We start from the raw sequence: 85,355 nt of genomic DNA on the forward strand, positions 1-85,355 counted from the left end.
ATTGCGGAGCAGAGCTCGATCCGACATACCCTCCTTTTGACAATATTTCTCCAGCCGCAAGCAGCATTACCTACAGCTTTTCCGATGCAACTGGCTCATTCTCCATTTCGTATGATCCTTTTTCTAATTCCTACCAACTCCTGCCCTTACCTTTTGGAGATCATATGGTCACTGCCACTGCTCATTTCTGTAACCAATCTACACTCAGCTGCACTTTCAAAGTAACTGTAACTGGAGCACCTGTACCAACCATTACTTGTCCTGTAGATTTTACAGTATTTGCAAATCCCTTAACCTGCAACGCCTTAGTAAGCTTTTCCGGTTCGCATGCCGCTCTTTCTCCTGATGCGACACAAATCATATATTCTTATGGTGGTGTTTTAAGCACTACTTCTTTATTTCTGCCTTATGGTGAGAATATTGTTACTGCCAAAGCCACAATACCTTGCGTAGGAGATAAAACATGCACCTTTACTGTAACTGTCGCACCCAACCCACAGGATATTGTATTCAACTGCCCCGGTCCTGTAACTGTAGCTTGCTCAAAAGATGTTCCTGGGCCGGATATACGCTCAGTAACATTATCCTATTTCTGTGCAACATTCACAGTAGAATACGTTGGTGATGTCATCTCCAACCAAACCTGCGCCAACCGCTATACTATTACAAGAACATACAGGGTAAAAGAAGTTCCTTCTGTAACCTGTTCACAAACCATCACAGTCTTTGATAACTCGCCGCCGGTTATCAGTAATGTAAGCGTCAGCTCAGCTACGCTCTGGCCTCCTAATCACAAGATGCAGACAGTAACAGTGGGCTATGATGTCTTGGACAACTGTGGTGCTACCTCCAGCTTATCGGTTAGCAGCAATCAACCAATCAATGGTACCGGCGATGGCGACACTTCACCAGATTGGGTTATTACGGATGATCATCATGTGCAGCTAAGGGCAGAAAGAGGTAATAGCACCGACGGCAGGATCTATACCATAACAGTCACGGCTAATGACGGATGTAACGCTACGAGTACTGCTATAACCACCGTTACCGTTGCTCATAATATAAACAGCCCGGTAACAGGCACTCCTTTCAGGATCGGTTCTACCGTCAATTTCTCAGGTGTATTCTGGGATAAGCCGGCAAACAAACATACAGCTGCCTGGCTCATAAATGATAACATTTCAGTGAAGGGGACTGTTACAGAACCTTCAGGCACTAAGAACGGAAAGGTAACAGGATCATATAAGTTTGGATCAACTGGAATATACCGCCTGCAGATGAATGTAACAGATCAAAACAAGGTTACTTCTTATGCCAACACCAATGAAGACCTGGAAGAGATCATTGTGATCTATGATCCTAACGGAGGATATGCCTATGGTGGTGGCAATTTTGCTTCTCCTAAGGGAGCATTGGTGTCTAATCCTTCAGCTACTGGAAAAGTAACCTATGGTTTTACAGTGAATTACTATAAAGGAGCTACGCTTCCGAAAGGACAGACACAGTTCAACTTCAATGTAGGAGGCTTCAAATACGATGCGGTGAACTTTGATTACCTCTCTGTGGCGGGTTATAAGGCAGTCTTCAAGGGGTCCGGTAAGATCCTGGGAGGACAGAGCGGCATTAACTTCATAATGTATGTAATTGATGGAGCATTGGATGGATCGGGAGTGGATAAGGTAAGGCTGAAGATCTATAACAAGAACACCAGCCAGGTATACTATGACAATGAACCTGGAAAGAGTGATGCTGCCGATCCGGTAACTAAAGTAGGAGTTAACAGCCAGGTGGTGATCAGTGGAACACCTTTAGTGACCCAGGCCAAAAAAATTCCTTCCGAAACCTTGCCATTGGCTACTGAACTCACAGTGCGGGTATATCCCAATCCAACGCAAAACCTTTTTGCCCTACAGGTAGAAAGCGCTAATCAAAATGACCAGATTATTTTACAGGTGTTTGATCTTTTGGGAAGATTGGTGGAAACACGCACCATTACCCAGGGGTTGACGGATAGAATTGGAAGTATGTACAAACCGGGCACTTATTTGTTTAAGGTGATACAGGGAAACGATCACAAAGAATTCAAAGTACTCAAATTGCCGGGTTTGATATTCTAAATAACTGACCTCAATTTAAAATGCCAGTCGCAATAGCACTGGCATTTTTTTTCTTAGAAGTGGAGGTAGCCCCGATAATCAATTGATGAACCTCTTTGTTCCATTGCACTGTTTGACCGGAGTTGCTAATACATCAAATGTCTGCAGCCCTGTCACGACCCAGGTAGTTTAATAAGCATATGTTCCTACTTAATAGCCAGGTAATAGGAAAAGCATAGGTTCTTGTGGTTTACTCCCCATCAACTCCCTGGCTGGAGTATAGATACTGCGTGATCATCACGCAGTATCTATACCGTTGGTATGCTTCAAAATAGCTTTAGCCTGCAAGCAAGCATGCCCCAGGCATTGCTATGGAATTTCCAAGGTAACAAGTCAACAAGTTGACAACGAATATATAAATCAGGCATTCAGTCCCATGCATAGGCCCTGGTTGACCCTTTTTGACCCTTTTCCGGCAAAAAGCGGCAAAAACGGCACTTTCCTGGCCCGAGGCTTTGAACTCTACAACCTGTTTGCAAACTTGCATTCATAAAATCAATACTATATGGCAAAGCAAAAAGGGCGTGTGAAGATCAGGGGTACGGTGGATGATAACCTGAACTTTTATTATGACATGGTTTGGGGATTCCTTGTAAGACTACTTCCTGGAGTGGATAGTTATCGCTTCTGGAATGATCCTGCCTTTGAAGGAAGCAGAAGGAGTGCAGAAAGGTTTGGTATAGGCAATATCGTGTCTTCCATTATCTACCGTTTTGTACCCACTAAAAAAAGGCACACGCACCTGTTTGCACTGTTAAGAACCATAGCTATTTACTGTTTAAAGCATGGAATGGATAAAGCTGCTGTATTCAATGCTATCTATACCTTCCTGGAAGAGCAAGAGCGTATCTCTTTAACCCGGGAGCAGTTTACCTTGCTGCTCTCTTCCTTTGAAGAGGAACTGGAAGCAAGGCTGAAAGAGGCAAAGCAGAAAAAGGAAAAGGAGCTAAACAATAAGCTGGATATTAAAGTTGAAGCACCGCTTAATGAAGAAGACATCAAGTTCTTACAGCTTTACATGGATGACTATGACTGGAAGATAAGGTTTGAAGGAGACTTTCCACCTGATTACCAAATACCACTGTTTCTCCTTAAACATGCTGTTTAAGGAAGTTTGTAGTTTGTAGTGTGTAGTTTGTAGTTTCTTAGGTCAGAGAGAACTATGGGGTGCAGGCATTTATGAGTGCTTAATGGATCATAAAATTATAAGAGAGCAAACTGGTTTTGCAGGATCTTATAATTAGTTTAAGCTTGTATATACTCCGTATTGTTTTGTGTCTCCCTTTCCTTGTGGTTCAAATCTGAATTGAGTTTTTTTTCACAGCCAGGATTTTCATTTGAAGTTTCAATTGCTGCCTTCTGCATTTCATCGTTCTTCCATTTAGGCCTTGGCCTTCCATCCAATTCTATAATAGCCCTTACCTCAATTATATGGCAGGCCTCCAGGAGTTTGTTGAGTAAAATATAGATGTCCAGGATATTGTAATTGTCTCCCGCATCAGAGAAGCTGCCTTTAAGAAAAGTATAATCCTGAAGTTCATGGAAGATGAATTTCCAGGTTTCCTCACTGGCATAGGCTTCCAGTTTTTTGAATACTTTGTAAGGGTTGAAGTATTCCTTTTCGCTTAGGCTTCGGGGCGTATAATACCAGGGTGCACGCCGGAAGTGCCAGCCACAGTATTGGGGATAGTTGGCCAGGTCCGGGGCATTGTCTTCGGTTGGGGTAATAATGGCTGCCTCCCTTTGCAACCCGCTTTGGTGTATGAGCATGGAAGCAGCATACAATTGCTGCAGTCTTTCAAAAAAGTACAGGATAGCGGAGGGGTTCATCCCGGAGCTTCTATTGGCGTTTGATGCTTTGAGTATCTTTTGCAGGTATTTACGTGCCTGGGCTAAAGAGTAAGCGCTGAAGAAATCAGATATCTCTGCATAACCGGCCTGTATTTTCAGGCTTTCCAGCGTGGTATGTGATGAAGTATTCATGATCTGTTTTTGTTGATGAATAATATGCAAAGCATCCCGGCATTCTCCAGGATTTGCAGGACATATAAAGTAACACAGGTGTTGGTTTCTAAATTATTCGTACAGGTATATTTTAGAACAACAAATGACTATTTTAGAATGGCCGTTACGGGAAAATTGATTTATTTTGAAAGGTTAAATATTAAAGCAATCATGATGGAAACTGCAGAACCAAGGGTGCACCAGGGAAGAAATGTAAAACGATTCCGGGAGATGTGTGGCCTGAAGCAGGAAGCACTGGCCCTGGAGCTGGGTGCTGACTGGAACCAGAAAAGAATTTCCCTGCTGGAAGCTAAAGAAGAAATTGAGCCTGAGATTCTGAAACAGGTAGCTGATGTACTGAAGATGCCTGTTGAGGCTTTTACCAAACTGGATGATGATGGTGCTTTTAATATTATTTCAAACACTTTTAATAGCCATGATTATTCAACATCTATAGGATATAGGTCTTCATTCAATTTTAATGTTGCTGATAAATGGATGGAAGCATTGGAAGAGAATAAAAGGCTTTACGAACGTTTGCTACAATCGGAAAGAGAAAAAGTTGAGTTGTTAGAACGGTTGCTGAATGAAAGAAAATAATTATAATATCAGCTAACGAACATCTTAATAGTATTTCCCTTTAAGTTTTGCAGAATTTAATTGATGTAGGCTCAAAATTGACCCACAATATTTTCAATTTATTGATTATCAAATAGACGAGAATCTAGCCCCAGGTACGTTTAAGGTTGCTATGGGTGCTAAATGAACATAAAGCTTCGAGTTTTATTGGGATGAATGCCGCAATGAACATTGCGAAATCAACTTCGTTGGAATTAACTTTGAATGCTGTATGGCTATTTTCTGAAAATAGATTACTTGATCGGTAATAACTTTGCCAAGTTGGGATTCAGGATACGTTATGGGCAATTTTTTTTAGGTCAGCACCTCTTCCATCATACGGTAACCCTTCCCTTTAAATGAAATGATTAGTATCTCGAATGATAAGAAAAATTATTCCCGACAATAAATAATAACTGCTATAACATATGAGCGAGGTAGCAAAGATTGTTCATGCTCCCAAAGTTGATCCACGTATTTTATGGCAAATGAGTGCAGAAGACTTCACTGCCTGGAGAAAAGAACATGATTATCCAAGAATTATTTCGGTTTTGAAACACCGATTGTCAGAATTTGAAACTTGGATGGAAGATCAGGTGGTTTCTGATGAACTGCTTATCCAGTACTCACCATCAACATTTTTGAAAGAAGACCCTATTTTTATATACAAAGTTTTGCACGACAACAAGGAAGAAAAAGACATTCTCTTGTCCAAAAAATATGCAATCAATCAAAACTTTTTTCATAATAATCTTGTAAAACAAAGAAAGGATGTCGTTCCTTATCCTATTTGGTATCGTCACAAATTCAAAAAGAGGCCACCAGGAGTTTCTGTAAATCAACGGAGCGGCCGTAGTCATGTCATATTATCTGGGTTGGAGCTTTTGGATGTTGGCAACTGCCAAATCTCACATTTGTTTCTTGGCCATAGAAAGCTCGATTTTGTAAATATGAGCGATCTTATAATCAACAATTGTTTCAACAATGCCAGCCTAGAGCTGTCATTCTCCTCCGCCTACAACCTGACAATACAAGGTGACTTGCCATTTCTAGATGCGTACCAAACTTCATTTGCGGAGTGGATTAGTACTAAGGCGAGCAATCTGAAACTATTGAATGGCACATTTCAGCGTTGGCGATTTATTGATTGTGACATAAATGTGTTTGCTGATAACGCTGTTATACAGCTTTGGGAAGTAGTGGGTGAGTATTTTGACGCAACAATAACCTCCACAGATGTACGAGACTGTACCTTTAAAAGCTCGCCAATCCATTATCCCATACAACTTGGACGGGCAAAGGTTTATCATGCCAACATAAAGCGGCTTTTCTCACAATTAGGAAAGAAGGGTGAAGCAAGCAAACATTATTATCTAGAAAAAGCGTACGAACGAAAGACCTTTTTGCATGTGCGAGAAAATCACAGAGAAGCACTGCTTCGTAAACAAAGTAAACTTGGAAAAGCCCTGGTTCGCCTGGCTTTTCGATTCCAGTATGTTCAATCGGCATTCCTAAATCTTCTATGGGGTTATGGTGAACGTCCGGCGAGAGTATTTGCTATTTCAATCGCGACTATTTTTCTGTTCGCCCTTGCGTATTGCTACCTTCCAGATGCTTCAGGGCACACCTATCATAAATTCGCAAATGCCTTATACTATAGCATGGTAACTTTCACTACACTTGGGTATGGAGACATCAGCCAAACGACAGCAGGATTAAAACTGCTATCGGGCTTTGAAGCTCTTTTGGGTATGTCATTTTGGGGCATTTTAATAGCTGGCTTCACCAATAATGCAAAAGATTACTAATAGTGTTATCAGAACTTGTAGTGTGCAGTCCAAGGCATAACCTGCTGTTCAAACTACTTTCTAACAATTAACTTATTTTCTGCATCATATCTAAAATTTATAATTTCCTCACTTAAAATAAGCTGAATTGCTTCCTCAATAATTTCAAACGGAATAACAAACCATTCTCTTGGAGTTAATCTTTGACCATTTTCATTAAACAAGTCAATATCTAAACACGCTGAAGCGAAAAATCGGTGTAGCAATTGTTCTAACTTATCCGCATTGCGATTATAACAGGCATAGGTAGCTATCTTACTGACATCTGAAAACAAGTAAGTTGCTTCATGTTTTGCATTCTTTATTCTTTCATCAATAGAAGTGGTTGAAAAGCCAATCTTGTATAAATCTTTTATTGTAGCAATGTGAGGATTGTTTGACCTTGATTTCAATACATAAATCCAGCCGGTTTGAACATCCTCTTCCTTTAATAAGTTGGCGTTCACAAAAAGCTCGTTTTCTGTCGCCTCATTGGTATCTGTAATGAGTTTACCTACTTTTTGAATTTGTTTTCCTAACGAGCGAAATAGCATATTGCTATACGTGCCGTTCTCAAAAATTGTCTTGGTACGACCATCAACATGAACTCTGTTACCTGTCTTTTTGCCCCTTAGCTTTTCTTCCAAATCTGCTGATTCCAGATAAAGCATAACGCCATCTATTATATAAAAGTTTCCAACTTGCAAGTTTTTTTCGAGACTATAAAAGGCCCTGATACTTCTTTTACCTTCCTTAATTTCTTGGTGCACCTTTTGAAACATAGCCTCATAAGGTTTGAAATCCTTTTCCTTCATAGGCTTGCGTTGTGCCACAAAATCTGTTTCAGCTCGTTCTTCCGTATTGGGGATGTGCTTATATTTAAAAATAGATAGATCGTTATCGGTATTTAATAAGCCAAATTCATCATCGTTTAATACGTCGTCAATTGTAGGATTTTCTATTTCAACATCACCCAATAGATTATGCCTGTCGAACGGCTTTAGAGTTATCTTCTTTTTTTCATCCAGCCTGAAGTTTTTAAGTTTGGCTAATAGCCCATATTCAGACATTCTGGAAGCATTCGGCTCTCTGCCATTTTTTTCATAAAAGTCATTAATCTCCTCGAAGGAATCAATCAATCTATCATCTTCAAACTTTATGTTAGAGGATTTTGCTTTCGAATCCAATAACCCGAATTCGTCATCATTGAAAATATCTTCCAAAGAGATTTTTTTATTGCTCATTCAGAACCCTTTGTTTTTTTAATTCACGTAAAAAAATAATTGCTTCAGCCATTCTTCTTTCTTTAGGGTCAAAAGATTGAAGATTCGGTGGCTCACCTGTCCTTAATCTCCATTCTTTGATTTTAGGCCATAACAGTAAAGCTTCCTCTTCCGTCATTTCTATTTTAATGGCCTGGATATGGTCATCAATTAACTTCAACACTTGGGCTGTTACGGATTTTGATAAAATCTCAAATGCTTTTTGAAAGGGATTTATTTGGTCTATTAGGTCAATGTGGATGTCATCTATGTTCACAAAGCTGCCTGCCATCCTTATAAATTTTTTATCGCCTTGCGTTTCAATTGTGCTGTTTTTGATAACTGAATCTACTACAACATGCTGCCTTACGGCTTCAACGTCTTCTTCACTTAAATCGGGATATACTTCGCGTATAATTTTCGGAATAAGTACAGTGTTTATGACTTCAGGTTCGACATTGCCGGGCATTGCTTTAAGCATTTGTTCATCCTGCAAGATTCTCGCTTTTAAATCATTTAGGTCAGTATCAATAATGTCTTTTGCCCTTTGGGAAGTTGCTAGCTTGAAGCCTCTAATCTTGATAGTGTTGTCATCGTAATTGCCATTTTCTTCTTCATCATCTTCATCATCCTTCCTCGGCTTGAAATTAAAGTTAGGCGCTAGCACCTGTTCCATTAACAAAGAGGCAGTGATAGCTTTCAGCATGTTGTTTACAGCTACGTTTACTTCATTTCTTTCAGCTTCGGGGGAAGCAATCAAGTTGGTGAATTGTGCGTGGGTTTTATTGCTGCTGTCCCTAGTGGCTCTTCCAATTATTTGGATAATTTCGGTTAAGGAGCCTCTATAGCCAATCGTTAGAGCATGTTCGCAAAAGGGCCAATCAAAACCTTCTTTTGCCATCCCTAATGCAATAATAATATCAATATCTTCTGGTGATTTAATTTCTCTCAGGTAGCTCGTTATTTTATCCCTCGATTTTGGGTTATCATTTACTAAATCAGCCACCTTTAAAATCTTATTAGCCCTTTTACTTCTAATATAAAGTACGCCTGTTTTCTCATCTTGGTATTCTAAGTCGCCTAACACATCAATGATGTGATTGACTTCTTCATATTTTTCTTTAGAAGATTCGGCAGCATTTACGCTGGGTATGTGAATGATTGTCTTTTTGCTCTCGTCTAAAATTTCCTCCAACGCTGACATTGGCCTATCTGGTTGCTTTTTGAAGTACCGACCTGTGTAGAAATGATATCCAATGCCGAGTGATTTTAAATATTCATATCCATTCAGTTGCTCGTAATAGTTGTAAGTAACCTTAGTAAATTTTGCTTCATCTTCAGGCAACAATACAGGAACATTGTCGCCCCTGAAATAAGAACCTGTCATCGCTATAACATGCGCAGTAGATTTCGCCATTATGTTTTTAACAACTTCACCAAGCCGGTTATCTCCATCAGCCGAGACGTGGTGAAACTCATCAATTGCAACTAAGGTGTTATCTATTTTCTTTTCATCTAAACCATCGAATGCAAAACGTAATGTGGAGTGTGTACAAATAAGGATTTGCTCATCATTTTCTAAAAACTCTAAAAAGGTAGACACTTTACTCCGCTCTGTTCCGGGTGTACATAAATTGTATTTGGGACTGGGATTCCAGTCTGCAAAAAAACCTTGCTTCTTTAATTCAGTAGAACTAAAAGATGCCCCAATGGATTTTTCAGGAACAGCCACAATAACCTTTTTAATACCTTTATATTGCAATTTATCCAATGCAATAAACATCAAAGCTCTAGATTTCCCTGAAGCCGGCGGCGCCTTAATCAGCAGGTATTGTGCTGTACGGGCCGCATATGCTTTTTCCTGCATTTCACGCATACCCATTTCATTGGTCCTTTTACTTTTTCCCGTTTGATTATAAGTAACACTCACTAAATCTGGCATAGCTTATATTTTACTTTTTCTTACCTTTTTTTTCTTAGCGAATAAAGTGTCTTTTTTCGTCATTTCTTCGTATAACTTAAACAAATACTCCAAACGCTCTGTATCTGATGTAAATGGCTGTAAACGATAGCACTGTTCTACTGCTTTGTCCAATTCTTGATGTGCCTCTTTTAAGCCTATGGGCATAGTGTCGGGGCTGTACAATTGGGCCATTGTCTTTTCAGAATGTTTGGCTCTTTCATCCAGAATTGCAAACACATATAAGCAAAGATTTTCTTTTTGCTTGAGTGAAATTTCGGGAAAGGGAAAGGTGTTATAACATAATTGAGAAGAATACCTATAATCCGTTTTTAATCTTCCACCAACTGTCTTTACCCAAACCATGTGAATGCGAGAGGTTAAAACACCAAAAATCCATGCTTCGGCATTGTATATAACACTTGCCGCATCTGAAACAATTGTGTCCCCATTTAAAAATCCCATAGGTATGTACTCCCTTCTTTCAGAAGATGTACGGGGGACAATTATAGAATCGGAATTATTATGTACAGAGTAGTAAAAGCGGTTTGGTTTATTCGCCATTTCACGAGTACTGCTTTCGGTACTTTTACGTCTAAATTCTGAAACTGCTTTTAACCTATTATTTATTTCGGGAACACTCGTTGCAAATTCAATTTTGTTATCATCAATATACAAACACCATCGTTCTAATCCCCTGATAAATTCGGCGGAACCTGCAAGCTTCTTGAAGTATGAAGATGTTTCTGGATATTGTGTAACAAGACGATTCTTTTCTTCATTGCTAAAAATTAAGTTTCCATCATCAACAATTTTGCTTCCATAGTTCATCACCGGCAGCTTTGACAATGGTTTCATTCTCTTTGAAATAATTGTGTTAGTTCCTGTAGTTAAATAGGGACTAATGCTCTTTACAGAGTAACACATGGTATTATCGTACAGTTTTTTTGGCTCATTTGAGGCATTTTGCAAGCCGATGATGGTACAATACACACCAGCATTTCCTTTAGCATTATTTGTCCACTTGAATGATTTGTAAGCAAAGAAGATTTCAAGTCCTCTGTTTAAGACAAATGGCCATAGAAGAATTACTTGTTCTCCTTGGCATATTGAATTCGTTGTTACAAAGGCAGCTTTTACAACTTCGTCATTTATAAAATCGGTTGCTTTTACAAACCAGCAGGCGATGTAGTCTAAATCTTTATATGATTTGAACCGTTTACAAACAAATGCTAAGTCCTGTTTTTGCTCCTTGTTTTGCAGAAAAGAACCAAGATATGGGGGATTCCCGATTATGTATATTTCATCATCTTTTGATTTTGGACAAACTTCTTCCCAACTTAATCTGGTGGCATTACCCTGCACTATCTTTCCGGCCTCTTTGAGTGGTAAAATGGGTTTAGAGGCTCCATAACCCTCCAGCATTTCCTCAAACACCTTATTCATTTGGTGCTCAGCTAACCACAATGAAAGAATTGCCATTTCATGTGCAAAATCGTCCAACTCAATACCGTAAAATTGATTTAATGAAACAGAAGTAGTAAAAGCGGCTGTAAACAAATCAATTTTTTCTAAAGCGATAATCTGCTGTATAATTTTAATCTCAAGCAGACGTATTTCTTTGTAAGTAATAATTAAAAAATTTCCGCTCCCGCAAGCAGGGTCGAAGAATTTTATACCTGCAATCCTTTGAATGAGTTTCCTTAATTGTAGAACATTATTTTGATGTTTTTCAAATGTTTCGTACAGTTCATTCAAGAATAAAGGTCGGATTAGTTTTAAAATGTTAGGTACAGATGTATAATGCATTCCCAAGTCACTGCGGTATTCTGGTATAACAACCGCTTGTATCATGGAGCCAAAAATGTCGGGATTGATGTCTTTCCAATTCAATCCACCCAGGTCAATCAGAATTTTCCTTGCCTTAGCTGAAAAAATTGGAGATTCTATTTTGTCTTTAAACAAACCGCCGTTAACATAGGGAAACTTAACAAGGTAATCAGGAAGGCTATTTTCGCTTTTTGTGTTTAACCGTTCAAAAAGTCTATTCAGGAACAAATGAGTATCGCTGCCATTAGAGGTTGTATGCTGAGCCAATGTATTTGTAAATACACTTTCCACTTCAAATATCCCTGTATCCTCGGCGAAATAACAAAACAGTAATCTCGATAAAAATATGTTTAGGTTATGTACTGTTTCTTTGGAATTGTAAATGTCTGGATTTTCATGAATCAAGAGATCATACAATTCGGCCATTTTATATGCGGCATTCCTGTCAGCTTCGTTATCATTCGATGAATTGTATACCTCACTGCCAGCAAGGGGTAGAAAGAAGCTATAATACTTAGGCAAATCCTGCAATGGAATATCCAAGTTTCTTTTCAGCTTCAAATCTTTGGCAACCATCGTTTCGTAGTCAGTAACAATGGCAAAACGAGGTTTATGCTTTAGTATTCGCTCTTCTTTTGAAATAGCATCAATTGTACTTAACAGGGAGTCATCATCTTCTTCCTTGAATAAAATTTTATTCTTATAAAGTAATTCCCCCTTCACTTTGGAAAGGTTGAAATCACCCTTCTTTAATCTTGTCACAGAAGTTTTGGAAATGCCGTAAGCCAGGAGAAAGTCAAAAACGAACTCCTCATTTGAAAAGTTTTCAAAGATGCATTTTACGTTGTGTTCTATTTCACTACTATTCATTGAAAAATTAATTGCTTTAAATGTCCCTAACAATTACAGTTCTGCTAGGCATAATTCCTTTAGGCTACCTGATCATGCAAACATAATAATTGGACTGTTTCTATACTATCGGAAATAAATGGCGATTATAAGGATTGCACCTAAAAATGTTTTGCACACTTGTGAATATTTTCCAATATAATCGATTTAAAGTAATTCTACCTTAGTAGACTTAGCTTTTTTAACAATTAAAGCCCCGGCGGGAACCGGGGCAGTAGGAAAGTCTCTTTGGGAAGCTTAATGACTGCAAGATAGTTTTACGCAAATCAATCCACCAAACAGATTTTTCCACGAGTTGTTAATAAGGCAGTAAACATTATTGTTTAATTAAAACTTTTTTCACGATGGTCAATGAAGCTAATGTTTCATTAAGCGATATGACGCATAATGAATCAACTAAATGTTACAATTGTAATGCGGAAAATTCTGGTAAAGCTAAATTTTGCAAAAGTTGCGGTTCGCAACTTATTTGTAAGAATTGCAGCACTATTTTGGTTGAAGAATCAACTTTTTGTAGTAGTTGCGGTATAGCAATAAAAACAAATAATTATGAAAATAGAGCTGTCAATCAGATAGAATACACACAAAAAGGTAATTCAAAATCTTTTGTAGGAAAATTCACGGATGAGGTAGGATCGTATTTTGCAAACGCCTTTAACACGGTTATAAGCGGTCATCCAATTGCTCCCAGGAATCCGTTTCAAAAAGCATTGACTCTACCAGCAAAGGGACAAACTTATACTACCACAAACAATAAAGAAGGTTTTACCAACATACAGGATGCTGAATATGTGATCGAAGACTACTCTGAAATCATCGCAAAGATCTTTAAAGAAACAGAAACTGGGAAGCTCGAGTTAGTAGATAACCGACTAAAAGAAAGATCTAAAAATGACAAGATTAAAAGGCTGACCATTCTTTTTGTTTATGCCAATAAACTGAAGGGTGTTGAAGTAGTTACTCGGGAAGATTTGAATGAACTTATGAAGCGTGAGAAATTAAATCTTGATCATTTCAGAACATTTATTGGAAAAGAGGCGCTAAAATATATTTCTGCGAAAGAAAATGGAACTTATTCATTGCTTACTCCAGGTGAGGAGTATGCGCATCAAATTTTAAATCAAATCGTGGACATTGACTTCAAACCAGTTCAAGCGAAAAGTGGTAGAAAGCCAGCAAGAAAGTCATCAGATACAGGAACTGGCAAGGAGAATAAAAGCGGAGCATCATTAAATCCATCTGCTTTTGAAATGTGTAATATTCTCATTAAAGATGGCTACTTCAACCAAAAAAGAAAGGTTAATGAAGTTGTTGAATATTGTAGTCAAAAAAAGGCGCAAAAGTATTCAGCTCAACTTTTACATATTGCTCTAAGTCGGTTAATTAAAGATGGAGTGCTAGACAGAGAGAAAAATTCAGACAACCAATATGAGTACTGGAAAAAATAGGATTTTAGATGAGGCTCTTGGAAACATTCCCGTTCAGTTCCGCAATAGAATTATTAAACATTACTTAAAAATTAAGGAGAGGCACGAAAAGGGGGAATATGACGCATCAGGATTGAGTTGCGGTAAGCTTTGTGAAGAAATTTTGCGCTTTCTTCAACATACTCTAACAGGTAATCATATTGGGTTTATCGAAGAAATAAAAAACTTTAAGCAACGTGTTGATGAACTTGAGAAGGTTGACAAGTCAATTGGCAATGATTCATTAAGAATAGTTATTCCAAGATCACTGTGTTTGCTTTATACATTTCGCAATAAAAGAAGTATCGGTCATTCGGGCGGGGATGTGGATTCGAATGAGATTGACTCAAAAACAATAGACGCTATCAGTGACTGGGTGATTTGTGAACTGATCAGAATATTTTATAGGTGTAGCATAGAAGACGCCCAAAATATTGTTAATATCATCGCAGTTAGAAACCTTCCCAATGTTTGGGAAGTAAATGGAAAAAAACGTGTATTGGTGACTGGATTAAGCGCAAAAGAAAAGGTTTTGTTGTTGACGTATTCACAAGAAAAAGAAGGTGTCTTCTTTGAAGATTTATTTAGTTGGGTTGAGTATCCTCGTAGTTCTGATTTTAAAACAAAAGTATTGGAGCCGCTGCATAAACAAGGTCTAATCGAGTTTGATAAGGAATTGAATATGATTTTCATTTCTCCCAAAGGCTGTGAGCAAGTTGAAAACCATATTATTTTAATTGACAAATAGTTTTCTTTTAAGTATGGACGATCAAACAAAAAAACATGCAAAACGTGAGCGCCAATATAACGGACAACCAACAGTTGTGCCGAAGGAAGAAATAAGTTTGACTGTAAAAGAATCTTGTGAGGAAAAGCAGGGAGAAAATCATGACAAGGCCCAAAGAAAGTATGAGGAAGGGCTAAGGAAATATGAACAACAATGTGCGGAGATCAAAGCATTTGGACTGGAGCTTAAAGTATTATTTCAAAAAAGCCAGGACAACTTTGAAAAGCAATTGTCTTACATTTCTGCCGGAGCATTGGCTCTGTCAATAGGTTTTATAAAGGATATTGTCCAACCTATAAAGGATTCAAGCTCTAAATGGATGCTTCTTTTAGGATGGGGACTTCTAATTTTTACTTTGCTTCTTAATTTAGTTTCTCACATAATTGCCGGAAAAAATGCACGGAAGGGGGCAAAAGAAACAGAGGATATAGATAAAACTTACGATCCGGATAGAATTGATAAAAGAGCGAGCCAGATGGATATGATAAACTGGACCACTGTTGGCACACTTGCATGTGGTATCGTTTTAATAGTATTGTATATAACCTTTAATGCCATTTTATGACAGATAGGCCAAAACCAAATCAAGGAGGTAATATTCAGAAGCCAAGTGTTGCTGATCAAACAAGAGGTCAGAACCCAACGTCGGCTCCTCCAAAGCCAGCAACGCCAACACCATTCATAAAACCTAAAACAAATTAATACAATGCCAAAAAGCCTTGAACCCAAAAAGAACGATCGGCTTGAAAAGCCTTTCGAACCTGATTTAAAGAAAGGTAGTAGTTCATCAGCCGCTCCCATTAAACCTCAAGCTCCACCGCCGCCACCCCTGGATCCTAAAAAGTCGTGATTTATATTTAAAGCTGTACTAAATGGAATTGAAAATAAAAATTAAATACTATGGCAAAAAACAATCAAGGGAATTCTTCAGTCAACTCGGGTAAGTCAAACGATTCAAAACCTGTTGCATTACAAAAATTGATATCGGTAGTATTAAAAATGGAAGAATTACATCAGAAGCACCGACACGACCACAAAAACCTATTAAAGGCAAATAGCTAAATTTTAAACTCTGTCTTCAACTTCAATTGCTCCAAGAATTCAATGGGGCATCCCCCTTGCTGCACGGTATATTTGTGTATATATCCACCAATGTCAATGTCAGATTTGTTATTTCAATTAGTAAAATCCAGAAGAATATTTTCTTAATACTGCATTCCTCAACTTCCAGAATGCCCTGGTACTTGAACATGAAGCGGAAAAAAGCTTTATAAAACCTGGCGAACACTCTTTATTTGTAAGAATTAGATTTACGACATCCAGGTTACCTAGTATTTGTTGTTACCTAAATTTATTATTTTGTTAGAAGAAAGTGGTCAATGCAAAATAAGTAAGTACTGAGTATACAAAAATTTACGTTTTAGAAACTTTAATAATCATTGTTGGGTAAATTCTTGGTTTTACTTTTCGCAGATTTTAGGGGGTTACTTTTTATTTAATTTAATCTTTGATAATATAACAGTTTGTTTCAAAATGAGAATAGAATGATGAAAAGCCGGCGTAAATCCCTGTGGATGATCATTATGTCCATCTTAATTTCATTGCATGGTAGGGCACAGGATGGATGGAAAGAGCTTGGGAGCGGTAATGCATTTTTAAACCCTAATGCACATTTTTTGAATACCGCTACTGATCATGCAGGTAATGTATATGGAGCTGGCTTATTCACCAATGCCTCTGGATACAAATATGTGGCTAAATGGGATGGAACCTCATGGCAGGAGGTTGGCACAGGTGCTAATACGTTAAAGGCAAATGATGCTATCTTATCTATAAAAGTTGATCTTCAGGGAAACATCTATGCTGCCGGATATTTTACAAATGCAATGGGTTACAGTTATGTTGCTAAATGGGATGGTAGCAGCTGGACAGAATTAGGCACAGGCTTAAATTCAAAGACTGCTATTTTTTCAATCGCTATAGATGCGAAAGGGACTGTTTATGCCGCAGGAGATAATGTATTCAAATGGGATGGTAGCAACTGGATTCAATTGGGTACAGGGACCAATTCACTTAAGATAAAATATTGGCCTATTCGTTCTATCATTTCAGATGCATCAGGAAATCTTTATGCCGCTGGTCAATTTAGTTATTCGAATGGCATTGCATCTGTAGCTAAATGGGATGGCATCTCATGGTCTGAGTTGGGCAGTGGGGCAAATGCTTTAAATGCAAATGGAACAATTGCCTCTCTTGCAATTGATGCTGCCAACAACATTTATGCAGGGGGGTCTTTTAGTAATACTCCTGGCGGACAGGGATATGTAGCTAAATGGGATGGAGCATCCTGGTCTGAAGTGGGGACCGGAGCAAATAGCCTCAATGCCAATGGCCAGACGCCAGGCGCGATAAATTCCCTCGCTATAGATAGTAAAAACAACATATATACTGCTGGATCGTTCATTGGTGCTAATGGATACAGATACGTATCCAAATGGGATGGAACTAAGTGGTCAGAACTGGGTGCCGGATGTTACGCGTTAAATGCAAATCTTGATATTATATCTATTTCTGTAAGTGAGAATGATAACATTTACGCAGCAGGTGTTTTTCGGAATATAAATGGCAATCCATATATCGCACAGTACATAAGGTCTGGTATGCCGCCACAGCCTACGCCTACGTTCACTCAGATAGCGCCTATTTGTGCTGGTGGCTCTTTAAACCCTTTACCAACTAAAAGCCTTGAAAACTTTTCAGGCACCTGGTCACCTGCATTAAATAACACAAAAACTACAACCTATACTTTTACCCCGGGGCCAAACCAATGTGCCTCGATAGCGACAATGACTATACCGGTTAATGCGCCTACTAAGGTGCCAACATTTTCACAGGTTATACCAGTTTGCAGCGGCAGCTCTTTAAGCCCTTTGCCAAGGACTTCACTGGAAGGCATATCGGGCACCTGGTCACCAGCTCTTAACAATACTGCCACGACGTTGTATACATTTACTCCACTACCAGGACAATGTGCTTCAACTGCAACTATGACTATTGAAATAACTTCAAAGATTAAACCTACTTTTTACCCAATCGAACCTATTTGTAGCGGGGCTTTAGTAAATCCACTTCCTTCAACATCTATTGAAAACATTAAAGGAAGCTGGTCACCTGCTTTTAATAATACCGAAACTACATCCTATTTGTTTACTCCTTCTGGAACAGGTCAATGCGCAACAACTGCAAATACAATTGTAACCGTAAAGCCTGTTCCACCCATCGTATTTTCTACTGCAGATACTTTGATACCACCTAACACACCAATAACTTTAACACCAATAATAACAGGTAGTGTAAGTTCTTTTCTGTGGTCACCATCTACGTTTTTGAATAACACCGTAACACAATACCCAGTTTCAACTCCCCAAAATGACATCGATTATACCATAACTGCATTCTATACAAATGGTTGCAGTGCAAAAAATAAATTTAGCATTGTCATTAACAGGGCATTACTCTTGCCATCTGCTTTCACACCTAATGGTGATGGTAAAAATGATATTTTTCAGATCCCCCCTTCCTGCCGATTTGTAAAAGTCAATGAATTCTCGGTATTTGACAGGTATGGCAAAAAGGTATTCAATACCCGGAATGTTGCTATGGGGTGGGATGGAAAAATAAATTCTCTGCCACAAAATGCTGGAACTTATGTTTGGTACATAAATTATAACGACCCAATTCTTGGCAAACCAGTAATTCAAAAAGGAACAGTGGTTTTGATACGATGATATTTGAAAACAAGGCCGGGCCCAACTGCCTTGGCGAATAAGTAACTGTTCACTTATTGATATAATGCTTTTTGAATCTCCTTAGCTTCTTTCTTACTACTCATCTGCAATTGCCTGATAGCTGTCAGATAGTTGTATAATAACTATCATTGATTACAACCTAACAGGTGGCTAGTTTTAATTTAGTGACAAACATTACAATGCAACTTCCTAATTTTTAAAAATTAGTCTATGAAAGGGTTTAAAACTAACATCGAAAAGGACACAATGGAAAACAGGAACTTCCGAAAAGTACTCTATACAGGCAAGCACCTTCAACTGGTATTAATGAGCCTGAAAGCGGGGGAAGAAATAGGAGAAGAAACGCATAAAGATGGCGACCAGTTCTTCCGTGTGGAGAAAGGAAATGGAAAATGTTTTGTAGATGGGCATGAATACCCGTTACATGATGGGGATGTCCTGGTGGTTCCTGCCGGTGCAAAGCATAATGTGATCAATACCGATAACAAAGAAGATTTAAAGCTTTATACGCTTTATGGTCCTCCGCAACATAAAGATGGAGTAGTGCGTGCTACCAAAGAAGAAGCAGAAAAGAAAGAGGAAAAGTTTGACGGTAAAATAACAGAGACGGGTAAGGCCATACCAGTGCTTTGATAAATTATAAAACGGTAGGGGTGTAAATCTTCCTGGAAGTATTACCTACGCCTGCCAGCGCAGAAAAGTCTTTGGCTGTTCATTGGCAAGGTGCCTGTTTTTATTAATGCAAAGAGTAAACTACCTAAAAACAAAAGGCCGGGAGAGCCGGCCTTTTACCGTAAATAGCTTCCCTTCTCTATAAGTCTTCACTTAAACATCAAGGGGCAACTACACTATTTTAAAATTCAATCTTTCTGAACTCAACTTCTCCACCTATTAAACCTATGCTTTTTAAGCACCTGGTATTCCATTACCAGGATAACTGCATTAAAGACTTAGAACATCCATTCAATCCATGGCTGGCTTTTGATTCACTATTACTTCAAATGCGCCCTTAACATCCAGGCCATCTTTTCATGGGTTTCCATCAGGCCTGTTATAAAATCACTGGTACCGGCATCTTTCCATTCTTCAGCATAGCGGTCTATATTTTCACGTAAATGAATGATGATCGTCTCGTGATCACCAAGCAGGGATTTCATGAAACCGGCACTGTCATTTTTGGCCCTTGATTCTTCACTCAAATGCGTTTCTGCCAGGAAGCCTGCCAGCGTGGCTTCTGCATAGTGGCCAATGGTGCGGATGCGTTCAGCAATATCGTCAATGATGCTTTCGAGTTGCTTGTACTGCTCTTCAAGGAAACGATGGATGGTCAAGAAATCAGCCCCTTCTACATTCCAATGCGCCTTCCTGGTTTTGATATACAACACATGCTCATCTGCCAGTAAAATGTTCAATGATTTAGCTATTTCCGCAGTATTTGCCGGCTTAATGCCAATTTCGGTTTTCATGATCTGTTAGTTTATGTTTAAAGAATTAGTAAATAAAATGACGGCCCTGGATCCTGATTGCTTTTACTGCTACTGTGTTTTGTTTTCCGGCTCATTTTTGATGAACACCAGGGCGCCGGAAGGACATTTGGCAATCTGCTGTTCCAGTTTTTCCGCTGATGCACCACCGGGATCGATCCATTTCCGTAAGCTTGGTTTAAAGACCTGTGGCATTTGCGTCCAGCACCGGGTGGAATGCTGGCAGAACTCCGGCTTCCATAAAACAGTCACCTCCTCGTTGGCATATTTAATGGTTTTGGCATCCCCTTCCCTGTAAACAAAGACCCTTACTTTTAGTTCACCCTGGAGGATTTTGGAAATGGGACAGGCCTTTGCTATGTCCAGTAACTGCATTTTCTGTTCATCACTAACTGGACTTATAAACAAAATATCGCAATCAATGATGGTAGTGGTTATGCCTTCTTTAGTTTCCTGGTACAGGTTGGCGTTAACGGCTACCTGGTCAATGGTCCAGCCTTTCCGGTCAATATACATGCGCAGTGTGATCAGCTTACAGGAAGCCAGGGAAGAAAGCAAAAGCGTGAAGGGATCCGGGCCAGTATCTTTTCCACCAATAGTTGTTGGCTCATCGGCAACAAACTTTCCATTCCGCCATTCAATAGTGCATTGGTATTTACTATTGCCAATAGTGCCATGAACAGGTTTTTCTAATTTGTATTTCATAGTAATGGTGCTGGTCCTGTTTGTTTGATAAAAAAATGGGTAGTCCGGGAATAAATGACCGTTTTATTCCTTGTTGGGATCAGTAAAGGATAGGCTACAATATGGTTGAACATTGCCTGGCATTTTGCTGGACTGGTTGCTACAAGTGGTATCATTTATTACGGTTTGGTGATGGCAGGAAAGAAAACCTTGAAGAGTAGGGACCGTGCTTCTTAAAGTTATGCTTATTATTCCATTTCACAGTTACCCATGGGGGTTAGGGTAATGAACTGTGTAAATAGGAAAGTTATAGTGAGGAAGAAAAAATTTCCTTGCGCAACGATGAGGGGCTAAATTTTCAAAGGAATACGGATCGGTCCTTCACCCTTATCAACTCATCAACCTATTAATCTTGAAACTGTCCGGATAACATTGTCCAGCTTAAGCTTTTTTTAGTTTTTTAGTTTTTCATTTTGCCTTGCTCTCGCTGGCATATATCTCCGAAAAGTATTATCTTCAAAAGAACGAAAACTGACCAGGTATGCCAATCTACATGGATGTGCACAATGTGCCCGGCGTCAAGGCCGGGGACGTAGCAGGGGCTCATGCCAAAGACCTGCTCCACCAGGATGATTACGGTTGTAAATGCATGACCTATTGGGTAGACGAATGGCGGGAGACCATCTTTTGCCTCATAGAAGCGCCTGATAAGGATGCGGTAAAGGAAATGCACCGCAATGCACATGGCCTGGTTCCCAACAAGATCATAGAAGTCAGCAGCTCTGTGGTTCAATCCTTTTTAGGGAGGATCTATGACCCCGAGGAAGCTGAGGTAAATAATGAAGGTCTTAAAGTGTTCAGTGACCCTTCCTTCAGGGTGTTGTTACTCACCAGCACAACTGACCCTGTGCTGCTGCGTCACCAGCTTGGCGCCGATCATGCTAATGAACTGTTGAACAGGCATAATCAAATCATAAGGAAGATGATCGCGGAGTATGGCGGCAGTGAAGTGGAGCATGGAGGCAATGGCTTTATCATCTCCTTTACATCAGCTGCCAAAGCCGTTTCGTGTGCACTGGCACTGCAACATGAACTCCATGGTATGGAGAACCTGGGTATTAAGATGAGCATCAGCGCGGGCGAGCCTATAGAGAAGAGCAACAAGCTTTTTGGTGATGCCATACAAAAGGCGCAATGCATGTGCGCTATCGGTAAATACCTGCAGGTCGCGCTGGCTTCGTCTGTGAAGGAAATGGTGGCAAAAGATTATAGCACCAATGGCAATGGGTTTTTTACACTGCCGCCGCAGGACGAACAACTGCTGGAAATGTTGTTTGCCAGGCTGGAAGAACACTGGCAGGACCCTGATTTTGACATCGAGGATTACTGCCATGAAATGGCCATGAGCAAATCGCAGCTATATCGCAAAACTGTTGCGTTGACGGGTTTTTCACCAAATACACTGCTGAAAGAATTTCGCCTGGAAAAGGCCAAGCAGCTCATGAAAAAGCAGCACTATAATGTGAGCCAGATTACTTTTGATTCCGGCTTTACCAGCCCATCCTATTTTACCAAGTGCTTCAAAAAGAAATATGGATTACTGCCCATGAGCTATATGGGGATGCTGGGGTGAGGATTATTTAATAGGTAAGATTTAATATTTAATATTTGGGGTCGCTTTGGTGGAAGAGGTTGACAAGTTAACAGGTTGAAAAGTTGACAAGGAGGGTTTTCTAATAAAAGCTTTCATTCCTGTTTTAATTTATTGTGCCTTCGGCGAGTCACTTTTTGCTTGCTCAAAAAGTAACCAAAAAGAGCAGGCAAACACCATCGCTCCGCGGGTTTTGCCGGGCTAGCGCACAACGGTTATTACTACTGATGGCTTGATGCATTTTGATTACGGTCTTTCCACGATTGTGCAGTCTTCACCACAATTGGTAGATACCTTTAGTTTAATCACGTGCTATTCGGGGATACTGCAGGCACTGAATTGCGGAGGGAGGGCTTCGGCCTAAAAGCGGCAGTGCAATCGAATTTCCGCAATTAGGTGCTGCAGGCAGTTTTAAATTCCAGGTGTTTTTGCGTTTCGTTAGATTAATACCAGATACAGTTCTTAAAAGTGTAAAGTTTCTTTCTCTCTTCTCTGCGAACCTTTGCGAAAAGCTCTGCATCCTCTGCGATACTGATTACGCAATAAGATGCATGGGTATGTTGCCATTGGCACTGAAATCTTTTTCTGAGGTCCAGCTTATAGGAAAAAGGGATTGAGGGTGTTTTATTTTTTATGATTGGTGCCTTCGGCGAGTTCCTTTTGTTCGTTTTTTTTGCTTGCCCAAAAAAAAGAACCAAAAAAAAGGGCAGGCAAACCCCAACGCTCCGCGGGTTTTGCCGGGCCAGCGCACAACAGTTTTTACTACCGGGGGCTTGATACATTAAGATTACAGTCTTTCATCTATAGTTTTTACTTCACTACAAATAGATAGAGTCTGAAGATTGATCACGTGATATGCGCAGAAACTAAAGGCGCTGAATTGCGGAGGGTAGGCTTCGGTCTATTGAGCTTTCAGTAATCGAATTTCCGCAATGAGGCGCTGGACGAGGTTGCAGGTTCGTTCAGTTTTTTGGTTACGTTGAATTTGGTGGATCTTAGGTCATACAGGCTTTACTATTTCAACAGTCGCCTATGTTTTTGCCACAGATCCCGCCAAAGGCGGGATGACAAGGAACAGTGTGATCGATTGCCGGAAGTACTAGTGTCAATCAGCCTCAAACAATATATATCTGTGCCTCTCTGTGTCGCTCTGCCTCAGTGGTCCCTCTCTCTACTAGTGAGACTCTCTCCTTATCAACTTGTCAACTTTTCAACCTTTCAACTCAACGCTCCGTGCCTCTCTGTGTCGCCCTGCCGCTGTGGTTCCTCTCTCTACTCCTGACTACCGACTCCCGACTACCGACTCCCTCCCTTTTCAACTTTTCAACCTGTCAACCTTTCAACTTCCTCCTTCGTGTTCCTTCGTGCCTTAGAGTCTTAGTGGCCTCTCTTCTTATTGATCAAAATTTACCATTTGTTGAACGATTTGTTACAGGTGCTGTGCTATTTGTTGAACGATTTGTTACAGGGTATGGGCATGGTGTGAGGGTACCTTTATGCTTCAACACTCAAACAAACTATTATGAAACGAATGACCAAACAATGCGCACTTTTTGTTGCCCTACTGCTATTGGGCAGCTATAGCGCTATGGCCCAGGCTACCAGCGGTAGCACGGCGCCCACTGCCAATGCTCCTGTATTAAAGACCTACCTGATCGAAAGGGAGATCCCTGATGCAGGCAAGCTGACACCAGCCCAACTGAAAACCATTTCTCAAACCTCATGCGCTGTATTAAAACAAATGGGTCCTTCCATTCAATGGGTACAGAGCTATGTGACCGGCAACAAGATCTACTGCGTTTACAAGGCTGAAAATGCAGAACTGATTAAAGAACACGCTAAAAAAGGCGGCTTCCCGGCCAACAACATCATCGAGATCGCCAATGTGATCAGTCCTGCGACGGCGCAATGATAGTACTCCCCCGGGAGCGCACACTATTCATTGCACTGCATTTATTCATTCATCATTCAAACAGATAGAAAATGAAAAATTCTAATAACAGCGCCTGGCGCTGTAAACAGCCAGCTATTGCCCTTTATAAAATTACCAGGGGTTTGATACAACATCCTGTGCAACTCTCTGCTATCCTGCTGCTTTGCCTTACAATGGAAGCCTGCCAGAAAGAAGGCATCAAGGAAAACACCAGCACCGAAACCGTGCAGGCTATACAAGGTAAGGAAGGCAGAAGCGAGGTGATAAACTATTATAGTGGCCTGTCATGGCAGACCACCATGGAACTGCAACAGGCACGCGCCGCCACCGCCAAATACCGCAACATTGACAATGCTATCAAAGATGGTTATGCAGATATAGCTGTGGACGTAGAGCATATGGGTCACCACTATATGAATACCAGCCTGGTTGATGGCACTTTCGATATCAGGCACCCCGAGATACTGGTCTATAACAGGGATGCAAATGGAAAGCAGGTGTTGGTAGCCGTGGAATACGCGGTGCCGCTCACTGATCCTATGCCGGAAGGATTTACAGGTTCTCAGGATGTATGGAACGGCACTTCAGGTTTCCCTCTTTGGTTATTGCATGCCTGGGTATGGGCCTACAATCCTGATGGTGTGTTCAACTGGACCAATGAAGCAGTGGAGCTGCATTAGTATATGCAATTGTTTTAATTAGTTTCTCATTTCAGCCTTACCTGTCCTGGCAATTGCCGGGGCAGGTTTTTTTATGACAACTGGTAATTAGTCTCAATGCCTACGCCATTGACCAGGGTCTGGTATACTACGCAATACCTTTCCGTGAGTTTACGAAGGCTGGCCAATTGTTCTTCGCTGGCATTCGATTGCAGGTTAAAGGAGAGCCGGATATTTTTAAATCCTACCGGGGCTTCTTTGGAAACACCCAGGGTGCCTTTGAAGTCAAGGTCACCTTCTGCCGATACCGTGCCTTCAATGATTTCAACGCCAATGGCTGTTGCCACTGCCTTGAGTGTAACACCTGCGCAGGCCACGAGTGCCTGTAAAAGCATATCGCCTGAACAAAGCTGCAGGCCGGTGCCGCCTGTGGCGGGGTGCAATCCAGCTTCGCTGAGGGCCCTGCCTGTTTCCACACTGCAGGAAATGCCTTCACCCACATTGCCATGAGCTTTCAGGGTGATGATGGCAGATTCTGGTTGCTCACGGTATTTGTCTTTTAACGGGGTTTGCAGTTCTTTGAGCTCTGTAGCATTCATTTGTTTAAAGTACAAAAAAAGGGTGGGATATAAATCCGCGCATGACTGGATTAAATAACCAGGAGGTCTTTTTTCCTCCGGATTCCTTGAACAATTGTCTTACGATGATTGTTTGGTACTTTTAATGAATGGAAGCATAAGAAATCCCTTATCCTTTCTTAAATAAATTTCACTGCTTACAATGAAACTCTCTACTGGTAATATAATGCATGTATGAAACCAAAACGATTAGCGCTAAGTGATATTGCCAGGCAATTGAACATATCCACTACCACCATTTCTTTCATCATGAATGGGAAGGCCGAGGAAAAAAGAATAAGTCCCGAACTGAAAGAAAAGGTTTTAAAGAAGATCAAAGAACTGGGCTATGTGCCCAACCAGCTGGCCAAAAGCCTGCGCACGGGCAAGACGAATATCATAGGGTTGATCGTGGAGGATATATCCAATAGTTTCTTTGCCCGCGTGGCACATATGATAGAAGAGGAGGTGAACAAAAGAGGGTATAAGATCATCTATTGCAGCTCGGAGAACAGTGTAGAGAAAATGACGGAGGTGATCAATATGTTCCGCGAGAGCCAGGTGGATGGTTTTATCATTACGCCAACGGAGGGTGCAGAAACTGAAGTGAATAAGCTGATCAAAGACCGGGCGCATTTGATCCTGTTCGACCGTTACTTTCCCGGCCTCGATACCAACTACGTGGTGCTGGATAATAGCTATGGCAGTTATATAGGTGTGAAACACCTGGTGGAGCGCGGCTACAAGAAGATAGGGTTTGTTACCATAGATTCAGACCAGTCGCAAATGATTGATCGTTATAACGGTTATGCAAAAGCGATAAAGGAAGCCGGGCTAAAGCCATACGTGAAACGTATATCATTTTTTGATGAACCTAATGCAGCCATCCGTAAGATGGAAACCTTCCTTAATAAAAAAGACAAACCGGATGCTGTTTTCTTTGCCACCAATTACCTGGGCATCTATGGATTGGAGGCCATTACTAATTTGCAATTAAAGATCCCAGACGATATAGGCGTCATCACGTTTGACGACCACGACCTGTTCCGTTTATTTAGACCATCCATTACCGTTATAGCGCAGCCGATAGCCGAAATGTCAAAGGCCATGATCAATATATTGCTCGATGAAATAGCCACGCCAGCCAACGCTCTTAAAACCCGGCACATGGTGCTGCGGCCTTCCCTGGTGGTACGGAATTCCACGAAACAGCCTTGTTAAAGAAATTGAAAAATAAATTTGCTAAATCGATTTAGTATACTATTTTTAGTACCTAAACACTTGCTGCATGGAAAAAATCAAACTCTTTTCTGCTAAGATCTTCCGATTGAAAAGAACCCCCCACTTTAAAACAATCACATAAAAAATGAACTGGTCTTTTTAAAAGATCAACGTCCGCATTTGGTATAAACCGTATTCCCTTTATTGGTGGTCCTGTAAAAAAAGGAAAGAAACCTCCTAAGGGGCATGCTATGCTTATTTCATTCTAAAAATCTCTATCGAAGGTTAAAATTTAAAGTATGATCACACGTAAGTTGCTATATAATACAGGCACTGTTATACTTTTCCTATTGCTTCACTCAGGCACTGCGCTATTGGCGCAGAATGGTACGGGCCAGATCAAAATATCCGGTATCATCAGGAACAAACTGAACGAAGTAATGAAAGGTGCCACCGTAGAAAATCTGAATACCCATCAATCTGTATTGAGTGGTTCCAATGGCCAATATGTTATTGCCGCCAGCAAGGGCGATTCGCTGGTAGCTTCCTTTGTAGGCTACACGCCTTTCCGCTGGGCTTTCACCGACCGTATTGATTACGACATTACACTGGAAACAGTGGCAGGAAGCTTAAATGAAGTGGTGGTGGTAGGTTATGGCCGGCAAAGAAAGATCAGCCAGATCGGTTCGCAGGCCATATTGAATACACAGGACCTGAAGCAACCCATTGCCAATGTAGGTGCCGGTTTGGCCGGTCGCCTGGCAGGACTGGTTTCTGTGCAGCGTACCGGTGAACCGGGTCATGATGATGCCGACATCTGGATACGTGGTATTGCCACTATGAACAATTCCAGGCCGCTGATATTGGTGGATGGAATAGAAAGATCATTGAGTAACCTGAACTACGAGGACATTGCTTCCTTAAGTATATTAAAGGATGCCTCAGCTACAGCAGTATATGGTGTAAGAGGTGCCAATGGCGTGGTGCTCATCACCACTAAAAGAGGTAAGCCCGGAAAACCCGAGTTCTCTTTTGATTATATGCAATCTGTGACCACCTTCACCAAGATGCCTAAAATGGCTGATGGCAAGACCTATATGGAAATGGCCAACGAAGCCCTGACCACAAGAGGTGATGCACCCAAATACAGTGATGAATATATTGCCAATACGCTGGCAGGTAATGATCCTTACCTCTATCCTAATGTGAACTGGATAGATGAGGTGTTCAAAAACCGCGGTTCCAACAGGAAAGCTACCCTCAATATCAATGGCGGTGCTCCTTCCGCTTTCTATTATGTGTCCCTTGGCTATTATGATGAGAAAGGCTTTTTGAAATCGGATCCTTACGAACCTTACCACAGTGGTATCGGTTTTTCCCGCTTCAACTTCACCAGCAACCTGACATTGAAAGTGACAGGAACTACTTCCCTGGAAATGGGATTGCAGGGCTTTTACAGCAATGGTCACTACCCTGGTGTGAATAATGGAAACAACCCGGGCGATGCAGGACAGGTGAACCAGATATTTCAATCTGTAATGGATATGCCACCGGTTGAATTGCCACTGACCTATCCCGGCGATACGACCTCTGGCCGTAACCCCAATGGTGGTTTCAGAAATCCTTTTGATGCCGCTACCAAGTCGGGCTACGCCAACCAATACAAGACACAGTTATATACCAACCTGCGCTTGCGCCAGCAACTGGGCATGCTGCTCCGTGGTCTTTCTTTTACCACGATGGTGGCCTTTGACAACTACAGTGAATTGGGCATCAACCATGGTAAAAGGGTGAATGCCTACATAGCCAATGGCCGCAACCCTGATGGCTCATTGAATATGCAACTGACCTACCCTGGCTCCAATTCGCTGGGCTATGACAGATACAATGGTGGTAACAGGCGCTTCTACACCGAGTCGGCCCTGAACTATGACACCTCTTTTGGTAAACACCGTGTGAGCGGCTTGTTGCTATTCAACCAGAGTGAATTCGTCAATGCTTTTGCAGGTGATTTCACAGGCTCCATTCCTTTCCGTACACGCGGACTGGCGGGCAGGGCTACTTATTCATACAACGACAAATACTTTGCAGAATATAATTTCGGTTACAACGGCTCTGAAAACTTTGCACCTTCCAAACGCTATGGTTTCTTTCCTTCCTTTGGACTGGGATGGGTGGCTTCAAATGAGAAGTTCTTCGAGCCTGTGAAGAAAGTGGTAAGCTTCCTGAAGTTCCGCTTCTCTTCCGGTATGGTAGGAAACAGTGACCTGGGTAGTTACCGCTTTGTGTACCTTGACCAGGTGAATACCAACGCCGATGGGTATACGTTCGGAACCAACAGGAGTGGTAATGGCGGCTACCAGATCAGCAGCTATGGTGTGGATCTTAGCTGGGAGAGCTCGCACAAGACCAACATAGGTATGGAGATGGGCCTGTTCAATGCAGCTACTTTACAGGTGGACCTGTTCAAAGAGCACAGGACGGGTATCTTTTTACAAAGAGGTACAGTACCTGAATTTGTTGGATTGACCTCCGCACCTTATGGAAATATTGGTGTAGTTGACAACGCAGGTATAGATGTGTCACTACAGCAGAATCATGTGCAGATCGCCAGGAACCTGTTCCTGAGCCTGCAAGGTAATTTCACTTATGCCCGCAATAAGGTGATCACCAACGATCAGCCTGACCAGAAATATCCATGGCTGAACAGAACAGGACAGAATGTGCTGGCAAGGTTTGGCAATGTAGCACAGGGCTTATTCAAGGACTCTGCAGAGATCCTGAACTCTGCACAGCAAACATTTGGCGAGGTAAGGCCTGGTGACGTTAAATACAAGGACCTGAATGGCGATGGCGTTATTGATGCCTATGACCAGACAGTGATCGGTAATGGCGATGTGCCTAATATCCTTTATGGTTTTGGTTTTGACCTGTCATATAAGAACGTGAGTCTGGGTGCTTTCTTCCAGGGACAGTCAGAAGCCAGTATCCTGTTGCGCGGCAACAGCATCCAGCCTTTCTCCGGCGATGGTGGAGAAGGCAATGCGTATAGCATTATCACTGACAGGTGGACACCTGAAAACCCCAATCAAAATGCATTCTACCCACGCCTTGGTTTTGGCGGTCCCAAGAACAATAACAATAACCAGGTGAGCACATGGTGGCAGAAGGATGCCAGCTTCCTGAAGCTGAGAACTGTAAAGGCATCCTATACCTTTCCAAAATCAACCTTCAGCAAATTGGGTATCAGAGGTGCGTACATCTATGTGTTGGGAGAAAATGTGCTGACGTTCAGCAAATTCAATCTCTGGGATGTGGAGCTGAATACCTCTAACGGTGTGCGGTATCCGCAGGTAGCTGCCTATTCAATGGGTGTTCATTTTGATTTTTAAAATTCACTAATTAAGAGAGTATGAAACGTTTATTATATACAGGAACTGCTTTCCTTCTATTGATCAATATATGGTCCTGCAAGAAGGGTTACCTGGACCAGGTGCCGCAAGACCGTACCACTATAGAGCAGGTGTTTGCTCATAAAAACACCGTGGATAAGTTTTTGGCTAATGTGTACTCCTATGTAAGGGATGAGTCGGACCAGCGCTTCATTGGTGGGTCGCATGAAGGTGGACCCTGGACGGGCGGTTCCGATGAAGCAGAATATGACTGGAGCTTTGTGGGCAGCAACTACATGAATGTTGGCTCCTGGGGACCAACCAGTGGATTTGTGGATGATTTCTGGTCCAATTACTATACTGCAATCAGGTCCTCCACCTATTTCATGGCGCACGTAGGTGAGTGCAAGGAAATAACAGAGCAGGCCAATGGACAGCAATTGCTGGCGCGTTATGTAGCCGAAGCAAGAGCTTTGAGAGCCTATTATTATTACAACCTGGTGAAGATCTTTGGGCCTGTGGTGATCATAGGCGATAATGCCATTGCACCTGATGCCTCATTGCCCGATGTGCAACTGGCGCGCAGTCCTTTTGATTCCTGCGTAGCTTATATCTCTTCAGAATTTGACAAGGCAGCCGCTGACCTTCCGGATGTTCCTGCCAACCCAAGTGTTGACGCGGGCAGAATGACAAGGTCTGTAGTAATGGCCTATAAAGCTGAAATGTTATTACTGGCAGCCAGTGATCTTTTCAATGGCAATCCTGACTATGCTTCCATGAAGAATGCTGATGGTAAGCAATTGATCAGCCAGCAAAAAGATGTTTCCAAATGGGCAACGGCGGCAGCAGCCTCCAAGGCCTTTATTGATAAATATGTTCCCAATACTTTCGACTTGTACAGGGTACGTGATAACTCGGGCAATATTGATCCTTACCTGTCCTGCCGTGACGTAATGCTCACCGACTGGAACAAGGAGTGGATCTTTGCTATTGTAGGATCTTCTGCCACCACCCGTCAATACGAGGAAACACCTTACCATGCCGGCAAGGATGGTTCTATCCGCGGCAGCGGTGGCCTCGGTGCTACCCAGGAAATGGTGGATGCCTATTACATGGCTAATGGTTTGTCTATTGATGATCCCAACTCAGGTTATACGGAAGATGGCTTTTCCAGCGCTGACGGGTACCATACACGTGCGGGCACTTATAACATGTATGTGGGCAGGGAGCCACGCTTTTATGTAGGTATCACCTTTAATGGCAGTGTATGGCTGAACACCACTACCAGTTCGGGTACGGTGATCACTGAAACTTATTACAATGGAAATTCGGGTAAGCGTGTAGGTGGTAATGATTATTCACCTACAGGATATATCGTACGCAAGAACATGCCAATTGGTGACTGGAGAGTTGGCAACAGGGCCTGGCTTTTGTTAAGGCTGGCAAATATTTACCTGGATTATGCCGAGGCATTAAATGAATCAGCTCCGGGCAATCCCGACATAGTTAAGTATGTGAACCTGATAAGAGAAAGAGCAGGTATTCCCTTGATCAGTGAAACCCTCTCACAGGACCAGATGCGCCAGGTGATCAGGAAAGAAAGAAGGGTGGAGCTGGCATTTGAAAATGTACGCTATTTTGATACCCGCCGCTGGAAGATAGCCGAGCAAACCGATGGTGGCCCCAAGCACGGTATGGATATCAACGCTGGTAACAGCCTTACAGATATGAGCTTTTACAAAAGAACAGTATTTGAGAACCGCGTATTTCAAAAGAAGCATTACCTGTGGCCTATCCCACAGAAAGAGCTGGATGTAGATAAGAACCTGGTTCAGAATACAGGCTGGTAATACTATTTGTTTTTTGTATTAAAATAATTGTGAGCTAATAAATCATTCATTCATGAACATCAATTCTAAAATATTTACCGCTGTAGCCCTCCTCGTTTCGGGGGCTGCAGCCATCACTTCCTGCAATAAGCCGGATGTTATCAACTATAGCCAGGAGGGCAAGATCTATATGCCGCAGGCCGCAGGTGACATCAGCAATATGGACATGATCCTGGCAGATACCCCACAGGTATTTGTATTCGGGGCGGCCTATGGTGGCCTGAACTATCCCAGCCAGGATATAGCTGTAAAGTTTAACATCAATTCAGCAGCCGTAAACGATTATAATGCTGCGCATGGCACTTCCTACGTATTGCTACCGCAAGGCAGCTATACCATACCTAAGCTGGATGCTACCATTAAATCAGGTGCAACCAGTTCGGATGCCATACCAGTGAGCATTATTACAAAGAACCTTGACAGGAGCCAGAAATACATATTGCCTGTGCAGATCACCTCTGTGTCATCAGGCTTTATAGACAGTGCGCTGAAAACAACTTACTTCACCATTGACACCATTCAAAGGCTGGAGAAGGATATTACCGCCAAAGCTACGCTGACCGTAAGCCAGGACAACCCGGGCGGTGCCGATGCAGGTGAAGGCTCTAAAAAGCTGGTGGATAATAATAACAATTCCAAGTTCTTAATAGCTGGTTTTCAGCCAGGCTTCTGGGTGCAGCTGGAGTTTCCAACACCTGAAAAGATCGGTGCCTATACCATTACCTCGGGTAATGACGCTCCTGACCGCGATGCGGTAGACTGGCAGCTGGTGGGCTCAAATGATGGCACTAACTGGACGGTGCTTGATAATAAAGCTGGCCAGGTGTTTCCAAATCGTAACCAGGTGATACGATTTGAATTTGATAACAACACAGCTTATAAATATTACAGGATGATTATCAATGCCAATGGCGGAAGTAATCTCCTGCAGATCAGCGAGTGGAGGTTGATCACCTATCCATAGGCTATAATTGATGTTTCAATTACAATATTTATAACAGTAAGAGAATGGCAGTTGGAACCGATATAAGTGTCATTCTATTACTTCAAACTGATGATCGACAAACAAAATATTCGTGGGTTAGTAAAGCGTCTTTTCCTATTTATATGCCTGCCGGGTCATTATGTATGTATGGCCCAGCAGGTTATAAATACGCCTGAGAAGACATCTTTCCAGACAGGAAGTGCCTGGAGGCCCGAGATAGATGTGCGTTCAGATATTGCCATTATCTATGGGGCAGGTAATAAACCGGGAATGAGCTTTGAACAAAGAGTAAAGTCCTGGCGTGATAGAGGCTATCAGACAGATTTTATGACAGGCATTGCCTGGGGGGAATATGATGATTATTTCCTGGGCAAATGGGATGGTAAAAATCACCTTGGCGATGGACAGGTGATGCAAAATGGTGATACCATCTGGCACGGCCATAATATTCCCTACGTTGTTCCTGTAGCTTCCTTTATCGAATACATGAAAACCGGTGTGGTGAAGAAGGTGATAGATGCTGGTATCACCTCCATATTCCTGGAAGAGCCCGAGTTCTGGGCAAGAGCCGGGTACAGTGAAGGTTTTAAAAAAGAATGGCAAAAATATTACGGCTTTCCCTGGAGGCCGCAGCACGAATCGCCGGAGAATACCTGGCTTTCCAACAAATTAAAATACCAGTTGTATTACAATGCCATCAAAGAGGTCTCCTCTTATGCAAAGGCGTATGGTAAAAGCAAGAGGTTACACATCAGGGTCTACATTCCCACGCATTCGCTGGTCAATTATTCTTCCTGGCATATAGTAAGTCCCGAAGCCAGCCTGGCTTCTCTTCCTGGCATTGATGGCTATATCGCCCAGGTATGGACAGGAACTTCAAGGGAGCCTACCTATTATGACGGCAGCATGAAGGAAAGAGTTTTTGAGAACGCTTTCCTGGAGTATGGGTCCATGGTTTCCATGACAGCACCCACCAAAAGAAAATTATTCTTCCTTACAGATCCTATAGAAGACAGGGCTAAGGACTGGCAGGACTATAAACAGAATTACCAGGCCACTTTTACCGCCAAGCTATTATATCCAATGGTGGCTGATTATGAAGTGATGCCCTGGCCGGAACGCATTTATACACATCCCTACCGCCTGGCCAACAGCGAAGAAAAAGTATTGATACCACGCTATTACAGCACCCAAATGCAGGTAATGGTGAATACCCTGAACCAGATGCCGGTGTCGGCCAACAGGGTTTCAGGATCAAAAGGCATTGGCGTATTAATGGGCAACTCGCTCATGTTCCAGCGCTTTCCTACACACAATGGTTTTGAAGACCCGCAGTTCTCCAATTTCTATGGACAAACATTGCCCTTGCTGAAGCTGGGTGTGCCTGTAGAAACCGTGCATATGGAAAACCTGGCCTATGTCAATACACTGAAGGATATCAAATTGCTGGTGGTGAGTTATTCCAACATGAAGCCCTTAGCTGCCAGCGTACACCAATACCTGGCTGACTGGGTGAAAAAAGGTGGTGTGCTGGTGTATTGCGGCAGCGACCTGGATCCCTATCAGACCGTGCAGGAATGGTGGAATAAAAAGCCCTATCATTTCAAGGCGCCATCAGAACATTTATTTGGCTTGTTGCACATCAGGCCGGGTAGCAGTGACCAAAAATTCAAGGTTGGAAAAGGAACTGTTTATGTATTGCGCAGCGACCCCAAAGCATTCGTGATGAACAAAGAGGGGAGCACTGCATTTTTAAAGGCGGTGAAAGAGGGTTATGAAAAAGATGCCAAAGCAGGTACGCTGCAATTTAAGAATTCATTTTTCCTGGAAAGAGGTCCTTATGATATCGTTTCAGTGATGGATGAAAGCATCAGCAATGAGCCTTACCGGGTTCATGGACCTGTGATAGACCTGTTTGATCCGCAATTGCCTGTATTGAATGAAAAAACCGTTCAACCGGGGCAACAGGCGCTATTGTACAACCTCGCCCGCATCAATCATAAAGAGAAGCCACAAGTGCTGGCGGCTGCTTCCAGGATCTATGAAGAAAAGGTTGGAGAAGGTCAATATTCATTTGTATCAAAAAGCCCTGTCAATACCACCAACAGCATGAGGATATTACTGCCGCGGGCACCTGCTGCAACCATCCTGGCTGATGCCAAAGGACAGCCGGTAAAAGATGTGGTCAGCAAATGGGATGCTGCTTCTCATACCTTATTCCTTGGTTTTGATAATGATCCAAACGGAACCAGTGTACTGATCAAATGGTAGGCAGGCAGAGGGTATATTTTATTTGAAAGATATTGGCTGGTGCAGCCATGATATATAAAAATTGGTGAACCTTGAATAAACACTTGATAGTTGCAGGTTTATTGCAGGCAGGCATATTATCCGCCTTCGCTGGTGGTAAGGAGCCCGTGGCATACGTGAATACGCTGCAGGGAACCAACTCCAGGTTTGAGTTGACGCGGGGGAATACTTATCCCACTACTGCCCTTCCTTTTGGTATGCATACCTGGACGCCTCAAACAGGGAAGAATGGCGATGGATGGAAATACCAGTATTTTAAAAAGACCATACGGGGCTTCCAGCAGGCGCACCAGTGCAGCTCCTGGACCAATGACTATTGCGTGTATTCCTTTATGCCGGTAACGGGTAAGCTGGTGGTAAATGAAGACGAGCGTGCAACAGGTTTTCAACATGCAAATGAAACAGCTAAACCGAATTACTATAAGGTAAGCCTTGACAATCATATTGTAACGGAAATAGCGCCTACAGAAAGAGGCGCCCACCTGCGCTTTAGCTTTCCAAAGGGAAAATCCTATTTAGTATTAGATGGATACACGGGTTCCAGCCAGGTGAAGATCTGGCCTGCGGAAAGAAAGATCACGGGCTATGTCAGTAACAACAGGATGATCAATGGCAGCCTGCTGAAAAGTTATTTTGAGATTCATTTTGACAAGCCTTTTAAAAGCTACGGCACCTGGGAGAACAGGAGCAATACCATTCAGCAGGGACAGCAGGAAGCAGAAGGGAAAGGCATTGGCGCCTATATAGAATTTAAGGATGGGGAGAAAGTATCCGCAAAGGTAGCTTCCTCCTATATCAGCCAGGAGCAGGCTGCTGTTACACTGGAAGCAGAGCTGGGAAAGTTTAAACAACTGGAAGACACAAAGGCAGCTGCTGCCAGAGTGTGGAATGAACACCTGGGAAGAATAAAAGTGGAAGGTGGCACTGAGGAGCAAACGGCAACCTTCTATTCCTGCTTCTTCAGAGCCAGTCTTTTTTCCAGGATGTTCTATGAATATGATAAGGAGGGGAACCCATATTACTTCAGTCCCTACGATGGCAAAGTGCACAAGGGCTATATGTTCACCGATACTGGCTTTTGGGATACATTCAGGGCGCAGTTTCCGCTGAATACCATCATGTATCCAACCATGCATGGCCGTTATATGCAGGCTTTGCTGGATGCACAGGAGCAATGTGGCTGGCTGCCTTCCTGGTCTTTTCCGAATGAAGCTGGCAGTATGATCGGCAACCATGCCATTTCATTGCTGTCAGATGCATGGGCAAAAGGCATCAGGACCTTTGACCCTGCAAAAGCATTGCAGGCTTATTTACACGAAGCTACCAACAAAGGCCCCTGGGGCCCTGCCAATGGACGCGACGGATGGAAGGAATATTACCAGTTGGGTTATGTACCATATCCTGCCTACAGGGAAGCCACCGCTAAGACACTGGAATATGCCTATGACGATTTTTGCGGCTACCAGCTGGCAAAAGAGAGCGGTAACCATTTTTATGAGAATATATTTGCCAGGCAAATGTTCAACTACCGTAATGTATTTGATTCTTCCACAGGTTTCATGAGAGGCAGGGATGCCACCGGCAAATGGACCCCAGGTTTCGACCCGGTAGAATGGGGCGGTCCTTTTACTGAAGGCAATGCATGGCATTGGCAATGGTCTGTATTTCATGATGTGCAGGGGCTGATCAACCTGATGGGAGGCGATACCAATTTTAACGCGAAGCTGGACTCTGTATTTGCTGTGCCCAACACCGTGAAGGTGGGCACCTATGGTGGAATGATCCATGAAATGACGGAGATGGTGATGGCCAATATGGGCCAGTATGCACATGGTAACCAGCCCATTCAGCACATGATCTATTTATACAATTACAGCAACCAGCCCTGGAAAGCGCAATACCATGTAAGGGATGTAATGGAGAAGCTGTATAATTCAACAGAGAATGGCTATCCTGGAGATGAAGACCAGGGGCAGACCTCTTCCTGGTATGTGCTGAGTGCCCTCGGTTTTTATAGTGTCTGTCCCGGTACAGATCAATACGTGATGGGAAGCCCTGTATTTACTAAGGCAACCATAACATTGGAGAACGGGAAGCAGTTTATTATCAAGGCCGATGGAAACAGTAAGGAACATGTGTATATTAAGACTGCTACATTGAATGGAAAACCTTTTGATCAAAACTGGCTTTCTTATAATGATATTGTGAATGGAGGACAGCTTCAATTGCAGATGAGTGATCAACCTGCCTATAACAGGGGCATTGCCACTGCCAGCAGGCCCTACTCCTTATCGAATGATAAGAGTGCTGCTGATAAAAAATTTTAAAAGAACAGGTAAATAATAGCATAGTATAATTTAATAAAAGTAATGATGAAACTAGTATTGAAGCATATCCTGGGAGTGGTGGTAGCTGTAGTTTGTAGTGTGCAGGCAGGAGCGCAAATGGTGGATAAAGTGAGTGACCCGGTGGAATGGATCAATCCCTTGATGGGAACAGAATCAAAACCCAGCCTTTCTAACGGTAATACCTACCCGTCTATCTGCGTACCCTGGGGCATGAACTTCTGGACGCCACAGACAGGCAATATGGGTGATGGCTGGGCCTATACCTATACGGCTGATAAGATCAAAGGATTCAAACAAACCCACCAGCCTTCACCCTGGATGAATGACTATGGACAGTTCTCCATTATGCCGGTAACGGGTAAAGTGAAATTCAAACAGGATGACCGGGCCAGCTGGTTCTCTCACAAAGCAGAAGTATCCAAACCTTATTACTACAGTGTGTACCTGGCCGACCATGATGTGACCACAGAGATCGCACCAACGGAAAGAGCTGCACAATTCCGTTTTACCTACCCGCAATCTGATAGTTCCTTTATTGTGATCGATGCCTTTGATAAAGGTTCTTATGTGAAGGTGATACCGGAAGAAAGAAAGATCATTGGTTATACCACGAGGAACAGCGGAAGTGTGCCAAAGGATTTCAGGAATTATTTTGTTATTTATATTGACAAGCCATTTACAGTCACCTATACCTGGAAAGATGATGCATTATCTCATGATAAAGAAGCCAGTGCCAACCACACCGGTGCGGTGATAGGCATTAAAACTTCCAAAGGAGAGCAGGTGGCACTCAGGGCTGCCTCATCATTTATCAGCTATGAGCAGGCTGAGACCAGCCTTTCAAGAGAGATTGGTAAGGATGGTTTTGAGACAACCAAAACAAAGGCCAAGGCAGCATGGAACAAACAATTAAACCGTGTGCTGGTGGAAGGTGGTACCATTGACCAGGTGCGCACGTTTTATTCCTGCCTGTACCGCACCTTGCAGTTTCCGCAAAAACATTATGAACTGGACCAGCAGGGAAAGATCATTCATTACAGTCCATATAATGGCAAAGTGATGCCGGGCTATCTATTTGCCGGTACCGGCTTCTGGGATACTTTCCGCGCCCTGTATCCTTTTCTCAATTTCCTGTATCCTTCTATCAATAAAGAAATGCAGGAAGGCTTGATCAACGATTATAAAGAAGGTGGCTTCCTGCCCGAATGGAGCAGCCCCGGTTACCGTGACATCATGGTGGGTAACAATTCTGCGTCTGTTGTTTCAGATGCCTATATGAAAGGAATGAGAGGCTATGATATCAACACGCTGTATGAAGCACTGATAAAGGATGCCAATACAGAAGGACCGGTATCTGCCGTGGGCAGAAAAGGGGTGAAGTATTACAATGACCTGGGTTATGTGCCTTATAATGTGGGTATCAATGAGAATGCGGCCCGTACACTGGAATATGCCTACGATGATTTTACCATCTACCAACTGGCAAAAGCATTGAAGCGCCCACAGGCAGAGATAGACCTGTATGCGAAGCGTTCGCAGAACTACCGCAACCTGTATGATCCTTCCTCCAAATTGATGAGAGGTAAGAACGAGGATGGTTCCTTTATGTCTCCCTTCAATCCATTCAAATGGGGTGATGCATTTACAGAAGGGAATAGCTGGCATTATAGCTGGAGCGTGTTTCATGATATAGCAGGATTGATAGAGTTAATGGGAGGGAAGGCGCAGTTTGTGAATATGCTGGATTCCATTTTTAAAATGCCGCCTGTATTTGATGATAGTTATTATGGTGGGGTGATCCATGAGATTCGTGAAATGCAGATCATGAACATGGGACAGTATGCCCATGGCAACCAGCCCATTCAGCATGTGCTGTACCTGTATAATTATGCCAATGAACCCTGGAAAAGCCAGTACTGGATACGCAATGCCATGAACAGGTTGTATAAAGCCACTCCTGATGGCTATTGTGGTGACGAGGACAATGGCCAGACATCGGCCTGGTATGTATTTTCTGCCATGGGTTTTTATCCTGTTTGCCCGGCAACTGACCAATACGTGTTAGGTACACCACTGTTCAAAAAGACAACCATTTCATTTGAGAATGGCAAGAAGCTGGTGATCAATGCGCCCAATAACAGTGCTGAAAATGTGTATGTGCAATCCTTACAATTCAACGGGAAGCCTTACAGCAAAAACTATATCAGCCATTTTGATATACAGAAAGGCGCTTCCATGAATTATGTAATGAGCGCTACGCCTAATAAAAAGCGGGGCATTACTGCTGCCGATCTGCCCTACTCTTTCTCTGCTGACAAAGCCAATGCAGATATAATCAGGCAGGCGAAAACAGTGCAGGAAAAAAAGGTCTCCTTTAAAGAGGAGGACTCCTTGCATAAGGATGGGTACACTTTGATCATTAAAAACTATGACCCTTCTTTCGATCCGGCTGAAAAGCAAAAACTGATCAATACTTTCTTTGAAGTTTACCCGCAACAGGCGAAAGCTTATAATGCCAATACCCTGAAGCGCATCACTTTTGTCATTGACCCTAATTACACTGGTGTTGCCGAAACCGGGGATGGTGTGGCCCGTTACAGTTCTCATTGGCTGAAAAAAAACCCTGAGGATATTGATGTAGTGACACATGAAGTGATGCACGTGGTGCAGGCTTATCCTAATGAATCCGGACCCGGATGGTTAACGGAGGGCATTGCTGATTATGTACGATACAAGTATGGTGTGAACAATGAGAAGGCAGGTTGGTCATTGACCCCATTCAAGGCAACGCAAAGCTATACTAACAGTTACCGCATCACGGCGCGGTTCCTGGTATGGCTGGAGAAGAACATTAAACCGGGAATAGTGAATCAATTGGATGCTGCCATGCGTTCGAAAACGTATACGCCAGGTATATGGATGGACCTTACCGGGAAGTCCCTGGACGAGTTGTGGGGAACGTATGCAAGTAACCCTGTTATTTAATTATAATGAAGCCTGCTCAAAGCTGATCGGGCCCTTGAAAACAAGTAAAAGCAAAATCTATTTATGTCGGTTGTTTTAGGTGTTGATATCGGTGGTTCGCATATAACTGCTGCATTGGTGGACCTTGAATCGAGAACAGTAATACCCGGTTCCCGGAAAAGAAAATTAGTTGATTCGAAAGCCGGTGCACAGGAGATCATTGATGAATGGTGTTCGGTGATAAGGGAAGCTTTCCAGGATACTGATCGTGAGCAATGGAATATTGGAATAGCCATGCCAGGTCCCTTTGATTATGAAAAGGGCATTTGCCTTATAATAGACCAGGATAAATTCCTGTCTTTATATAAAGAGGATCTCTGTAAACTGCTTGGTTGTCACCTGGGGATAGATCCTACTTCCATAAAATTTATGAATGATGCTGCCTGCTTTTTACAAGGCGAGGTGTTTGGTGGGGCTGCCAGGGGATACAACCCTGTTATTGGGCTAACACTGGGAACAGGATTGGGATCTGCCATTTGCAGGAACGGTATCGCGGAAGATGCGGACCTCTGGAAGTCACCATTTAAGGAGGGTATCGCAGAAGATTATTTATCCACCAGGTGGTTTGTTGCCCGGTATCAACAACTGAGTGATAAAACGGTAACAGGAGTGAAAGAACTTATGGAAGAAGAATCGCTCTTTGTTAACCAGGTATTCAGGGAGTTTGGAGCAAACCTGGGAGATTTCCTGGTGCCCCTGTTAGAACAAACAAAAGCATGGGCTGTGGTGCTGGGTGGAAACATAGCAAATGCACTACCCTTTTTCTGGCAATCATTGGATAAACAAATAAGAGTGCATTATCCGGATGTTATTATAAAACAGGCACAGTTAAATGAGGATGCATCATTGATAGGTGCAGCCAGTTGCTGGCAGAAGGAGGGAGGGTCGGGAGTTGGGAGTCGGGAGTCGGGAGTAAGGGAGGAGTTGAAAAGTTGACAGGTTGAAAAGTTGATAAAGGAGGGACTGAATATCGAATGTCGAACAAGGAATATCGAATGATCAAGGAGAAAGAAGGGAACCACAGTGGCAGAGCGACATAGAGATGCATGGAGAGATTTTGCCACTGAGGCACGAAGGCAAAGGAGGCATAGGTGAAAGAATTTCGAACAATAGAACAGATGAACAATTATGAAGGAAGTAAAAGTTCTGCCATGTTCCGTAGGAACATTTTGTTGGTAGCAAGAAGATAGTGGATGAAGCAGCGTGCCGTAGGTACGCCTGGTGGGTTAAAATGTTGAAATGTTGACTAGTTGATAAGGAGAGGGAATGTCGAATGTCGAACAAGGAATATCGAATGATGAAGGAGAGAGAAGGGAACCACAGAGACAGAGCGGCACAGAGAGGCACAGAGTTTTTTGCCACGAAGGCACGAAGGCGCAAAGGAGCGCAAAGAAGAGAGAAGTTGAAAGGTTGACAGGTTGATAAGAAGAGAGTCGGTAGTCGGTAGTCTGGAGTCGGATGTAAGGAGGAGTTGAAAAGTTGACAGGTTGAAAAGTTGATAAGGAAGAGAGGAGGAATATCGTATAGTTTCTTGGGGCTTCATAGATGTATCATATGCTACTAATAAATTAAATTATGAAATTAATGAACAGGTTTAGCAGGCTAAGTTTGATCACTGTTGTTTTGAATTTGATCTGCCTGCAGTTGTTTGCGCAGGTTCATAAGGCGCCGGCTTATCCCTTACTTACGCATGATCCCTATTTCAGTGTGTGGTCTTTTACGGATACACTCAATAATAAGCCCACAACGCATTGGACTGGAAGCAACCAGGGTTTACTAGGTTGGGTAACAGTGGATGGCAAAGTATATAGTTTCCTCGGTGATAAGGAGAAAGCCTGGAAGACCATTCTTCCTGCTTCAGACGAAGCAGGCTACACTGTTCGCTATACAGAGGAAAAGCCAGGTGATGATTGGATGAAGGAAGGTTTTGATGACAGCAAATGGAAAACAGGAAAAGGCCCCTTTGGCAATAATGATGCAGCACCTACCAAATGGGAAAAAAGAGACCTGTATGTACGCCGTGTATTTGAACTGAACGATATTGATACCAGTGTTTTTCTAAAAACCGTACATGATGATGACTGTGAGATATTCCTGAATGGAGAGAAAGTGTATAGTGCTGCGCTGATCAGGAAATATAGATACACGAGCATACAAAACCTGCTGAAGAAAGGAAAAAATATCATTGCTGTTCATGGCATCAACACAGGTGGTGATTCCTGGCTGGACTTTGGCATTTCGGCAGAAAAACTGGAACAGGCCAGTTCAATGGCTAAGGCGGAACAACAATCTGTTACCATAACAGCCACACAGACCAAATATATATTCAACTGTGGTAAGGTAACGCTGGAGGTGAAATTCATTTCTCCTCTACTACTGAATGACCTGAAACTATTATCCAGGCCTGTTTCCTATGTATCATTCAAAGCAACTTCCAAAGATGGGGCGGCGCATCATGTGCAGGTATTTGTGGGCACTTCTACCGACCTGGCTGTGAATGAGCCTTCCCAGGAGGTAACCGTACAAACGGTATCATCAAAGAGCTTAAATATCTTAAAAGCCGGAACCCGGGCACAGCCGGTATTGCAAAAAAAGGGTGACGACCTAAGGATAGACTGGGGATACCTGTATGTAGCCACACCTGTAACGGGCCATTCAAGGCAGTATGTAACATCGAAAGAGGATTTACTGCCCGGTATTACTTCAGCAAAGAAGAATAATACTATATCATCAGGAAAAGAACTTTCTCTTAATACCCTACTTGATCTTGGAAAGGTGGGCAGCAAGGCTGCAGAAGCTTACATCATGATCGGGTATGATTATATCTATGCTATAGAATATTTTGGCCAACAATTAAAGCCATGGTGGAGGAATGAAAATGGCGCCACTATGCTTACCCAATTGACCAGGGCTGCATCGGATTACAGCAAAGTGTTACAAAGATGTGATGCCTTTGATAAAAAGATGTATGCAGATGCCACAGCGTCGGGTGGCAGGGAATATGCGGATCTCTGCGTACTGGCCTACCGCCAGAGTGTGGCTGCACATCAACTGGTAAAGAGCCCAACGGGTGAGTTGCTCTTTTTATCTAAAGAGAATTTCAGTAATGGTTCTATCAATACAGTGGATGTTACTTATCCTTCTGCCCCACTTTACCTTGTTTACAATCCAGACCTGTTAAAAGGAATGTTGAGCGGCATTTTTCATTACAGTGAGAGCGGCAAATGGAAAAAGCCGTTTGCAGCGCATGACCTGGGCACCTATCCAAAGGCTAATGGGCAAACCTACGGTGAGGACATGCCGGTGGAGGAATCAGGTAATATGCTCATACTTACTGCCGCCATTGCCAGGGCTGAAGGAAATGCTTCTTATGCCAAAAAGCACTGGAAAACCCTGACCACCTGGGCTGAGTTCCTAAGCAAGGAAGGTTTTGATCCAGCCAACCAGTTATGTACGGATGATTTCGCCGGCCACCTGGCACGCAATGCCAACCTTTCTATTAAGGCTATTGTGGCGTTGCGTTGTTATGGTATGCTGGCTTCCATGCTTAAAGATGAAGCCAGTGCCGCTAAGTATAATAACATGGCCAAAGAAATGGTTGGCAAATGGATGCAGCTGGCGGATGCCGGGGATCATTATGCTCTAACCTTTAATGATAAAAACACCTGGAGTCAGAAATATAACATGGTGTGGGATAAGGTGCTGGGTTTACACCTTTTCCCTTCAGCAGTGTATACTAAAGAGGTGAATTATTACCTGGAGCACCAGAATACTTATGGCCTTCCCCTGGATAGCCGGAAAAGTTATTCCAAATCTGACTGGATCCTATGGACGGCTGTGTTGACAGACAAGCCAGCGGAATTTCAAAAGCTGGCGGCACCGGTTTATAAATATGCTATGGAAACTACCTCGAGAGTGCCGTTGAGTGACTGGCATGAAACAACCACGGGTAAAATGGTGGGTTTCCAGGCAAGGAGCGTGGTGGGAGGCTATTATATGAAACTCCTGCAGCAAAAGATGAATAATAAGAAGTAGTATCTCTCATATATAGTAATAGCAGTCGGACCCTTTGTTTCTACATAGGGTCCTTTTTTTATGGTATCATGACATCAAAATAAAAAACGGATTTCTTTTCCACCTTTCATCAACAGGGTATATACGATGGGGGTGTGTGGAAAATTACAGGCATTGGAAAAATAATTGTAATGCATGAAAATCAAACGGGACCGCTCATATGTAATTCCTTTTTTATAAAAAAAGGCAGTAATTAATTTGAACCATTGATTAATTTTTCTATTTTGCCGCAGATAACCAATAGGAACTAAGTGTTTCTACTAACTGCCAGTATCTATGAATTCAAGAACCTTACTTAGCGTAATTACGCTACTTTTTTCTTTCTTCTTCAGTGTAACTACTAAAGCACAATCTTTTGGAATTAATGCTTCAGCTGCCTGGATCACCAATTGCAGCCAGAACGATTATTTCAATACTTCGGGTAGTGGCTCTAACCTGATAGGACCAGCAGGGAACACCTTTAACAATACTAACCTTGGTGCCTATACGCAGAATGCTGAGACACTTATATTAAGAGGTGGTGAAGTAAGAAGTTTTAAAATACCTGGTGTTGCCAATGTGTGCAGTGCCCATATGTATTACAGGGTATACCTGCAAACAGGAGTGCCGGGAAGTTTTAACGTAATGGATCTTTCTTTTGTTGATGATTGCAATGTGCCAGCGGGTACGTATCCTTCAGGTGGTTCCTGTGTGGCGGGCGATCAGAAATGGAACAGAGTGGTTAACGATGGAACTACTACACCCTATGCACCGGTTAATCTTACTGCCTATGCGCCCGGCAATTATGTGCTTGAAATATATTATGATGTTACAGGCTCCAACAGTTCTACCAGCCTGTGTAATGAGACAGTAACACTAAATAATGGAGGGAATAATTATAAGGCCTTCTTTTCCATACAAGCGCCTGTATTGGAAAGCTACAACCCAACAACATGTAATGGTACGGAAGGATTTATAACTATCAGTGGATTAACACCAGGGAGCACTTACTCCATCAGTTATTCTGATGACGGAGCGCCTGTAGGTCCATTAAACCTTACAGCCAATGCATCCGGCCAGGTCACAATTAGTAATTTAAATGCCGGCACCTATGCCGATTTTACCATAATAAGTAGTGGTTGCCCCACTGATCTGAATACGGGTGTTATATTGTCAAACCCGGTATTTACACCTAAGTTTACCAAGATCGCTCCTTTTTGTGCAGGATCAACTGCACCAGTATTACCAACCACTTCAACGAATGGAATTGCGGGTACCTGGAATCCTTCAGTTGTTGATAATCAAAACTCAGGTACCTACACTTTTACGCCTAATGCCGGCCAGTGCGGGATACCAACAACTATGAGCGTGACGGTGAATCCAAAGGTGACACCAACGTTTAGCTTTGGAACTTCCCTGACCATATGTGCAGGAGGATCAGTGCCAGCACTGACCACCACTTCCACCAATAGTATTACAGGTACCTGGAATCCTTCCATTGTAGATAATCAAAATTCTGGCACCTATACATTTACGCCAGCGGCTGGTCAATGCGCCAACCCGGCAACATTTACTGTAACGGTTACGCCTAATATTCCACCAACCTTTAGTTTTGGTACAACACTGACTATTTGTGCAGGACAGGCAGTTCCGGCTTTGTCAACAACTTCCAGCAATGGGATTACAGGTACATGGAATCCTGCAACTGTTGATAATCAAAATTCAGGGACTTACACATTTACACCTACGGCTGGCCAGTGTGCCACAACGGCAACATTTACAGTGACTGTTAATCCGAATGTCACACCCACATTTAGTTTTGGTACTTCATTAAATATATGTGCCGGCGGAACAGTGCCTTCATTGCCCGGAACATCAGTCGAGGGAATCACTGGAACATGGAATCCTGCTACGGTTGACAATCAAAATTCTGCTACCTACACTTTCATGCCTAGTGCAGGTCAGTGTGCGCTGAATACAACATTTACAGTAACCGTAGCGCCTAACATTCCACCTTCGTTTGCCTTTGGCAGTTCACTGACCATTTGCGCAGGTGGTGCAGTGCCTTCTCTGCCTGCAACCTCAGATAATGGAATAACTGGTACATGGAGTCCTGCAATAGTGGATAACCAGAATTCTGCTACCTATACGTTCACACCCACTGCAGGACAGTGTGCCACAACGGCAACATTTACAGTGACTGTTAATCCGAACATCACACCTGCTTTCAGTTTTGGAACAACATTGACTATTTGTGCAGGTGGAACAGTGCCAGCTTTGTCTACTACATCTACCAATGGCATTACAGGTACCTGGAGTCCAGCTTCAGTAGACAATCAGGATTCTGCTACCTATACATTTACACCATCCGCAGAGCAATGTGCTACTACTACAACATTCACTGTAACGGTGAATCCGAATGTAACACCCACATTTAGCTTTGGAACTTCTTTAAATATATGTGCAGGCGGAACGGTGCCTGCTCTTCCGGCTACATCAACGGAAGGCATTACCGGGTCCTGGAATCCTGCTACCGTGGATAACAATGCTTCGGGTACTTATACATTTACACCGACTGCAGGTCAGTGTGCCACTACGACCAACTTTACAGTTACCGTGGCGCCTAATATTCCACCAAGCTTTGCCTTTGGTAGTTCATTAACTATCTGTGCCGGTGGATCTGTACCTGCATTGCCAGCTACATCTGACAACGGTATCAATGGTACTTGGAATCCTGCTACTGTAGACGATCAGAATTCCGGAACCTATACTTTCACACCAACAGCAGGGCAGTGCGCCACAACAGCCAGTTTCACTGTAACGGTGAACCCGATTATAACCCCAATATTTAGTTTTGGCACCAGCTTATCAATTTGCGCAGGAGGAACTGTACCTGCATTAGTTACAACTTCCAGCAATGGAATAACAGGAAGCTGGAGTCCTGCCACAGTGGATAACCAGAATTCTGCTACCTATACATTTACACCCAATGCAGGACAGTGTGCTGTGAACACCACCTTTACTGTATCGGTTAATTCCAATACTGCCCCGGTATTTTCATTTGGTTCTTCATTAACCATTTGTGCAGGTGGAAGTGTTCCTGCACTACCCACAACATCAGACAATAGTATCAACGGTACATGGAGTCCTGCATCAGTAAATGACCAGGCTTCCGGTACATACACCTTTACACCAACTGCTGGTCAGTGTGCGACAACTGCCACGTTTACTGTAACTGTCAATCCGAATATCACACCAACATTTGGTTTTGGAACTTCATTGACGGTTTGTGCAGGCGGATCTGTTCCGGCCTTACCGAATGCTTCCGATAATGGTATCAATGGTAACTGGTCACCAGCCACTGTAGATAATACAGCCTCGGGTACTTACACCTTTACTCCAACTGCAGGACAATGTGCGCTTACCACAACATTCACAGTAACGGTGAATCCAAACGTAACGCCAACCTTTAGCTTTGGAACTTCACTGGCCATATGTGCCGGTGGAACAGTGCCTGCTTTACCTGCTACATCCGCAAATGGTATTACCGGTACATGGAGCCCGGCTACGGTTGACAACCAGGCATCAGGCAGCTATACTTTTACACCGGCTTCAGGACAGTGTGCGACAACAACAAATTTTGATGTAACAGTAACACCGAATACGGTGCCTGTATTTAGCATAGGATCAACACTGACCATTTGTGCGGGCGCCGCAGTTCCGGCTTTACCTGCATCTTCAGATAATGGTGTTGCGGGAACCTGGAGTCCTGCTACCATAGATAACCAGGCTTCCGGTGTTTATACATTCACTCCATCAGCGGGTCAATGCGCTACCACTGCAACATTTACTGTAACAGTGAATCCAAATATTACGCCTACGTTTTCTTTTGGCACGTCCATGAGCATATGTGCAGGATCTGGTGCGCCAGCCCTGCCGACAACATCTGTTAATGGCATCACAGGAACCTGGAATCCTGCGACGGCTGATGATCAGAATTCAGCAACCTATACATTCACGCCTGCTGCCGGACAGTGTGCAGTTAGTACAACATTTAGTTTAACAGTTAATCCGAATTTGACACCAACATTTGACTTTGGTACATCCATGACCATTTGTGCGGGATCAGGTGCACCTACTTTGCCGGCAACTTCCAACAATGGTATCACAGGTACCTGGAATCCTGCAACAGCAAATGACCAGGCTACAACCACGTATACATTTACACCTGCTGCCGGTCAGTGTGGCACTACTACAACCTTTACATTAAATGTTACACCGAATACTATACCCACATTTGGTTTTGGCACATCGCTGACCATATGTGCAGGAAGTGCAGTACCTGTATTGCCTTCAACATCCGACAATGGTATCGATGGAAACTGGAATCCTGCAGTAGTGAGTAACCAGGCCTCCGGTATCTATACATTTACACCGGTTACTTTGCCGGGTCAATGTATCAGCACCGTGAAATTCAATGTAACGGTCAATCCAATACTTACACCAACCTTTAGCTTTGGAACAACACAGGTAATATGTTCCGGATCTGCCGTACCTGTATTGGCCACTACTTCTGATAATGGCATCAAAGGTGTATGGGCTCCTGCGGTGGTCAGCAACCAGGCTTCGGCAATGTATACCTTTACAACAGATCCAGGCCAGTGCGCCGCACCCAATGCAAGCTTTACGGTAACAGTACCACCAGTTGCTACCGTCAATGCGAAGAATGATACCACCGTGAATGACGGTGACCTGCTTCCATTATTTACTATTGAAGGTTCACCAGCAACAGGTGTGACCTATGCATGGACAAATTCAAACATCGCGATTGGCCTTGCAGCTTCCGGAACCGGTACCATACCAGCTTTCACGGCAACGAACAAGGGCAGTGCTCCTATTAAAGGAACTATAACCATAACACCTTCCATTAATGGTTGTGCCGGTACACCACGTACCTACGTGATCACCGTAAATCCATTGGATAAGGATGTATTTGTGCCAAACGTATTCTCTCCCAATGCTGATGGGAAAAATGACAAGCTGTTCGTGTATGGTAATTATATCACGCAGGTTGATATGCACATATTCAACCAGTGGGGACAGGAAATATTTATTATAGACAGCAAGACAAAGGGATGGGATGGAACCTTTAAAGGGAAGCCACAGCCTGTAGGCGTGTATGTGTATGCGCTGAAAGCAGTAATGACAGACGGACGAACCATTTCTATGAAAGGATCAATCACACTGGTAAGATAAAAACTAACTGCACGGGGCAGTGATGAGAAACACTGCCCCGGGTAAAAATAATATCCAATAAAAAAATGAAAACGTTTACGATGAAACTTTCTGCTTTACTCACCACCTGCCTCGTGCTGGCTGGCATGCAACGGTTGGCTGCGCAGACAGACCCTCATTTTACGCAGAACTATACGTATCCTATGTATGTGAATCCTGCGCTGGCGGGCAGTGGCAACGGTGACTACAGAGTTTCAGCTATTTATCGCAGCCAGTGGGGTGGAGTAGGTAATCCCTATCGCACAACAGGCGTATCCTTTGATACACGCACAGATAAAAATATAAACCTGGGTGCCAACCTGATGAACCAGGCCGCCGGGGATGGTGGATTCAATTACTTAAATGCTTACGCTACCATTGCCTACACTGGTGTGAAGTTTGGAAAGAACCTGGAACATAGGCTGGTGTTTGCCTTACAGCCAGGTTTGATCAACCGCCGTATTGACCAGAGCAAATTCAAATGGGGTGAGCAATGGAATCCTATAACGGGTTACAATGCTTCCAATCCCACATCTGAAAGCTTTGCTGCTACCTCCGCTACCACATTTGATGTTGGCGCCGGTGCATTATATTATGATGCTTCTGAAGATAAAAAATACAATGTCTTTGGTGGTGTTTCTTTCTTCCACCTGAATAGTCCCAAAGATCCTATCATATCCTCTCAAAGCGATGTGTTGAATACCATACCCTTAAGATATACTATACATGGAGGCGTAAGTTTCAATATGGAAGAAGGGCTCAGTATTGTTCCTCATATTCTTTATATGCAACAGGGAAATGCCAGGGAAACTATGTTGGGTGTGTACGCACAAAAGAACGTGAATGAAGAAACGGATATCATGGTGGGTGCGTATTATCGTCATAAGGATGCCTTTGCACCATTTGTGGGTGTTGATTACCGGGATTTCCTGGTAGGATTGAGCTATGACATGAACACATCCAAACTGGGAAGCTTATCCAGGAACATCAACAGCTTTGAGTTGAGTGTTTCCTACAAACCTAAAAAAGGTGCGAAAAGCATTTTTGATTTTATACGTTGTCCCCGTTTGTAATTCTATTACATAAAAAGTTAGCAGCCATATTATGAATGCCCTTCAATCTCTTCCGATAAATAACCTTACCATGAAACTGCATAAGGTAAAGAATACTGCTTTGCTGGTGCTGGCGGGTTGTGCCCTGGCAACACAGGCTTACAGCCAGGCAGACAATAGCCTGGCGCTGGCCGATAAATATTTTGCTGCCGGTGATTATTTTACCGCTGCAGGTCTTTACGGGCAATACCTTCACCCGGTAAAAAAACAAACCTCCAGCGACTTTCCTTTGAATATAAAAAAGAGAGGTGGGTCCGGTAAGGGCAATTATGTCAATGACCTGGCTATCCAGTTCAAACAGGCAGAGAGCTACAGGCTGGCCAATTACTGGAACGAAGCCGCTGTCCTTTACAAAGAATGTTTTGATAAGGACCCTGTAACTTATCCCAATGCCTTGTATTGGTATGCTGTATGCCAGCGCAGCCTGGGAAATTATGCTGCAGCACAGGAAAGCCTTGACCAGTTTATTTCAGGCAACCCTGGAACGGCCTACATGCAGGAAGCGGGTAAGGAAAAGGACAGGCTTACGTTTATAAGCCAGCAAAGATCAAGACCAGATTCAGTATTGTTTCATGTGCAAAAACTGTCCATCAATACAGGCAACGAAACTTCAGTATATGCACCAATGATAGCTGGCAATGATCAATATTTAGTAACAAGTACAGTGAAGGATTCAGTTGCCTTGCCTGGCGTTAACCCTTATCACAACAGGCTGTTTCAATCTACGTTGGTGAATGGCAGTTTACAAAACCTCTCTCCTGTAACCATAGAGGGAAATGACAATAGTTTGAACCAGGGTACGGCATCTCTTAGCCCTGATAGAAATACGATATATTTTACCCAATGGAAAAAGGAAAATGGTGGCTCTGTTTCTTCAATATATTATGCCACCAAAAAAGATAATGGATGGAGCCAGCCTGTGTTGATGCCATCTGTGAACCAGGAAGGCAGTAACAGTAAACAGCCATTCTGTACTGCTGATGGAAAATATTTATTCTTTGCTTCCGACAGGAAGGGAGGATCGGGCCAGTTTGATATCTGGTATGCACCGCTGCAGGCTGATGGCCAGGCAGAAGAACCAGTTAATGCCGGAACTGTTATCAATACGGCAGGCAACGAACAGGCGCCATTCTATCATGCCGCCAGCAATACACTTGTATATGCATCAGACAATAGGCCGGGCATGGGTGGGTATGATCTGTTTGCTGCCAGGGGAAAGGAAACTAACTGGCAGGCACCGGAGAATATGGGTCATCCTATCAATTCCTCTCGTGATGATATCTATTATTACGCTTCAGAAAAGGGATCTATATACAATGATGCTTTGATAGGTTCAGACAGGGGATCTGAATGTTGCCTGTCAACCTATACTGTTTCTAAAACAGCAAAAAGACAACTGATTGCAGGTATTGTCAGGGATTGTAAGGATAACGCACCACTGGCCGGAGCGGAAGTAGTGATGAAAGAAACTTCAGGTAAAACCTATAACAGCACAACAGGTGCAGATGGGAGTTATGTATTTGAATTATCGGGTGATATCAACCAACGACAGTTCCTGCTGAGCAAAGAAAAATATGCAGGTAAAACTGCAGAAATGGAAGTGGATGGAGGAAAAACTGGTTGGCTGATAGATACCATTTACAATGCGCCGCTTTGCCTGGAAAAGAAGCTGGTGATCAAGGTGGAGAATGTAGTAACGGTTTATTTTGATTTTGACAAGAGCTTATTAAGGGACCGTGCCACACAACAACTGGATTCTATCTATAACGTATTGGTAGAAAATCCAAAGGCCACCATCCAGGTATCTGGTTATACCGATGGACTGGGCTCGGTAGAATATAACAAGATACTTTCTGACAAGCGGGCCAAAGCCTGTGCTGATTATTTAATTGCAAAAGGTATAGATGCCTCGAGGATCAGCTTTGAATCCTTCGGCGCCTGTTGCCCGGTTGAAATGGAAATGATCAATGGAAGGGATAATCCTGATGGAAGAAGTATGAATAGAAGAGCACTGATCAATATTGATAAACCAGCAGAAGAATAATTGGAAAATATATAGTGCATTGAAATAGGATAGCATCAAATGCTGACCACCAGGTCAGCATTTTTTATTACGCTTTACTCAAACTTCCTTAATGAATAATCATCAAATTGATAGGAGGAAGTAGTAATCGTTCCCTTTTTTAAAGCATACCAGGGACTAATGGATGTATTGAAAGGGTTACTGACCACATACATGGTTTGCGCAGGTGTATAACCTTCCACTAATTTGAATAATCTTTCGCCTGAACCTGATACTTTTTCGTCAACAATGATGCAGCAATGTCCCGGGCTGCCGGGAGTAATGATAATGACGCCTACGCCAAAATCTTTGGCAGGCTTTAAATGATTATACAGTGAAATGGTTCCTGCCCAGGTATAAACAATATCTAAGTAGTCGCGCAATGCTTTGTGTGAAATAAGAACAGGACTGGATCTTATGAATTGAACGGTGTTGCCCCTGGCAACAGGTCTTTTACCAGTACAATAATCTTCAAAGGAATAATATTGGCCATCAGTGAAATGAAAGCCAATGGCAGAATAGCGTTCCTGTGCAAAAAGGTATTCAGCCCTGAGGCGCATCAGCGCATCGGCACATTGTTGAAGGTCGCGCTTGCCTACATCAAAAGCAACTATGCCTGCCTGCTTGGATTGGTTGGCAATAGCATTTCCTTTATAATCAAGGATGATACCTTCCGTAATGGGAAGATGTTGCAGGAAGTATCCCCAACTGTCTTTATTGAAACTTACCAATGAATCATTGGTGATGGTAGCTGCTGGCAATGCCTGTATAGATACATGATCAGTTGCATTCGTGCAGCCTGCAAGGACTACGGATAATAGTACTCTCATAACTAAGTTTTCATTGAGATGCACAGCTCCGGGGTTTCCATAAGGCTTGTTGAATTAATTATTTCTCTTTTTTTTATTTAGTGCCTTGCCCTGATTACACCTATCTGTATGTACACATTTTTTTCCGCATCATAGTATTGAATGTTTTATACAATACTTTGTCATTATCGATTTGACCCAGCATATAAATTTGAAAACAAATAATTTGATATTCCCAAGCCTCATAGAGGCGATATTTTGGTAGAAAAAACATTGTATTTTGAAGAAGCAAAGCCCTGTAAGGGCGACATTTTTATTTAAAGAAGAATGGCCAACACGTATTCACAAATCTCTATTCATGCCGTTTTTGCTGTAAAGGGCAGAGAGAATTTCATCATTGCTCCCTGGCAGGATCAGCTACACCGCTACCTCTCAGGTATTATTACTTCAAACGGGGCCACATCTCTAGCCGTAGGTGGCTGGAAGGATCATGTACATATTTTTTTTGGAATGCCGGTGACCACTTGTCTCTCGGATTTTATGAGCATTGTTAAAGCAAGCAGCAGCAAGTGGATCAATGAGCAACAGTTTATTAAAGGAAAGTTTCAGTGGCAGTCAGGCTACGGGCATTTTCTCATTCCAAAAGCCAAAGAGATGGCGTTATTAATTATATTATGGGTCAGCAGGAGCATCACAGGGTCCGGACTTTCAAAGAAGAGTATTTGAAGATCTTGTCTGACTATGAAATACCTTATGAGGAAAAATATCTTCCTGAGTTTTACAGCTAAGAAAATGTCGCCCCGCTGGGGCTTTGGGATCTACTCAATATGTTTTCTTCTACCAAAATGCCGCCCTTACAGGGCTCCTGGCTAACTGAACTCACTACTTTTCTGTTGCTAAATAATCCTCTATGTGAGGGCTGAAATCCTTGTCTTGTCTAAGCTGGGAGTTTGTGATCCCTTCCCTGATGAAAATTGTGTCCACACGATAGGGATTACCGAGAATGGAAAAAGTTTAAGAATCCTGGCAGGTTACCTATTTCATTGAAACGGTATCAATAGAAATAAACCAGGTTATGAAACGATTGCTCTTCTTCCCTGCACTCTTCATTATAATAAGTGGTTGTCAAAACAACACCGGTGAGAATGAATTAGCCAAAGCACTTACAGATACCACATCCATCACTGGTATCACAGGTGATTCAGTGAAACTGGTGAAGACTGCCAGAATAGATTTCAAGGTGAAAGATGTTGAAAAAGCTGGCTGGGGAGTTTCGGCATTGGCCCAACAATTAGGTGGAAAGATCTTTCATCAACAATTAGAAACAATAGAAGGAGAAAGGAAGGAACTTAAGATGTCTGATGATTCTCTTTTGGTCATCACTGCGTATACTCCCCGTGTTGCTATAACTGTAAGGATACCATCGGAGAACCTGGAATTGTTTCTTCATAACATAGCCGGCCTGGGTTATTATACCAGCAGCAGCCGATTAGATATAGAAGATAAGAGCCTGGCCTTTCTTGAAAATGAATTGAAACAAAAAAACAGGCAACGGGAATTATCCAAACCAGGAAATACAGTTAAAGCCCTTGCATCTATGCAATCGATCAATGTAAAAGATGCGATGATCGAACAGCATATTGCGAACAGGGCTATTGATGCCGACGTCAATTACAGCCTTGTAAATATTTCTTTGTTTCAAAACTCCCTGGTCCGAAAAGAGGTGATCGCCAATTACATTCTTACTGGTTATGAACTACCCTTTCATAAAAGATTATTGAATGCCATTGGCAATGGCTGGGAAATGTTCTTAAGCTTTGTTCTCTTCCTGGCGCATCTATGGATGTTCTTTTTGGTGGCAGGTATAGCATGGATCATCTACCGCTATTTTCAGCAAAGCAGGAAGATGGCTTACAATAATTCTACATTTAAATAATTAGATAGCAACGATCTTCTTTCCAAAAGGCATTAATGAGATCTCTACCAGCTTGAAATGTTGCCTGGCGAAGGGTATACCTATTATTGTAAGGAATAACACGATGCCGAAAGCTATATGGGTCAGGGCCAGCCACACGCCACCGAATACAATCCAGATAATATTTAAAAAAGTGGAGATGGTTCCGGAAGAGGAGGGATTATTCACGGCCTTCCGTCCAAAGGGCCAGAGGACAAACCCTGCCATTTTAAAACATTGAAGCCCGAAAGGGATGCCGATCACGGTGCAACAAAGTATAAAGCCGCCAATGCAATAGCCGATGGCACTGACCAAGCCTCCGAAGATCAGCCATATAAGATTACCTAACAGGTTCATAAGGAAAGTTGTTTTGGTTTGAAAGCGCTAATATGATGAAAAATATTGCAACATTGATGTATTTCCTTTTGTGGAAAAGAATAATATATGTGTGACTGTTTTTAAAATTCTCCCTTTCTCCTCTTAACTACTTCCCCATATCAAAAAAATAATAATACGATCCCCTGTTGGTAATATTTATTTAATACCCACCTGCATTTTGTATTCATTAACACTTCATCTTTGCGCCCGAAAATTCAAACACATTATGCTTAAAAGACTGACCGTATTACTTAGTTTTCTTTTATGCCTTTCCCTAAGCCATGTAATGGCGCAGGAAACTACCTCTGAGATCCAGGGCGTGGTGACCAGTGATAAAGGAACAGGCCTGGAAGGCGCTACAATTGTAGCAACCCACCTGCCGACAGGTACCCATTATTCCACCTCAACCCGCAAGGACGGCCGTTACAACCTGCCTAACCTGCGTGTGGGAGGACCTTATGAACTGACTGCTTCTTTCGTAGGCTTCGGCACTGAAAAGCGTTCAGACATCATGCTGACACTTGGAACTGCTTACAGGGCAGATTTTTCAATGACCTCCAGTGAAGGTGCTCTTTCTGAGGTTACAGTAACCACAGGAAGCCGTGTATTCAGCAGAAGCCGTACCGGTTCTGCAGAATCTATCAACCGCCAGCAGATTGAACGTTTACCCACAGTAAACCGCAGCATCAACGACCTTACCCGCTTAACCCCTACAGCCAACAGTAACGCAACCTACGGTACCAGCTCTTTTGCCGGCCGTAATAACTCCTACAACAACCTTACGGTTAACGGAGCTTCTTTCAATAATACTTTCGGTTTGGCAGCAGGCCTTGGTGGCCAGGCCAATTCCCAGCCTATCAGTATTGATGCCCTTGAGCAGATCCAGGTAAATATCGCTCCCTATGATGTTACCCTGGGTTCTTTCACAGGTGCAGGTATTAACTCTGTTACCAAGAGCGGTACCAATGAATTCAAAGGATCTGTTTACAGTTATTGGAAAAGCCCAAGCCTGACCGGTACTAAAGTAGGACCAACCACTATTAACAAACAGGAATTCAATTTTAATAACCGTGGCGCCAGCATCGGTGGCCCGATCATTAAAAACAAATTGTTCTTCTTTGTAAGCGGTGAGCAGGAAAGAGTAAGCCAGCCGGCAACCAGCCTTGTAGCCAGCCGTAATGGTTCAAGCGGATCTGGTATCTCACAGGCTAAGGCTGAAGACCTGGAAGCTTTGAGTGCCTTCCTTAAAACCAAGTATGGTTATGAAACAGGACCTTTTGAGAATTACACTTTCGATACCCATAGTGACAAGATCACTGCAAGAGTTGACCTGAACATCAACAAGAAGAATACGCTGAACGTTAACTACTACTACCTGAAATCTTACCGTAATGTGCCTCCAAGCAACAGCGGTGCTATCAATAGTAACAGGCAGCCCAGTACCACAGCTATGCCTTTCTTCTCTTCCTCTTACGTGATCAATAACAACTTCAATATTGTTATTGCGGAATTGAACACGCGCATCAGCAACTCTGTTTCCAACAAAGTGCAGGTGGGTTACAACCAGCTGAGGGATTTCCGCAGCAGCCCCGGTGGCGTTTTTCCACTAGTGGATATTGCTAACGGAAATGGAAGCACCTTTACCTCTTTCGGATATGAGCCATTTACTGCTTTCAACGTGTTGAATACAGATACATGGCAGTTTAATGATATCCTGAACTGGTACAAAGGCAAGCACACATTTACTTTCGGTACACAGAATACCTATAACAAGTTCCGCAACGGTTTTGCACCCAATTATTATGGTGCTTACCAGTTTGCCAACCTTGATAGCTTTTATAAGAGTGCCAACACAGGATCTTTGAGCGCAAGCCGCTACGAAGTACGTTACTCAGCACGTAAGGGTGGTGAGTTCCCTTATGCTGACGTAGCAGCTTACCAGTTAGGCTTTTTTGCACAGGACAAGTGGAGCGCCTTGAATAACCTGGTGATCACTGCCGGTGTAAGAGCCGATGTGCCAATTTTCAAGCAAAGCTTCATTGCCAATACCAATGCTGATGCTTTAACCTTCCGTAATGGTGTGCGCATCCACACTGGTGAAGCACCTAAGACTTCCATTTTATGGAGTCCGAGAGTTGGTTTCAACTGGGATGTAATGGATAACAAGCAAACACAGGTTCGTGGTGGTTTGGGTATCTTCTCAGGTCCTCCTCCATTTGTATGGATCAGCAACCAGGCCAGCAACAATGGTGTTGACTTCGGATCAAAAGTGATCACTTCAGGCGTTGCTTTTTCTCCTGATGTTGATGCTTACCGTCCTGCAGGTGCAGCTGCCAACGTGAGCTATAACCTGGCAGTTACAGACCAGAACTTTAAATTCCCACAGGTATTCAGGACCAACCTTGCTGTTGACCAGAAGCTTCCTTTTGGAATCGTAGCAACAGTAGAAGGATTGTATAGCAAAGACCTGAACGCAGTGTATTTACAGAATGTAAACCTGCCTGCTACAGGTGTTGCTTTAGTAGGATCTGATAACAGGATTCGCTACGACAGTACCAGGATCTATAATACTATAAAATCAGGTAATACTGTTTTAAACACGGCAACAAGCCCGGATATCACCGATGCTATTTTAATGAGAAATACATCGAAAGGATATACTTACAGCGCTACTTTACAATTGCAGCGTAATGTAAAGAACCTTTACACCATGGTTGCCTATACGTATAGTAAAAGCAAATCAGTTAACGATGGTGGTTCTATTGCTCAATCCATGTGGAGAGACCGCCAGGTATCCGGAGATCCGAATGCTGATGCCTTGTCTTTCTCCAACTTCTACCAGCCTCACCGTGTGATAGCAGCAGCTTACTATCGTTTTGAATACGCCAAATACCTGGCTACTTCTATCGGCTTTACTTTTGAAGGAGCCAACGGCGGAACTGCCAGTTACACATATGGTGGAGATCTGAACAGGGATGGTTTAAGCGGTAACGATCTTGTTTACATTCCTAAGGATCAGAACGATATTGTACTGACTACTGAAAATGCAGCGGATACACGCACTCCTGCAGTGATCTGGGGACAGTTAAATACCTATATCAACCAGGATCCTTACCTGAGCCAGCACCGTGGAGAGTATGCAGTAAGAAATGGTTTGTTATTGCCATTTTACAAGCGTCTTGACCTGAACTTCTCACAGGATGTAAACCTGAAAGTGAACACCAAGACTAACACGCTGCGTTTCTCACTTGACATCTTCAACTTTGGTAACCTGTTGAACAAGAACTGGGGTGCTACCTATTTCGCCAACAGAACAGCTTTGTTGAACTTCAAGAAAGTGGAAACAACTGGTGCTAATGCAGGAAAGCCTGTATTCAGCTTCCCTTACCTGGATGCTGCCAACCAGGTTCCCCTGACAAGTTCTTTCCAGAAAAGTACCAGCCAGGCTTCCCGTTTCCAGGTTCAGTTAGGCGTACGTTATATATTTAACTAAGAACAGTTATAGTCTCTTTATAAAGCACCCGCAAGGGTGCTTTTTTTATGCCTGGTTGTTAATCCCCGCATTTTTCATTTACTCCAGGTAATAGATTTGGGTAGGTATTTCCTTCAGGCAAAACTTCCTGATCCTTCTTTTTATTATTTTGTTTTTCTATATTGAAAGGTGCACTATCAATAGAAAGTACACGAGGAATGCTTATGCTAAATCTAACAGCAGAACAACAAGCCATCATTCAATCATCAGGCAATATCCGGATCAATGCTGTTGCGGGATCAGGCAAAACAACAACCATTATTGAATATGCTGCTACGAGGCCTGCAAATTCCAGGATCCTTTACCTCGCCTATAATAAATCAGTAAAGTTGGAAGCGAAGAAACGGTTCGCCGAAAGGGGACTAAAAAATGTAAGGGTAGAAACAGCGCATTCTTTAGCTTATAAATCAATCGTTTTTGATAAGGGATTTAAAGTTTCCCAAAAGGAATTTAAGACCTATGATATCGCTGAGATATTAGGATTGCCAGGTAATGGTGAAAGACATGGAGAATATATCCTGGCCAATCACATTAATAAATTTATGACCTATTTCTGCAATAGTGAGGCGGAAAAAGTACAGGACCTGGACTATTTAAGTATAGTAACTGATGACAAAGCACGGTCTTTTGTTAAAGCATTTTATAAGCATATCGAAAAAGGAACACGTTTGCTATTAAGTAAAATGAATAGTGGGCACCTTGAGGTTTCTCATGATTTTTACCTGAAATTATACCAGCTATCTCACCCGGTACTGGATTATGATTACATGCTTTTTGATGAAGCCCAGGATGCTTCACCAGCCATGCTCAACATCTTTTTAAATCAAAAGGCAATTAAGGTAGTTGTAGGCGATTCTCACCAGCAGATCTATTCGTGGAGACATGCAGTAAATTCACTGGATAAAACCAATTTCCAGCTATATGATCTTAGCAACAGTTTTCGTTTTGGACAGGATATAGCCAACCTTGCTATGGAAATACTATCATGGAAAAAACATTTGCAGGAAGTGAAACCTGTTGTCATTGTGGGAAAAGGAACGCCACCGATGTCAAAATTCAAGGCAACCATAGCAAGAACTAACCTGGGCTTGCTCTTAAGGGCTATTACGTTTATTACTGAACATAAAGATGTCAACCATATCTACTTTGAAGGTAACATCAATTCCTACACCTATGCAGATGACGGTGCCTCACTGTATGATATTTTGAACCTGTATAATCATAAATATGATCTTGTAAGGGATAAATTGATCGGCAGTATGAAGGATCTTGATGACCTGGAAGAATATATCGAAAAAACAGAGGATGTTCAATTAGGAATGATGGTTGAAGTGGTGAAGGAATATCGTAATGAAATTCCTGCACTTATCAGGACCCTTAAAGAAAAGCATGTAGGTGACAGTGAAAAACATAAGGCGGAAATGGTATTTTCCACTGTACATCGTTCAAAAGGTATGGAGTATGATGCAGTGCAATTGGCAGAAGATTTTATAACGGAATCCAAACTGGAAAAATTGGCATCAGAGGATAAGAAAAAGAATGAGATCAACCACACTAAATATAATGAAGAGATCAACCTGCTCTATGTGGCTGTCACCCGAACCAAAGGTTTATTGCGGATACCAGAAACTTTATTGCCTAAGAATTTTCCGGCCTCTCCCCACATTCATATAATTAAGACTCCGAAGGATCCCGGTAAGGATCAACACAATGAAAGTGCGTCACTTCCTAAACATAAAATTGAAAGGCGCTGGACTGCAACCAATCAACCATCGAAACCTAAGGCAAGGACTTATTCAGAGATCAGGTTGGCCTACAAAAATGCCTACAAACCATGGACGCCTGAGTTAGACAAAGAGCTATTGGAAATGTATAACCAAAATGCAAAGCTGACCGCCATGGCAACTCATTTCGGAAGAAAGCAGGGAGCTATCATATCCCGTTTAAAAAAGCTGGTTGATCCGGACTTTGAATAGCATTTAAAATCAGAAGCTTTTCTACTATGGGTGTAAATCCCTATAATTTAGCGTGCATCTCTTTCAATATTTGAGCCTGGTCAACTATTTGCCTGTTCCGTAAACGATTTTCCCTATTTCGGGGGTGGCAAATACTGGTTACAAACCAGCTTTGCATCTTTTATGAGATCAATGAGAAAACTTAGCATTCTTTTACTTTTTACCATTATCGTTCATTATGCCCAGGCGCAGGACAGGTATTTTGCCCGCACCTATACTTCCAACGTATTGCCTAAAGGCAATTTTGATATTGAGCTCTGGCACACCTCCCGCTTTGGACACGAAGGCCAGTACTTTCATGCCATGGATCAGCGTATGGAGTTTGAAGTTGGCCTGGGAAAACAGGTGCAGACGGCGTTCTATTTCAATCGCTACCAGAAAAGCTTCACAGATAGTACTAATAATATCGCTCATGCCAGCGAGATTGGTTTCAGTAATGAATGGAAATGGAAGGTGACCAATCCATCCAGTAAACTGGGTGTTGCCTTGTATGGGGAACTGGGAGTGAAAGGAGATGAACTGGAACTGGAAGCAAAGATTATTCTCGACCGTTCATTTGGCAAAAACCTGGTTGCGTTTAATGCCATATATGAACTGGAAGCAGAGGCAGAAAGGGAAAATGGTGAAAATGAAATGGAGCTGGAAGAAACGCCCCTTGAATTTGACCTCGCCTATATGTATAATGTTTCTATCAACCTGGGATTGGGTGTGGAAGTGGTCAATCATAATGACATTTCAAAAGGACATTGGAACAACTCTGTTCTGTATGCAGGGCCTACATTAAACTACCGCGGCGACCGATGGTTCTTTATTGCTAATTATTTACCACAGATCAGGAACCTGCACAAGACTGATGTGTCTCCCAAAAACAGGGTGTTGGATGAACATGAGAGAAGCGAGGCAAGGATACTGGTGGGATTTTCTTTTTAGAAGAATCTCTATAAAATAATGAATCAATGATTTCCTGTTTGAAAATGGATATCACTGGTTCATAATTTACAGAATGAATTTAATAGATGACGGTCACCGTTCCTTTCTTTGAAAATACTTGTCCTGAAGCACACTGGAAGGAAGCCAGGTACACATAGCTGCCCGCAGGTACATTCATTGCCCGGAATTTTCCATTCCATGCTGCACCGGCATCTCCGGGTAGGAAATTCTTCTTCTCAAATACCAGTTCACCCCAGCGGTTAAAGATGGCGAAGGAAGCAACCAGTTTTACACCACTGCCCCGGATGGTAAATGTATTGTTCAATGCATCGCCATTAGGGGTAAATGCATTGGGAATATATATATGACTTTCCCCGCATTCTGTCACCACCTTGATGGTATCTGATGCAGCACACTGGAACGCATTTTTAACTGTAATGATATAATCCCTGTCGGCGGTAGGTGTGGTCAATGGCGATGGACAATCGCTGCAACTCAGGTCGTTGGCAGGCAACCAGCTATAACCCACTACATCATTGCTATACACTGGTTCTAATTGATAAGGACTGCCACCAGTGACCACTACATCTGCACCTGCCTGCACGGTGGGTAATGGATTGACGGTTACGGTCACGTTGGCTGTATCAATAAAACACTGATAGCTGTCGCGACCTTCCACGTAATATGTAATAGTGGAAGTCGGGGTAGCTACAGGATTGGCAATCGTTGCATTATTCAAGCCAGAAGTATTTCTTATCCACTGGTATGCCGCTGCACCTGTGGCTTTTAATTGCACACTGTTGCCACTGCAAATTGTAACACCCGGATTGATTGCTAAGTTCATTGGAGGCGCCACAACCATTTTGACTGAGTCTTTAGCAGTACAACCAAAATCAGATGTCGCTTCCAATACATAGGTAGTAGTGCTGGCAGGCGATGCCACCGGGTCTGCAATGGTATTATTATCCAGTCCTGTGGCTGGCTGCCAGTTGTATAATGCTCCGCCACTGGCATGTAATGTCAATGTGCTGCCACTGCATAATACCATCTCCTTTTGCCCCAGGTTGATCACTGGTTTGGAATGAACCACCAATTGCTGCAAACTGGTATCAACACAAGAACCATTTTTAAGCATAAGGGCAATGGTATATTGACCAGGTACCCGGAAGGTCAATGGTACAGGGTTTTGAACTGAAGAAGTTTGTCCCTGGCCAAAATTCCATGACCAGCTTTGAGGGGTAGAAGCTGCAGTACCAGTAAAGCTCGCAGTTCCTCCCTCACAAATCGCAACCGGTCCGCTGATGATGCCCTTGATCTTTTCATCAACCACCACTGTCTTTGTCGTTTCTTTCACACATCCGGAAGGAGAGGCCACTCGGAAGCGAACGGAATAATTGCCGGGTTGTAAATATGTAAATAGAGGACTCTTTTGATTAGAGGTATCTGTCGCCAGACCTGTTCCAAATTCCCAATGGTAATTCAATGTTTGTTGCGCCCTGTCAGCTGCAAGACTAATAACGGTTGGTTGGAAGCTGATATTGGAAATGGTGCAGGCGGATGGAATGGCACCGATATCAATATGAAGGCTGTCGATAACGATCTTATTAACCATGGTGGCAGAAATGTTACAGCCCTGGGCATTGGTCACAATTAAAGAAGGCGCATATACACCTGCCGCTGAAAATGGGTGAACCATTGTAGAATCTGAACTGGTCTTTACCACTCCATCACCAAAATCCCAGGTGTACGACCGACCGTTTGTTCCCGGGGCATTAAAGTTGATTGACTGTGCAGTGCAGCTCATGAACCTGTCCGCTGTCAATACAGGAGAAGCAGATTTTATTACTACTGAGTCCACCGTAGTATAGCTGGTGCCATTATCACTGTATACAGTAAGCGAAATTTTATATACTCCGGGAGAAGTATAAAGATGCGAAGGGTTGAAAACATTTTCCGACCTGCTACCATCACCAAAATCCCATGTCACCTTGCTGGCGTTGCTGGAGGTGTTGGTAAAGTTTACGAGTACGGGTGGGCAGGTACTATTATTAAGGTAAGAAACGCCTGTACTAAAAGCTGAATTAATGTATTTTACAATAATGGTCTGCAGCGCCGTATCTGTACAGGCATAGGTACCATTCCTGGCCAGCAGCAGCACTGTATAGGTGCCTGGCTGGGTGTAAGTGTGCTGGGTGTTGAAATCTGTTGACGTCGTACCATCGCCGAATTGCCATTCGTAGGTGGTACTGCCAGTATAGTTATCAAAACTATTGTTGTAAAAGCTCACAGAAGAATAAGGCGATATGGTGTTGGCCGATACATTAAATGCTGCCTGCACCCCACCTACTCTTACATATGGACTCCACTTCTGGTCTGTGCAGCCTTCTGCATCTGTTACTGTCAGGTACACATCATAGGAGTAAGGTTGTGGATAGGTATGTGTAAATGGCGCCGGTGATGCATTGGTCACCCCCTGTCCATCACCAAAGCTCCAGCTCCAGGAGGTGATGGGCACATTGTTAGATCCTTTCGAGCTATCGGTGAACAGGAGCGTAGCATCGCAATAAGCGGGCTTCAGGCTATAATTAGCAATAGGGCCACGTACACTAATCGGAATATAATTGGTGGTATCAAAGCATTGAAAATGATCAGAGACCAGGACTACACGGAACTGATCGGACCCTCTTTTCATTTGCTGCACCTTTAGATGCATACCGGGATCAGAATCATAATTATCCAGGCCATAGGACCAAACCTGTGCTAACTCCCCATTACCATATTCAAACTTGAATGTGCTATATTGAGCCCAGTCATAATAAGCAGCCCAATTACGTTCCAAATGGTCAAGGGTTATGGTCATTCCGTCATTGCTGCACACATTGGTGGTGGCAGCGCTAAGCTGTGGTGATTGTTTCAGCAACACCTGCACCAACATGGAATCCTTTACGGTGCAGCTCCCGTTTACTGTAGTAAGTACAGCTTTATAGGTTCCTGTTTTGGTATAAGTATGTTGGATCGTGTCCTTATAACTGGTATAGGAAGATGAACTGCCATCGCCAAAATCCCAACTCCAGCTATTGGTTTGTTTGGATGTTTCAGTAAACACAACCAAACCTCTTGTTCCCTCGCAGGTGTTGGTATATCCGCTGATTTTGGGAAACGGTGGGCTCACATGTATATAAGCCACCTTTTGCACAGTGTCAAAACAATTCTCTATCTGCCCGCTAAGTGTAATGGTATAGGTGCCTTCCTGTTCGTATTTATGACTCATGCCATTGCTGTTCCCGCCATAATGATATTCCTGTTTTCCATCACCAAAATCCCAGTACCAATCCTGGTATTCATTACCAGTGGCAGAGAACTGTACCGGTGTATTGCCGCAAATAGCTGTTCCGGAAAGGGAAGTGAAATCAAACTTGGGCCTCGGCCTTACACGTATGTCTTCATAAGTAACAGTACCTGTGCAACCATTGGTCAATACATAATTCAGGGTGACCGTGTGAATACCAGCTTTATTAAAAACATGCTTCACTTCGGCATCAGTAGAAGTGCTGTTATCATCGCTGAATATCCACTTATAAGATGCAACAAGGTCCGGGCGGTTGGCTTTGAATCCTAACGTTAACCCCAGGCAGCCATAGCGCAGGTTATTCAGTGTGCTGTAAGACCACATGTCTATCGCCATATAAGGTTGTCTCAGGTCCAGGTATTGATACCAGGTATTGGAACATCCCTCAGCATTGGTCACAGTTAACATGACATTATAGGTGCTTGCGAAATCAAATTTTTTAATAGGTTCTTTGATAGTCGCATTGGGTGCGGGGCAATTGTAATTACAAAAAAAGTTCCAGTTCCACTTTACTGCATCGCTGGTGGTGTCCTTAAATTGAACGTCCACAGGAATGGCGCAGGGAGAGGCTCTTTCTGCGATCCAGCCTGTGAGCTTTGGCGATTTTTTCACCGTAAAATCCTTGTACACTGTATCCTTGCAGCCTCCAAAGGTGTTGATCATACGAAGCTTGTAACTCCCCGGATTATAAACATAAAAAATAACACTTTCCTGGCCATAAGTATACCCATCTCCAAATTCAGGTATGTTCCATTGCGTCATGAAAGGCTGTGGAGTACTCTGGTTAAGGAACTTTATTTCCTGCCCTGTGCAATTGATATTTGGTGCAATGATCTCTGACTGGTAATTGGCCACATTCAAATAACCTGTTAGGGTCTTCGTGTTGGTACAACCTTCCGAGCTTTTCACCTGCAGGGAAACATCATAGGTGCCCCTGGTGTTAAATACATGCGACGGTTCTTTGGTGGTGGAAATGCCGCCATCTCCAAAGGTCCAGGCATAGCTTAATGTACCAGGTCCTTTACTGCTGTTGGTGAATGTTACCGCATCATTGATGCGGCATAAAAAGGTTTGGTTGGCAGCAAAGCTGGCCTCCAGCACAGGCAATACTTCAATAAGGCTTTCCTTTACCAGCGTGGATTGGCAACCCATGCTGTTGATCACGGTAAGGCTAACTGCAGCCTGCTGGGCAAAGGTAAAACTGTGTTGTGCCGTGGCACCGGATCCTCTTTCGGTATTGCCATCACCAAAGTCCCAGAAATAGCTTTGAATATTGCCATCTCCTGGCAGTACCGAAGCTGTAAAGCCAGCCTGCAAAGGGGCGCAACCCTTTACAACATCTGTTGCAAAGTTGATGACCGGCCTTTTATAAACTGTGACAGTCTGTGTTTTGGAGGAAGTTTTGTTTCCATCTGTTACAGTAAGTCTTATAGTATAGCTTTTTTCCTCAGTGTATATAGCTGCGGGGTCTTTTTCAGTAGAGGTATTGCCATTGCCCAGGTCCCATTGAAAGCTGGCTCCACTGCCGGCACCTATGGTTTTATTGGTAAAGCTTACAGTTAAAGGAGAGCAGCCACTGGCTTTGCTGATAGAAAAATCAGCAGTGAGTTGGGAATATCCTTCCAGGCTGGCCATAAAGGCAGGCAGCAAAAGGATCAATAGCTTTTGCACGGATACGTGAGGCATTACAAGCAGTTTGGTTTATAGTGGTTTACCATTTGGGTACTTTACATCATGGTAAACCGGCAACAAGATAATTCACGAACCCCATATTTGCATGTGTTCAGCGGGCTTTTGCCGGGAATGAAATGCAAGCGATCACTATTGGACAAAGTCCATGTTAAGAACATGCTTGAACATTGTGCATAAACTGTGGTAAACTTTGGAGGTATATTCTTGTAAATAGGTTCACATGAAGGTAGCTTGCTGTTGCTTAATAACCCAAAGAAATATAGAACGACTTGATATGGTGGCTAAACCATGAAGGGGAACTGAAAGGTTCCCTTCTTTTTTCTCTGAACATTGAAAATTGATAGTTGCTCATTGAGCATTTCTTTTCCTTCAACCCAAGAAAATATAGTTATAGTTAATGCCCCTTAGCTTAAACCTTCATCCTCTTTTTGCATTGGGCAGTTTGTTATGTCACTTTTTGCTTCCCGCAATTCTGCGGCTATGCTTTTCCACAAATCCGCCTTCGGCGGGGGCAGTTAGTAAGTCAACTATTGTGGTCAATACTATATTCGAATAGAGTGACTTTAAAAGGGGAGTTTGGAAATTGAGGAGTAACTGTATAGCATAAACGACGGGATTTTGTCATTCCGAGGCACGAGGAATCTTTGGATTGCATTGAAGCGACGGAATAGTTTTTTAAGTATGATTGAGCAATCTTTTAACCTGCCACCTTTCAACCCATTCTTCCTCCTTGTTAACCTGTTAACTTAGTCAACTTTTCAACTGTCCATTGACTTCCTCCCACTACCTATTATCTTGCATCATCATTCTACCTGCCTATGAAATCTTTATTAGGATGCCTGCTGATAGTAATCATACTGTTTTCCTGTTCAAAAAAGGATTCGGACCCGGTAACTACTCCCAATAACCCGGTCATTACTTCCTATAGCCCTTCCAATCCAACCACTGGCGACAAGCTAACCATCACGGGAAAGTTTTTCGGAACAGATATTTCAACTGTATCTGTGAAGATCGATTCTTTGTCACTGGTGGTACAGTCAGTAAACGACAGTACCATCGTTGTCTATATTCCCGCTAACCTTTTAACCTCCGGACAGAAATCCTATACACTTTGTGCTTACATAAACGGCCGGCTCAGTAATACCCTGACAATTTCAGTTGCGTTTGCTGTTCATGGATGGAGATATGTTAGCCCCTCACTGGACATTTTAAATGGCCTGCCATTGCAGCAGGTGCGGAATATCGCTTTCTCCGATTACAACAGGGGTATGATCTCGGGTCCGGGAATCGTAGCCAGTTCCCTCGACGGTGGTACCAACTGGGGCGGCGTATTCAATGGAGGTAACACCCTTGGCTATGCGCTTTCTGTTTGCAATGAAGATCATATCTGGATGGAGCAGGACCGCTTCGATATCATGTACCGCGACCAGCAGGATCCCATCTTTTATCTTTTCAGCATGGCACACCTGGACACCATCACTACTGTACCTTATTTCCAGGGAAGGTCCATCACCGGCGTATATACCTATAAGCCTTTCAGGGGTTACATCCTCAACCAGGAAGGCAGAGTGTATAAAGTCAATGGGTCTTTCTCACCAAAAGATATTTCACTGGAATACACCAGTACTTATCATACGGATGCCGCCAATTCTTCAGACACAAGATTTTACGATATATCCGCATTGGATAGCATGAACATGGTCATGGCCGGCTGGCCGGGAACCTACCCCAATACCAAACTGGTATTGATCCATAAAAAGAATGGCGTGTATTCCGAATACGACCTTAGCACGAAGCTTCAGTACAGCTTTGCTAAGATCCAGCTGACAGATCCCAACACGGTTTTCATCCTTGATGGATTTTACAATATGTATAAATTCACTAGCGGAACACAGCTTACCACATTACCTATCCAGGCTTATTCCTTTTGTTTTGTCAATTCTCAGGTAGGCTATGCGGCCTTTAAGGATAGGATATATAAAACAACAGATGGTGGTCAAACCTGGAATACGGATTTTGTCCTGCGCACTGCGGATTACATTTCAGCCATGTACACCAAAGACCAAAAGGTCTGGGCCATTGGCAGGGCCAACGGCGGATCCGCTTCGGGATTTGCCATCAGGTATGATCCATAATAAAATATCCATCCTTTGTTGTATAAACAGGATGGATGGATCTATAAAGTCAATTTAGTTATTTATTCTTCAGCCGGAAGGTGGCGCTTAATTTATGAAAAGCCCCCGCATTGTCCTTCAGGTTTATATACACCCAACCTTCTGTATACCCCGTGCCTGCGGCATCTACGTGTGACATATAGTTTTCGTAGCTACCTGTCGACTGGTCTATCTGGTAGGCTACTCCATTGATCATTACAGGACTGGTGAACCAGTTCCACGGACCTACAGTGAGCGTGCCGCTGGCAATATCCACTCCTGTTCCATTCTTCACACTACTGATATGCCCTCCTGAATAGGTAATGAATGGAGATGCGCTGCCGGCATCATCAGTCAGTAAATACTTTTTATCATCCAGCGTATAATTAAAATACAATTTGGTAGATGTTGTGCAGGTATAAAAATTCAGGTCATACTCCTTGCCCTGCTGCGCATAGGGTCCCGATCCTAACACCAGTTCCGCAATACCACCCTGGCGAACGCCACCCGGATCCAGGATGCTAACATATACACCGTCGTAGCCTCCCTGTAAATATATTGAGGTAGTAAATCTTCCGTTTTTAATGGGCACATAATATTCACGCGGCATTACATTCGAAACAGATAACAGGGCGGTGCCATTCTGAACAGGGTTTCCAACACAATCATATACCCGTCCATACAGGGTGGTAAGCCCTGGTGTTGTTTTTATGGGTATGTTCACGTCAACCTCCGATGCGGTGGGGAATGATCCAATCTCTTTTGTTTTGTTAAGGGGATATTCATCCTGGTAATTGTACTGGTCAGGGTACACGTATAAGGTAATCTTTTCATTGGCCGGAACAAACAATACCCCACTGCCCTCCGCATTGGTACGTCCGGTCGCTACTTCCTGGTCATTTATTTTAGCAACCAGCTTCATATTGGTGAGTGTGGCCGCACTGTCAGAACGCAGGTTCACTTTCAGGTATACACCTGCTACCGGCATGGCTATGTTCCACAGCGTGCTGGTACTGATAGGCACCTGGTAAGTATTATTGATTTTCTTTGCCATAGCCCCACGTACCCATTTCCAGTTCTCATATTTATAAGAGGGTACTGAATCAGGTGCACCAGCCTGCATGGATGGTTGAATAGGAATGGTCAGTTTTACCCCTTTATTGGCCGGGAAATAAGTGTCAAGCCAGTAGGAACCGAAGGACCGCAAAAACCATCGTTTATTGACAGAGTCCACGCTGAAATCAGGCATGCTTAATGCAAAACCTTTTGCCACCGGGTTCAGGTATGCTGCATATCCAAATCCCTGGAGGCCACCATTTGGATAATTAGCCGGGTCCAGTGGTCCATAGGATACACTGCCACCAGCAGGCAGCCAGAAATAGCCATTGTCAGCTCCCGAGCTGGCACTATAAACCAGTTCACGCGGGATCACTGTGGCATCTGCATAATTCTGGAAAGAAGGTGTTAATGGGAGAACCCTTGGCGTATGAAAATAATACAGATCCGAAGCAGTCAGGTTATTGTGTTCAAATACCTGGGTTCTGAACAAATCAGTTTGTATCACTCCACTTGTAAAAGCATTATACTGGAGATTATAATTACTGTAAGCTCCATTGATTGATACTTGCGCAGGATTGTTGGTTTGACTGTTGCTGTGCATATAGGTGATCAAAGAAGTGAAGACGGGCGTATAGGGTGTAACCGGCGTATAATTCAACGATGGATCAACAGGATTATTAGGGTCAGTAGATTTTTTACATCCACATATAATGAATAGAATAAAAAGGGAAGCAGCAGTTGTTTTCATAGCAAAGGTTTTGATCATTTCTCCGAGGACTGCATTGTACAACCTGGAAGAAAACTGTACTTATTGTTTTCTGTTCCTGAAAAACATTAATAAACCCCCTCAATATAGAGCTCAATTGCTGATTTTTCAAGAGTGCGCAGGCATTGTAATTTGCTATATAACACAGTTGAATAAGAAAAATACCCACAAAGGAGTATTTTATATGGTACATACTGCTTCTATATTCGCCAATTAAATCAAGACCAATGAAAACTGCTTCGTACCGCTTACATGCAGGCAAATTATTTTCGCTGCTTTCATTTTTTTGCCTGTACCTGGTTAGTTGCCAGAAAAGTAATTCTGACCCGGAACCGCCTCCCGCACCAACCGATTTGAATCTTTCAGTATCCGTGTCCCAGGCTGCGCCCTACCAGTTCATTAAACTGCAGTTGCCGGCAGGAACCAAACCTCAAAGTCTGACAGCTACTACTGTGCCTGTACATATAGGTACGGCCACTGTTGACGCCTATGCAGACTCAAAAGCATTTGCTGCCAGCACCTATGCTTATTATATAATGGTGCCCGAACTCCCAACAGGTGCCCAGGAAATTACTATGACAGTTGCTGATGGTAAAACAGCCACAGGATCATTGAAGCTTACCACATTTAATAAAATAGCAGATGTAGACCTGTATATCAAAAACCAGCAGGATAATGCATTGAAAGAGGTTACAGATGCCAAAGCTGCATATGATGCCCAGGTGCAATCGGGTAATATGCGTGCCTCCACCCGTGATAGCCTGAATACATTTTTACAGCAATCCTACAATAAGAACAAGACGATCGTAGATGCCTTGCCTGCTGAAGAAAAAAGAACCTATGCACAGCTTATCGATGCCAATAAAAGCTGGCTGAACGATTTTAAGCAGGTATTTATCAATAATCCATTGAGCAATTACAGGGAGAATACCCAGGGTGATTGCGAGGAGCTAAGGCGCAAGCAAAAGATGTACTGGGATAATGGTGATATTGGCAATGCCAATAATTTAAAACTGCAGGCAGAGCAATGTGAAGCTGCAAGAGAACAGCAAAGAGTGGAGGCCAGTAATGCCTATACCGCTAAATTAAAAGAAGCATACAATGCTGCCAATGAAGAACGGAAGGCTACCAGCGGAAGACTCAAAGCCGGCTGGGCTTTTGTATCCACTTTTGTTACAGAAGCATCGAAAGGATTCTTTGAAACAGCAACAGGTATCAAAGACATCAATGATCCTTTTGCCGTATTGGAAATTGACGATACCCAACAGCAACGGATAACCGCGCAGGAGTTTGAGCTCGATAAGGAATATACCTATAGTGCAGGCCTGCAGTTAGTAAACGTCAATAGCCAGAACGCAACAGCCTTTCCTGTATTTGCCGGCATCATTAATGGCATCAATAATTATAATACAGCCATGACCGACCTGGGCCAGTTCCTGCCTTATGTACCTGAATTGCAGGTTCCCGCAGCTAAAAATGAAAAGCTGTATGTTTCAGGCTATACAGTAGACCAGGTAAGTGATAACCGGGTGAACGTGGAAATAAAGGATGGTGCAAAGGGTAAGCTGATCAAACTGAGTCTGAAAGCGCCCATCATAGAAACCGTGATCAATTTAACCTTCCGTGTAAACTATACCAGCAATTATGGCAATGGCTCTAAACAGATACAGGCCACCTTAAATATTCCCCTGGATAAAATGCTGGTAAGTGTGAGCCCTCTCACCATCACCAAATGGAACGAAGGCGGTGTTGACCTTTTTACCATGCACGAGATCTGGCGCTGGACTTGCGGCACTACGGAGTACATCAACAAAGAGCAGCTATTGAGTGCCAGCATCAGCTTTGCAAGCGGTGGAACCAGTAACGTTACCGAGAAATACCATGAAATATATTATGACAATCCCGGCACCACCTGTGCCACGGTAAGAAAAGTGGACCAGGAAAAAACTTATGGTAACACTGCTACCTGGTCGGCCAACAATGCAACTAAAACGATAACAGTGACCTTTAAAGATGACCAGGGACAGGAAAAAACATTAACCGCACCTGCAGTCATCCAAAACGGAGTGCTAACCATCAGTGGTGGCGGCGCTACGCTGGCTATGCAGAAATAAACAGCAACCTGACTGCATAAAAAAATCCGGGATATACTCCCGGATTTTTTTATTGCTTATTTAGGAAGATGTCTCCACCCGGGGTCTACCCAGGCGTGGATTTGTGTGTTGCGGGGGACCCCGGGTGAATTTATTCCCATATCCCAAAAAGAAGTTTAATGGTTCTTTTCTATCTTAATAGCATGGCAGTAAGGCTGCAACAACAATGCGACAACGGTATTTATTTTATTTCATTCACTTGCTTCAGTTGGATTTCACTCTTTGAAATAGCCAACACTTATCAAAGTATCTATAAATGGTTTGATCATTTGAATGAAAATAATAGTTCAATTATAGGCTATGTCATCATGCCAAATCATCTTCATTTGTTGGCTCATTTGCCGACCAGTTTAAAAACTGTAAATAGAACCGTGGGTAATGCCAAGCGATTATTAGCTTATGATATTATCAAAAACCTTGAACTGCAAAAACAAGAAGACCTGTTACAACAATTATATGATGCTGTAAAGCCTAATGAAAGAAAAAAAGGGCAGCGGTATAAAGTGTTCCAGGAAAGTTTTGATGCAAAGCTCTGTCCAAGTATTGAAATTGTATGGCAGAAGCTAAATTATATACATTATAATCCTGTAAGAGGTAGATGGAATCTTGCCCAGGACTTTACATTATATCCTCATAGTAGCGCTGGTCATTATTATGGTACTAAAATAAATGCGTATAAGAATATTGTCTCGGTAAATGATGTAAAAGAGGTGTAAGAAACACCCGGGGTCCCCCTGGCTCTTCACAAAGCCCTGAAAGGGTAGACCCCGGGCGAAGAGTCATTTCTTTTAAGATCCTGCAATATTATAATAGAGGTCTCTTTAAGTTTAATGCCCCTAATTGCTTAATAAAATATTGTTCACACCCGGGGTCTACCCAGGCGTGGATTTGTGTGTAGCGGGGACCCCGGGTGGAGTATTATTTCTTTTATGCGCATTCATGAGATGTGATCGGAAGATTACTTTGTTCCTCTCCATGACTATCAGTTTTATACCTTCTCCTCCAAAACTTCTCTTCTTTGTGTTCCTTTCCGTCCTTGGCGTCTTCGTGGCCCTCCCTTCCCCTTTATCATTCAATATTCCTTGTTCTATTGTTCGATATTCACTTGTTCTCCGTGTTCCTCGTGTCATTGTGCCTCTGTGGTTCTTTTTTCTTTCTTCATAATTCAATATTCCTTTCTCTCCTTATCAACCTTCAACATTTCAACTTTTCAACCCTCCCTTCCCCTTCATCTTTCGATATTCACAATATTCTTCTTCTCCCTTGTCAACAAGTAAACTTGTTAACCTGTCAACCTCCCTTCCTCCTCAATAATCCTCTTCAATCTTATCAATCTTAGTTCTCTACTTCATCTTCCTCTTAGCTGCAATACCCATCACATACGTGCCTGCAGGGGGAAACAATCTCCCGCTTTCCAGCTTACGGATATGCATGGTGATGGCACTTGATTGATTGCGCAGCGTCCAGTTCAATCCCTTATATCCTTTTTCGATGACTATGCCCGGACCTACAGGATCAGCAGACCATTTGCCCCTGAATGTTTTGCCATCCATGGTTTTCCAAATGTAGCTACCATTAGCAAGCACCTGCAATACATCTGTAGCAGTATGATAGGAATATTCATTGTGCTCGTAATTACCTTCAGTACGTGTGTTCACGGCCATCACTTCACCAAGGTTCCAGGTGCCAATGAACCAATTGGTCCACCAGCCTTCACGTGTCAAACCTACTACCTGGCTCCAATCCATCCATTCAGGCCAGTTATAAGCATCGGGGACGATCAAATACTTATTCTCACCCGTGGCAGCATTCTTTGCACCAGCATTGTAGGCTGTGCCAGTTTCTTTTATAGTACCTCTCTTCCAGCCACCAGCATAAAACAAAATAGAATCACCCACTTTATAGGTTCCAACCACAGGCCATGCACTTGAATTAGCCACGGGCTTTTGTATAGTCACCGGTTTGGCAGCCGGTGTATTATTAACAGGCGTTGGCTTTGTAGTTATAGGTGGAGCAGGCGTATTCGTGTTCTTTGTGGAATTAGCTGACAACAGCTTTACTACATCAGCAGCATTAAAGGACCGGGCACGGTCAAGCGCTGTTTTACCATTATTATCTTTCAATTCAGGTTTGGCTCCCTGTTGCAGCAGGTATTCCACTACGGACGGCTTGTTGGCCGAAGCTGCTGCCATCAATGGTGTGAGAAAAGTATAGGGCAACTGGTAGTTCACATTGCCACCACCTGCCACAATGCTTTTCACTTCTTCCAGGTTGCCGGCATCTGCCTCACGTACCAGGGCGTCACCTTTAAACGTAGCATCATATTTAGCCCATGGCCCTGTCTGCGCATGAAGTGCTATTGATAACAATATCACAGAGAAGAACGTCAGGATACGAAATGCAGTTTGTTTCATTGGTTCAAATTGGCCGACAAAATAATAAAATTATTGAGCACTAAGCCCTTATTGGCGTTCTTGCTAACGAGTACTATATATTCCATTGTGAAAATAAATTCTTAGTACCTCCAAGTTTATCATGTTGGCGGGGACGCCAACATGAGCGGTGTGCCCTCCCTTGAACATTGAACATTGAAAATTGGTTATTGAATATTATTTCCCTTCATCCTAAGAAAAGACTGCTATAACTATTGCTTCTCCAGTCTAAACCTTCGACATTCCTTATTCGATATGCTGCGGTTCCTGCCGCCCTTGTTGACGTCCCCGCCAACTAGTACTATGTTCAATTGTGAGAATAGTTCTTAGTGCCTCCACGTTTATCACGTTGGCGGGGACGCCAACATGAGCGGTGTGCCCTCCCTTGAACATTGAACATTGAAAATTGTTTGTTGAACATTATTTCCCTTCATCCTAGGAAAAGTCTGCTATAACTATTGCTTCTCCAGCCTAAACCTTCATCATTCGAAATTCCTTGTTCGAAATTCTGCGGTTCCTTCTTTGTTCAATATGCTGCGGTTCCCTTGATCAACTAATAAAAATCAACCCTAATCCTCAACTATCAAAACTTAATTCTTAAATTCCCTATTCAATGCCTCCGGAAAGGAAAGCATCATAATCATAGTTCTAATAAATTTTAAATAGTAAATATTACATCTTAAATCTTATAGTCTATGTCTTCACGCAGAGAATTTCTTACCCAGGTAGGCGGAGCCACAGCTCTCGGTTTTTTGGTGTCAGCTTGCTCCAGCTCTAAAGCTGCCGGTGCCACCAATGGTGCTTCTCCGTTCTTTTACGAAATGTCGCTGGCCGAATGGAGCCTGCACAAAGCTTTGTTTGCCAATAAGATCACTAACCTGGATTTTCCTGGCATAGCTAAAAAACAATACGGCATCAGCGTGGTAGAATATGTCAACCAGTTCTTTAAGGATAAGGCCAATGACACGAAATACCTCGGTGAACTGTTAACGCGTTGCAAGGATAATGGTGTGACCAACCACCTCATCATGTGTGACGGTGAAGGATCGCTGGGTGACCCCGACGCAGCCAAAAGAAAACAGGCAGTAGAGAACCATTACAAATGGGTGGATGCTGCAAAATTCCTGGGCTGTCGCACCATCAGGGTCAATGCTTTTGGTGATGGCAGTGCGGAGGATGTGCAGAAAGCAGCCATAGAAAGCCTGTCGCAATTGGGTGAATACGCGGGCAAGGAAAATATTAATGTCATCGTGGAGAACCATGGCCATTACACATCGGATGGCAACTGGATGGTAAGGCTGATGAAAGGCGTGAACAGGAGTAATGTGGGTGTGCTGCCGGACTTCAATAATTTCTGCGTAAAAAGAGAAGGGGGAGGTACATGGAGTGGAAAATGTATCGAGGAATATGATCGTTACAAAGGCGTGAAGCAAATGATGCCGTATGCCAAGGGTGCTAGCGCCAAAACCATAGATTTCGATGCCAATGGCAATTGCGTGGAGACAGATTATGTGCGCATGCTCCAGATCATTAAAGACTCAGGCTTCAAGGGATATATTGGTATAGAATACGAAGGAGAAAAGCTCAGTGAGGATGAAGGCATCCGCAAGACAAAGGCTTTGTTGGAAAAGGTAACGCCAATGCTTAGTTGAGTCGGAAGTCTGGAGTCGGTAGTAAGAGAACCACGGTGACAGAGCGGCATAAAGATGCACAGGGAAGTTTGAAGTTTGTGGTTTGTAGTTTGTAGTTTCTTAGGTGCAAAAGGCTTTATTAATTGCGGCCTTTCTTAAAGTATAATAAATATGGAGTTGAAATAATAGCCAGTTCATAAGATTTATAATTATCAAGAGAAAGCCGTTAATATTTTGCGGGCATATCAAGTACAATAGCATTAATAGAAAGGAATCTTTTCCCCGATTAATAAGTATGCCTGCAATTAACTATCATCTGACCCTGCCTATTGTGACGAATGACGGGATCATCCTGGGGCAGGAAGGATCTGTGCTAAAAGTATAGGCGGCCATTGAGCTGTAATAAGAATTTGAACTAATAGCTATGAAAGTTGATTGGTTATTTCATCCAATAGGAAGGAAACCAGGACCGGACAATAAAAAATTCTTCCTACCTATCGGCCAGTCAACTTTCAACTTTTGACCTGCTCTCTCCTTTTCAACCTGTCAACCTGTTAACTTTTCAACTTTTTCCATCCCTTCTGTAACATTTCGTCTCAATCGACGACTATTCATATAAACTAACCGCATTGTCACGACAGGAAATAGAAAAGCAGTTCGAAAAGCATATTCGTGAAAATGAATTGCTGATCTATAAAGTATGTCGCATTTATGCGTATACAAGTGCTGACAGGCAGGACCTGTTCCAGGAGATCGTGATCCAGCTATGGAAGGCCTATGCTAATTTCAAAGGCAACTCCCTGTTCAGCACCTGGCTATACAGGGTGGCCATCAACACGGCTATCACCGGCCTGCGGAAGAAAAAAGATTTTATTGATTCCTATGAGCCAGCAAGCCTCCCTGTGAATATAGGTGATGATAACACTGCCCAGGCAGACGAAGAGCGCATGCAACATTTATATACAGCCATTGCACAATTGAACCAGGTGGAAAAGGCCCTCGTAATGCTCTATATGGAGGACCGGTCTTATGAAGAGATGGAAGAAATACTGGGCATGTCGCAGGGAAGCCTGCGTGTGAAAATGAGTCGTATCAAAGACAAATTACGTCAAATGACAAAAACAATTGAACATGGAACTCGATGACCTCAAGCAATCATGGAAGGAAACACCAATACCAACACCTGTAAATAAAAACATCATGGAAATGATCCAACACAAAAGTTATGGCCCTGTAGCGGCCCTGAAAAGAGGGTTTAGAAAACAAATGATCATAATGGCCCTCATGCCATTCATTCTCCTGCTCACCAATGCCAGTGACATCAGTAAACCCCTTACCAGTGTGTTGTACTGGAGTTACGTAGCCGTTGCTATCGGTGTTATAATTGTTGCTTACTACAATTACCGCATTGCAGATAAAATGCAGGATATGAACGGGATGGTAAAGGCCAACTTGCAGCAGCAGGTATCAGTTTTACAAACAAGGTTGCGCTGGAAGATCATCGGGTTACGCATTGTCTTTATCTTCTTTATCGTGCTGTTGGAAGTATTGCCCTATATCCAGCACTACCGGATGCTTGAAAAATGGCACTCTCTTCCCCTCTTTGCACGCTTTGCTGTTTACCTGGGCTTCCTTCTTTTACAATATTTTATAAGCCCTCTTATAATACAACGGAAGTTCGGCAGGCATTTGAATTATTTGCAATCGCTGGTTAAGGAAATGGAGTAGGGTTTTGAAAAGTTGATAGGTTGAAATAGGTTGAAAAGTTAACAGGTTGATATGTTGACAAGGAAAGGCAATTGAGGTCCATATTTTTTCAAGCAAGGTCAAATAGTCATAGTAATAGAAACCAATTCCATTGTTTTGTCATTAACAATTTAACAGAGCAGGTACATTTTTGGATAGTAGGGTAGATGAGATTCCCGAACCAAGCCTCAGGGTGGCGATATTTTGGTAGCGGGGACATTATATTTTGAAGAAGCAAAGCCCTGTAAGGGCGATATTTTGATTTGGTGTATAAGTATTTTTTAATCACTATTCAAAACATTATTATGAAAATACCTGCCGGGATTTACAGCCAGGGAAATATCGCCCCGCTGGGGCTTTGTGATCTTCTCAAGGTGCCTTTTTCTACCAAAATACCGCCCTTACAGGGCTCCCTAAGTCACTGTACTAATTGCTTTTCATTGCTACATAAGCCTTATGATATAAGACAAAAGAATATTCACACGAGGTTTGAAGCGGTAATGCTTGCTTGGTATTAGAAAATCTGTTGTGGAAGATTCAATCACGGTGGCGGGGACGCCAACATGCGCACCGTGAAAGCCTTTTAAAGTACCGTGAACTTATTGCAAAATAACAGAAGGCTTCGGGCTTCTTTTTTATCTTTATACATGGCAAAAGAAGCTAAGAAAAAAGGCCACACCTAAAGCATGATGACCATTTTGAGCCTAAAGTAATACTGATTTAAGTTTTGAGGAACTGATTAATATGTCAGTAGAGAAAAGCCAAATGAAAATAAAACTGATAATAAGAAATGGGTACTGCTTTAATGCTCATAGTATTTTTTGGAACTATAATAATTACATGGAATAGTGTTGTAAAACTCAGAGTTACAGTTTTCGAAAGAAAAGTAACGATAAGATATGTACTGAAACATTTAGGGATTATGGTTCTAACTTTTGTTGTCGCATTTCTTGTACTGTGGTCAATTCATTTTTTACCAAAAGCATTACGTTTTTAATTTTTTACCCATCTTGTCTCAACAAGTATAATTGTATCTCTTTGAAAAGGGGGAAAGCAGGTACTCCGCATTTCGGAAAGTACTAAGGAGATTTCGTACAGAGTAAAAGCTTTTTAAGAATGCGCACACTCACTTTCTAAAGCATTGGTAAATGCCAGCCAAATCAAATGTCTTTACCACCTAAAGAACTACAAACTACAAACCACAAACTACAAACTCTTCTTGTTTCTCCGTGCACCTCCGTGCCACTGTGTCGCCGTGGTTCCTCACTCCCGACTTCCAACTTACTTAGTGCTCCTTTGTACCTTAGTGCCTTTGTGGCAATTCTCCCTCCTCAAAAATCCTCTCAAATCCTGTTAATCTTAGTTCTTAAACCTCATCGAGAACATCGTTCCCTCACCTTCAATGCTGGCCACTTTAATAATGCCACCGTGCAGTTCAACGATCTTTTTGGTAATCGATAAGCCAAGGCCGGTGCCCGGGTATTCCCCCTTGCCATGCAGACGCTGGAAGGATTCAAAGATCTTTTCGTAGTTCTCTTCCTTCATGCCAATACCATTGTCTGCCACATGAACCCAGGTATAGCCGTCAACAACATCTGCATTAATGTGTATCTCGGCCTGCTGTTGATTGAATTTAATGCCATTGCCTATGAGGTTGTAAAACACCTGCGACAGGTAGTGCTCATTGCCCATCACAACAGGCATGGGGCCAATATGGATGATGGCATTCTTTTCTTTAATGGTCAGTTCCAGGTCCTCCAGGGCTTTTTGTATGGGTTTGTTCAGATCAGTGGGCACCAGTTCTATTTCAGTTTTTAAAGAAGACATGGTCAAAATATCCCTGATCAATAGCTGCATGCGGGCCGAAGTTGCTATGATCTTTTCGCCATAACGCTTGCTGGGTTCATCAAACTTGTCATTATTCCGGTCATTGAGCAGGGAAGTGAAAGCAGAGATCTTTCTCAATGGCTCCTGCAGGTCGTGCGAAGCGATGGAAGCAAAGGCTTCAAGGTTTCTGTTGGCCTCTGCCAGTTGCTTTTCTGCTTCCTTACGCAGTGTTATCTCGTTTTCCAGTTCAATAACCGTTTTTTGTGAGAATGCCTGTGGCAATACCTTGATCAAATAATATACAGTCAGTAGGCTGGTGATGCCTGTGAAAAAACGCACTAGGGCATTGACCCGGTACATAGGGATCCAGAACATCATGGCATCGAGGAAATGCGTGGCACCACAAAGCAGGATAAAAGCCGCGAACCATAGGTAGGCCGCCTGGAAGCGTATACTTGTTTTCTTCTTTAAAAAATAGCGGATGATGATAACCGGGATTAAAAAATAAGCCAGCCAGATCATCAGGTCGCTGATAATATAGAGCCACCCATGGAAATCAGTCCAGTTGCCACAATGCCACCTGGCAGGCCATTCGCTGGTAGAGAATAAATTTTTAAAGAAATCTATGACACCATTCATATGAAAGCGTATCAATTTTTTAAGGATTTAAATATAGCCAAACCATCAGCAGTTTTTGTAGCATTCAACATTCAATGATAAGGTATAATTTCAAAGCCTTTTTATTGTTTAAATATCAATTATGCAAAATAAGATGATGATTAAACAGTATCATCTGTATACACCTGGTAACCGGCCACATTATTTCAGGAATTATAGGATTAGTTCATTATGAAGAAATTGTCCTACTTTAACACCCAATAGCTTAAAAGGTTCATTTTCATTATCTTGCCTTTAACTTAACCAACCAAATCATTTGAATTCAATATTCTCCGAAGAGTTCAAGGGCGAACAATGGTATAAAGACCTGTTTGACAATGCCCATGACCTGATCCACATTGCGGATCCTGGAGGAACATTGATATATGTGAATAAAGCCTGGGAAGAGGTATTGGAATATTCACTGCCCGAGATCGCCAACAAATCCATTTACTCTTTCATTGATGTTACAGACAGGGAGAGCTTTAAAAATTACAGGGCTGATGTTTTGCAGGGCCTTATTCCTCCCAAAGAAGTAAAGCTGTCACTGGTTGCCAAATCAGGTAAACTGGTTACCATCGAAGGCTTTCTCTCCTTAAAGTCCGGGGATGGCCAGCCATTATATACCAGGGCCATATTCCGGGACATCACCGCAAAAATTGAAAATGAAGCACGCCTGGAGACCTTTAACAAGGAATTGCAGGAAAGGGAATTCAACCAGCAGCAACTGCTGCACTTTGCCCCCGATGCCATCATTGCCATGAATGGTGATGGGCATATTACATTCTGGAACCCAAAAGCAGAACAGGTTTTTGGCTGGTCACTGGAAGAAGTAAAGGGAAGATCCCTTGCAGAAACCATCATACCTCCCCAATACAGGGAAGCACATAACCAGGGTATGAAAAGATACCTGTCCACGGGCAGGGCCCAGGTAATGGGCAGAACCATAGAAGTAACCGCCCTGAATAAGAATGGTGATGAATTTTATGTTTCATTGACCATCTCTTCGGCTATACAGGATGGCCAAACCACATTCATTGCCTTTCTCAGGGATATCAGTGAACAAAAAAGGAATGAGCTGGAGCTGGATAAAAAAAGAAAGGAACTGGAACAGACCAACCAGCACCTGGAGCAGTTTGCCCATGTGGCCAGCCACGATATGAAGGAACCTATTCGCAAGATCAGTCTCTATAGCCACATGTTGACCGATGATGAGGAAAATGTATTGACACCCGCATCGGAAGATAATCTTAAAAAGATCCAGAAAGCCGCCTCCAGGCTTACCCAAATGGTGGAAGGTGTATTGAACTATTCCCAGTTAAAGAATTTCAATGAAGCTGCTGAGGATGTAGCCCTGGTTGATATTCTTTCTAACATAGAAACCGATCTTGAACTGCTGATACGGGAAAAACAGGCCCGGCTTCATTATAATAGTTTCCCATCCTTCAGGGGCATACAGTTTCTTATTTTCCAGCTCTTTTATAATTTGATCAATAATGCACTGAAGTTTTCCAGGCCGGGGGTACACCCTGTAATTACCATTACCCACAGGATCATACATGGGGTAACGGACAATGCATTCATTGAGATCTCCGTTGCAGACAACGGTATTGGCTTTGACCCGCGCTATTCCGAAACCATCTTCGACACCTTCACAAGGCTGCATTCCAAGAACCAATTTGAAGGTACCGGCCTGGGGCTGGCTCTTTGTAAGCACATAGCCGAAAAGCATGGTGGAAGTATCAGCGCTGAAAGCAGGAGCCAGGGCGCAGCTTTCATTGTGACCTTTCCTTTTTAAATAAACATCCAGGAAAAGAATTCTTGTTTCTCAATGAAACACCTTCCTGATTTTACCAGGTTTTCAATAGGTGCTTTTTTACTGAAATAATTTGCCTTAGCCAATTGTTCTGCATGCCTTCTATGGTACAACTCCCGTGCTGGTTCCTATCAACGCCAGATCAACTGTATAGCTCCGGTATAGATACTGCGTGGTGATCACGCACTAAGTATACCGTAAATAGGGCTTTGATAGCAAGATGCCTGGCATAAGGCTATCTGTTGGTTGCTTTGTTCTCTTTCTCCCGACTCAAGACTCCCGACTCCCGACTCAATACCCTTCCGGACAAAAGCGGACAAAACCGGTCAAATCGGACAAAATCGGTCAAAACGGACATAGTGGTTTTGAACTGCTAATTATTTTAGCAATCTTGCAACTATAAAATCTAATATCATATGGCCAGGCAAATAAGTCATGTAAAGGCGATAGGTACAGTATGTGGAGACATCAACTTTTATAAAGATGTGGACTGGGGATTTTTGGTAAGAATGCTTCCTGGGGTGGATTCTAAGCGCTTCTGGAAGGACCCTGCCTTTGAAGGCAGCCGCAGGAGTGCTGAAAGGTTTAAACAGGGTAATATCATGTCTTCTATTATCTACCGCTTTGTTCCTGTTAAAAGAAGATACCCAAGGCTGTTTACCCAGGTAAGAAGAATTGCCATTGCTTTTTTAAAGCAGGGAAGTGAAAAAGGGGAGGTGTTTTCAGCCTTGTTTACCTTTCTTATGGAGCAAAAGCGTATTTCCCTTACCCGGGAGCAGTTTGATTTACTCCTGTCTTCCTTTGAAGAGGAACTAAAAGGAAGGATACAAGAACAAAAGCCCGAAAAGGAAAAGAAGATGAAGAACAAGCTGGATATCCAGGTTTCTGCACCACTTAGTGAAGAGGAGATAGAATACTTTAAGCTGTATATGGATGATATAGAGTGGACCATAAAGTTTGAAGGGGAGTTTCCGGAAGATTACAGGATACCGCTGTTTTTGCTTAAGCATGCTGTTTAAGCGTTTCTGGTTTATTGTTTTTTGTTTCTGGTTCTTTAGGTGGAAATGTATTCTTTTAGCTGTCAGTATTTAGGTTGAAGAATTGATTGCAAATAGTATTGACTCTAGCTTT

Annotated in this window: 51 protein-coding genes; 37 read left to right on the top strand and 14 right to left on the bottom strand. The window is 42.8% G+C overall.

Features of this window, described 5'->3' with window-relative positions; translation table 11 throughout:
• The coding region (locus BUA53_RS17455; RefSeq protein ID WP_139256478.1) for a T9SS type A sorting domain-containing protein at positions 1-2,117 on the top strand (2,117 nt) is incomplete at its 5' end.
• A 544-nt stretch (positions 2,118-2,661) separates the two neighbouring features.
• Positions 2,662-3,264 carry a hypothetical protein gene (locus BUA53_RS17460; protein WP_072836685.1) on the top strand — a complete coding sequence of 201 codons (603 nt, stop codon included), beginning with the start codon at positions 2,662-2,664 and terminating at the stop codon, positions 3,262-3,264.
• A gap of 137 nt (positions 3,265-3,401) precedes the next feature.
• Here the strand turns inward: BUA53_RS17460 and BUA53_RS17465 are convergent, their stop codons facing one another.
• Entirely contained in the window at positions 3,402-4,139 is a 738-nt protein-coding gene (locus BUA53_RS17465; protein ID WP_072836686.1) for a hypothetical protein, read from the bottom strand.
• 192 nt (positions 4,140-4,331) lie between these two features.
• On the opposite strand from BUA53_RS17465, the gene BUA53_RS17470 reads away from it, so the two are divergent.
• Positions 4,332-4,760 (top strand): helix-turn-helix transcriptional regulator, encoded by a 429-nt coding sequence (locus tag BUA53_RS17470; protein WP_217653022.1) that lies wholly within the window; start codon positions 4,332-4,334, stop codon positions 4,758-4,760.
• Between the two features lie 446 nt (positions 4,761-5,206).
• On the top strand, positions 5,207-6,586 hold the full coding sequence (locus tag BUA53_RS17475; protein WP_072836687.1) for a potassium channel family protein: 1,380 nt from the start codon (positions 5,207-5,209) through the stop codon (positions 6,584-6,586).
• 53 nt (positions 6,587-6,639) lie between these two features.
• Here the strand turns inward: BUA53_RS17475 and BUA53_RS17480 are convergent, their stop codons facing one another.
• The 3 genes from BUA53_RS17480 to BUA53_RS17490 are packed head-to-tail and all read right to left on the bottom strand — an operon-like array spanning position 6,640 to position 12,526.
• Positions 6,640-7,848 carry a GIY-YIG nuclease family protein gene (locus BUA53_RS17480; protein ID WP_072836688.1) on the bottom strand — a complete coding sequence of 403 codons (1,209 nt, stop codon included), beginning with the start codon at positions 7,846-7,848 and terminating at the stop codon, positions 6,640-6,642.
• Positions 7,838-9,808, bottom strand: coding sequence for a DEAD/DEAH box helicase (locus tag BUA53_RS17485; protein ID WP_072836689.1), 1,971 nt, complete (start codon positions 9,806-9,808; stop codon positions 7,838-7,840). The genes BUA53_RS17480 and BUA53_RS17485 overlap by 11 nt, the downstream gene beginning before the upstream one ends.
• A gap of 3 nt (positions 9,809-9,811) precedes the next feature.
• Entirely contained in the window at positions 9,812-12,526 is a 2,715-nt protein-coding gene (locus BUA53_RS17490) for a class I SAM-dependent DNA methyltransferase (protein ID WP_072836690.1), read from the bottom strand.
• Between the two features lie 383 nt (positions 12,527-12,909).
• Here BUA53_RS17490 and BUA53_RS17495 point away from each other — a divergent pair, with 383 nt between their 5' ends.
• The 5 genes from BUA53_RS17495 (at position 12,910) to BUA53_RS17520 (ending at position 19,260) form a co-directional block, all read left to right on the top strand.
• Positions 12,910-14,013, top strand: coding sequence for a zinc ribbon domain-containing protein (locus BUA53_RS17495; protein WP_072836691.1), 1,104 nt, complete (start codon positions 12,910-12,912; stop codon positions 14,011-14,013).
• Positions 13,994-14,779, top strand: coding sequence for a hypothetical protein (locus BUA53_RS17500; RefSeq protein WP_072836692.1), 786 nt, complete (start codon positions 13,994-13,996; stop codon positions 14,777-14,779). The genes BUA53_RS17495 and BUA53_RS17500 overlap by 20 nt, the downstream gene beginning before the upstream one ends.
• 13 nt (positions 14,780-14,792) lie before the next feature.
• Positions 14,793-15,383, top strand: coding sequence for a hypothetical protein (locus BUA53_RS17505; protein WP_072836693.1), 591 nt, complete (start codon positions 14,793-14,795; stop codon positions 15,381-15,383).
• A gap of 979 nt (positions 15,384-16,362) precedes the next feature.
• Positions 16,363-18,606: a T9SS type B sorting domain-containing protein gene (locus BUA53_RS17515; RefSeq protein ID WP_072836695.1), complete on the top strand. Its 2,244-nt coding sequence runs from the start codon at positions 16,363-16,365 to the stop codon at positions 18,604-18,606.
• A 231-nt stretch (positions 18,607-18,837) separates the two neighbouring features.
• On the top strand, positions 18,838-19,260 hold the full coding sequence (locus BUA53_RS17520) for a cupin domain-containing protein (protein ID WP_072836696.1): 423 nt from the start codon (positions 18,838-18,840) through the stop codon (positions 19,258-19,260).
• Between the two features lie 359 nt (positions 19,261-19,619).
• Here the strand turns inward: BUA53_RS17520 and BUA53_RS17525 are convergent, their stop codons facing one another.
• The 3 genes from BUA53_RS17525 to BUA53_RS21285 all read right to left on the bottom strand — a co-directional run bounded on the left by BUA53_RS17525 (position 19,620) and on the right by BUA53_RS21285 (position 20,971).
• Positions 19,620-20,093 (bottom strand): Dps family protein, encoded by a 474-nt coding sequence (locus BUA53_RS17525; RefSeq protein WP_072836697.1) that lies wholly within the window; start codon positions 20,091-20,093, stop codon positions 19,620-19,622.
• A 69-nt stretch (positions 20,094-20,162) separates the two neighbouring features.
• Entirely contained in the window at positions 20,163-20,816 is a 654-nt protein-coding gene (locus BUA53_RS17530; protein WP_072836698.1) for a (4Fe-4S)-binding protein, read from the bottom strand.
• Entirely contained in the window at positions 20,813-20,971 is a 159-nt protein-coding gene (locus BUA53_RS21285) for a hypothetical protein (protein WP_175546109.1), read from the bottom strand. Before BUA53_RS21285 ends, BUA53_RS17530 begins: the two co-directional genes overlap by 4 nt.
• Before the next feature lie 365 nt (positions 20,972-21,336).
• Here BUA53_RS21285 and BUA53_RS17535 point away from each other — a divergent pair, with 365 nt between their 5' ends.
• The 3 genes from BUA53_RS17535 (at position 21,337) to BUA53_RS17550 (ending at position 25,059) form a co-directional block, all read left to right on the top strand.
• A complete protein-coding gene (locus BUA53_RS17535) occupies positions 21,337-22,428 on the top strand; it encodes a nickel-binding protein (protein WP_072836699.1) in 1,092 nt (363 codons plus the stop codon).
• A gap of 1,540 nt (positions 22,429-23,968) precedes the next feature.
• Positions 23,969-24,358, top strand: coding sequence for a DUF4242 domain-containing protein (locus BUA53_RS17545; RefSeq protein ID WP_245793204.1), 390 nt, complete (start codon positions 23,969-23,971; stop codon positions 24,356-24,358).
• Positions 24,359-24,429: 71 nt separating this feature from the next.
• Positions 24,430-25,059, top strand: a complete 630-nt coding sequence (locus tag BUA53_RS17550; protein WP_072836701.1) for a hypothetical protein — start codon at positions 24,430-24,432, stop codon at positions 25,057-25,059.
• 71 nt (positions 25,060-25,130) lie between these two features.
• Here the strand turns inward: BUA53_RS17550 and BUA53_RS17555 are convergent, their stop codons facing one another.
• On the bottom strand, positions 25,131-25,637 hold the full coding sequence (locus BUA53_RS17555; RefSeq protein WP_072836702.1) for an OsmC family protein: 507 nt from the start codon (positions 25,635-25,637) through the stop codon (positions 25,131-25,133).
• Between the two features lie 213 nt (positions 25,638-25,850).
• Between BUA53_RS17555 and BUA53_RS17560 the strand changes: the two genes are divergently transcribed.
• The 12 genes from BUA53_RS17560 to BUA53_RS17620 all read left to right on the top strand — a co-directional run bounded on the left by BUA53_RS17560 (position 25,851) and on the right by BUA53_RS17620 (position 53,307).
• Positions 25,851-26,876, top strand: coding sequence for a LacI family DNA-binding transcriptional regulator (locus BUA53_RS17560; RefSeq protein ID WP_072836703.1), 1,026 nt, complete (start codon positions 25,851-25,853; stop codon positions 26,874-26,876).
• A gap of 299 nt (positions 26,877-27,175) precedes the next feature.
• Entirely contained in the window at positions 27,176-30,268 is a 3,093-nt protein-coding gene (locus BUA53_RS17565) for a SusC/RagA family TonB-linked outer membrane protein (RefSeq protein ID WP_084080228.1), read from the top strand.
• A 20-nt stretch (positions 30,269-30,288) separates the two neighbouring features.
• Positions 30,289-32,118 (top strand): RagB/SusD family nutrient uptake outer membrane protein, encoded by a 1,830-nt coding sequence (locus BUA53_RS17570; RefSeq protein ID WP_072836704.1) that lies wholly within the window; start codon positions 30,289-30,291, stop codon positions 32,116-32,118.
• Between the two features lie 52 nt (positions 32,119-32,170).
• Positions 32,171-33,121 (top strand): BT_3987 domain-containing protein, encoded by a 951-nt coding sequence (locus tag BUA53_RS17575; protein WP_072836705.1) that lies wholly within the window; start codon positions 32,171-32,173, stop codon positions 33,119-33,121.
• A gap of 90 nt (positions 33,122-33,211) precedes the next feature.
• The gene (locus BUA53_RS17580; protein ID WP_072836706.1) at positions 33,212-35,413 is read left to right on the top strand and encodes a hypothetical protein; all 2,202 of its coding nucleotides are present in this window, start codon (positions 33,212-33,214) and stop codon (positions 35,411-35,413) included.
• 71 nt (positions 35,414-35,484) lie between these two features.
• Positions 35,485-37,779 carry a GH92 family glycosyl hydrolase gene (locus tag BUA53_RS17585; RefSeq protein WP_072836707.1) on the top strand — a complete coding sequence of 765 codons (2,295 nt, stop codon included), beginning with the start codon at positions 35,485-35,487 and terminating at the stop codon, positions 37,777-37,779.
• A 42-nt stretch (positions 37,780-37,821) separates the two neighbouring features.
• Positions 37,822-40,785 carry a GH92 family glycosyl hydrolase gene (locus BUA53_RS17590; protein WP_175546110.1) on the top strand — a complete coding sequence of 988 codons (2,964 nt, stop codon included), beginning with the start codon at positions 37,822-37,824 and terminating at the stop codon, positions 40,783-40,785.
• A 63-nt stretch (positions 40,786-40,848) separates the two neighbouring features.
• A complete protein-coding gene (locus BUA53_RS17600; RefSeq protein WP_072836708.1) occupies positions 40,849-41,760 on the top strand; it encodes an ROK family protein in 912 nt (303 codons plus the stop codon).
• Positions 41,761-42,408: 648 nt separating this feature from the next.
• Positions 42,409-44,859 (top strand): glutaminase family protein, encoded by a 2,451-nt coding sequence (locus BUA53_RS17605; protein ID WP_394333165.1) that lies wholly within the window; start codon positions 42,409-42,411, stop codon positions 44,857-44,859.
• 315 nt (positions 44,860-45,174) lie between these two features.
• Positions 45,175-50,133: a T9SS type B sorting domain-containing protein gene (locus tag BUA53_RS17610; RefSeq protein WP_072836710.1), complete on the top strand. Its 4,959-nt coding sequence runs from the start codon at positions 45,175-45,177 to the stop codon at positions 50,131-50,133.
• A 65-nt stretch (positions 50,134-50,198) separates the two neighbouring features.
• Positions 50,199-51,224 carry a PorP/SprF family type IX secretion system membrane protein gene (locus tag BUA53_RS17615; RefSeq protein ID WP_084080230.1) on the top strand — a complete coding sequence of 342 codons (1,026 nt, stop codon included), beginning with the start codon at positions 50,199-50,201 and terminating at the stop codon, positions 51,222-51,224.
• 70 nt (positions 51,225-51,294) lie between these two features.
• Positions 51,295-53,307 carry an OmpA family protein gene (locus BUA53_RS17620; protein WP_175546111.1) on the top strand — a complete coding sequence of 671 codons (2,013 nt, stop codon included), beginning with the start codon at positions 51,295-51,297 and terminating at the stop codon, positions 53,305-53,307.
• Positions 53,308-53,381: 74 nt separating this feature from the next.
• On the opposite strand, the gene BUA53_RS17625 is transcribed toward BUA53_RS17620, so the two are convergent.
• A complete protein-coding gene (locus BUA53_RS17625; protein ID WP_072836713.1) occupies positions 53,382-54,155 on the bottom strand; it encodes a DUF4846 domain-containing protein in 774 nt (257 codons plus the stop codon).
• A 306-nt stretch (positions 54,156-54,461) separates the two neighbouring features.
• On the opposite strand from BUA53_RS17625, the gene BUA53_RS17630 reads away from it, so the two are divergent.
• A complete protein-coding gene (locus tag BUA53_RS17630) occupies positions 54,462-54,860 on the top strand; it encodes a transposase (protein ID WP_217653023.1) in 399 nt (132 codons plus the stop codon).
• A gap of 349 nt (positions 54,861-55,209) precedes the next feature.
• On the top strand, positions 55,210-56,070 hold the full coding sequence (locus BUA53_RS17635) for a DUF4349 domain-containing protein (protein WP_072836714.1): 861 nt from the start codon (positions 55,210-55,212) through the stop codon (positions 56,068-56,070).
• Here BUA53_RS17635 and BUA53_RS17640 read toward each other — a convergent pair whose 3' ends face one another.
• Positions 56,071-56,445, bottom strand: a complete 375-nt coding sequence (locus BUA53_RS17640) for a YccF domain-containing protein (RefSeq protein ID WP_072836715.1) — start codon at positions 56,443-56,445, stop codon at positions 56,071-56,073.
• Between the two features lie 247 nt (positions 56,446-56,692).
• Here BUA53_RS17640 and BUA53_RS17645 point away from each other — a divergent pair, with 247 nt between their 5' ends.
• The 3 genes from BUA53_RS17645 to BUA53_RS17655 all read left to right on the top strand — a co-directional run bounded on the left by BUA53_RS17645 (position 56,693) and on the right by BUA53_RS17655 (position 62,943).
• A complete protein-coding gene (locus BUA53_RS17645; protein WP_072836716.1) occupies positions 56,693-59,959 on the top strand; it encodes a TonB-dependent receptor in 3,267 nt (1,088 codons plus the stop codon).
• A gap of 203 nt (positions 59,960-60,162) precedes the next feature.
• Positions 60,163-61,974: a UvrD-helicase domain-containing protein gene (locus BUA53_RS17650; RefSeq protein ID WP_139256479.1), complete on the top strand. Its 1,812-nt coding sequence runs from the start codon at positions 60,163-60,165 to the stop codon at positions 61,972-61,974.
• A gap of 162 nt (positions 61,975-62,136) precedes the next feature.
• The gene (locus BUA53_RS17655; RefSeq protein ID WP_139256480.1) at positions 62,137-62,943 is read left to right on the top strand and encodes a hypothetical protein; all 807 of its coding nucleotides are present in this window, start codon (positions 62,137-62,139) and stop codon (positions 62,941-62,943) included.
• 79 nt (positions 62,944-63,022) lie between these two features.
• On the opposite strand, the gene BUA53_RS21715 is transcribed toward BUA53_RS17655, so the two are convergent.
• The gene (locus BUA53_RS21715; protein ID WP_072836719.1) at positions 63,023-67,978 is read right to left on the bottom strand and encodes a PKD domain-containing protein; all 4,956 of its coding nucleotides are present in this window, start codon (positions 67,976-67,978) and stop codon (positions 63,023-63,025) included.
• A gap of 824 nt (positions 67,979-68,802) precedes the next feature.
• Between BUA53_RS21715 and BUA53_RS17665 the strand changes: the two genes are divergently transcribed.
• Positions 68,803-70,119 (top strand): IPT/TIG domain-containing protein, encoded by a 1,317-nt coding sequence (locus BUA53_RS17665; protein WP_072836720.1) that lies wholly within the window; start codon positions 68,803-68,805, stop codon positions 70,117-70,119.
• A 58-nt stretch (positions 70,120-70,177) separates the two neighbouring features.
• On the opposite strand, the gene BUA53_RS17670 is transcribed toward BUA53_RS17665, so the two are convergent.
• Positions 70,178-71,944: a hypothetical protein gene (locus BUA53_RS17670; RefSeq protein WP_139256481.1), complete on the bottom strand. Its 1,767-nt coding sequence runs from the start codon at positions 71,942-71,944 to the stop codon at positions 70,178-70,180.
• A 245-nt stretch (positions 71,945-72,189) separates the two neighbouring features.
• Between BUA53_RS17670 and BUA53_RS17680 the strand changes: the two genes are divergently transcribed.
• Complete coding sequence (locus BUA53_RS17680) at positions 72,190-74,076, top strand: hypothetical protein (protein ID WP_072836723.1); 1,887 nt, start codon at positions 72,190-72,192, stop codon at positions 74,074-74,076.
• Positions 74,077-74,258: 182 nt separating this feature from the next.
• A complete protein-coding gene (locus BUA53_RS17685) occupies positions 74,259-74,831 on the top strand; it encodes a transposase (protein WP_175546112.1) in 573 nt (190 codons plus the stop codon).
• Positions 74,832-75,458: 627 nt separating this feature from the next.
• On the opposite strand, the gene BUA53_RS17695 is transcribed toward BUA53_RS17685, so the two are convergent.
• Positions 75,459-76,529, bottom strand: a complete 1,071-nt coding sequence (locus BUA53_RS17695) for an ankyrin repeat domain-containing protein (protein ID WP_072836726.1) — start codon at positions 76,527-76,529, stop codon at positions 75,459-75,461.
• 713 nt (positions 76,530-77,242) lie between these two features.
• Between BUA53_RS17695 and BUA53_RS17700 the strand changes: the two genes are divergently transcribed.
• The 3 genes from BUA53_RS17700 to BUA53_RS17710 all read left to right on the top strand — a co-directional run bounded on the left by BUA53_RS17700 (position 77,243) and on the right by BUA53_RS17710 (position 79,906).
• Positions 77,243-78,199 (top strand): sugar phosphate isomerase/epimerase family protein, encoded by a 957-nt coding sequence (locus BUA53_RS17700; RefSeq protein ID WP_072836727.1) that lies wholly within the window; start codon positions 77,243-77,245, stop codon positions 78,197-78,199.
• Positions 78,200-78,807: 608 nt separating this feature from the next.
• On the top strand, positions 78,808-79,323 hold the full coding sequence (locus tag BUA53_RS17705) for an RNA polymerase sigma factor (RefSeq protein ID WP_084080231.1): 516 nt from the start codon (positions 78,808-78,810) through the stop codon (positions 79,321-79,323).
• Entirely contained in the window at positions 79,310-79,906 is a 597-nt protein-coding gene (locus BUA53_RS17710) for a hypothetical protein (RefSeq protein WP_072836728.1), read from the top strand. The genes BUA53_RS17705 and BUA53_RS17710 overlap by 14 nt, the downstream gene beginning before the upstream one ends.
• Before the next feature lie 1,377 nt (positions 79,907-81,283).
• On the opposite strand, the gene BUA53_RS17725 is transcribed toward BUA53_RS17710, so the two are convergent.
• Positions 81,284-82,390: a sensor histidine kinase gene (locus BUA53_RS17725; protein ID WP_072836731.1), complete on the bottom strand. Its 1,107-nt coding sequence runs from the start codon at positions 82,388-82,390 to the stop codon at positions 81,284-81,286.
• A gap of 295 nt (positions 82,391-82,685) precedes the next feature.
• On the opposite strand from BUA53_RS17725, the gene BUA53_RS17730 reads away from it, so the two are divergent.
• Both BUA53_RS17730 and BUA53_RS17735 read left to right on the top strand, forming a co-directional pair.
• Positions 82,686-84,206: a PAS domain-containing sensor histidine kinase gene (locus tag BUA53_RS17730; RefSeq protein ID WP_072836732.1), complete on the top strand. Its 1,521-nt coding sequence runs from the start codon at positions 82,686-82,688 to the stop codon at positions 84,204-84,206.
• A 434-nt stretch (positions 84,207-84,640) separates the two neighbouring features.
• A complete protein-coding gene (locus BUA53_RS17735) occupies positions 84,641-85,243 on the top strand; it encodes a hypothetical protein (protein WP_072836733.1) in 603 nt (200 codons plus the stop codon).
• Positions 85,244-85,355: the final 112 nt, after the last annotated feature.

The organism is Flavisolibacter ginsengisoli DSM 18119, from assembly GCF_900129295.1.
Classification (GTDB): domain Bacteria; phylum Bacteroidota; class Bacteroidia; order Chitinophagales; family Chitinophagaceae; genus Flavisolibacter; species Flavisolibacter ginsengisoli.

Excerpts from the sequence above, each read along its gene's own strand:
- BUA53_RS17460 (WP_072836685.1), top strand. The coding sequence starts at position 2,662 with ATGGCAAAGCAAAAAGGGCGTGTGAAGATCAGGGGTACGGTGGATGAT.
- BUA53_RS17465 (WP_072836686.1), bottom strand. The coding sequence starts at position 4,139 with ATGAATACTTCATCACATACCACGCTGGAAAGCCTGAAAATACAGGCC.
- BUA53_RS17470 (WP_217653022.1), top strand. The coding sequence starts at position 4,332 with ATGATGGAAACTGCAGAACCAAGGGTGCACCAGGGAAGAAATGTAAAA.
- BUA53_RS17475 (WP_072836687.1), top strand. The coding sequence starts at position 5,207 with ATGAGCGAGGTAGCAAAGATTGTTCATGCTCCCAAAGTTGATCCACGT.
- BUA53_RS17480 (WP_072836688.1), bottom strand. The coding sequence starts at position 7,848 with ATGAGCAATAAAAAAATCTCTTTGGAAGATATTTTCAATGATGACGAA.
- BUA53_RS17485 (WP_072836689.1), bottom strand. The coding sequence starts at position 9,808 with ATGCCAGATTTAGTGAGTGTTACTTATAATCAAACGGGAAAAAGTAAA.
- BUA53_RS17490 (WP_072836690.1), bottom strand. The coding sequence starts at position 12,526 with ATGAATAGTAGTGAAATAGAACACAACGTAAAATGCATCTTTGAAAAC.
- BUA53_RS17495 (WP_072836691.1), top strand. The coding sequence starts at position 12,910 with ATGGTCAATGAAGCTAATGTTTCATTAAGCGATATGACGCATAATGAA.
- BUA53_RS17500 (WP_072836692.1), top strand. The coding sequence starts at position 13,994 with ATGAGTACTGGAAAAAATAGGATTTTAGATGAGGCTCTTGGAAACATT.
- BUA53_RS17505 (WP_072836693.1), top strand. The coding sequence starts at position 14,793 with ATGGACGATCAAACAAAAAAACATGCAAAACGTGAGCGCCAATATAAC.
- BUA53_RS17515 (WP_072836695.1), top strand. The coding sequence starts at position 16,363 with ATGATGAAAAGCCGGCGTAAATCCCTGTGGATGATCATTATGTCCATC.
- BUA53_RS17520 (WP_072836696.1), top strand. The coding sequence starts at position 18,838 with ATGAAAGGGTTTAAAACTAACATCGAAAAGGACACAATGGAAAACAGG.
- BUA53_RS17525 (WP_072836697.1), bottom strand. The coding sequence starts at position 20,093 with ATGAAAACCGAAATTGGCATTAAGCCGGCAAATACTGCGGAAATAGCT.
- BUA53_RS17530 (WP_072836698.1), bottom strand. The coding sequence starts at position 20,816 with ATGAAATACAAATTAGAAAAACCTGTTCATGGCACTATTGGCAATAGT.
- BUA53_RS21285 (WP_175546109.1), bottom strand. The coding sequence starts at position 20,971 with ATGATACCACTTGTAGCAACCAGTCCAGCAAAATGCCAGGCAATGTTC.
- BUA53_RS17535 (WP_072836699.1), top strand. The coding sequence starts at position 21,337 with ATGCCAATCTACATGGATGTGCACAATGTGCCCGGCGTCAAGGCCGGG.
- BUA53_RS17545 (WP_245793204.1), top strand. The coding sequence starts at position 23,969 with ATGAAACGAATGACCAAACAATGCGCACTTTTTGTTGCCCTACTGCTA.
- BUA53_RS17550 (WP_072836701.1), top strand. The coding sequence starts at position 24,430 with ATGAAAAATTCTAATAACAGCGCCTGGCGCTGTAAACAGCCAGCTATT.
- BUA53_RS17555 (WP_072836702.1), bottom strand. The coding sequence starts at position 25,637 with ATGAATGCTACAGAGCTCAAAGAACTGCAAACCCCGTTAAAAGACAAA.
- BUA53_RS17560 (WP_072836703.1), top strand. The coding sequence starts at position 25,851 with ATGAAACCAAAACGATTAGCGCTAAGTGATATTGCCAGGCAATTGAAC.
- BUA53_RS17565 (WP_084080228.1), top strand. The coding sequence starts at position 27,176 with ATGATCACACGTAAGTTGCTATATAATACAGGCACTGTTATACTTTTC.
- BUA53_RS17570 (WP_072836704.1), top strand. The coding sequence starts at position 30,289 with ATGAAACGTTTATTATATACAGGAACTGCTTTCCTTCTATTGATCAAT.
- BUA53_RS17575 (WP_072836705.1), top strand. The coding sequence starts at position 32,171 with ATGAACATCAATTCTAAAATATTTACCGCTGTAGCCCTCCTCGTTTCG.
- BUA53_RS17580 (WP_072836706.1), top strand. The coding sequence starts at position 33,212 with ATGATCGACAAACAAAATATTCGTGGGTTAGTAAAGCGTCTTTTCCTA.
- BUA53_RS17590 (WP_175546110.1), top strand. The coding sequence starts at position 37,822 with ATGATGAAACTAGTATTGAAGCATATCCTGGGAGTGGTGGTAGCTGTA.
- BUA53_RS17600 (WP_072836708.1), top strand. The coding sequence starts at position 40,849 with ATGTCGGTTGTTTTAGGTGTTGATATCGGTGGTTCGCATATAACTGCT.
- BUA53_RS17605 (WP_394333165.1), top strand. The coding sequence starts at position 42,409 with ATGAACAGGTTTAGCAGGCTAAGTTTGATCACTGTTGTTTTGAATTTG.
- BUA53_RS17610 (WP_072836710.1), top strand. The coding sequence starts at position 45,175 with ATGAATTCAAGAACCTTACTTAGCGTAATTACGCTACTTTTTTCTTTC.
- BUA53_RS17615 (WP_084080230.1), top strand. The coding sequence starts at position 50,199 with ATGAAAACGTTTACGATGAAACTTTCTGCTTTACTCACCACCTGCCTC.
- BUA53_RS17620 (WP_175546111.1), top strand. The coding sequence starts at position 51,295 with ATGAAACTGCATAAGGTAAAGAATACTGCTTTGCTGGTGCTGGCGGGT.
- BUA53_RS17625 (WP_072836713.1), bottom strand. The coding sequence starts at position 54,155 with ATGAGAGTACTATTATCCGTAGTCCTTGCAGGCTGCACGAATGCAACT.
- BUA53_RS17630 (WP_217653023.1), top strand. The coding sequence starts at position 54,462 with ATGGCCAACACGTATTCACAAATCTCTATTCATGCCGTTTTTGCTGTA.
- BUA53_RS17635 (WP_072836714.1), top strand. The coding sequence starts at position 55,210 with ATGAAACGATTGCTCTTCTTCCCTGCACTCTTCATTATAATAAGTGGT.
- BUA53_RS17640 (WP_072836715.1), bottom strand. The coding sequence starts at position 56,445 with ATGAACCTGTTAGGTAATCTTATATGGCTGATCTTCGGAGGCTTGGTC.
- BUA53_RS17645 (WP_072836716.1), top strand. The coding sequence starts at position 56,693 with ATGCTTAAAAGACTGACCGTATTACTTAGTTTTCTTTTATGCCTTTCC.
- BUA53_RS17650 (WP_139256479.1), top strand. The coding sequence starts at position 60,163 with ATGCTAAATCTAACAGCAGAACAACAAGCCATCATTCAATCATCAGGC.
- BUA53_RS17655 (WP_139256480.1), top strand. The coding sequence starts at position 62,137 with ATGAGATCAATGAGAAAACTTAGCATTCTTTTACTTTTTACCATTATC.
- BUA53_RS21715 (WP_072836719.1), bottom strand. The coding sequence starts at position 67,978 with ATGCCTCACGTATCCGTGCAAAAGCTATTGATCCTTTTGCTGCCTGCC.
- BUA53_RS17665 (WP_072836720.1), top strand. The coding sequence starts at position 68,803 with ATGAAATCTTTATTAGGATGCCTGCTGATAGTAATCATACTGTTTTCC.
- BUA53_RS17670 (WP_139256481.1), bottom strand. The coding sequence starts at position 71,944 with ATGAAAACAACTGCTGCTTCCCTTTTTATTCTATTCATTATATGTGGA.
- BUA53_RS17680 (WP_072836723.1), top strand. The coding sequence starts at position 72,190 with ATGAAAACTGCTTCGTACCGCTTACATGCAGGCAAATTATTTTCGCTG.
- BUA53_RS17685 (WP_175546112.1), top strand. The coding sequence starts at position 74,259 with ATGGCAGTAAGGCTGCAACAACAATGCGACAACGGTATTTATTTTATT.
- BUA53_RS17695 (WP_072836726.1), bottom strand. The coding sequence starts at position 76,529 with ATGAAACAAACTGCATTTCGTATCCTGACGTTCTTCTCTGTGATATTG.
- BUA53_RS17700 (WP_072836727.1), top strand. The coding sequence starts at position 77,243 with ATGTCTTCACGCAGAGAATTTCTTACCCAGGTAGGCGGAGCCACAGCT.
- BUA53_RS17710 (WP_072836728.1), top strand. The coding sequence starts at position 79,310 with ATGGAACTCGATGACCTCAAGCAATCATGGAAGGAAACACCAATACCA.
- BUA53_RS17725 (WP_072836731.1), bottom strand. The coding sequence starts at position 82,390 with ATGAATGGTGTCATAGATTTCTTTAAAAATTTATTCTCTACCAGCGAA.
- BUA53_RS17735 (WP_072836733.1), top strand. The coding sequence starts at position 84,641 with ATGGCCAGGCAAATAAGTCATGTAAAGGCGATAGGTACAGTATGTGGA.